The following is a 115,343-nucleotide window of genomic DNA, read 5'->3' as shown; positions in this document are numbered from 1 at the left end:
GAAATAGCTGTATCTCTTACAAGTAAGACAAAAAAGAACTATATAATTGAGGATATTATCTTCACTGTGATAGATGAATTTAAAAAATATTACAGAAGATTTTGTGGTGGAGAATGGAAATACATATTAGATGAGATTAACAGCAGAAATTACCTCAAAGGAAAGAAAATAAATATAGTAAGTACAAATGGAACAGTTACTGGGATGGCAGATGAGATAGCACAAGATGGAAGATTGGAAGTAGAAATATCTGGAACAAAAAAACTCTTTGACATAGGAGAAATACATATAAGCAGGATGAAAAATGAAATTGAATAGTATAAAAGATAAGTTATTCAGAATGCTTACTGAAGATTTGGATCTTGGATATGTAGTGGATATAGTAAAGAAAAACCTCGACTTTAAATCTAAGATGAGGATGATAATAGATATAGCTAAAAAAAGTGAAAACTATGATTTTATAATTTTTCTAATAAAAATGACAGCAGCTATATCTGTTTTTCTTCCTATAATATCTCAGTTATGCAGTATGAAGTCTATAAATATATTTAAACTTAACTTTCAAACTTTCAAACAGATTCCAGTACTTTTTGTGAGTATATTTCCAATAATTGTCATAGGAAGAAAAAATCTTATCTTTAAAGATGGGGCATTAAAAGCAATTATATTGATACTTTACTATATTGTATGTATACCAATTACAATAGTTATTTTTGGACTTAATATAGAAAAAATAGGAAATGAGTATGAAGATGTTTATTTCCTAGTTTTTGCTGTAAATATAATGCTTCTTTTTACCAGCCATATTGTACTTATAAAGTACTGTGTAACAGATATAATTCTTAGAAAGAGAAAAGTGAAAAGCAGTGATGTAATAATTACGCTGATGACATATATAACTTTGGGAATAAGTTTTGGTGCACTTTATTCTGTAATAAATATCTATTATGATGGAAAAGCTTTTCATGGAATGGAAGGGGTAAATACTACTCTGTATTTTTATTTTAAACATATATATTTTAGTTTTGTCACATTGACAACTTTGGGATATGGAGATATCTATCCATTGAAATTTTTAGGGCAGTTCTTTGTTATAATAGAAGCATTGACTGGGATATTCCTTTTAAACTTTTCTTTAGGAATAACTTTGAGTTCAGGAATATTAAATTTTCAGATAGGTCAAAAAGATGATGGAGATAAGACAAAAGAAACTGATAAATCAGGAGAAAAGAATAATGAATAGAAAAAGGGCAGTTATAGGAATGAGTGGTGGAGTAGATTCTTCTGTGGGAGCCTATCTTTTGAGAGAACAAGGATATGAAGTCATAGGTGTAACATTGAATCATAAGAAGGAAAAATCTCTCATGGAAGAAATAAAAGCTGCTCAAAGGATATGTGACTTTCTTGGAATAAAACATAGAACAATAGATATAGAAGAATTATTCCAAAAGGAAGTTATAGATGATTTTTTAGAGGGATATTCTCAAGGAATAACTCCTTCTCCCTGTGTTATCTGTGACGAAAGAGTAAAAATGAGAGTTCTTTTTGAAACTGCAGATGAAGAGGGAGCATATTTTGTAGCTACAGGGCATTATTGTTCTGTGGAATATTCAGAAGAGTTTAAAAGAGAGCTACTGAAAGTTTCCTATGACCCCAAAAAAGATCAAAGCTATATGCTTTACAGACTGGATAATGATAAAATATCAAGGCTTATATTCCCTTTGCATTCTTATGAAAAAAAGGAGATAAGAGGGATAGCCAAGAATATTGGACTAGAAGTACATGATAAAGGAGATAGTCAGGGAATATGCTTTGCTAAGGAAGGATATATAGAATTTCTTAGAAAAAATTTAGGAGATAAAATAAAAAAGGGAAACTTTATAGATAATAATGGAAATATTATGGGAAAACATGAAGGATATCAGTTATATACAATTGGACAGAGAAGAGGATTAGGACTTAAACTTCCAAGAGCATATTTTATAACAAAAATAAATAAAGAGAAAAATGAAATAACTATTGGAGAATATAAAGAATTGTACCAAAAAAGGGTAGAGCTAAAAAAATATAAGCTTTCTATAAAAATAAATGATATTTTAGATAAAAGTATTATTGGAAGGCCTAGATTTTCCAGCTTTGGTACAAGTGGAAAAATTTTATTTGAGAATGAAAAACTCTACTTTGAGTTTGATGAAGAAAATCCCCAGACTGCTCCAGGACAGCATTTGGTGTTGTATTATAAAAATTTAGTACTTGGTGGAGGAATAATATCATAACTTGACAACTTTTAGTAAAATCGTTATATTATAGGTGATGATTAATTAATAAGGGAGGGAGTTATGGAGTCGACCAAGTGGTTATATTGGATAATTGGAATAATCATAGTAGTTGTAGCAGCTATAATTATCAGAAAATATAAACTGATCACTAAAGTAAAAAGAGTAAATTGTGTTGATTTGGATAAACTTGAAGAAAAGAAATTTTCTGGAATGGGAAAACTATATATCAAAGCTTTAGGTGGAGAAAAAAATATAGTAAGTGTAGACCCTTGCATGACAAGAATAAGAGTAATAATGAAAGATGGTTCTCTGTTGGATGAAAAGAGAATAATTATTTTAGGAGCTCATAAAGTTATAAAATTAACTGATAAAAAAATTCATATCATTATTGGATTAAAAGCTGAAAAGTTAGCTGAAGAGATAAATGATATAAGAGAAAAAAATAAGTAAGGCGGTTGTCCGCCTTTTTTTGTTAGAAAAGTTGTAATGAAGATAGGGCAGAAAAAAAGAAAAGCACCTTTTTGGATGTATAAAAATATATATAAAATTTTAAAGGAGGGATAATTTGAGTTACTTTGATCATAGAGTTATAAAAACTGCATTTGGAACATTTTTGGCTATATATTTGGCTCAGATCATGGGAATAAGTTATGGAGTAACTGCTGGAATAGTTACAATAATAAGTATACAGACAACGAAAAAAGAATCAGTGAAAATAGCAATAGAAAGATTTATTGCTTCCCTTGTAGGACTTTTTATAGCAGCAATGTTTTTTTATTTTTGGGGATATACACCATTTGTATTTGGACTTTTTATTTTAATATTTATGCCTATATGCCTGAAGTTTAATTTGTTTCAAGGATTTTTGGTAACAGTAGTATTGGCAACACATATTCTGACAGAAAGAAATATATCCTTAAAAATACTTACAAATGAAATATTAATACTTGTGCTTGGAGCATTAATAGCTATAGTTTTAAATCTATATATGCCTGATGTAACTAAAAAAATAAAGCACACTCAGGAAAATGTAGATGATTGTATGAAAAAAATTCTCAGCTATATGAGTGATGAATTAATAACAGGAGCAATATTTGTTGATGAAGATAAAATATTTAAAGATTTAAGAAAAGAACTGGATATAGGAAGAGATTTAGCATATAAAGATTACAATAATGCTTTATTCTATGGTTCAAGATATGAGATAGAAGTTTTTAATATGAAAAGAGCTCAGTATAAAATTTTGGTAAGAATGAGAAAGCATTTTTATAACTTTTTTATAAGCAGCGAGCATACATTCATTGTTTCAGAATTTACAAGAAAAGTAGGAAGTTCAATAGGAGTAGATAGATTGTACCTTGAAGCTTTAGATGAACTAGAAATATTGAGAGAGAAATTTAAAAATATGCCTCTTCCAAAAAGTAGAGTTGAATTTGAGAGCAGAGCTATGCTGCTGCAGTTCTTTAATGATATAGAGGAATTTCTTGAAATTAAGAAGGATTTTATGAAAAAATATACATTAGATGGGGAGAAAAAAATATAGAGGCTGGTTTTTAATCAGCCTCTATTTTAATATATTAATCTAAACTCTGACTTGCAGCCATAAGGAAAGGAACTATCTGTTTCTTTCTTGAAACTACCCCTTCCAGCCATGCAAGATTATTTTCCAGATGAACATTGAAAGCTCTCTCTATAAGTTGAGGGAAATCCCCTGCTATCATAGCATAAGAACCAGATTTTATTATATCTGTAATAATAAGCACAAACATTGAGAATCCAGAGTTTTTATTTATCTCTTTCATAACTCTTTCCAAATCAGCCTGTTTATTTAAAAGTCCAGCTACATCTACAGTATTTACCTGAGCTATTCCCATATTGATTCCATTCATAGAGAATTCTTTCATATCTGTAGTAAGTATTTCATAGGAAGATCTATTAGCAAGAGAAGTTCCTGCTATAAGCATGTTCATTCCATATTCTTCATAATCAAGCTCTTCACAAATAAGAGCAAGCTCTTTAACTGTATCTATATCTTTCTGAGTACAAGTAGGTGATTTAAACATAAGTGTATCTGAAAGAATAGCACTCATCATAAGTCCAGCAGCTTTTTTAGATGGAGTGATTCTTGCATCTCTGAATAATTCATAAATGATGGTACAAGTACATCCAACTATTTCAGCATTTATTTTTACAGGTTCATCAGTAATAAAATTTCCAAACTTATGATGGTCAATAACCTGTAGTATTTTTGCATCTTGTAATCCCTCTACTGAATGGGCAAACTCATTGTGGTCAACTAGAATAACTTGTTTTCTTGTGAAGTTAATCAAGTTTTTAGTCCTGATTGTTCCATATACAGTTCCATCTTTTTCAGTAACTGGGAAGTTTGTCTGTGTTGCCTCTTTCATTATATCTTTTATATCATGTAAGAAATCATCTTTTTTAAATGAATAGAATTTTGTATTATTCATTATAGAAGATAATGAAAGTGACTGACTTACAAGACTTATTGTCTTGAAAAGATTAGCATGAACCCTCATAATAGCACAGTCGGAAGTCACTCTTGGGCTGATAAAATCATCTTCATCACAAGCAACGATTATAACTTTTGCTCCTGCTTTGATTGATCTGTCAATACCATCTACCATAGATGTAGTTACAACTATATCTCCCTGAGTAACATTTTCCAGTTCAGATACAGCCTTCAGATTTCCAGTAATAATACCGCTTGGATAAGTACCACTTACAATTATTCCATCCAGAACATCTTTCAGATTTTCGTATGTTGTCTTATATTTTCCAAAAAGATCTGAATGTTCAAGATTAAGGTAAGTATTAGCTATATCAGAAATATGTATCATACCTTTAAGCTGTTTTTTATCATCTACAACAGGAAGGCTGGAAAAGTTTTCTACAGTCATTATATCTAAAGCTGATCTTAAAGAATCATCTATAGATAAAGTCTTTTTTTCCACTCTAGTCAGGTCAGATATCTGAGCACTAACTGTTTTTAAAAGTTTAGGAATTTTTACACCAAAATATTTTAAGACATATTCTGTTTCTTTATTTATATCACCAAGTCTGTAAGGAATAGCATTTATTCCCATCTCTTTTTTTAGTTCAGCTAAGGCAATTGAAGAGCAGATAGAATCTGTATCTGGATGTCTATGTCCAAAAATCAAAATAGGCTCCATTTGAAAAAACCTCCTTATTTTTCTTGAATTGCTGTTTCAAATATATTAACATTTTTTTACAATATGAACAAATAATATTTTTGAAAAAAATCTTAAAAAAAAATGATATAATATCATTATGAAAACATAGATGATTAAATTAGAAATTGGAGCAGAAATAATGAAAGAGATGAAATTAAATTTTTTTGAGGAGAATGACATGAAAAAGGATAAGGAAAAAATAGAGAAGCTGAGAGCAGATCTCTTAAAGTACAACCAGTATTACTATACAAATAATGAAAGCCTTATTTCTGATGTGGAATATGATATGCTGATGAATGAACTTAAAGAACTGGAAGAAAAATATCCAGAGTATAAAAGTGAAACATCCCCAACAGTTATAGTAGGAGCTTCAAATCTTAGAGAGAATAAGTTTCAGAAAGTAACTCACAAAAAACCTATGCTAAGCCTTTCTAATACTTACAATGAAGAGGAGATAGGAGATTTTATAGATAGAATTAAAAAACTTCTTCCTGAAAGAGATGATGTAAAATATGCTCTTGAATTGAAATTAGATGGACTTTCTATAAGCATCCAATATGAAAAAGGAAAGCTGGTAAGAGGTGTAACTAGAGGAGATGGAGCTATTGGGGAAGATGTTACAGAAAATATAATGGAGATAGAAACAATTCCTCATACATTAAAAGAGCCTTTAGATATGGAGATAAGAGGGGAGATAGTCCTTCCTATAAGCAGATTTGAAAGTCTGAATGAAAGAAGAATGGAAGCTGGAGAAGAGGTATTTGCCAATCCAAGAAATGCAGCAAGCGGAACACTTAGACAGATAGATGCAAGCATAATAAAAGAAAGAGGTTTAGACTGTTATTTTTATTTTATAGTAGATGCTAAGAATTATGGAATACAGACTCATAGTGAGAGTATAAAATATCTGGAGTCTTTAGGAATAAAGACTACAGGAGTATGCGAGGTGCTGGACACAGCTTCTGCTCTGAAAAAAAGAATAGATTACTGGGAGCAGGAAAAAGAGAAGCTGGACTATGAAACAGATGGAATGGTAATAAAAGTGGATAATCTTGATCTTTGGGATGAACTTGGAAATACTACTAAAAGTCCTAGATGGGCTATAGCATATAAGTTTCCTGCTAAACAGGTAACAACTACTCTGTTGGGAATTACATGGCAGGTAGGAAGAACAGGAAAAGTTACTCCAGTCGCAGAGCTTGAAGAGGTAGTATTATCTGGAAGCAAGGTAAAAAGAGCCAGTCTTCATAATTTCCATGAAATAGAAAGAAAAGATATAAGAATAGGAGATAAGGTATTTATAGAAAAAGCTGCTGAAATAATACCACAGGTAGTAAAATCTATAAAAGAATTTAGAGATGGCAGTGAAAAAATGATAGATGAACCTGACAAATGCCCTGTATGTGGAAGTCCAGTTGCCAGAGAAGAGGGACAGGTAGATATAAAATGTACCAACCCAATATGTCCAGGAAAAGTAAAGGGAAGAATTGAGTATTTTGTGTCAAGAGATGCCATGAACATAGGCGGTTTTGGAAGCAAAATGGTGGAAAAAATGCTGGAACTTGGATTTATAAAAAATGTTGGAGATATATATGATTTGAAATCTCATAAAGAAGATCTTGAAAATATAGAAAAAATGGGAAAAAGAAGTGTAGAAAATCTTTTAGATTCCATAGAGGCAAGTAAAAAGAGAGATTATTCAAAAGTTATTTATGCACTTGGAATACCTTTTATTGGGAAATATTCTGGAAAACTTTTAGCAGAAGCAAGCAGGAACATAGACAATCTTATGAAAATGGAAATAGAAGAATTGATAGAGATAGATGGAATTGGTGATAAGGGAGCAAAGGCTGTGTATGATTTTCTTAGAGATGAGGAAAATATTGAACTTATAAATATTTTAAAAGGTCATGGACTACAGTTTGCTATGGAGGAAAAAGAAGAGGAAGATCAATCAGAAAAGATTTTCTCTGGAAAAACTTTCCTTTTCACAGGAACTCTTAAAAATTTTAAAAGAGAAGAAATAAAAGAAGAAATTGAAAAACTTGGTGGAAAGAATTTGTCAGCAGTAAGTAAAAACCTTGATTATCTTATCATTGGGGAGAAAGCTGGAAGTAAATTAAAGAAAGCTCAGGAGTTAGGAACTGTAAAGATTCTTACAGAGGACGAATTTGTAGAGATATGTAAGAATAACAATAAAAATTAATATAAAAACAAGCACCTTTAATTGACTATCGAGAAGATTTATGGTAGCATATATCTTGATAAAGTGTCAGAATAATAATTTAAAGAGAGGAAAATTGTAGATGATAGGAGATTTGTTAAAAAAGATATTTGGTACAAAAAACGATAGAGAAGTAAAGAGGATAAGAAAAATAGTAGATGTTATTAATCAGCTTGAACCTGATTTTGAAAAGCTTACTGATGAGCAGTTAAGAGCAAAAACTGCATATTTTAAAGAAAGATTAGCAAAAGGTGAAACTTTAGATGATATTCTGCCAGAAGCATTTGCAACTGTAAGAGAAACATCTAAGAGAGTTTTAGGACTAAGACATTATGATGTTCAGCTTATTGGAGGAATAGTTCTTCATGAAGGAAAAATAACGGAAATGAAAACTGGGGAAGGAAAAACTCTTGTGGCTACTTGTCCTGTATATTTAAATGCTCTTACTGGAAAAGGTGTACATATCATAACAGTAAATGATTACCTTGCTGCCAGAGATAGAGATATGATGGGAAGAGTTTATGACTTCCTTGGATTAAATTCTGGAGTTATACTAAATGGTATATCAACAGAACAGAGAAAGCAAGCTTACAACAGTGATATTACATATGGTACAAACTCAGAATTTGGATTTGACTACTTGAGAGATAACATGGTAGGAAGTATAGAAGAGAGAGTACAAAGAGAACTTAACTACTGTATAGTGGATGAGGTTGACTCTATCCTTATAGACGAAGCAAGAACACCACTTATTATATCTGGTGCTGCTACTGAATCTATCAAATGGTATAAAGTGTTCTATCAAATAGTTTCAATGTTAAGCAGAAGTTATGAAACAGAAGGAATCAAAGATGTAAAAGCTAAAAAGGAAATGGATATTCCACCTGAAAAATGGGGAGATTATGAAGTTGATGAAAAAGCTAAAAACATTGTTCTTACTGAAAAAGGTGTAACAAAAGTTGAAAAGTTATTGAAAATAGATAACCTTTATTCTCCTGAAAATGTAGAACTTACTCATTACTTAAATCAGGCTTTAAAAGCTAAAGAACTTTTCAAAAGAGATAGAGATTATTTAGTAAATGGTGAAGGACAAGTAATAATAATAGATGAATTTACTGGAAGAGCTATGGAAGGAAGAAGATATTCAGATGGTCTTCACCAAGCTATTGAAGCAAAAGAAGGAGTGAATATAGCTGGAGAAAACCAAACTCTTGCATCAATCACACTTCAAAACTATTTCAGAATGTATGAAAAATTATCAGGAATGACTGGTACTGCTGAAACAGAGGCAGCAGAGTTTGTTCATACATATGGTTTGGAAGTAGTAGTTATCCCTACAAATAAACCAGTAATGAGAAAAGATCATCCAGATTTGGTCTTCAAGACGCATAAAGAGAAAATAGATGCAATAATAAATAGAATAGAAGAATTACATAAAAAAGGACAGCCAGTACTTGTGGGAACTATTTCAATAAAAAGTTCTGAAGACCTTTCTGAACTTCTTAAAGCAAGAAAGATACCTCATAATGTATTAAATGCTAAATTCCATGCTCAAGAAGCAGAAATAGTAGCACAGGCTGGAAGATTCGGAACTGTAACAATAGCTACTAACATGGCAGGTAGAGGTACTGACATTATGCTTGGAGGAAATCCTGAATTCCTTGCTGTAGAAGAAGTAGGAAGCAGAGATGCTGAAAACTATGCTGAAATATTGGAAAAATACAGAGTGCAATGTGAAGAAGAAAGAGAAAAAGTTATGGAACAAGGAGGATTATTCATCCTTGGAACTGAAAGACATGAGTCTAGAAGAATAGATAACCAGTTAAGAGGGAGATCTGGTAGACAGGGAGACCCTGGAGAATCAGAATTCTATTTATCCCTCGAAGATGACTTGATGAGATTATTTGGTTCAGACAGAGTTAAAACTGTAATGGAAAAATTAGGACTTCCTGAAGGAGAGCCTATAACTCACTCAATGATTAATAAAGCAATAGCTAATGCACAAAATAAAATTGAATCAAGAAACTTTGGAATCAGAAAAAATCTTCTTGAGTTTGATGATGTTATGAATAAACAAAGAACTGCTATTTATGCAAGCAGAAATGAAGCTATGGTAAAAGATGATCTTAAAGACACAGTTTTACATATGCTTAAAGATACTATACGTTTACAAGTAACAACAAGATTTGTTGGAGAGTTTAAAGATGACTGGGATATTACAGGACTTGCAGAATTCTTAAATGAAAAATATGGATATGAAATAGCAGATTTAGCTGAATATAAATCAACAAGTATAGAAAATTATATAGAAAAATTGTATAATGATATTGTAAATGAATATGAAGCAAAAGAAAAGAGAATAGGTTCTGATCTAATGAGAAGACTTGAGAAATATATACTGTTTGAAGTAGTTGATTCAAGATGGAGAGAACATTTAAAATCATTAGATGGACTGAGAGAAGGAATCTATCTGAGAGCATACGGTCAAAGAGATCCAGTAGTAGAATACAAACTTCTTTCAGGAGAACTTTATGAAAAAATGTTGGAAACAATAAAGGAACAAACAACTTCATTCCTATTTAAAGTTATAATTAAAAGTCCAGAAGAGGAAGAATTAAAAGTAAAAGAAGAACCACTGGATAAAGTAAATTATAATACAGAGGATGAAGAAGAGGATAATAATCAGCCAAGAACTTCTGAAAAAGTAGGAAGAAATGATCCTTGTCCTTGTGGAAGCGGAAAAAAACATAAAAACTGCTGTGGAAGAGTGTAATCAAAAATTAGGAGGAACTAAATGAAAAAGTTATTTTTAGGTTTATTGATTTCAATGCTTTTTATTTCTTGTAGCTCTATGGAAAAAGGAAGCTCTTTAGAACAAAAGTATAATATAACAAAAGCTTCAGCTAAAGAATGGGATAAAACTATAATCAATGTTATTGAGGGAGAAGCACTTATTGAAGATTGGTATGGAGATGAAAATCCTATCATGTATTTGAGAAAAACTGGAAAAATGAGTGAAAAAGATTTCCAATTTTTACTATCTCTAGAGAAAAAAGATGCAACTGAAATAACTGATGATGAATATGATCAATTTTTAGGTTTAGTAACAAAATATAATAAAAAAATGCCTAGAAAATTCTTCTTAGACAATGAAAATATTAAAGACCCTAAGGGATTAGTTGATAAAATGGTAAGAGAATCATTTGTTAGAATGGAAAATCCATCTAATCACATTAAAGATGTAGTTGCTACTGAAGATGAATGGAATAAAATAGTTGAATATTCAAAACAAACAGATCTCAGTGAAAAAGATACTAAGCAGTTAAGAAAACTTCTTAATAAATTTCTAAAAAGAGATGAGTTTTTCTCTACAGAAGTATGGTATAATAGAGAAGTTTCTGCAAGAATGATAAAGATAGCTAACATCAATGCAAAAGATAATAAAACAGCTATAGAAAAAAATAATATAAATGCAAAAGCATTGTATATTGCTTATCCTGAATATTTTTCAAAACTAGAGAAATGGGATAACTAATAAATAAAAGAATAGTATAACAAAAAGGTGGGGCGTCTGTGGGAAATAGACGCCTTTCTTTGCTGAAAGATATAGAGGTGAGAGTTATGGAAGTGGATATGCACATACATACTATAGCTTCAGATGGAACTTTCACACCAGAAGAAGTAGTAAAAAGAGCAAAATCATTTGGTATGAAAACAATAGCTATAACAGATCATGATACAGTGGATGGATTGGCAGAGGGTAAAAAAATTGCTGATGAAGTAGGGATAGAATTTATTCAGGGAATAGAGATATCATGTAACATTGATAATTTAGAAGTACATATATTAGGATATTTTCTTAATCTTGAAGATGAAGAATTTCTTACTGAACTAGAAGAATTAAAAAAAGCAAGAGAAAATAGAAATAAAAAAGTAGTGGAAAAATTAGAAAAATGTGGTATAGTGGTTGATATGGAAAAAGTTAAAAATATGGCACCTGGAAATATTATCAGCAGGGTTCATATAGCAAATTATCTTGTGGAGATAGGAGCTGCTTTTTCTAAAAATGATGCTTTTGAGAAATATCTTGGAAAAACAGGTGCTGCATATGTACCAAAAGAAAATTTTCCACCAGAAAGAGCAGTAAAAATGCTTCATGCAAATGGAGCTTTTGTATCTATGGCTCATCCTAAATTAATTACACAAAATGATGGGATTTTGGAAAATATGATATCAGAACTTAAAAAACTGGGACTTGGAGGATTAGAAGCAGTTTATGGTACTTTCACTCCAGCAGAAAAAAGAAAATATAAAAAAATGGCAAAAAGACATTCTCTTTTAGTAACTGGAGGTTCAGATTTTCACGGAGCTAATAGAGAAGGAATAGATATAGGTGATACAGGTTTGGAATACTCGCAATTCAGATTAATAAAAGAGAGAAGCAGCAGATAATTATTATTTGAATATACAGGAGGAAATTATGATTATAGTAACTGGAGCAGCTGGAATGATTGGTAGTGCATTCGTTTGGAAGTTAAATGAAATGGGAATCAACGATATTATAGTAGTTGATAAATTCAGAACAGAGGAGAAATGGCTTAATTTAAGAAAAAGAGATTATGCTGACTGGGTAGATAGAGATGATCTTTTTGAATGGCTTTCAAATCCAGCAAATGCTGAAAAGATAACAGGAGTACTGCATATGGGAGCTTGTTCTGCAACTACAGAAAAAGATGCAGATTATCTTATGTCAAATAATTATGGATACAGTAAAAAATTATGGGAGTTTTGTGCAGCAAGGCAGATAAATTATGTATATGCTTCATCAGCAGCAACATATGGAGCTGGAGAGCTTGGATATAATGATGATGTAACACCTGAAGAATTAAAAAAACTTATGCCTTTAAATAAATATGGATATTCTAAAAAAATATTTGATGACTGGGCATTTAAGCAGAAAATAGCCCCAAAACAATGGGCAGGAACTAAGTTTTTTAATGTGTATGGACCACAAGAATATCACAAAGGAAGAATGGCTTCAATGGTATTTCATACATTTAACCAATACAAAGAAAATGGAGGAGTGAAACTTTTTAAATCACATAAAGAGGGATATAAAGATGGTGAACAGCTGAGAGATTTCGTTTATCTGAAAGATGTGGTTGATGTTTTATATTTTCTACTAACAGAAAAAGTAGAATCTGGAATATATAACATAGGAACAGGAGAAGCTAGAAGTTTCTTAGATTTATCTATGGCTACAATGAGAGCAGCATCCAATAATCCTGAGCTGGCTCAAGAAAAAGTAATTGAATTTGTTCCTATGCCAGAAGATCTTAGAGGAAGATATCAATATTTTACACAGGCAACTATGGAAAAATTAAAAAGAGCAGGATATACAAAAAAATTCCATTCATTAGAAGATGGAGTAAAAGACTATGTACAGAATTATATGGCTAAAGAAGATCCATACTTATAGGAGGAAAAAATTAGATGAACCCATTTTTAATTGTCATAATTCTAGGAATAGTAGAAGGGATGACAGAGTTTCTTCCTGTAAGCAGTACAGGGCATATGATTTTAGTAGAAAAATTTATCAATAGCAGTTTTTTCTCTAAAAGTTTTATGGATAGTTTTTTAATAATAGTTCAGCTTGGGGCAATACTTGCAGTAGTAATATATTTCTGGAAGGACATAAATCCTTTTGTAAGAGAGAAAGAAGTATTTGTGCAAAGATTCAGACTTTGGGCAAAGGTAGTGGTTGGAGTATTTCCAGCTGCTGTAATTGGACTTCTTTTAGATGACTATATTTCTGAATATTTTATGGGAAATGTAGTGGTAGTAGCTATGACACTAATATTCTATGGAATTATCCTTATCGTTGTAGAAAAATGTTATACAGGAACAGCTCATATAGATTCATTTCAAAAATTAGGTTATAAAACAGCGTTTACTGTTGGATTATTCCAATGTCTTGCTATGATTCCAGGAACTTCAAGATCAGGAGCAACTATTATAGGAAGTTTGCTTTTGGGACTTTCAAGAGGGGTAGCAACAGAGTTTTCTTTCTTTTTAGCAATACCAACTATGTTTGGAGCTACATTGTTAAAGCTTATGAAGAATGGACTTAAATTTTCTCCTATTGAATGGCAGCTGTTAGGAGTAGGTTCTGTAGTTTCTTTTGTTGTGGCATACCTTGTTATCAGATGGTTTATGCAGTACATAAAAAAGAGAGATTTTGTTTCTTTTGGAATATACAGAATAGTATTAGGAATATTAGTATTATTCTTTGTTCTTATGTGAGAGTGATTTAATGAAAAAAATGATTTCTGTACTGTCTGTTGTTTTTATAACTGCAGCTTTAATTAACTTTATAGGAGTGTCATATTTTAAACAGGCAAATATCTCTTCATTTAAAAATTATTTAACATTCTATGGGAAGAATATGGAAAAGTTTGATGTTCTTTTAAATGATGATAGAACAGCAGAAGAAACAAAGGATCAAATAAAAGAACTAACAGAAATGTATAGAGCTTTTGAGTCTAATGGAATGAAAAATTCCAAAGAGATGCTAGAATTTCATATAGGGAGTATAAGAAAAGGAACTCCTACTATTGGAACATTTTACCAGCTTTATAAATTTGGAAAACATCTTGATGAACAGGTAAAAGATGGAGAAAATATACTTAAAAATATAAAATAATAAATATTGGGGAAGCTGGAAACATTTTGTTTGTTTTGTAGTTTCCCTTTTTATTTACATATAATATTATTGTATTTGTAATATGTATATAAAGATGATAAAATTTAGATATAACCTAAAAAAATTGGAAGTAATTTTATTGTATTTTGAATTGAAACAGGAGGGAGTTATGTATAAAAAAACTTTGCTGATACTATTTGCTCTTCTTTTAACTAGTGTTGTTTATTCAGCTCCAGAGGAAGATAATAAATTAGCAAGAGAAAGATTACAGTATGGGAAGGAATATATTGTAACAGGGAAGATAAATGATGTATCTGGAATGGGTGAAATAACAGTGAAGCCAGATATAATAATTACAAATTTTGAACTTATGACAGAAGCTGATACTTTGGAAAAAGCTTCAGAAGAAAATGCAAAATCTATGAATGAGCTTAAAAATTATCTACTTTCAATAGGAGTAAAAGAAAGTGATATTGAAACTGCAAGATATACTAAAGGAGAAAAGGTAGAAGAAAAATTAAAAGATGAAAAATCAAATATATATAAAACAACATTTCAAGTAATTATTACTATGGAAAATAATAAATTTTATCCTGTAACAGATATCTTGAGCCAAGAAAATATTATAGAACTAAAAAATATAAACAGTGATTACAGAAATAATTTTTATTTTGTGATAGACACATTTGATAAAAATAGAGAAACATCTAGAAAACTTGCAAAAGAAAAATATGACAGGATAGAATCATCATTAAAAAAATTAGGAGTTCAAGATGTATCTATATTCAATTACAATGTAGAAGAAACAAAGGAAAGGGAGAAGAAAAAAATTTATACAATAACTCATGCTTTTAAAGTAAAAATGAAATCATCAATAGATATGGGAAAATTATTAAAAAAATGTGAAGCTCTTAGAATAAAGAATCCAGGAAGAATGACTTATGATATTTCAGAAGAGTTAAGAGATAAAGCTACATTAGAGGCTTATGAAAAGGCTATGAATAATTTATATGAGAAGGCAAAAATTATAATAAAGAATAGAGGATATGAACTTGGAGATGTAACTATTTGGGATAGAACTCAAAGTGGAAGAGATTATCTCACTATTCCAGCACCAGCTGTTATGATGAATCAAAGCAGAGTTAATGCTAAATATTTTGTAAGTCAAGCAGATTCAGACTCTACAGATATACCATTTTCAACAGCTCAGGAAATGAAGATAACAGCAAGAGTAACTGCTAGTTTTGATATAATAAATAAAGTTAAATAAAATAAGATTTGAGATTGACTAAAAAGCTAAAATTATATTTCAGTAGCTATAAGTCAATCTCTTTCTTTTTTTAGAGCTTGCTAAGTTTCTAAAAATGCTTTAATATATAGATATGAATTATATAATGGAGGGAAAAATATGAGTTTAAATAGAAAAGATATAAAACTTTTAGAAAAAATAAATAATAATATTTTTCCTATAAGTTCTCTGGCAGAAAAATATAATGTCAGTGAACGAAATATAAGATACAGTGTAGAAAATATAAATTTTTATCTTAAAAAAATGAAACTTCCAGAAATAATGATAAAAAAGGGAAATCTTGAATTTTCTATAGCTGATATTGAACTTGAAAAATTTGTAGAAGTTTTAGATATGAGTATGTATGTTTTTTCTCAGGAAGAGAGAGAAGAATATATCCTTATAAATTATCTGTTTAGAGATAATGTGAAAATATCAGAGATGGAAGCAGACCTAAAAGTAAGCAGAACTACTATAAAAAAAGATATCAAAGATTTAGAAAATTATCTTGCTGAATTTGAACTTTATTTCTATAGAGATGAAAATAAAATGGATATAGCAGGAAAAGAAAAGAAGTTAAGGCATTTAAAATTATTAAAAATGTTGAATCATATTGAGATAAAAAATAGAGAGATAGTTTTTATAAGAAAAAAATATATCAGTGAAAAAGAGGAGCAGAAAATAATAGCTGAGTATGTAAAAGGATATGATATTAGAAAAATAGCTGATGTAATAGATGAAATAGAAGATAAATTAGAGGCTCATTTTACTGATGAATTTAAAAATGTGATTGGAATATACTTGATAGCTACATTTGAAAGGATAAAAAATGGACATATAATAACTCAGAAGAATAATAGTGATTTTTTAAGAAAGCTTGAAGAATATAAAAAAATAAAGGAAGTTCTTGAAAAAGTTATAGATAAAAATCATGAATATGAAATGCTCCATCTTACAGAATATTTTTTAAGTGGATATTATAATGATACTTTTTCTGAAAATATTCTTATATTAGAGAGGTTTATTTCTAGAGTATTAGAGAATATGGATATAGAAATAGGAACACATCTCCTTAAAGAGAGAGAACTTATAGATAAACTTATGAAATATCTTCTTCCAGCTATTTACAGAATAAAGAATAATTTCTATTTAAATAAAACCCTTGATTTCAGTGAAATAAATATAGAAATTTTCACTAAGGTGAAAGAAATAATCAAGAAAAATGATCATTATCTTAAAGAACCCTTGAGAGATGAAGAGATATTTTATGTTTCGAAATATATAGAGGAATATTTAGAGGAAAAGAAAAATAAAAAAATATCTTTAAAAGAGCTTTTAAAACTGATTCAGCAAAATGCAAGAGATATAGATAATGATCTCCTGGCTGAGAGTATAAAAGAAAAATTTGGAATGTTTATAGATGATGACAGAGAAGAAAGCACAGATTATGGACTTATTAGACTTTTAGGAAGAAATCGTATATATATTTCTGATGAAAGAATAACTTTTGGAGAAGCTCTGGAAATTGGATTAAATATTTTATTGAAAGAAAGATGTATAAAAGAGAAAAGTATATATAATCTTAAAGATATGGTAGAAAAATTTGGAAGATATCTCTTTATTGATAAAAGAATATTGTTCTGTTATGATAAAGAGAAAGAAAATTGTTTAAAACCTGGAATAACACTTATAATTTCAAAACATGGAATAAAAGTAGATGATGAAGAAGATGCAGATGTTTTGTTTCTGCTGGCTGCAAGAAATAAAATTGAACATTTAAAAGTCATATCTGAATTGATAAAATTGATAGAAAAGAAGAAATTTTTTAATGAAATAATAGAGTTGGATAAACCAGAAGATATAAAAAATAAAATAAAAATTCTTTTAAAAGAATGAAAAATAGAAAGTATTAGTATTTAATATTTTGATTTCGTTTTCCCTCTTTAAAACAAAATTATTTAATGGACTTTTGATGAATTGTTTGTTATAATTATAGAATCTATAAGAGTAAATAATTTTAGAATGATATTAAAGGGGGAGCAAATATCTTGAAAGGCAATAAGCTTTTAAGAACTAATATATTGATTAGTGTTATTTTGATAGTAGGATTTTCACTTACAGCAGTATTTAGCTACCAAGCAAATTATAGGGCATCTTTAGATAATGTAGAGCAGGTATCTTCTCTTACTACAGAAGGAATCTATTATCAATTAACATCTATGTTCACAAAATCAGTAAATGCTTCTTTAACAATGGCGCATGACAGTTTATTGGTAGAACATTTATTGGAAGAAGAAAAATATTTTAGGGATGAAGACTATATTCAAACTACAAGAAATTATTTAGAAACATATCAAGAAAAATATGGTTTTGATTCAGTATTTTTAGCTTCTACTGCTACAAAAAATTATTATACTTTTACTGGGTTAGACCGTATTTTAATTGAAAATGATCCTGAAAATACATGGTTTTTTAATCTTTTAAAAAATGATCAGGAGTATTCTTTAAACATAGACAATGATCAAGTGAAGGGTGCTGATAATGCCATTACAGTTTTTGTAAATTGCAAAGTAAAAGATTCTAAGGGAAATGTTTTGGGTATTATAGGTGTTGGGGTACAGATAGAACATTTGAAAGAATTATTATTAAGCTATGAAAAGAAATTTAAACTAGAAACTTATTTAATCAATAAAAAAGGAACTATAGAGGTATCAACTACTTATACAGGATATGAAGAGAAAAACTGGTTTGAGATTTATGGACAAACTAATATCAAGAAAGAGATGCTAGCTTGGAAAGAGGATTCTGTAAATTTGGAAATGTGGATAAATTCTAGTGAAAATACTATTGATAAAGATTATATAGTAACTCGTTATATTCCAGAACTATCTTGGCATCTCATTGTCAGGCAGAATACAGGTAAATTGATTTCTGAAATAAGAAATAGCATTTTTCAGACATGTCTTATAATTACATTTATTATTTTGATTATACTTGTTATAATTACTTCTATAATCAGAAATTTTAATAAACAAATTATAAAATTAGTAGAAGAAAGAGAAACTATTTTTAGAAGATCAACAGAGCAATTATATGATAAGATAAATGAATTGAACATTACTAAAAATACATATGTAGGGAAACATACAGTGCATTATTTTGAAACTATAGGAGCTAAAGGACTCCCATTTGATCAAGGGTTACGTGTGATTGCAGATAAACAGATAAAAGAGGAATATAGAGAAGGATATATAAATATTTTTTCTCCAGAAAATGTAATTAAAGAATATAAAAAAGGGAATAAATCCTTACGATATGAATTTATGATAACAGAAGATGGAGTGAATTACCATTGGATGAGAGTTGATGCCTATATCTTCTATTCTCCAGAAGATGACTCAATTCATATGTTTGCATATAGAAAAAATATTGATGAAGAAAAGAAAAAGGAACAAAAAGCAGAATTAGATGAGATGACAGGATTTTATAATAAAAAAGTTACAGAAAGAATTATTGATAGGATGCTTTTAGAATCACCAGAACAAAAATATGATTTTTTTATTTTTGATATTGATAATTTTAAACAGGCAAATGATAATTTTGGACACTTGTTTGGAGATTTATGCATCAAAGAATTTACTAGAGTTATTAAAGAGAGTTTTGGTGAAGAAAATGCTATAATGGGACGTGTTGGAGGAGATGAATTTGTAGTATTTACTCCAATTATAAATACAGAGTGGGTTGATAGAAAGGCTAAAGAGGTATCTAAAGCATTAAATATTAAATGTGAAAATAATTCCTCTTATTGGGATATGTCCGCAAGTATTGGGATTGCTATTACGCCAGAAGATGGAAAAGAATTTAAAGATATTTATAAAAATGCTGATATAGCTTTATATCAGACAAAAGAAAAGGGAAAAAATGGATATACTCTTCATAAAGGGAAGAAATGCTGATTAAAAAATATCTATAAGAAGGATAGCTGGATTAAGTTGAAAAATTTAAGACAGCTGTTTTTTTATTTTTATATATTTATGGTAAAACTTTTTTTCAAAAAAATATGAAAGATTATGTATATTAACTTTGAGGATTCTTTACTATATAATACTTTTAAAATAAAATAAAAATATTTGGAGGAAAAGATGAAGAAAAAAGTTAGTTTTTGGGAATTTTTTCAAGGATTAGGAAAAACATTCATGCTGCCAGTATCACTATTAGCAGCCTGTGGTATTATGCTTGGGATAGGAAGTTCATTTGCAAGTTCAGTAACTGCTGAAATACTTCCATTCTTAAATAATCCTATTTTAAAAGTGTTCTTTGAATTTATGGCAACAATAGGTTCATTTGCATTTTCGAACCTTCCAGTTATGTTTGCAATGGCTATACCTTTAGGACTTGCAAGACAGGATAAAGGGGTAGCAGCATTTTCTGGATATGTTGGATTTGCTATGTCAAGTCTATCAGTTAATTTCTTCTTAAAAGCAACTGGAACTTTAGCTACACCTGAAAATATGAAAGCAGCAGGACAGTCTATGGTTCTTGGTATTCAAAGTATTGATATAGGGGTTCTTGGTGGAGTTTTAATTGGTATAATCGTTTACAAAGTTCATGACAGATATTGTGAAATCAAACTTCCAGATGCACTTGCATTCTTTGGTGGAGCAAGATTTGTACCTATTGCTACAGCAGTAATAGTTGGAGTTGTAAGTTTATTAATTCCATTCATCTGGCCTTTCTTTAATAATGTGATTATGGGAATAGGAAAAATGATAGGAAAAGCTGGAGCCTTTGGACCATTCCTTTTTGGAGCTGGAGAAGGACTGTTAAGACCATTTGGACTACATCATATATTAGTTGCTATGATAAGATTTACACCAGCTGGTGGAGAGGCAATTGTAAATGGAGAAACAGTTTCAGGAGCTCTTACAATATTCTATAAACAGTTTGCTGATGGAATACTTGATCCTAATGTAACAAAGTTCCTTTCACAAGGAAAAATGCCATCATATATGTTTGGACTTCCAGCAATAGCTTTGGCAATATATAATACTGCAAGACCTGAAAATAGAAAAAAAATAAAAGGACTTCTTGCTTCTGGACTTGTAGCTTGTGTAATTGGTGGAATAACAGAACCACTAGAATTTATATTCCTTTTCTTATCACCAGTTTTATACATTTTCCATTGTATCATGGTTGGACTTGGATTTATGATGATGGGAATTTTAAAAGTAGCAATTGGAAATACTGATGGAAACCTTATAGACTTTATAGTATTTGGTGTATTACAAGGAACAAGAACAAAATGGTATTTAGTTCTTCTAGTAGGAGCAGTATGGTTTGCAGTTTATTATACAGTATTTAAATATGCAATATTGAAATTTAATTTAAAAACTCCTGGAAGAGAAGCTATAACTGAAGGAGATAATGTAAAATTAGGTGGATATGATGAAGAGAGAATGCTGAAAGCTTTAGGTGGAAAAGATAACATTGTTTCTCTTGATAACTGTATCACAAGACTTAGAATGGTTGTAAAAGATATGTCTGTTGTAGATTCAGATGAAATAAAAGCAACTGGAGCAATAGCAGTAGTAAAATTAGATGATACAAATCTTCAGGTGGTAATAGGACCACAAGTACATGTTGTAAAAAATAAATTAGAAAAATTAATGAAAAAATAATTAGAATGGTGAGATAATGAAATTTGATGAAGTAAAGGATAGAAGAGGTACTTACTGTACTCAATGGGATTATGTGAAAGACAGATTCGGAAAGGATGATCTTCTTCCTTTCACTATATCAGATATGGATCTGGAATCTCCAGAAGAGATAGTAGATGCTCTTATAAAAAGAATAAATCATAGAATATTTGGATACAGCAGATGGAATCATGATGATTTTAAAAATTCCATTGAGGGATGGTATAACAAGAGGTTTGATTTTCAGATAGATAAAGAATGGATAATATATAGTCCAAGTGTTATCTATGCAGTATCAAAATTTATTGAAATGAAATCTAATAAAGGTGATGGAGTGTTGATAAATACTCCAGGATATGATGGTTTCTTTAAAGTAATAGGAGACAATGAGAGAAAACTTCTTACTTCTCCACTGAAAAAAGTTGAAAATGGATATGAAATAGATTTTGATGATTTTGAATCTAAATGCAGAGAAGCAAAAATATTTCTTTTATGTAGTCCTCATAATCCTACTGGAAAAGTCTGGACTGAAAATGAACTTAAAAAAATGATAGAGATATGTAAAAAACATAATGTGTTTATAATTTCAGATGAGATACATATGGATATAATTTACAGAGGAAAACATAAACCTATTTTATCACAAGCTGGAGATTATATAGATAATATAGTTTTATGTACATCAGCTTCAAAAACTTTTAATATACCAGCATTGTGTGGATCGTATCTATTTATAACAAATCAAAGTGATAGAGATGAATTTTTAAGAATATTAAAAAATAAAGATGCTCTTTCATCACCTTCAATACTTGCTGTAATAGCTACAATAACAGCCTATGATAAATGTGGATACTGGGTAGATGAATTAGTAAAATATACTGAGAATAATATAAAATATGTAAAAGAGTATCTAGAAAAAAATATTCCAGTACTAAAATGTGAAATTCCTCAAGGATCATATTTTGCATGGATAGATTTTTCAGGACTAGGGATTTCAAATGAAGAGTTTCAAAGGTATCTGATTGATATTGGGGGAGTAGCAATAATGCCTGGACTTACTTATGGAGAAGAGGGAAGATATTTCCTAAGACTTAATGTTGGGTGCTCTATCAAGAAAGTAGAAGACGGGTTACAGAGAATAGAGAAAACAGTAAAATATATAATAAATATAAAAAAATAGTCTTTTTATATATTGAAGTATAATTATTGTTATATAAAAAAATTGGAAAAAGGGTTTAGACCCTTTTTTCTTTTACATAAATATAAAATAAAAAATGGATGACTCACTCTGGCCACCCATTTTTTAACTATTTATTTCCTGGATAGAATTTTGGATTTGAAAAATAATCCTTAGTCTGCTCAACAACTTTAGGGAATAAAACAACCAATGCTATCATGTTAGGAATAACAACTAATCCCATAGCCAAGTCTTGAATAGTCCAAACAAGACTGATTTTAGTAATTGATCCAACAATACATAGGAAAGGGAATACATATCTGCATTTAGCAGTTACTTCAGGACCAAAAGCATAAGTAAAACTTTTAGCAGCATTGAACCATTGTCCCATTAAAGTAGTAAAACAAAATACTAATAATGAAAGTGTTGCAGCATGCTTTAATGGTGACCATACAGTACCAAATGCTTCAATGGCCATTACTGAACCAGGAGTATTTGTTTTGTAAAGACCAGTAACCCCAACAATAAGAGCTGTGATAGTACAAACTATTATAGTATCTAGGAAAACTTCTGTAACACCAGCAATTCCTTCTCTGCAAGGATGTTCAACAATTGCAGAACCATGGGCAAAAGGTGCAGTTCCTTCTCCAGCCTCATTAGAATACATACCACGAGTAATACCATATTGAAGAGCTCTTGCCATAACATATCCACCAGTACCTCCAGCAGCAGCTTTTAGAGAAAATGCTTCTCTGAAAATAGTAGCAAATATAGTAGGAACTTGCTGAGCATTTAATAAAATAACTAAAAGTCCAGCACAAATATAGAAAATTGACATTATAGGAACAAGAGCAGTTGCAATATTAGCAACTCTTTTAAGTCCTCCAAGTGTAATAGCCATTAAAAGGCAGATAAGAACTACTCCAGTGATATAAGTTGGGATATTATAATTAGAACTTAAAATTCCAGCAATAGTATTAGACTGAACAAGATTTGCTCCCATCATTTTTGTACACATAAGTACAGCAATAACTACTCCAAGCCAAGGCATTTTCAATCCATCTCTGATATAGTACATAGGTCCACTTAAAATATTTTCATTTGAATCTTTTCCACGATACAGCTGAGAAAGAACAATTTCTCCATATTTCAAAGCCATTCCAAAAAATGCAGCAACCCACATCCAGAATACAGCACCCATACCACCAGCAGTGATAGCAGTAGCTATACCAACAACATTTCCTCCTCCAACATTTCCAGCAAGAGTTACCATCATTGCTTTGAAAGATGGGATAGAACCTTCACCTTTTTCATCATTTCTAGATTTAAAAGACTCTATAAGAGTTTTTCTCATAATAAATCCAAAATATCTCACTTGAATAAAACCATTTGTAAAAGTATAAAGTATTCCAAGTCCCAGTAAAATAAAAACAAGCCATTTTCCCCAGATTATTCCATTGATTCTTTCTAACAGAAATTCAAATTGGTCCATATTAACTCCTCCCAATGTTTTATATAAAAATTTATTTATATTCTTTAATTATTTTTCCTGCCAGATCAGGAAAATTTCCTATAATAATATCTATTCCTTTTTCTATGAGATAATGTATATCTTTTTCTTTATTGACAGTATATGTATTTATTTCTATTCCATATTTTTTAATCTCATCTATAACTTCAGGAACTAAATTATAGTGTACAGGGTGATAACATTGAATACCAAGATCATGTGTATATTTACCAGCATTTATAAGCCAAGTTTCAGATAGAAGCCCATATTTTAGATTAGGAGCTATATTTTTCATCCGAAGTACACTGTAGTGATTGAAGCTTGAAATTATAACTTTATCTTCAACTTTGTATTCTTGGATAAGATTCCAAACTTTTTCTTCAATACCAGGATATTCAAGAATGCCAGTTTTCAGTTCAATATTAGTTATAATATTTTTATCTTTAACAAGTTCCAGATATTCTCTTAAAGTAGGAATTTTATTAAATCCCATCTGTCCATGATAGATGAATGAAGCATCAAAACTGCACAATTCTTCATAAGTATAGTCTGCTACCAGCCCTTTTCCATCTGTTGTACGATCTATTGTTTCATCATGAATGATAACTACTTCTCCATCTTTAGTTAACTGGACATCAAGTTCTATTCCATCAGCACCAGCTTCTATAGCTTTTTTAAAAGCAAGCATAGTGTTTTCAGGATATTTTCCACTGAATCCTCTATGTGCGAAATTCTTTGTCATTTTATTTTCCTCCAATTCTTAAAAACCATTTTTTAGATAATAATATATTTTTTAAACTTTTACCAGCTTTTTTACAGTGTTTTTACAAAAAAATAAACTAAAATAAATTCATGGATATCCATAAAATTATTTTAGCTTTCACTTCTCTCCGCTAACATATTAAATTGATACTTAACGATTGAAATTATATCAAAAAGAACCAATTTTGTCAAATATAAAAATGAATTTTATAGAATTCTTTGAAGTAAAAGTAAAATTTTGATTTTAAATAAAAATTTAATGAAAAATAAAAAAATAAGAGGATAATAATAAAAAATTTCAAATAATCAATATAGAATAATTATAATAAAATATTTGATTTTTTTAGAAGTTAATATAGGGGTATATAGTTAAAGAATGTTAAAATATATTGACTTTTAGAAAAAAATGAGTTACTATTATATAGGGGTATACCCTATAATTTAAAATCAGGAGGTATTATTTATGAAAAGAATAATAAAAATAGATGGTATGGGTTGTCAGAAATGTGTGGCACACGTGAAAGAGGCTTTAGAAGGTTTAGATGAAGTAAATTTATTGGATGTAAAAATTGGAGAGGCATCTGTTGATATCCCAGAAGGATATGATTTTAAAAAAATAATTGAAGCATTGGATGATGCAGGATACGAGGTTGAGGAATAATGAAAAAAACTTATAAACTTGGTGGCATAAGCTGCCAAGTTTGTGTAAATAAAATAGAGAAAAAATTATCTAAATTAGAAGGAATAAAAGAAGCGACTGTTAACCTTTCCACAGAAAAACTTTCAGTTGATTATGATGAAACAATTTTAAAAGAAGAAATAATAATAGAAACTGTAAAAAAATTAGGATATGAAATAGAGGAAGAATCAGATTTAAAAGATATAGAATTGGATATTGATGGAATAAGCTGCCAAGTCTGTGTCAATAAAATAGAAAAAAAAGTTTCAAAACTTAATGGAGTAAAATCAGTAGCAGTAAACTTAGCAAACAGCAGAGGAAAAATTGTTTATGATTCAGATGTTATTAAGCTTTCAGAAATTCTTGAAGTAATGCAAAAAATGGGATATACTGGAACAAGGCATGAAGAATCTTCTGAAAACCAAAAAGACAAAGAGAAAGAAGATCATTTAAAAAGAGAGTTTTTAGAATTTAAAATAGCAATTGTTTTTTCTGCTATTGTTTTCTATATAGCTATGGGTACAATGATAGGACTTCCAGTTCCTTCTATTATTTCACCAGATGCTAATCCATTAAATTTTGCAATAGTGCAGTTTATACTTGCTTTACCAGTGGTGTATATAGGAAGAAGATTCTATATAGTTGGATTTAAACAATTATTTATGAAAAGTCCAAGTATGGATTCATTGATAGCAACAGGAACAGGGTCAGCTTTACTTTATAGTATATATGGAACTTTTAAGATAGCAGAAGGAAATCATCACTATGTTCACTCTCTTTATTATGAATCTGCTGTAGTTATTCTGGCACTTATTCTTTTAGGGAAATATCTTGAAGGAGTAAGCAAAGGGAAAACTTCTGAAGCTATAAAAAAATTGATGAGCTTAAAAAGTAAAAAAGCTAATCTTATAAGAAATGGAGAAATAGTACAGGTAGATATAGAAGAAGTGGAAAAAGGTGAAGTTCTTTTAGTAAAACCTGGAGAAAGTATTCCAGTTGATGGAAAAGTAATTGATGGAAACAGTACTGTAGATGAATCTATGCTGACAGGAGAGAGTATTCCAATTGATAAAGCAGCAGGAGATGTTGTGTATGGTGCAAGTATAAATAAAAATGGAAGTCTAAAAATAGAAGCAACAGCAGTTGGAAAAGATACTGTAATATCTAAAATAATAAAACTAGTGGAGAATGCTCAGGGATCTAAAGCTCCTATTGCCAAGATAGCAGATAAAGTATCATCTTATTTTGTTCCAATTGTTATGCTTATAGCAACAGCAGCAGGAATTATATGGTATTACTTAGGAAGCCGTGGTATTGTAGAAATAAATAATACTCCTTCTATATTTGCTCTTACTATTTTTATTTCTGTAATGGTAATTGCTTGTCCATGTTCATTAGGACTTGCTACACCTACTGCTATAATGGTAGGAACTGGAAAAGGAGCGGAACTTGGAATATTAATAAAATCTGGAGAAGCTCTGGAAAAAGCTCATAAAGTAAATACAGTTGTATTTGATAAGACTGGAACATTAACAGAGGGAAAACCAAAAGTAACAGATATTTTAACTTTAGATGGATATAAAGAAAATGATATACTACAAATAGCAGGAGCTTTGGAACTTCACTCAGAACATCCATTGGGAGAGGCTATTGTTGAGGAAGCTAAAAACAGAGAACTTGTATTTCCTCAGGTAAATGATTTTATTTCTATAACTGGACAGGGAGTATATGGTAAAATAGAAGAGAGTGAAGTTTTAATAGGAAACATCAAGCTGATGAAAGCTAAAAATATAGAAATAACTATGAAAAAAGAACTGGATGAATTGGCATCTCAAGGAAAAACTCCAATGTATATGGCTATAGATGGAAAATTCTTAGGTATAATAGCAGTTGCTGATGTAATGAAAGAGGAAGCTGTAGATACTATTAAAGAATTGAAAGAAAGAGGATATAAAATTGGAATGATTACTGGAGATAATAAGATAACAGCTGAAGCAATTGGAAAACAGGTTGGAATAGATATGATATTTGCTGAAGTTACACCTGAGGATAAATATTTGAAAGTAAAAGAATTACAGGAAGAAGGTTATAATGTAGCTATGGTAGGAGATGGAATAAATGATTCGCCAGCTCTTGTACAGGCTGATGTAGGAATAGCCATAGGTGGAGGAACAGATATTGCTATGGAAAGTGCAGACATCGTTTTGATGAAAAGAAATCTAAAAGATGTACTGACAGCAATGGATCTAAGCAATGCTACTATCAAAAATATAAAACAAAACTTATTCTGGGCATTTATATATAACACTTTAGGAATACCAATAGCAGCAGGATTACTTTATCCTTTCACAGGACATCTTTTGAATCCTATGATAGCAGGAGGAGCAATGGCTATGAGTTCTGTTTCAGTAGTAACTAATGCATTGAGACTTAAGAATTTTAAGAAATAGTAACAAGGGGGATTTTAAAGATGGATAAATTAAAGAGAACCTGTATATCCAATGAATGTATGAGCAAGGAATGCCCAGCATTTAAGAAAAAACTGGAAGCAAGGATAAACAGGATAGAGGGGCAGATAAGAGGAATAGGGAAGATGTTGGTAAATAGAGTTGGATGTGATGATGTTCTTAATCAGATATCATCTGTAAAATCTGCTTTGAATGGAGTATCTAAATTAATACTTGAATCTCATATAAGAAATTGTGTAGTCAATGATATCAAAGCAGGTTCAGAAGATGAAATTATCTCTGAACTTGTGCAGACATTAAATAAGATGATAGATAAAACAAGTAAAAAAGTAAAAGAAGATCTGCCAGAAATGATAAAGAAGATAGAAACACAAGTAGGAAAAATAAAAGATTTGGTAGAAGAAGAACATTGTAATGAGGTTCTTAATGAAATATCTTTAGTAAAAGGAGAACTTGATGGAGTATCAAAATTAGTGCTTGAATCACATATAAAGAATTGTATAGTAAGAGATATAAAATCAGGAAATGAAGACAGAGTTATTACAGAACTTTTATACACATTAAATAAAATGATTAAATAAGGAAAAGATTTTATGATTGGGGGGCTTTATGAAAAAGATACTTGTAGTAGATGATGAATGGAAAATAAGAAAACTCATAAAGGATTACCTTGTGAGAGAGGGATATAGTGTAGATGAAGCTGGTGATGGAGAAGAGGGGCTGGATCTCTTCTTCCAGACTACATATGATATTGTTATTCTGGATATAATGATGCCAAAAATAGATGGCTGGAGTGTATGCAGAAAAATAAGAGAAGAATCACAGGTTCCTATTATCATGCTTACAGCTAGAGCTGATGAAAGTGATCAGTTATTTGGATTTGAACTAGAAACAGATGAATATATGATAAAGCCTTTCAATCCTAAATTATTAGTAGCAAAAGTAAAAGCCCTACTGAGAAGAGATGGAAAAATAGTTGATAAAACATATCTTGAATTTGGAGATCTTGTTATAGATACATCTAAGAGAGAGGTAAAATTAGGAGATGTAATACTTGAACTTACTCCTAAAGAATATGATCTTTTATATTTTTTCATCGAGAATAAAGGACTGGCTTTATCAAGAGAGAAGATTTTGAATTCAGTATGGGGATGGGATTACTTTGGTGATTCAAGAACTGTGGATACACATATAAAAAGATTAAGAAAGAAAATAGGAGATAACTTTATCCAGACAGTAAGAGGATTTGGATATAAATTCGAGGGAGACAAATGAAAATAAGATGGAAGATATTTTTCCTGATGTTCAGTGTAGTAGTGATGATAATCTTAGGATTATTAGTAACAAACAGTATCTATTTGGAAAAATTCTATATAAAAAACAAGAAAGAAAAACTTGTAGAACTGGGAAAAATACTTGTCGATCCTAAATATGTCATAGATTTTCAAAATCTTGAAATGCATTCAAATGTTGCCATACTTATAAAAAAAAATCAAGAGCTGTATAAACTAGAAACAGAATCAATACTTTCTAAAAGTGAAATAGATAGTATAGCAGAGAGACTTAAAGAAAATGAATATGTTTTCGAAGAAATAACTCTTCTTGACTATAGAGGAAAAGTTTTAATACTATTTATGCCCTATAGAAGTGATAGGTATATTGAGATAATAACTCCTTTGAGTTTTATTCAAGAGGGACTTGAAATATCCACACGATACCATCTTTTAATAATAGTATTGGCACTGATAATAGGTTCATCTATGTCTTTTATATTTTCTAAAAAGATGACTGATCCTATATTGGAAATAAAGGAAATAACTCAGAAAATTTCAGAACTTGATTTCAATAGAAAGTTTGAAAAAGATAGCAGAGATGAAATTGGAGAACTAGGTTATGCTATTAATCGAATGGGAGAAACTCTGGAAAAAAGTATAGACGAGTTAAATAAAGTCAATAAGAAACTCATGATAGATATTGAAAATGAAAAGAGATTGGATAAATTAAGAAAAGAATTTATAGCAAGTGTAAGTCATGAATTGAAAACTCCTATATCAATAATACAAGGATATGCTCAAGGATTGGTAGAAAATGTTGCAAATGAAGAGGATAAAAATTTCTACTGTGAAGTTATTATGGAAGAAAGTTTAAAAATGGACTCATTGGTTAAAGAACTTTTACTTATATCACAGATGGAATCAGGATATTTTAAAATGGATATTGAAGAGGTAAATTTCTATCCTATAATTAAAGATATAAGAGATAAATATTCCTCTAAATATAAAAAAGTAATTTATAGTGGAAGTAAAGAAATTTTTGTTTTATGTGATGAAAAATATATTGAAAGAGTATTGGATAATCTTGTGGTAAATGCTCTGAAATACTCTTCTGGAGAAAGAGATGTAATAATTAGTGCAGAAGATCTTGGAAATAAAGAAAGAATAATTGTAAGTAATGAAACAGATCGTTTAACAGAAAATGATTTAGACAGTATATGGACGCCATTTTATAGATTGGATAAAGTTAGAGATAGAGATGGACATGGATTAGGATTATCCATTGTAAGAGGAATTCTAGATAATCATAAGAGTAAATTTGGAGTATATTTTTCAGAAGAGAAAGTTGTAAATTTCTGGTTTGAGTTGGCTAAAAAGACAGATGATATAAAAGATGTTTATGATGATGAACTTCTGGAAGCAGAGGAAGTATAAATGAAAAATAAAGACTGTTTATATATTCTTGAGTTTTGATGTCATGAATATGATTAAATATATTGACTTTAAATAATGATGAGTATATACTTAGAATAGGAATTTTCGTTTTTCAAATTTAAGGATTATGAGGGAGGAAAGAAATGAACAATCAACAAACTAAACAAGGAGCATTTAAAAGATTCACATCTTTCTGTGTTTCTTTAATGCAAAAGTATTTGCCAGATCCATATATTTTCTGTGCAATGTTAACATTTATCGTATTTGCAGGAGCAGTTATTTTTACTAAACAATCACCAATGAGAGTTATTGGTCATTGGACAAATGGGTTCTGGTCATTGCTTGCATTCTCAATGCAGATGGCATTAGTGCTTGTAACTGGACATACAATGGCTAGCTCAAGTGTATTTAAAAAAATATTATCAAGTATGGCATCTAAATTAACAAGTCCTAAACAAGCTATTGTTGTAGTAACTTTAGTTTCTACTATAGCATGTATATTGAACTGGGGATTTGGATTGGTTATAGGAGCTATTTTTGCTAAAGAAATAGCTAAAAAAGTAAAAGGTGTAGATTACAGACTTCTTATTGCATCAGCATATACAGGATTCTTAGTATGGCATGGTGGACTATCAGGATCTATTCCTCTACAAGTAGCAAGTGACAGTGTGGCGGCTCTTTCTAAACAAACTGCTGGGGCTGTAACTGAAAATATCCCTACAAGTTTAACTTTATTTTCGCCAATGAATCTATTCATTGTTGGAGCACTTATCATAATGCTTCCAGTGGTAAACAGAGCTATGTATCCAGCTGATAATGAAGTTGTTACTGTTGATCCAAAATTATTGGAAGAACCTGAAGAAAAAGTTTTACTTCATAAAAATATGACTCCAGCTGAAAAAATAGAAAACAGCAAAGTTGTATCTATGATTTTAGGAGTTATGGGTTGGGCTTATATTCTTCAATATTTTGTAACTAAAGGATTCAATCTGAACTTAAATCTAGTTAACTTTATATTCCTATTTACAGGAATCATCCTTCATGGAACACCTAGAAAATTCATAAATGCCTTTGGTGAAGCAACTAAAGGAGCAGCAGGAATACTTTTACAATTTCCATTCTATGCTGGAATTATGGGTATCATGACAGGAACAAATGCTGATGGATCATCATTGGCTATATTAATGTCTAATTTCTTCGTAAATATTTCTACTCCAAAAACATTCCCACTATTTTCATTCTTAAGTGCAGGAATAGTAAACTTCTTTGTACCTTCTGGAGGAGGACAATGGGCAGTTCAAGCTCCAATTGTAATGCCAGCAGGTGTTGAGATAGGTGTATCTACAGCTAAATCAGCTATGGCTATTGCTTGGGGAGATGCTTGGACAAATATGATTCAGCCATTCTGGGCTTTACCAGCATTAGGTATAGCAGGATTGGGGGCTAAAGATATCATGGGATACTGTCTGATAGTACTTTTATGTTCAGGAGTAGTTATTTCAGCAGGATTCTTACTGTTCTAGGTAAAAAAATGAAAAAAAATGAATATTTTTATGAAATAAAAAAAATATACGAAGAAAAAAAAGATGAGATAGAAAGAAGATTAAAAGATTTTAAAGATATATGGGAGAAAGGAAGCAATGAGGATATTCATACAGAGCTTTCTTTCTGTATCCTTACACCTCAATCTAAAGCAGTAAATGCATGGAAAGCTATTACAACTCTTAGAGATAATGGACTTTTATTTAATGGAACTGCTGAAGAAATGGTGGAGTATCTCAATATAGTAAGATTTAAAAATAATAAAGCAAAATATCTTGTTACTCTTAGAGAACAGATGAAAGATAAGAATGGAAAAATAATAACAAGAGATTTTTTCAATAGTATTTCTGATGTGAATGAAAAGAGGGAATGGATAGTAAAAAATATTAAGGGGATGGCTTATAAAGAAGCTAGTCATTTTCTGAGAAACGTCGGATTCGGAAAGAAAATTTCGATTTTAGATAGACATATCCTGAAAAATTTAGTAAAATTAGAAGTAATGGAAGAAGTTCCAAAATCTCTGACTCCTAAATTGTATTTAGAGATCGAAGAAAAGATGAAAGCTTATTGTGATTATGTAGATATATCTATGGATAGTTTAGATTTACTTCTATGGTACAAGGAAGCCGGAGAAATATTTAAATAAAAAAGTGTTAGGAGGGCAAAATGAAAAACAAATTAGTTTCAATGGAAGAAGCTGTATCTCATGTAAAAGATGGAATGACAGTTTTTATTGGTGGATTCTTAGGAGTAGGAACACCTGAAAAAATAATAGATGCTTTAATAGCTAAAGGTGTAAAAGATCTTACTGTTATAGGTAATGATACAGGATTTCCAGACAAAGGAATTGGAAGACTTGTTGTTAATAACCAAGTTAAAAAAGTAATTGCTTCTCATATCGGAACAAACCCAGAGACTGGAAGAAGAATGCAGTCTGGTGAAATGGAAGTTGAACTAGCACCTCAAGGAACATTAGCTGAAAGAGTAAGAGCTGGAGGAAATGGACTTGGAGGAATCTTAACACCAACTGGAATAGGAACTATTGTTGAAGAAGGAAAAGAAGTTCTTACAGTGGATGGAAAAAAATATATTTTAGAAAAACCTCTAAGAGCTGACGTAGCACTTTTAAACGGTTCTGTGGTTGATGAATTAGGAAATGTTATTTATGCTAAAACAACTAAAAACTTTAACCCAATGATGGCAACAGCAGCAGATACAGTTATAGTTTTTGCAGAAAAATTAGTAAAAGTGGGAGAAATCGACCCAGATCATGTAATGACATCTAGAATATTCGTAGACTACATAGTTAAATAGGAGAGGTGAAGCAAGAAATGGAATTAGATAAAAAATTAGTAAGAGAATATATTGCAAAAAGAGTTGCACAAGAATTTAAAGATGGATATGTAGTAAATTTAGGAATAGGACTTCCTACTCTAGTAGCTAACTATGTACCAGAAGGAATAGAAGTTGTATTCCAATCAGAAAATGGAATTATAGGAGTAGGTCCAGCTCCAGAACCTGGAAAAGAAGATAAAGACATAGTAAATGCTGGAGCAGGATTTGTAACTGTTCTTCCAGGAGCACAATTCTTTGATTCTTGTACTTCATTTGGAATCATAAGAGGAGGACATGTAGATGCTACTGTTCTTGGAGCTCTTCAAGTAGATAAAGAAGGAAACTTAGCAAACTGGATGGTTCCTGGAAAAATGGTTCCTGGAATGGGTGGAGCTATGGACCTTGTAGTTGGAGCTAAAGAAGTTATAGTTGCTATGGAACATACAGCTAAAGGAGCAGTAAAAATTCTTGATAAATGTGATCTTCCATTAACAGCTGCTGGTCAAGTAAACTTGATAATCACTGAAAAAGGTGTTATAAAAGTAACTCCTGAAGGATTGCTTCTTACTGAAGTAAGCCCTTATTCTTCAATAGAAGATATAAAAGCATCAACAGGAGCAGAATTAAAAGTTGCTGATGATGTAAAAATATTATCGCTTTAATTAAAATAATTTGATTAATATTATCTCCCTTTTAGATCGTTTAAGAGGGAGATTTTTTTATTTTATTTTCTATATCAAAAATCTTTATTTAAAATTAACCTTAAAATAAATTTCAATATAGGAATATTTTATATTTAACTATTTTTTATGATACAAAAATTATAGATGATCAATTCTAGTTTAAAAGTTTGTTAAATTTTTACTTTTTCTTAATAATATTGAAACTGTCATCTATTAATGAATAAATTATTTCGATTGGAACAGAACCATCTAACTTAATAGTAAACCAATGTTTTTTGTTCATATGGTAGCCAGGAAGATAATTAATATTATCTACAAGAGAAAATATTTTATCTGATGTTGCTTTCAAATCAATAATTTCAATTCTTCCCACTTCATTTATCCCAATTTTACTTTTTTCAACTTCTAATAGAGCTGCATACCATTTTCCAGTTGATTTTTCACGAAAAACAGCATTATTTGGAGTTTTATCCCACAAGTATTCTGGTTCATTTTTATATTTTTCAGCAATATATTTTACAATTTTTTTTGCATAATCACTTTTAAATATCTCTTTTATTGTACATTTTTCAGCAATATCATTAAGTATTAATTCATATTCTTTTCGTATTTTTCCAACAAATCCTCCACTTATATTTTGAATATAAATAGGAGTATACTCATCATTAGTTTCTATATCTATAATTTTTATTGTTACTTCTTTTAATTCTTTTATACATATATTTAAATTAAAAGAGTTTTCCATTAAATTTACTGAATAAGTATATTGTTCATCTTTTTGAATAAATCCATATGATAATAAATGGTTGATTATAAATTTTCTGTTACTAAATATTTTTCCTTGGTAAAGCATATTATTATCACCTCATTTTTTTTATATTATACCATTTGTAATTCACATGGCAATACTGAAGAATACTTATTTCAAAGTTTAGTAAATTTTTGATAAAAACTTTTGACACATTTAGGCCATAAAGGAATGGTAAAATTTTAAAGATTATTCTAATATTCTTTTGCTCAAAAAAATCTGAGTAATTATTGTAAAAAGGTGATACTTTTTTTATTTTATTATTTGTAAAACAGTAAAAAAATTGTTATAATAAAAAATAGACATAAGCAGCAATAGTTTTAGGAGGAATAGAGTGAAAAAAGCATCGATTATAACATATGGATGTCAGATGAATGTAAATGAAAGTGCTAAGATAAAGAAAATCTTTCAAAATATAGGATATGAAATAACTGAAAATATAGAGGAATCAGACGCAATTTTTCTTAACACTTGTACAGTGAGAGAAGGAGCAGCAACACAAATATATGGGAAATTAGGAGAATTAAAACATATAAAAGAGAGAAGAGGAACCATTATAGGTATTACTGGATGTTTTGCTCAGGAGCAGGGAAAGGAACTTTTGAAAAAATTCCCTCAGATAGATATAATAATGGGAAATCAAAATATAGGAAGAATACCACAGGCAATAGATGATATAGAACATAAAACAAACAAACATATTATTTATACTGATTGTGAAGATGAATTACCTCCAAGATTGGATGCTGACTTTGATTCTAGAAAAACAGCATCAATTTCAATAACTTATGGATGTAATAATTTTTGTACATATTGTATTGTACCATATGTAAGAGGAAGAGAAAGATCAGTACCTTTAGATGAGATAATACACGATGTAAAACAATATGCGGAAAAGGGATATAAAGAGATAATACTTTTAGGACAAAATGTAAATTCTTATGGAAAAGATTTTAAAAATGGAGATAACTTTGCAAAACTTTTAGAAGAAATATGTAAAGTAGAAGGAGATTTTTTGGTAAGATTTATTTCTCCACATCCAAGAGATTTTTCAGATGAAGTAATAGATGTTATAGCTAAAAATGACAAAATAGCAAAATCATTACATCTTCCATTGCAGTCAGGGTCTACAAGAATTTTAAAAATGATGAATAGAGGATATACAAAAGAACAGTATATAGCTCTTGCTGAAAAAATAAAAGAAAAAATACCAGGGGTAGCTCTTACTGCTGATATAATAGTTGGGTTTCCAGGGGAAACTGAAGAAGATTTCTTAGATACTTTAGATGTAGTAAAAAGAATACAATTTGAAAATTCATTTATGTTTATGTACTCAATAAGACAGGGAACAAAAGCAGCAGATATGGATGAACAGATAGATTCAGAAGTTAAAAAGGAAAGACTTCAAAGATTGATAGAGGTTCAAAACAGCTGTTCATTAGCCGAAAGTGAAACTTATAGAGGGAAAATAGTAAGAATATTAGTAGAGGGAGAAAGCAGAAAGAATAAAGATGTTCTTACTGGAAGAACTTCAACTAATAAGATAGTTTTATTCAAAGGAGATAAAACTTTAGAAGGAACTTTTGTAAATGTAAAAATAAATGATTGTAAAACATGGACTTTATACGGTGATATTGTAGACTAAAATTAACTGAGGTGAATATGGATAAGTTGGATAGATTTCTTTTAAAAGAACTTCAAGAAATAGCAAAGCAATTGGGGATAGAATATAAAAATGGAATAAAAAAATCTGAATTGAAAGAATTGATAGAAAAAGATATCGAAGAAAAAGAAGGCTTAGATATTGCTTGGGGAAGCTTGGAAGTACTACCTGATGGTTATGGTTTTTTAAGAAACACCAGTGTGGAAAAAGATGTCTATGTATCAGCCTCACAAGTAAGAAGGTTTAAGCTAAGAACAGAAGATATTGTAGTTGGAGAAGTAAGAGAACCTTCTGGAGATGAAAAAAATTATGCTCTTAGAAGAGTTTTGTTAGTAAATAGTGGAACACTGGAAGCTGCTGAATCGAGAGTGCCTTTTGAAGATTTAATTCCAGCTTATCCAACTGAGAGATTTATTCTGGAGACTGACAGAAAAAATGTTTCAGGAAGGATAATAGACCTTGTTGCACCAATAGGAAAAGGGCAGAGAGCATTAATAATAGCTCCTCCAAAAGCTGGGAAAACTATGCTTATAAGCAGTATAGCAAACTCAATGATAGAGCAGAATAAAGAAGCAGAAGTGTGGATACTTCTGATAGATGAAAGACCAGAAGAAGTTACAGATATAAAAGAATCAGTAATCGGAGCACAGGTATTTGCTTCGACATTTGATGAAGACCCAAGAAATCACATAAAAGTCACAGAGATGATACTGGAGAGAGCTAAAAGAAAAGTAGAAAATGGAGAAAATATAGTTATACTTATGGACTCTCTAACAAGGCTTGCAAGAGCATACAATATAGTTGTTCCTTCAAGTGGAAAATTAATATCAGGTGGAATAGATCCAACAGCCTTATATTATCCTAAGAATTTCTTTGGAACTGCCAGAAATATAAGAGGAGGAGGAAGTCTTACTATTATAGCGACAGTTCTTGTAGATACAGGAAGTAAAATGGATGATATCATATATGAAGAGTTTAAATCAACGGGAAACTGTGATATACATTTAGATAGAAATCTAGCTGAATTAAGAATATTTCCAGCTATAGATATTCAGCGTTCAGGAACTAGAAAAGAGGAACTTCTCATACCAAAGAATGAATTAGAAAGCATTTGGAGTATAAGAAGATATTTGGCACAGTATGATAGGGCCACAGCTTCGAGAAAACTTATAGACACCATACTCAATACAGAAAGCAATAAAAAGCTTTTGGAATTCTATGAAAAAGGGGAGAAGAGGACTAAAAATGAAATCTAAAATAAAAGTTTTTATAATATTAGCAGTTGTTTTTTATTTTGGAATAGAGTTTGCCAATCCTTTTAAAGAGGAAGTGGTGGATCTAAAAAAGTTTACAGACTACTATGAAGCTACTGAAGAGCAGAATGGTGGAGTTACCTTGCTTAAAGATAGCTTTTATACATTTGAAAAAGAGTATAATTTTGCTAATGAATATAAGGCAATAGGATTTGATAAAAAAGATAAAGAATCTATTGAAAAAGATAATGAAAGAATTAGAGAAACTGCTATTGAACAAGTTATTGCACCTGAAAAAAAATTACCTGTAAAAAGTGAATATATAGTTAAACAGGGAGATACAATTTCTGAAATAGCAGAAGCAAATGGAATGACTATGACTATGCTTCTTGCTAATAATCCAAATGTATCTGTAAAGAATCTAAAGATAGGACAAAAACTAACTATAGTTTCTGAAAATGGAATATTTTATAAAGTTCAAAAGGGAGATTCATTATCTAAAATAGCATCAAAGTTTAAAATGAAACTTGATGATATAACTGCTTATAATGAAATAGATGCAAAAAACCTTAAGATAGGACAGGATATTTTCTTGAAAAATCCTGATATAAGAGTTCTTGCAGGTTCAGGAAAAAGTGGTGGAGTAAGAGTGGCCAGTGCAGGATTTAGATTCCCTGTTGAATATAAGGGAGTAAATAGTCCATATGGAAGCAGATTTCATCCAGTTTTAAAAAGATATATATTCCATGCAGGAGTAGACTTAAAAGCAAGATATGTACCTTTACGTGCAGCTCAAACTGGAAAAGTAAGTTATGCTGGATATATGAATGGATATGGAAAAATAATAATATTGAAACATTCTAATGGCTATGAAACTAGATATGCTCATTTAGATAAAATTGGTGTAAAAGTTGGGCAGAATGTTAATAAAGGTGAATTAATAGGGAAAACAGGAATGTCTGGAAGAGTGACAGGACCTCACCTTCATTTTGAAGTTAGAAAAAATGGAAAAACAGAGAACCCTATGAGTTACTTAACAAGAAAATAAAAATAAGAAAAGTCCTGTTTTTTAACAGGACTTCTTTGTTTAGGAGATGGAATAATGAAAAAGACAAGAGCAGTAAAAGTTGGAAATATAATAATAGGTGGAAACAATAATATTGTTATCCAGTCTATGACAAACACTATGACAAGTGATGTAGAGGCTACAGTAGCCCAAATAAAAAGACTGGAAGAAGCAGGATGTCAGCTTGTAAGAATGACTATAAATAATATGGAAGCAGCAGAAGCTATAAAAAAAATACGGAAAAAAGTAACAATTCCATTGGCAGCAGATATACATTTTGATTATAAGCTTGCTTTAGCAGCTATGGAAAATGGAATAGATAAACTTAGAATAAATCCTGGAAACATTGGTGCTGATGAAAATGTAACAAAAGTAGTACAAATGGCAAAAGAAAAAAATATACCAATAAGAATAGGGGTAAATTCAGGTTCATTAGAAAAAGAAATATTAAAGAAATATGGGAGCCCAACTGCTGATGCTATGGTAGAAAGTGCAATGTACCATATTGGTTTATTGGAAAAAAATGATTTTCATGATATAATTGTGTCTCTAAAGTCAAGTAATGTAAAAATGATGGTAGAGGCATATAGAAAAATAAGTGAAAAAGTGAATTATCCACTTCATTTAGGAGTAACAGAAGCAGGAACAGCATTTCAAGGAACAGTAAAATCAGCCATTGGGATAGGATCACTTTTAGTAGATGGAATTGGAAATACAATCAGAGTATCTTTGACAGAGGATCCAGTAGAAGAGATAAAAGTAGCAAAAGAAATTCTGAAAGTATTGGGATTGATAGAAGCAGGAGTGGAAATTGTTTCTTGTCCTACTTGTGGAAGAACTGAAATAGATTTGATAGATCTTGCCAAAAAAGTAGAAAAGGAATTTGAAAAAGAAAACCGTAAAATAAAGATAGCTGTTATGGGATGTGTAGTAAACGGACCCGGAGAAGCTAGAGAAGCTGATTATGGTGTAGCTGGAGGAAAAGGAGAAGGTGTACTTTTCAAAAAAGGGCAGATTGTAAAAAAAGTAAAAGAGTCTGAAATATTGATAGAATTAAAAAAATTAATAATGGAGGATGAAGAAAATGAAGGTAAGATATCTAATTAGCCTATTAATCATACTGATAACAGGATGTACATCAATAAAGAGCAGTCATGAAATATCTCTTGATAAAATAGAAGGAAGAAAAATTCTTATTGTAAATTATGATAGAAGCGAAATACAAAGTGTAGAAATACAAAGAATTTTCTTAGATTCAGGAGTACCTTATTATGTAGAGCCAGGAGAATATAGGCTTACATATATTGAAACTCCAATGGTAAGAGGGATTATGGATTTTTCTTTCAGAAGAGGAAAAGGGGATCGTGACAGTGAAGGCGGAAGAAGTCATTTAGAAAGAAATATGGCTATGACTAAGATAATAAATGTCCAAGATGATACAGTAGTGGATTTAACAGGGAATAAATTTGAGATTAGTGTAGGCGGAAGAGTAAATAGCAAAAAATCTTTTTAAAACTAAACTTTTTTCCAACTTATATCGTCTAATAAAATATAACAGTTTGTGAGGGATAAAAATATAATGGACTTTGATGAGATTTTTGAACAGTATTTTGATAGGATATATTACAAAATATTAGGTGTGGTAAAGAATCCTGAAGATGCCGAGGATATATCTCAGGAGGTCTTTATAAGTGTTTATAAGAATCTAAAGAAATTTAGAGCTGACAGCAATATTTATACATGGATATATAAAATAGCTATCAACAAAATATATGATTTTTTCAGAAAGAGGAAAGTAGAGCTTGATATAAATGAAGAGATACTTGCCCTTGAATGTAATTCTGATATAGACACACCTCTGATATTAGAGGAACGGCTAAAAGAACTTTCTCTTCAAGAACGAGAGATTGTAGTTTTAAAAGATATATATGGTTATAAGCTTAAGGAAATAGCTGATATGAAAAATATGAATATATCTACAGTAAAATCAGTATATTATAAGGCTATTAAAGATATGGGAGGAAATTAGTATGACGCCTAAAGAAAGAGTAAGAGCTAATATATATAAAACTCTTTTAGAAGAGGAAAAAAGGAAAAATAAAAGAAGGGGAGTATTTTCGCTGTCTTTATTTGTATTAGGAATTTTTACAAGTTCTACTTATCAAATGCTTTTCAAGGAAGTTCCTATGACTGGTGTAGATAAGTATGTAATTAACAGAAGTTTCAACGATAATAAAGCTATAAAAGAAGATATTACATTAGATCATATTTTTAATAATTCAATTTTTGATGATAAGAAAATAGATTTAAATACAGATGATTTATTTGGATTAGAAGTACAAATTTAGTGGAGGACAGGAATGAGAAAATTTTTAAGCAGCGTATTTGTAGTTATCTTTTCTTCCTTAGTATTTGCAAATAATGATGGATTAGGGATAGTTTCTGATGAAGATTTTAAGAAAGTAGGAGTTTCTCAGGAAAATATAGAAAAAGCAAAAGGAATGGTAGGAAAAGTAAGTACAAATTACAAAATGTTACTATTAGAAAAGAAACAACTTGAATTAGAAGTAAATAAATTTGTATTAGAAGGACCAGAAAGTAATCTCGAACAAATAGATAAGCTTTTTGATAGAATGGGTCAAATAGAAGCTTCTATATTGAAAGATAGAATAAGAAGTCAGATAGAAATGCAGAAATATATAACTCAGGAGCAATATATGAGAGCTAGAGATATAGCTATCAAAAGAATAAATGATGAACAGAGGTTGATAAATAACAAATAAGGCAAAATGAGGTGTATTAGTGAAAAAGATTATGTGTGCGATACTCATTGCAGCTACATTCGTTATGAGCAGCGTTGCTTTTGGAAAGGAAACCTATAAAATCTCGTGGGATAAAACTACAGGAGAATATTTTTCATATTATTTAGATGGAAAAATACATGAAAAAGGAGTTTATAAGAATAATAAAAAATTAGGGGACTGGTTTATATTTTATAAGAATGGAAATATGAAAGAAAAAATTTCATATAAAGAAGATAAGAAAGATGGAGAATATTTCTATTTTTATGAAAATGGTCAGTTGAAATATAGAGTGACATATAAAGATGATAAAGAAGATGGTAACTATATAATTTTTGATAAAAATTCAAAATTACAGGAATTAGGACATTTTACTGAAGGTAAAAAAACTGGAGTTGCTTTTAAATTCTATGAAAATGGAAGAATAAAGGAAAGAATATTTTATAAAAACAATGGAGATATAGTGAGATTCCAGTATGATGATGATGAAGAAACAACAAAGGATATATTCCCTAATAACAATTAAGTAGGAATTAATGGACTGAGAAGAAAAATCAGTCCTTTTTTATATATTAAGAAATTTAAAAATAATAAAAAAGATAAAATCCAGCTCTGTTACCAATGGAGCTTTTTATAATATTTATATTATTTTAAAAGAATGATTAATAAAATTATTAAATGAAAATTTTTGTACTAAAAGTTATCAAAAGTGATAAAAATAAATCGTTTTACATTGTTATAGGGATTTGTTATGATATTATCATATAATAATATTATTATGCATAAAAAAGTAAAAACTATATTTAAATAAAGGAGGCGATAAATGACTTTGTCACAAATGCGTTATGTATTAACAGTTGCTAAAACTGGATCATTTAGAAGTGCTGCCAGTTTACTTTTTGTAACTGAAGCTAACATCAGCAAACAAATAAGAGCACTGGAAAATGAGCTTGGTATTTGTATTTTTGAAAGATTAAGTAATCGTTCCATACTTACAGGAGATGGGCAGAAAATTATTCCTTACTTCAATGAATTACTCGAAAATGCAGCATTTATAGAAGAAAATTTTTCTTCTAAATATAAAGTCGATTTAAAATTTTCGATAAGTTCTCAACATTATACATTTGTGGCAATAGCATTTAGCAAATTAGTAAATAAATTTACCAAAGATAAATATCATTTTAGCCTTTATTATGAACAAACAATAGATATTTTGAGATCAGTACAAAGCAATAGAAGTGAGTTAGGTGTAATTATAGTAAATTGTGAAAAAATACATAATTTTGAACGACTTTTTAAAAGTTATGGATTAAAATTTTATTCATTATTTCAAAAAAAGGTACATGTTTTTTTATCAGAAAAACATCCTTTAGCCAAGAAAAAAACATTAATGATTAAAGATTTAGAACCATATCCTTGTATTGTTTATGCCCAAGATGAAGAAACTCCAAATTCTATGATGGAAGAAATCATGTATTTTAAAAAACTTCCTTCTAAAGTTTTGTTTATTAATGATCTTAATATTAGCTTTGAATTAATTTCAAATTCTCTAGCCTATGATATAGGGACGGGGTTATTAACAGATAATATGTTAGGTGTTGTTAATAGTGTTGTACTAGAAGATGGTCCAGATATTCAAATTGGATATTTGATAAAAGAAGGAAAAGAACTTAGCCCCCTTGGAAAAGAATATATAGAACTTTTAGAAATAACTATTGAACAAATGAGAAAAAATAGTGAATTATAGAAAAAAAGTATGTTTAAATCATAATGTTTGAATATAGTAAAAGCTTTAAATAAAACTATTTATTTCCAAAATAAAATGGAGGGGAACAATATTATGGAAAATAAAAAAATTAATAAAATTAATAAAATAGAAGTTCTTATTATTGGGCTTGCACTTTTTGCTACATATTTTGGAGCAGGAAATTTAATATTTCCATCAATGCTTGGATTAGAAAGCGGAAATCGGTGGAGCACAGGTGTCATTGCAATGATTTTATCTGGGGTGGTTTTACCTGTTCTGACAATTGTTATTATAGGTATTAAAGGTTCTGTGCAGAGAATTACTGATCATGTTAATAAAAAATTTTATACCATATATGTAGGTATAATAATGCTGTTCTGCTGTTGTGTTTCAATACCTAGAACAGCAGCAGTTGGTATTGAAATGGGTCTTCAAGGAATATGGGGTAAAGCACCATATATTTTGATGGTAATTACTTATTTTGCAATTGCTTACTTTTTTTCTAAAGATGAAGGTTCTGTAATTGATAAAATAGGAAAAATTTTAACTCCTGTAATGACTATTATTTTGATTATTCTTACTATTAAAGGATTGATTGCACCTTTGGGAATTCCTACTGAACAATCTATCAGTAATCCTTTTTTACATAGTTTTATTGGCGCATATGGTACAGGAGATGTACTTGTTTCATTTCTTATGGCAAATACATTTTTAAGTACAATTATTAATAAAGGGTATGTAGGAAGTCAAGTGAAAAAAATAACTTTATCAGCAGGTATTATTGCAGCAATTCTTCTTGGAATTGTTTATGGTGGACTTTTTTATATGGGTTCTTGTGTAAGTAGTAAGTATCTTCCAAGTGAAATAAGCAATGCAGACCTTCTTTTAACTATTATTAGATCTAGTGGAGGACAAATAGCAATTTATGGTTTGTGTATTTCTGTTATTCTTGCTTGTCTTACTACAGCGATTGGGCAGATTACTGCTGTTGCTAATTTTTTTGAAACAGAAACTCATGGAAAAGTTTCATATAAAATACTTGTTCCTATAGTTTGTATTTTTGTAGCTTTTGTAGCAAGCTTTGGACTTGATACTATTGTATTACTTACAACACCTTTATTTTCATTAATATATCCAATAGCTCTTGTATTAATGTTGTTAGGTATTTTTTCTAAATTTATTCCAAATGATGGTGGGTATAAAGGGGGAATATATTTTACAATTATTTATGTATTTTTAAATTTTCCATCACAGTATGGTATACATATTAATTTAATTGAAAGTATAATCAAAAATATTCCACTTCATAATATTGGTTTTGGTTGGTTAGTACCTGCTTTAGTTGGAGCAATAATTGGTATTATTGTTTATAATAAGAAACAGTAATCTTAAAATATAAATTTACTTTATGTTATTCTTATATAAGGAGGATTTAACATGTCTATTCAAAAAAGTGATGCAACAAAATATATTCATACTGGTAATGGTGAATTTTGTTATAAAATGAATAAGAGTCTTACAGTTCCTGAAACATTTCCTATTTATTTGTCATCTGCTTATATTTTTAATGCTATTGAGCCAATAGATAAAATTTGTGAAGATGTTTCCGAAGATGGTATCCCTACTTATGGATATTTCAGGTTAGGAAATCCAAATGCTGATGCAGTTTCAGAAATTTTAGCAGCTGGAGATGGAGCAGAAAAAGGGCTTGTGTTTGCGTCTGGAATGGCTGCAATTACTACTTCTATTTTGGCTGTAGTAAAACCTGGAGATCATATTATAGCTTCTCCTATAATATATGGAGAAACATATGCTTTTTTTAAGCATGAATTAAGACGTTGGGGAGTTGAAACAACATTTGTGGATTTTAGCACTCAAGATGTTGCAGACTATATTCGCCCAAATACAACATTGATTTATGGAGAAACAATAGCTAATCCAATGATGTCTGTACCAAATATGGAGTACCTTACAAATATTGCTCATGCTAATAATGCTCTGCTTTTTATTGATAATACTTTTGCTACATCAATTATTGCAAAACCTATAAAATATGGAGTTGACTTAGTTCTCTATAGTGCAACAAAATATCTTGGAGGACATGACGATCTTGTTGGTGGAGCAGTTGTTGGTTCAAAAGAACTTATAAAAAAAATTAGTTATTATCTTGGTCTTTACGGATCAAATTTGGGAGCCACAGAGTCATGGCTTTTAGCACGTAGTCTTCGTACTCTTCCTTTAAGAGTTAAAAAAATGTCTGATAATGCTCTTATACTTGCTAAATTTTTTGAAACTCATCCAAAAGTTGAAAAAGTATATTATCCTGGTCTTGAGTCATCTCTAAATAAGGCAGCTGCAGATAACCAATTTGAAGGAAATGGTTATGGTGGAATGCTTAGTGTAAATTTTAATGGAGGAATGGCTGAAATAAATAAATTAATTAAAAATTTAAAAATTGTTCGTTTTGTTCCTACACTAGCTGGAGTTGGAACAACATTGACATATCCACCTAGAGCTTCACATCGTGATCTTAATAAAGAAGAGCTTACTGCTATTGGAATAACAATGGGACAAATAAGAATTTCAGTTGGTTTGGAAGAAATAGAAGATATTTTAAAAGATTTTGAACAAGCTTTAGCTAAATTTTAATTATAAATTTTTTTATTTGACTATATTATTGTAAAAAATTTTTAATAACCTTGATATTCATTTTTGAATATTGAGGTTATTTTTTATGTTATAAGCTAAGGAAAATTGATTTTTTTATATGTTTATGATATAATTATAAAGTTATAGTGTGAAAAAGGAGATGAGAAATAGTGTTCGGAAAATTAGAAGAAGTAGTAAAGAGATTCGATGAATTGAATGAATTGCTTGGTTCCCCAGAGGTATTAGCAGACCCTAAAAAAATGATGGAATGTAACAAATCATTGAGTGAGATAACTCCAATAGTTGAAAAATATAAAGAGTATAAAAGGGTTGCAGAAGATTTTGATTTTATCAAAGAAAATCTTAAAACTGAAAAAGATCAAGATATGAGAGAAATGATGCATGAAGAGTTAAAAGAACTTGAAGAATCTATACCAGAACTTGAAAAAGAATTAAAAGTACTTTTACTTCCAAAAGATGAAAATGATGATAAAAACGTTATCATAGAAATAAGAGGTGGAGCTGGAGGAGATGAAGCAGCTCTTTTTGCTGGAAACTTATTTAGAATGTACTCAAGATATGCTGAAAGAAAAAAATGGAAAATGGAAATAATTGAAAAGCAGGAAATGGGTATTGGTGGAATAAAAGAAGCAGTCTTTAGCATAAGTGGATTTGGAGCTTATTCTAGATTAAAATTTGAATCAGGAGTACATAGAGTGCAAAGAGTTCCTGAAACTGAATCAGCAGGTAGAGTACATACTTCTACTGCTACAGTAGCAGTACTTCCAGAAGTAGAAGATGTAAAAGAAGTAAAAATTGATCCAAGAGATCTTAAGATAGATACATATAGATCAGGAGGAGCTGGTGGACAGCATGTAAATATGACTGACTCAGCAGTTAGAATTACTCACCTTCCTACTGGAATTATAGTTCAATGTCAAGATGAAAGATCACAGCTTAAAAACAGAGAAAAAGCAATGAAACATTTGGCTTCAAAGCTTTTTGAAATGGAATGTGAAAAACAAAGAAGTGAAGTAGAAAGTGAAAGAAGACTTCAAGTAGGAACTGGAGACAGATCTGAAAAAATCAGAACATATAACTATCCACAAGGAAGAATCACAGACCACAGAATAAAATTTACAGTATATCAGCTTGAAGCATACTTAGATGGAGACCTTGATGAAATGATTGATGCATTAATCACATTCAGCCAAGCAGAAATGCTTTCAAGTGTTTCAGAAGAGTAATTATGAATTTACTTGAGATATTGAATTTTTCAAAAGAGTATTTGCAAAAATACTCTTTTTCAAAACCGCGTCTGGAAAGTGAAAAGGTTATATCTAATGTTTTAAAGCTGGATAGGATAACACTGTATGCTTATTTTGATATGGAGCTTTCTTCTGAGCAGAAAGAAAAAGTAAAAACATATCTTAAAGAAATGGCTAGAAAAAGAATAGGATTTGATGAACTTTTAAAAAGTAAAGATATCAAAGTTGAAACTGTAAGTTACAGAGATGAAAATTTAGAGCTTCTTAATAAATCAGCAGAATATCTAAAAAAATATGGGGTAGCTAGCCCAAAGCTGGATGCAGAATATATATTTGCTCATATATTAGGGGTAAACAGGCTGACATTAACTTTAAATTTTAACAAAAAAATAGAAGAAGAAAACAAAGAGAAAATAAGAGAGTATTTAAAACTTAGAGGTAAAAACAGAAAACCTCTTCAATATCTTTTGGGAGAATGGGAGTTTTATGGATATCCATTTAAAGTAGATGAAAGAGTTTTGATACCTAGAAGTGATACAGAAATATTAGTGGAACAATGTAAGTTTATTTTAAATGAGCTAGAAGCCCCTAAGGTTCTTGACATAGGTACTGGAAGTGGAGCAATAGCAATATCCCTTGGAAAAGAATGTGTCCATAGTGATATAACTGGAGCTGATATAAGTGAGGGGGCTTTAGAAGTAGCTAAAGCAAATGGAGAATTGAATAAAGCTGAGAATGTGAAATTTGTAAAATCAGATGTATTTTCATCTTTTAAAGATATGAAATTTGATCTTATAGTTTCAAATCCTCCTTATATACCTTTGGAAGAATATAATGAATTAATGCCAGAAGTGCTGAATTATGAACCTTCATCAGCTCTCACAGATAATGGAAATGGATATTATTTTTATTCTAAAATCTCAAAAGAGGCTTCTGACTATTTGAATAAGGGTGGATTTTTAGCTTTTGAAGTTGGATACAATCAAGCTGAAGTTGTTAAGGAATTAATGGAAGAAAATGGATTTGATATTCTTTCTATAGTGAAAGACTATGGAGGAATAGATAGAGTAGTGATTGGAAAGAAGAGTGGTGACAAATAGTGTCTACATTATTAAGTGATTATGATTATCATCTGCCAGAGAAATTGATTGGTCAGCAGCCTAGAGAACCTAGAGATCATGCAAGACTTATGCTGGTAAATAGAAAAAATGAGAGTATAGAACATAAAAGATTTTATGATATAATAGATTATCTGAATGAAGGGGATATATTAGTAAGAAATTCTACAAAAGTTATCCCAGCAAGACTTTTTGGAAATAAAGAAACAGGAGGGGTATTGGAGATACTTCTTATTAAAAGAATAGATCTTGATACTTGGGAATGTCTTTTAAAGCCAGCTAAAAAGTTAAAAGTAGGACAGAAGCTTTTTATTGGTCATGGAAATGAGCTGATAGGAGAGCTTTTAGAAATAAAAGATGATGGAAACAGAATTATAAAATTTACATATGAGGGAGCTTTTGAAGAAGTTTTGGATAGATTGGGAAAAATGCCTCTTCCTCCATATATTGTGGAAGCTTTGAAAGAGAAAGACAGATATCAGACTGTTTATGCTATCAAAGGAGAATCTGTTGCAGCACCTACTGCTGGACTTCATTTTACAAAAGAGCTTTTAGAAAAAATAGAAAAAAAAGGGATAAAGATAGTAGATATATTTTTAGAGGTAGGGTTAGGAACATTCAGACCTGTACAAACTGAAAATGTATTGGAACATAAGATGCATGAAGAAGTATATGAAATACCTCAGGAAGCAGCTGACATAATCAATGAAGGAAAGAAAAATGGGAAAAGAATAATCTCAGTAGGAACTACCAGTACAAGAGCTTTGGAATCTGCTGTAGATGAAAATGGATTAGTAAAGGCACTGAAAGGAAGTACAGAAATATTCATTTATCCTGGTTTTGAATTTAAAGTGATAGATGCACTTATTACTAATTTCCATCTTCCTAAGTCGACGCTTCTTATGCTTGTTTCAGCACTTTCATCAAGAGAATTTATGCTGAAAGTATATGATATAGCTGTAAAAGAGGAATATCATTTCTTTAGTTTTGGAGATGCTATGTTTATCTATTAGGAGTTGATATAGATGAAAATAATTGCAGGAGATGCAAAAAACAAGAGAATAAAGAGCAGGAAAGGAACAGATACAAGACCTACTTTAGGAAGCATGAAAGAATCTCTTTTTTCTATCATAGCGCCATATGTACCTGACAGTGTATTTTTAGATCTTTTCAGTGGAAGTGGGAGCATATCTCTTGAGGCTTTGAGCAGAGGGGCAAAAAGAGCAGTAATGATAGAGAAGGACACCGAAGCTTTAAAATATATAATAGAAAATGTTAATACTTTGGGATATGAAGATAGATGCAGAGCATATAAAAATGATGCTTTGAGAGCTATTGAAATCTTAGGGAGAAAAGGGGAAAAATTTGATATAATATTCATGGATCCTCCTTACAAAGAAGAAATATGTACTAGAGTAATAAAAGCAATAGAAAAAAATAGGATACTTGCAGATGGTGGACTTATTATCAGTGAACATCATGTTTTTGAAGAACTGGAAGATGAAATTGGAGAGTTCAAAAAAGCAGATGAAAGAAAATATGGTAAAAAATGTATAACTTTTTATACAAGATAGTTTTAATTATAAAATTTCTGGGGTGATAAGATGGTAAAGAGAAGTGGAAGTTTTGAAGATAATCTTTTGGAAGTAGATGAAATAATAGAAAAGCTGGAAAATGGAGAACTTACACTGACTGAGTCTATAAAAGAATATGAAAATGCTATGAAGCTTTTAAAAAAATCCTCAGATTTATTAAATAAAGCAGAAGGAAAGATTTTAAAAGTAACAGAAGATAGTGGTAATATTCTAACTGAGGAGGTCTAAGATGTTTTTTAAGAATTATTTAGACAGTAATAAAAAATTAATAGAATCAAGTATGGACACATATCTAGGAGAGCTTAACTATCCAGAAGTTATAGCTGAAGGAATGAAATATGCAGTTTTAAATGGTGGAAAAAGATTAAGACCTATCTTACTTTTTATGATACTGGATATACTTGAATGTGAAAAAGGAATGGGAACAGCTTCAGCTGCTGCTATTGAAATGATACATTCATATTCATTGGTACATGATGACCTTCCAGCTCTTGATAATGATGACTACAGAAGAGGAAAACTTACTACTCATAAGAAATTTGGAGAGGCAGAGGGAATATTAATAGGAGATGCTCTTTTAACACATGCCTTTTATATACTTACAGAAAAAAATAAACATCTTCCAGCTGAAAAAATAGTTGAAATAGTTAGATTGACATCAAGCTATGCAGGTATAAATGGTATGATTGGTGGACAGATAGTAGATATAGCAAGTGAAGGTAAAAAAATAGATTTAGAGACTCTTAAGTATATGCACTCTAATAAAACAGGGAAATTAATTAAACTTCCTGTAGAATTAGCTTGCATAATAGGAGATGCAGATGAGGAAGAAAGAGAAGTTCTTATAAAATTTGCTGATCTTATAGGGCTTGCATTTCAAATAAAAGATGATATTCTTGATATTGAAGGAGATTTCTCTACTCTTGGAAAGCCAGTAGGCAGCGATATTGAGCTTGGAAAATCAACATATCCTGCATTGATAGGAATGGCAGAAAGCAAAGCTCTTTTAAAAGAAACAATAGCTGAGGCTAAGATAATTGTTGCAGAAAAGTTTGGTGTAGAAAAAAGCAATATTCTTTTAGAGTTAGCTGATTATATTGGAAATAGAAATAAATAATTAAAATAAAAAGAAGTTGATTAAAAGTAAATAAGTTTTTGAAATTTGGAAATTAGAAGAATTTATGTAATTGATGAAGCAAGTAAAACTTAAAAAATGGTGCTGTCTGAGTGAAACGAGTTCACCATTTTTAGTTTTATGAGCAAAATTAATAATAAATATTTCTACTGGAAAATTTCAAAGACTGTATTTCAATTTAATAAATCAACTTCTTTTTTGTTATCATATAAAATTATGTGATTGGTGCTGGATTGAAAATACAGAAGTCATTATGAAGTTTGTATTTCTCAGCCCAAGGTTGTTTTCTACCACTTGCAACATCAATTATCATATTAAAAATATCTGTACCTATATCTTTAATAGTGACATCTCCAGCAGCAATAGGTCCTGCACTTACATCTATCAGATCACTCCACATATCTTTCATATCATTTCTTGAACACACTTTGATAACAGGTGCAAGAGCCAGTCCATATGGAGTACCTCTTCCTGTCATAAATACCTGAAGTCCAATTCCAGAAGCCAGCTGACAAGGTCCGCATACAATATCACTTGCAGGAGTGGCAGCATATATCAATCCTTTTTTAGTAGGAGTTTCAGCAGGAGATAATACTTCAACTATTGGAGAGCTACCAGACTTTGCAATAGAACCCATAGCTTTTTCAACTATATTTGAAAGCCCTCCCTTCTTATTTCCAGGAGTAGGGTTGGCACTTCTGTCCACTTGTCCATTTTCAAGATAACTATCATACCATTTCATTTCAGAAGCTAATTTTTTCATTACATCTTCATTGATACAACGTTCTGCAATCATATGTACTCCATCACGGACTTCTGTTACCTCTGAAAACATAACAGTAGCTCCACCTTCAACTAACATGTCGGCAGCATATCCAGCACTTGGGTTAGCAGTTACTCCAGAAAAGGCGTCACTTCCACCACACTGCATTCCAACAAGGAGCTCAGACAAAGGAAGAGTTTCTCTTTTTCTTGCATTTAAATGAGCCAACTTTTTATCTGCCATATTCATAATAGCATCTATCATTGCATTAAAACCTTTAATTTCTTGAAGTGTGATTACATTTTCAGGAGAAATATCAGCTTCATCAATCAGCATTTCAACTGTTAATTTTTCACATCCTAGAGCTATAACCATAAGTTCACCACCAAAGTTTGGATGTTTAGCAAGGTTACGCAGTGCACGGATAGGGATAACAGCCTCAGGAGCATTAATAGCAACTCCACAGCCATAAGCATGGTTGATAGGGATTACATCATCTACATTAGGATATTTTGGTAAAAGTTCATCTTTAATTTTTTTTACAGCAACATTTAATACTCCAGTGACACATTGAACAGTTGTACTTATTCCTAAAATATTTCTAGTACCAGCATATCCTCCATTAGGATTACGATATCCTTCAAAAGTTCTTATAGGAGCTTTAGGAAGAGAAGTTACAATATTTGTTCCAAACTTCATTTCATTTAAAGCTGGAGGGATAGGAAGTTTCAGCATATGTTCATTAATCCAAGCTCCTTTTTTTATATTGATGATGGCATATCCCAATTCTACACCATAACGGATAACAGGAGAATCTTTTGGAATATCACATAGGGCTATTTTATGTCCTTGTGGAATTTCTTCTGCTGTAAATATTCCATTCATGATTTCCGTACCAGCTGATATTTTATCAACTGCAATTGCTACATTATCTTTTTCATTGACTTTAATGTATAAATTTTTACCCATGAAAACAACTCCTTTTTTAATTATTACTTGTATTCTTATTGATTTTAGTGTATAAAATAATTACAAATAAGTCAAATTCATTATAATTAGATTTCTCTTAATTTTTTTAAGAGTAGTGGAGGAAAGATGGAACTAAAACAATTGGAATATATAGTAAAAATAGCTGAGGAACGAAATATAACAAAGGCAGCGGAGAAAATGTATATTACTCAATCAGCATTAAATCAGCAGCTTTTAAAGTTAGAAAAAGAGATTGGGAGTCAGTTGTTTTATCGCTCTCGAACTAATTGGAAACTTACTGAAATAGGAGAAATATATATTCAAAATGCTGAAAAGATATTAAATATAAAAAAAGAAACTTACAATCAAATAAATGATTTATTGGAAAAACATAAAGGAAATTTGAGAATAGGACTTACTCCTGAAAGAGGAATATCAATGTTTGCTTCTGTATATCCTAGATTTTACGAGATGTTCCCAAATATATCTGTAGAACCTGTAGAGATGAATGTAAAAATGCAGGAGAAAATGATAGAGAATGGGCAGTTGGATATTGGATTTATGACTTTGTCAGAAGAACAAAGGACAGGAAATAATACATACATTCCTATCCTTGAAGAAAATATAATAATGGCTGTTCCATCTATTCATCCATTGGCTAAATCGATTAGAGGAAAAAATATTCAGAGAATAGATCTAAAATTATTTAAAAACGATACTTTTGTTTTGCTGTCTAAAAATACAACAATGAGAGAAATAATAGACCCACTTTTTGAAAAGGCTGGATTTGTTCCAAATATATTATTTGAAACAAAGAGCAGCAGGACTCTGTATCAAATGGCTTCAAGTCATTTAGCATGTACATTTATTTCTGAAACATATGCAGAAATAAATGACAGGATAGTTTATTTCTCTCTTCCAGAATCTCCTTCATGGGAGCTATGTACTGTTTACAGAAAGGGAGCATATCTAAGTAAGGCAGCAAAAAACTTTATAAAACTAGCAGAAGACTATTGGAAAAATAAAATTAAATAGTTCTTTGAAGTTTAAAGGCCAAACTTAAAACAATAAAATCTCTAAGCTGTCTTGGATCATATCCACTTAACTGCTTTATTTTATTCAATTTATATTGAAGAGTATTTTTATGCATAAAAAGATCTTCAGAAGTGTGAAGTATGCTTCCATTATTTTCTTCATAAGAATTCATTAGAATAGAAAATTCATCTATCTCTTTTGGAGTGAAATTTTTTAGAATCTTACTTGTAAAATTATCAATATCTGACTTTTTTAAATTTAAAAATATGAATTCAAGGTCCATTTTTTCATATTCAGATACTGGTTTTTTTAAAGAAAATTTTATCATAAAATTTAAAATTTCTTTTGCAGCTTTATATGAATCTTTTAAAGCATTGTATTCAAGAGCTTTTGTTCCTATTCCAAATCTAAAATCCAGCTTTGTTTTTTCCAAAAGTTTTTCTTGAAGCTGGAATATTGTTTTAGATATATCTTCATCTTTATGAAAATGATATAAAATGATAATTTCATTTCTTGATATAGTATAAACATTGTTTTTGTTGTATGAAAGAGAATTTTTTAAAATATCATATATTTTATCATTCATTAAGAAACTATTATTTTTATTAAGTTTTCCAACTATTACAACATATGGAAATGTAAAATCTGCTGTAGGAAAAAAATCATAGTCATACCCTAAAACAATACGCTCAATAAAAGTTCTATTAATTTCCTTTGTTCTTATATCTGAATCTTTTATCCAAGCTTCTTTTATAAGAATTTCTGTCATCATTCTTATAATTTCACCATATTTTTCAACCTCATTTTTATCTCCAGTTATCCCAATAACTCCTATGATAGCATTGTTAAAATAAATAGGCATATTTATTCCTTTTCTGCTTCCTTGAAATTCATCATCACTGCTGATAATAATAGGAGCTTTTTCTTTTATACATTTTAGAGCAGCAGCATGAAAAGTACCAGTTCTGTTTGGGTCTGTACTAGCAATAATAATACCGCTCTTGTCTATATAATTCAAATCCTGATGTATTATTTCTTTCATTTTATTTAAAATATTAGTTGCCAGACTTACTGATATATTCATTTCTCTTCTCCTTTCATAAATCATATTTTATATTCAATTATATCATTAAAAGAGAATAATTAGAAATTATTTTTATTACAAAGAACAAAAAATAATGAAAAAAATATTAAAATAATGTTTTCTGTAACATAGAATATTAAAAAAAGAAATGGTATCATTATATCAATCAAAAATAAAACAAACTGTAAGGAGGAAGGTTGATGGAAGCAGTAAGCAGTACACAAATGCTTGTTGGACTAGCAATAGGAATAGGTATATTGATAGCACTATCACTAAAAACAAAAGTACATACATTTATAGCACTAATAATAGCAACTATTGTAACAGGATTAATTGGAGGAATGGAAGTTACAGTAGTTATGAAAAGTATAACTACAGGTTTTGGAAATACATTGGGAAGTACAGGAATAATTATTGGACTTGGGGTTATGATGGGAATTATCCTTGAAAAATCAGGAGCAGCAGAGCAGATGGCATTTACTGTAATCAAGATGATTGGAAAAAATAAAGAGGAGTGGGCATTAGGTCTTACAGGTTATATAGTATCTATACCAGTATTCTCAGATTCAGCTTTAGTTATTTTAACTCCAATAGCAAAAGCATTATCAAAACTTAGTGGAAAATCAGTGGTTGGATTAGGATTGGCACTTGCAACTGGATTACAACTGACACATGTATTTGTTCCACCTACACCAGGACCTCTAACAGTAGCAGGTATTTTAGGAATAGATGTTGGAGTCATGATAATGGCAGGAATACTTTGTACAATTCCAGTATATGTAGTTTCTATGCTTTACTGTAAATGGTTGGGAACTAAGATATATCAAGTACCATCAGATGATCCAGCTTGTGGGGAAAATGAATTTACAAGAATGGATTTTAAGAAAGAATATTTAAAATCGATAGAAAATATTGAAGAACTTCATAAAGCTAAAAATCTACCATCAGTAGGATTATCTTTTGCACCAGTTGTAGTTCCATTAATACTGATTTTTATAAATACAATAACTAAATTTGCAGGATTAAAAGGAAGTTATATGACAGCAGTTGAATTATTTGGAAGTCCAATAACTGCTTTAATAATAGGAACATTAATTTCTATTTATGGTCTTGGAGCTAAAATGTCTAAAAAAGAAGTCCATGATGCTATGGCAGAAGCTATTCAATCTACAGGAATGATAATGCTTATAACTGGAGCTGGAGGATCTTTAGGATTTGTAGTAAGAGAATCAGGAATAGGAAATGCATTAGGAAATGCAGTAATATACATAGGTATACCTGGGCTACTGATTCCATTTATAATTGCAGCTTTGATGAGAATAGCGTTAGGGTCAGCAACAGTAGCACTAACTACAGCAGCCACTTTAACAGCTCCATTGTTAGCACAATTGGGAATCAGTCCTGTACTTGCAGCAATGTCTACATGTGCTGGAGGAGTAGCATTTAGTTATTTTAATGACAGTGGATTCTGGGTATTCAATGGGTTGTATGGTTTGGAAGATATTAAAGATCAATTCTGGGCTAAAACGATGATTTCATTTGTTGGATCAGGAGCAGCATTGGCAGTAGTTCTTATAGCAAGTATATTTATAAAATAATAAGCAGACAGATGTTTTGTATAACAATTAATAAGCTGGAAATTTAGCATACATAACATTGTTTAACAGTGGAAATAATTCTAAAATATATTATAGAGAATATAAAAAAGAATAACATTAAAAATATAAAAATGGAGGTAAAAAATGAAAGTAGGATTTATTGGATTAGGTATCATGGGAAGACCAATGTGTAAAAATGTATTAAAAGCAGGTTATGAAGTAGTAGCATTTGATATGAATAAAGCAGCTCTGGATGATGTGGCAGCAGCAGGAGCAAAAGCAGCTGGGTCAGCTAAAGAGGTTGGAGCAAACTGCGATGTATTGATAACAATGCTTCCAAATTCTCCTCATGTAAAAGCAGTTCTTTTTGATGAAAATGGAGCAGCTGAAGGGTTAAAAGCAGGAACTACTGTTATAGATATGAGTTCTATCAATCCAGTAGAAAGCCAAAGTATAGCAGCAAAATTAGCTGAAACAGGAGTGGAACTTTTAGATGCACCAGTTTCAGGTGGAGAACCAAAAGCAATAGATGGAACTATATCTGTTATGGTTGGAGGAAAGGAAGAAATATTCAACAAATACTATGATCTTATGAAAACTATGTCTGGATCAGTAGTAAGAGTAGGAGATGTAGGAGCAGGAAATACTACAAAATTAGCAAATCAGATGATAGTTGCTCTTAATATTGCAGCATTAAGTGAAGCTTTTGTTCTTTGTGAAAAGGCAGGAGTAGACCCTCAATTAGTATTTGATGCAATAAAAGGAGGACTTGCAGGAAGTACTGTAATGAATGCAAAAGCTCCTATGATGATATCAAGAAACTTTGAACCAGGATTCAGAATTGAATTACATATAAAAGATCTTCAAAATGCACTGGATACTTCTCATTCAATAAATGCTTCTTTACCTTTGACAGCTCAAGTAATGGAAATGATGCAGGCTTTAAAAATAGATGGAAGAGAGAAAAAAGATCACTCAGCTATTTTAAATTACTATGAAAAAATAAACAATGTAACAGTTGGAGAAAAAAAATAATAAAAGGGAGAGAATACATATGATACCTAAAATTGTAGAAATGAATGTAATTCCAGTAGCTGGATATGACAGCATGCTGCTTAATCTAAGTGGAGCTCATGGACCTTATTTCACAAGAAATATAGTTATTTTAAAAGCAGATAATGGAGCTATCGGAGTGGGAGAAGTTCCAGGTGGGGAAAAAATAAGAAAAACTTTGGAAGATGCTAAAGAATTAGTGGTAGGAAAAAGTATTGGAGAATATAAAAATATAGTTAAAAATATTTATGATACATTTAAAGATAGAGATGCTTCTGGAAGAGGAAATCAAACATTTGATCTTAGGACTACAGTTCATGTAATGACAGCAGTTGAAGCTCCTCTATTGGATCTTTTAGGAAAATTTTTAAATGTACCAGTAGCAGCATTATTGGGAGAAGGGCAACAAAGAGAAAAAATAAAAGTACTAGGGTATCTATTCTACATAGGAGATAAAGATAAAACTGATCTTCCTTATTTAGATAATGATGATAATTCAGATGATTGGGGAAAAGTTAGAAGAAAAGAAGCAATGACACCTGAAGCTGTTGTTGAGTTAGCAAAAGCAGCTCATAAGAGATATGGATTTGAAGACTTTAAATTAAAAGGAGGAGTGCTGAAGGGAGCAGAGGAAATTAAAGCTATAAAAGCTCTTCATGAAGCATTCCCAGAAGCAAGAATAACACTTGATCCAAATGGAGCTTGGTCTCTAAAGGAAGCAATATCTTTATGTAAAGATATGCATGGAATACTTGCTTATGCTGAAGATCCATGTGGTGCAGAAAATGGATTCTCTGGAAGGGAAGTTATGGCTGAATTCAGAAAGGCAACAGGTCTTCCTACAGCAACAAATATGATAGCTACTGACTGGAGACAAATGCAGCATTCAATAGCTCTGAATAGTGTTTCCATTCCTCTTGCAGATCCTCATTTCTGGACTATGGAAGGATCAGTAAGAGTTGCACAAATGTGTAATGAATTTGGATTGACTTGGGGTTCTCACTCAAACAATCACTTTGACATCTCTCTAGCAATGTTCAGCCATGTTGCAGCAGCAGCTCCAGGAAATATTACAGCTATAGATACTCACTGGATATGGCAGGATGGACAGGACTTAACTAAAAATGCCCATAAAATAGTTGGTGGAGAAATAACAGTCCCTAAAGATGTTCCAGGTCTTGGAATTGAAATAGATATGGATAAAATAATGGCGGCCCATAAATTATATGTAGAGAAAAATTTAGGAGCAAGAGATGATTCTGTGGCTATGCAGTATTTAATAAAAGACTGGAAATTTGATAATAAAAGACCTTGTTTAGATAGGGATTAGGGGGAAATACAATATGGATTTAAATTTATTAAAAGGGATATATGTTCCAATTCTTACTCCAATGGATGAGAATGAGAATGTAGATATAGAAAAATTAAGGAAGCAGGTAAATTTTGTAATAGATGGAGGAGTCAGCGGAATATTGGCTCATGGAAGTAATAGTGAGTTCTATATGTTTGATGATGAAGACTATGAACTCATAGTAAAAACTATAATTGAAGAAGTAAAAGGAAGAGTTCCTGTAATAATGGGAATAGGAGCTATAAGAACATCTAAATGTGTAAAATTGGCTCAACTGGGAAAAAGAATAGGTGTAGATGGAGTTGCTCTTTTACAGCCTATGTTTTTAAAACCTACAGAAGAAGAACTTTATCTTCATTATAAAACAGTTGCAGAATCTATTGAAGAACTTCCACTTTTGATATATAATAATCCTAGAATAGGATATACATTATCTGCTGATTTAGTAGAAAAACTGGCAAGAAATGTAAAAAATATTGTTGGAATTAAAGATTCTAGCGGAGACATTAATCAATTACTTGAGTTTATAAGAAGAACAAGAGATATAGAATTTAAAATATTTGGAGGAAAAGATACTTTATTATTTTCTTCACTTACAGTAGGAGCAGTTGGAGGAGTATGTACTGCAGCTAATATATTCCCAGAGCTTGTTACATCTATATATAATAAATATAAAGAAGGAGATCTTAAAGAATCATTGGAACTTCAGTTTAAACTTAATCCTGTCAGACTATCTATGGATAAAGCAAGTTTCCCTGTAGCTACAAAAGATATGGCAAATATCAATAAAATGAATGTAGGGGAACCTATAAAACCAAGTCTTCCATCTAATAAAACTGTTGTGGATTTTATGGCAGAAAAGATGGCAGAAGCTGGTCAAATAAAGAGGTAACTTATGAAAGAGATAAAAGTCATTATAGCAGTTGATTCTTTTAAGGGAAGTGCATCTTCAAGAGAAGTTGCAGAAAGTATTGAAAAGGGTATAAAGAAATTAGGCAGAAATAATATTATTATAAAAAAAGTTTCAATTGCTGATGGTGGAGAAGGAACAGTAGAAGCCATCATTGAAGCTGTCAATGGAGAATACAAATTTTTAGAAGTACCTGGACCTTTGGGAGATAAAGTTAAAGCAAGGTTTGGAGTGATACGAGGAAATACTGCTGTTCTTGAAATGGCTGAATCTTCTGGATTGAATCTGGTAAAACATGAAAATCTAAATCCATATAAAGCAAATACATATGGAGTAGGAGAGATGCTTAAGGCTATATTAGATATGGGAATAAGAGATATCTATATAGGATTAGGAGGAAGTGCAACTAATGATGGTGGAGCAGGAATGCTTGCTTCATTAGGAGTAAAATTCTATAATATAAAAGGGGAAAGAATAGGCTATACACCAGAAGAATTAAAGAACATAGCTAAAGTAGATATTTCATCCTTAGACCCAAGAATATCAGAGGCAAATATAACAGTTCTGTCAGATGTCTGCAATAGTCTTTGTGGAATAAATGGAGCATCATATATATATGGACCTCAAAAAGGAGCAACATCTGAAGATGTAAAAATTCTTGATAAAATTCTTGAAAATTATGGAAATATTATTGATAATGCTGTTGGAAAAAATTTTTCTGAAGAGCCAGGAAGTGGTGCTGCTGGTGGACTTGGATATGCACTATTAAGTATATGTGGAGCAGAGTTCAAAGAAGGTATTGTTAAAATAATGGAACTTATAGAACTTGAAAATTTAATAAAAGATGCAGATCTTGTAATAACTGGTGAAGGAAGAATCGATAACCAATCTGTCAATGGAAAAGCACCAGTAGGGATTGCTAAGACTGCTAAAAAATATAATATTCCTGTTATAGCAGTAGTTGGAAGTTCTGCTAGAAATCTAGATGATATTTATGCTAATGGAATAGATTTAGTAATGGATATAATCAATGAACCTATGAATCTTGAAAGAGCTATTCGTGATGTAAAAGAGTTATTGGAATTTGCAGGAGAAAAGGCTATGAGAGCATTTTTCTTGAGAGGAGATCATTAAATAAAATAAGAGTGACTAAAGAGTATTTTACTTATAAGTCACTCTCTTTTTATTATTTTAAAATAATTTAGGAGGAACTATATGAGAAAAAAGATATTGCTGCCAGATGGAACAGTAATAGGAAATATGGGAATAGGAACTTGGTATATGGGAGATTTACTATCTACTCGAAATGAAGAAATAGAATGTATAAGATATGCACTTGATAATGGGATAAATCTGATAGATACAGCAGAAATGTATGGAAATGGAAATAGTGAATCTTTAATAGGAGAAGCCATAAGAGGATATGAAAGAGAATCTTTGTTTATAGTATCAAAAGTTCTTCCAAGCAATGCAGGGAGAAACAGAATATTTAAGTCATGTGAGAATACTCTTAAAAGACTGGGAACTAACTATTTAGATATGTATCTTCTTCATTGGAGAGGAATTGTACCTTTAGATGAAACTATTGAGTGTATGGAAGAATTGAAAGCTTCTGGAAAGATTAAGCGTTGGGGAGTATCAAATATGGATATAGATGATATGTTTGAAATAACTCATGCAGCAAAAGGAGATCAATGCCAGGTGAATCAGGTATTGTACCACTTAGGTTCTCGAGGAATAGAATATTCTTTAAAGCCTTTTACCGATTCAAGGAATATTCCAACAATGGCATATTGTCCTCTGGCGCAGGGAGGAAGACTAAAAGATAAACTTTTAAGATCAAAATCTGTTGCAAAAATAAGTGAGAAATATGGAATATCTCCTATTCAGGTGCTTCTTTGCTTCACGTTAAGTCAGGAAAATATGATATCAATACCTAAAACGTCAAAGTTAAAACATATGAAAGAAAATATTCAATGTCTGGATATAATGTTAGATGAAGAGGATATAAAACTTTTAAACGCTGAATTTCCTGCTCCTAACAGAAAAACTCCATTGGATATAGAATAAATAAAAAACCCCTCAGTTAGGGCTGAGGGATTTTTTATATGATAGCAAAAATTAGAATAGGCGTATCAGTAATTATATTATAACCTATTTTGTCAAATTTTGCGCTTTAAAATCTTCAAATCTTTCAGGAAAATATTTTTCTACAAGATCAGAATACTCCTTAGTAGTCTTTAATTCAACTATAGCATCACTAAATTTTTCTGCAAGTTCTTTATCAGATTTTCTAAAAGCGATAGAAGCACCTGGCTTAGGATCAATAATAGAATCTATTTTTTTAATTCTATCCATAGTGTTAAGATATTCTTTTCCAGAATTGTCTGCAATAATTACACAGTCAACCTTTCCATTTTGAAGATCCATTAAAGCATTAGTGAAAGTATTATATAGTTTAGGAACACTTCCATTATTTATAGCAAATTGCTCCTGCATACTTCCCATTTGAACTCCAGCAGTCTTTCCTTGTAAATCTTCTTTTGTTTTAAAAGTACTGTTTTCATTAACTATAACATAGTGTTCAGAAGTAAAGAAAATATATGGTATAGAGAAAGACACAGCTTTTTGTCTTTCAGGAGTCTGAGACATCCCAGCAATAACAGCATCTATTTTTTTCATTTGAAGAGCAGGAAGCAGTCCATCAAAAGACATATTTACCCATTCTATTTCATAACCTAATTTTTTTCCAAGTTCATCCATTACCCCAATATCAAATCCAACCATTTTACCATCTTCAAGATATTCATAAGGTTTGAACTCAGCGTTAGTTCCAACATAAAGTTTTTTAGCTGCAAAAGAAAGTGTTGATAAAAGTAGTGTAAATATAAGTACAAGTTTTTTCATTTATTATCCCCCTATTTTTTAAATGCTTCTTTAAATTCTTCAGCTCTTTCAGGAAAGTATTTTTCCAATAATTGAAGATAAGTCCCATCATCTCTTAACTTTAAAATAGCTTCATTTACAGCTTTTACAAGGTCAGTTTCTCCTTTTCTAAATGCTATAGAAGCACCAGGCTGACTGTCTACAACAATGTCAACTTTTTTTAGACCTTTCATATTTTCAAGATAAGCATTTCCAGATACATCTGCAATGATAACAGCAGAGATTTTATCTTGTTGAAGATCCATCAAAGCTCCAGTCCATGCATTATATATTTGAGGTATTCCACCTAATGCAATAGTAAATTCTTCCTGAATAGTTCCAATCTGAACTCCGACTTTTTTATCTTTTAGCTCCTCTTTTTTTACAATAGTACTGTTTTCATTAACTATAACATAATGCTCAGATTTTGTGAACATATATGGCATTGAGAAATCAACAGCTTTTTGTCTTTCAGGAGTTTGAGACATCCCAGCGATAACAGCATCTACTTTTTTCATTTGAAGGGCAGGAAGCAGTCCGTCAAAGCCCATGTTTACCCAATGAACTTCATATCCAATCTCTTTTCCAATGGCATCCATAAAATCAATATCAAATCCAGTTATTTTATCTCCTTCAAGATATTCATAAGGCTTAAATTCAGCATTAGTTCCAACATAAAGTTTTTTACCTGCAAAAGAAAGTGTTGATATAATCATCATAAATAATATAATAAGTTTTTTCATAAATTTTCCTCCCAAGGTTTTATAGTTTAAATGTTATTCTCTACATTTTTTTAACATTTTTGTTAAATTCATCTTTTATTTCTTTTAATAATTCAGCATTAGTGAAAATGTCCATAGCTGTAAGAGCCATTGATACAGCAGATTCTTTCATTCCCTTATAAGCTTCAGGAGCTATAGATGCACTTGCAAATTCTACACTGTGACCTGTTAGATGTGCTGTTGTAAGTGGGAAATATGGATGTATAGCTGGACAGCAGTGGCTTACATCTCCCATATCTGTAGAACCTCCTGATTCTTTGCTTCTGATATCAGTAACACCTAAAGATTTTAGATTTTTTTCATAAGCTGCTGAAAGTTTTTCATTAGTAACAAGATCAGCAAAGCTAGTTTCATAGTTTGTTATTTCTAAAGTAGTTCCACTGGCAAGAGCAGCTCCCTTAGCACAATTTTTAACTCTTTCTACAAGCCCTTTTAAATAATCTAATGTTTTAGCTCTTACATAGAAGTTGGCTACTGCTAAGTCAGGTATTATATTAGCTGCTTTTCCTCCATTAGAGATGATTCCATGTATTCTGGCAGTTTCTAAAGTCTGCTGTCTAAGAGCATTGATAGAATTGAAAAGTATTAATACACCATCAAGAGCATTTATACCTTCATGAGGAGCTCCCGCAGCATGAGCAGTTTTACCTTTGAATGTAAACTGGATAGCTTCCATAGCTTGAGAAGTACCGCTTCTGTGATGAGCTTCACCAGTAGGATGAGCAGCCATAGCCACATCAATATCATCAAAAACTCCTAAAGAAGCCATATGAACTTTAGCTCCATTTGTTTCCTCAGCAGGAGTACCAATTACCATTATTTCCCCAGCAACATCTCCCATGATTTCTTTAGTAAGAATACCAGCTGCTACGCTTGTAACACCAAATATATTATGTCCACATCCATGTCCTATTCCAGGAAGAGCATCATATTCAGCAAGAATAGCTACTTTAGGACCAGGTTTTCCAGTACTGTACTTTCCAATAAAAGAAGTAGGAAGTCCTGCAAAGTTTGTTTCAACTGTAAAACCATGTTTTTTTAACATTTCAGTATGAGCTGCACAAGCTTTGAATTCCTGTAATCCTAACTCAGGATTGTTGTATAGATACTCATTTAATTCTTTAAATTCCTCTGCATATTTTGAAAAAAGTTCTGAAAGTTTTACTGTCATGTTTTCCATTTTTCCCTCCATTGATATTTTATATTTATATAATTTTTTGTAAAATAAAAAGTCAGTATAACATTCGAGTGCTACACTGACATTGATTTAAAAATATGATCATGGGTTATATAAAAAATATAAGCCCAAATCTTCAAAAATAATTAAGATATGATCTAAAATTTATTCATCAAAAAGCCATAATGTCGTTTAGCAGACAAAAGAGATAAGGTATTCAATATTTTTATTGTTTTTCCTGTTCCTTATCCTTAGTTTGTTAAATAACATTCTGAACTTCCCCCTTTTTTAATTTCTTATTGTTTTAGGTATATCATATGTAAATATAATTGTCAATAATTTTTTATTTTTTTATTTTCTTTTCTTCTAGAAGTTCCAGCTTTCTGAGGTTTTCTCCTTTTAAAATATATACTAGGTCAACAGCCAGATGCATAACATGATCTGAGAATCTTTCATATTTTTTGTTTAAAAGAACTAAATAAGTTCCTCCTTCAACATTGTCAGGAGATGTTTTCATCAAATCAATAAGAGTTTTCATATTTTTTTCAGCCATTTCATCTATCTCTTCATCTTGTGTAAGAAGTAGATAGAGAGCTTTTTCATCACTGTTTATAAAAGCAGAAATATAAGTTTCATAGATAGCTTTTATTTTTAATACCATAGGGTAAAGAGTTTCTTTCAGGTATTTTGATATCTGAGGAGAAGTTTTTTCAATATCTTTTATTATCTTAAAATTAGCTTTAAGAAGATCTCCCATTCTCTCTAAAAGACGTGCACTGTTAATAAGCATAATAAGCAGTCTTAAATTTCCTGCTGCTGGCTGGAATCTGGCTATTGATATAATAGAGTCCTCTTTCAGTTTTACTTCAAAAGCATTTATAACATCTTCTACAACTACACATTCACCATATAGAGCAGAATCTAATTTTTGGTTATACAGCATCTCAATATTCACATCTAATACTCTATTGAGATTTTTTAAAAGTTCTAAATAATGCTGGTTAAGTCCTTCAAGACTTTCTTGCAGATTTTTCATTTTATTCCTCCTGTTTGGATTTGTGATAAAGAAAATGTAAATTTGAAATCAGAAAATATCTTATCCAAATTTTCCTGTAATATAATCTTCTGTTTTTTTATTATTTGGAGCTGTAAATATTATTTCTGTATTATCAAATTCTTCTAATACTCCCTGATAAAAGAATCCTGTATACTCAGATATTCTGGAAGCCTGCTGCATATTGTGTGTAACAATAATTATGCTGTATTGCTTTTCAAGCTGTCTAATAAGCTCTTCTATTTTAGCTGTTGAAATTGGGTCGAGAGCTGATGTAGGCTCATCCATCAAAAGTATTTCAGGACTTACTGATATAGCCCTGGCTATACATAACCTCTGCTGCTGTCCTCCAGAAAGTCCAAGAGATGACTGATGAAGTTTATCCTTTACCTCGTTCCATAAGGCAACAGACTTTAAAGAACTTTCAACTATTTCTTCAAGTTTATCTTTATCCTTTTCTCCATGAAGTTTAGGAGCATATACAAGATTTTCATATATTGTTTTAGGGAAAGGATTTGGTTTTTGAAAAACCATTCCAATTTTTTTTCTAAGTTCAACTATATCATAGTCTTTATCAAAAATATTTTTTCCATCAAATAGTATTTCACCTTCATATTTTGTTCCAGTGATAAGGTCGTTCATTCTGTTTATTGATCTTAAAAAAGTTGACTTACCACATCCTGATGGTCCTATAAGAGCAGTTACTTTATTTCTTTTGATTTCCATATTTATATTTTTCAGAGCCTGAAAACTGCCATAATAGAAATTGAAATCTTTTACCAGTATTCTGATATCTTCATTACTCATATTATATTTTTCCTCCTAGTTTTATGAATTACATAAAGTTATTTATTATTAAATCTTTGTCTGATTACAGCTCCAATTAAATTAAAGCTGATAGTTATTGCCACAAGAACAAAAAGAGTACCGTTCATATAACTTGCTGGCATATTAGGAACTTGTGTAGATATTACATATAAGTGATAAGGCAGAGCCATTACCTGATCCCAAGGAGTTTCTGGAAGGAATGGAAGATAAAATGCTACTGCAGTAAACATTATAGGAGCTGTTTCACCAGCAGCTCTTGATATACTTAAGATAACTCCAGTAAGAATTCCTGGAAGTGCAGCAGGAAGAACTACTTTAGTGATAGTTTCCCATTTTGTAGCACCAAGGGCTAGAGAGGCTTCTCTCAAATGATTAGGTATAGCCAGTAATGATTCTCTAGTAGAAGTAATAATTACTGGAAGACACATGATTCCCAAGGTAAGAGAACCAGATATAATTGAAACATCAAGTCCTAGAAATATTACGAAAAGAGCCATTCCGAAAAGTCCATATATTATACTAGGTATTCCAGCAAGATTAATAATAGTAAGATTTATTATTCTTGTGAGAAGATTATCTTTTGCGTACTCTACCAGATATATTCCAGTAAATATTCCAAAGGGAACAGATACAACGATAGTACCAATAGTTAAATAGATTGTACCTATAATAGCAGGAAATATTCCACCTTCTCTCATTCCATTTTTAGGCATTTCAGTAAGAAATTCCCATGAAATAGCAGGAAGACCTTTATACACAATGTATCCAATGATTAAGAATACAGGGAGTATAGAAATTATTCCAATAGCTTTTATTACATTTTCAAATATTTTTTCTCCTCTTTTTTTTATTATGAGCATGATTTTCTCCTCTGTTATTAATTCATTTTTCTAGATTTTTGTATAAAATTATCTGCAACACTGTTAGTAATGAAACTTATAAGAAATAAGATGATACCTATTGCAAATAAGGCATAGTAATGTGTACTTCCTTGAACTACTTCTCCCATTTCTGCTGCAATAGTAGCTGTAAGAGTTCTTACTGGAGAAAGTGGAGAAAGTGCAAGTATTGGAGAATTTCCAGTAATCATTAAAACTGTGAGAGTTTCCCCAATTATTCTTCCAAATCCTAACATTATTCCAGCAAATATACCAGGAAAAGCAGCTGGAAGAAGAATATTAAATATAGTTTCAATTTTATTTGCTCCAAGAGCAAGAGATGCTTCTTTATATGATTTATCAAGTGCATTTAATGAATCATCTGCAATACTTACTATAGTGGGAATTGCCATAAATGCCAGCATTATTCCTCCTGTTAGAGCTGTCAGTCCACTGTTTAGATTAAAAAGATTCTTTATAGGTCCAGAAAGAACATATAAGCCTATAAAACCAAGAACAACTGATGGGATTGCTGACATTGTTTCAATGGTAACTTTCAATATACTTCTTGCTTTAGGAGAGGCATATTCTGATATATAAACTGCTGTAGAGATACCTACTGGAATAGAAATCAGTAATGCTACAAGTGTTACCCAGAAAGATCCTGCCAGTAATGGAAGCAATCCATAAAATTCTGAAAGTGATATCCATCTTGTACCAAAGAGAAACTCTGATAAAGGATAATGTTTAAAAAACTTTATTCCGTTTAAAAATATGAAAAGAAAAATAAGGAATATGATTACAATATTTGAAACTCCAATACCAAATAAAGCATGTTTCATACTTGAATCTTTGACCTTTCTTATGGAAAACATAATACCTCCTATATAAATAAAGAATTTACATACATTTATGTATTTAACATTGTTCATTTAAAATAATCTTAAAGCCACTATGTAAAATGGATATTAATCCAATGTAAAAATGGTGTAAAAAAAAATTTACGCTAATTTTACAGTAATTTAATAATTGATTAACAGTAGAGAGATATAGTGATGTTGTAAAGATGAAGAAAATTTAATTTAAGATATATTAAGGAGGTAAAGATTATGAAAAAAAGTTTTTTAAAAAAAGGATTAATAGCAGCTTTAATAGTTATGGGAGGTATAGGATTAGGACAAAAGGTTGAAGCAAGATCAAGCGTTGTACAAGTAAAAGGGTCTGATACTATATTAAATGCTTCTCAGGCTATAGCAGAAAAATTTATGAGTGAAAACAAAGGGGCAAGAATAGCAGTAACTGGTGGAGGATCAGGAGTGGGAATATCAGCCTTGATAAACAAAACTACTGATATAGCAATGGCATCAAGAAATATTAAAGCTAAAGAAATTGAACAAGCTAAAGCTAAAGGAATAAATGTAGATGAAATTGTAGTTGGATTTGATGGAATTACAATAATAGCTAATAAATCTAATCCAATAAAAGATATTGATGATAAAACTCTAGGTAAAGTATTCAGAGGAGAAATTACTAACTGGAAGGAATTAGGTGGAGATGATGCAGAAATAGTTGTTTTATCAAGAGATTCTTCATCAGGAACACATGAATTCTTTAAAGAACACATAATCAGAGAAGGAAATTCTAAAGGAACTCAAGAATATGGTGCTAAAACTCTATATATGCCATCTAATGAGGCTATAAAACAGGAAATAAAAGCAAATAAATATGCCATTGGATATATTGGTATGGGATATATGGATTCATCAGTAGAAGCTGTAACAGTAGATGGTATAGCAGCTACTCCTGAGAATGTATTAAATAAATCATATCCAATAGCTAGAGAAGTTTTCTGGTATGCTGATAATGCCAGAGAAGGTGTTGTTAAAGATTTAGTTGATTATGCAGTATCTCCAAAAGGACAAGAAATAATCAAAAATGAAGGATTTGTACCTGTAAAATAGCATTGACTGAAAAATGAGATTATTATCAAAGCTCACTTAAAGGAGATTTTTAAGTGGGCTTTTTTATGATATAATTAAATAGAGAAATAAAAAATAAAACAGGGGGACTCAGATGAGAATTCTGGTTGTAGAAGACGACAAAGAGATACAGGAATTGATAACATATTTTTTAACAAAAGAAGGATATGAAGTAGATAGAGCCTCTGATGGATTAGAGGGATTAAAACTTTTAAAAGAAAATAAAAATGATTTAGTTATTCTGGATTTGATGCTGCCAAATTTAGATGGAAAGAACTTTACAAAGATAGTAAGAGATATATCTTCTGAATATGGAGAGCCAGTAATAATAATGCTCACTGCTAAAACAGAGATAGAAGATGTATTAGATGGACTGGAAATAGGAGCAGATGACTATATGAAAAAACCTTTTGATCCTAGAGAACTTGTTTTAAGAATAAAAAAATTTCTTAAAATAACAGACAGAGAGATTAAAAATGAGAAATATAGATTTAAGGATATAGAAGTTGATGAAAGCAGACATATGGTAACAGCCAATGGAGAAGAGGTAGAGCTTTCAAAAAAAGAGTATGATTTATTGCTTCTGCTTATTAAAAACAGGGATTTGGTTATTACAAGAGAGAGAATATTAGACAAGGTTTGGAATAGTAACTATTACACAGGAGACAGAACTGTAGATGTGTACATATCAAAGCTGAGGGATAAGATTCCTGAATTATCTGGATGTATAAAGACTGTGAAAGGAGTGGGATACAAATTAGAAGAAAAGAAATAATCACTTTGATAATGATATTGATTATAGAAGGGATATTTATCAGCCTTAATTCAACTATTCTTTCAAATCTTTATCAACAAAGGGTAAAACAGAATTTGAAACAGGATAATATTTTAATCAAGAGGCTGGCAGAAGATTATAGACATGATAAATACAAAGATGTATTTTCAGAAAGCGATCTTAGATTTACATTGATAGATTATAATGGCAACGTTGTATTTGATTCTAAAAATGTAGATAGAGAAGAACATATGGATAATCATTTAAAGAGAGAAGAAGTACAGGAAGCTATCAATGGAGAAGAAGGATTTGCTATCAGAAAAAGCAAAACTTTTGGATATCAGCTTGCTTATTATACAACAAGTTTTACAAATGATTTTGGAGAAAAATATATAATAAGAACTTCTAGTGATTACTCAAAGGAAATCAGGCAGATAAGAGAATTTTTATTAGTTCAGATAATGTTTTTTCTTGCCCTGAATTTTGCTATTCATTTTTTCTATAAAAACTATATCAAAAGAGATTTCTATAATAAAATTAAAAAAATGAAAAGATTTCTTGAAGTTGGAGAAAAGGAGAAAATAAATTATCTTAAAGAGGAAAAATGGTTTTTTGAATTTTGGGATATTTTAAAAGAATGGCAGGGAAGAAATCTGAAAAATATTGAAAGGCTCGAGAGAGAAAGAAAAACACTTTCTTTAGTAGTATCATCAGTTGATATTTTTATCGGATTACTAAACAATGAAGGAAAGTTTGTTGTAAAAAATAATGTACTTAGTTATCTTGTAGATTCAACTAGAGAAAAGTATTTGGAATGTATTAAATACATAGAAATAATTGATATAATAAAAAAAGGTGTCAATGAAAAAACAAATGTAAAGGAAGAAATCTATGTACAGGGATTAAAAAGATATTTTATTGTTACATTGAAACAGCTGGAATTCAGCAATCAGGTGCTTATTACTATAAAAGATATCACAAGCACAAGAAAAGCGGTTGAAGTACAGAAGAATTTTATCAGTAATGTAAGTCATGAGTTGAAAACACCTCTCACTAATATAAAAGGGTATTTGATAGCTCTTGAAGATGCTCCTGATCCTATGAGAGAAAAGTTTTTAAATGTAATAAAAAATAATGTGGAAAAACTGGAAAATATAGTTCTGGATTTTTTGAATATATCAAAAATAGAAAATTCTAATATACTAAATGTAACACAAGTAAGTATTGAAAAAATAAAAAGTAATATTCAATCAACTATGGAAATGCTCCTTAAAAATAAAAATGCTTCAATTAAGTATCAAATAGAAGTATCAGATGAAAATAATTATATCAGGGTTGATTTTGATAAAATAACAATGATATTGAAAAATCTTATTGAAAATGGAATTATATATAATAAATCAGAAAGGCCTGAGATAAAAGTAAAAATAACAGAGGAACAGGAAAGATATAATTTTTCAGTTTCAGATAATGGAATAGGTATACCAGCTGATGAACAGTACAAAGTTTTTGAAAGATTTTATAGAGTGGATAGAGCAAGAACAAGTAATCTTGGTGGAACAGGATTAGGACTTGCAATTGTAAAAAGCCTTATAGAGAAATATGGTGGAAAGATAGCTGTTATTTCAGAGGAAGGAAAAGGAACAACATTTGAATTTTACATTTCCAAATAATGAAAGAGGGGCAATAATAATCCTTGACCAAATATTTTAAACCTAATATAATATTAGAAGAGTATATTAAAATATCAGGAGGGAATATGGGAAAGATAAGAAGTATTTTATTAGTTACATTTATGATGTTTCTTTCTGCCTTTTCATTTTCTTATGAGCCAGGAAGCTATAAAGGTGAAGCTGTTGGTTATGGAGGAAAAATAGAGGTAGAAGTAACTGTATCAAAAGAAAGGATAGAAAATATAAAAGTTCTTCCTAATAAAGAAACACCATTTATATCAAGTTTAGCAATTGAAAGAATACCAGCAATGGTACTTGAAAAACAAAGTCTTGGTATAGATACAGTAGCAGGAGCAACAGTGAGCAGCAGAGGGGTTCTCACTGCAATAACTAATGCAGTTAAAGAAGCAGGAGGAGATGTAAGAGAGCTTAGAAAAAGAGTTCCAGCTCCAGAGATAAAAAAAGGAAATAAAGAATATATTGCAGATGTTGTAGTTATTGGAGGTGGAGGCGCAGGTCTTGCAGCTGCTACTTCAGCCAAACAAAATGGAGCAAGTGTTATTCTTATAGAAAAAATGCCTAGATTAGGAGGAAATACTGTATTAGCAGGGGGAGCATATAATGCTGTTGACCCTAAAAGACAGGTACCTCAAGGAATAGAAGATTCAATAGAACTTCATTATCAACATACATATGAAGGTGGAGATAAGAAAGGAAATCCAAAACTGATAAGAATACTTGTTGAAAATGCTTATCCAGCATTAGAGTGGTTAGAAAGTTTAGGAATGACTTTCAAAGATGAAGTATTTACAGTATTGGGTGCTCTTTATCCAAGAAGTCATAAGCCAACTACACCAGTAGGAACTGGAATGATTCTTGCACACAAAGATTTTGCTGAAAAAAATGGAATAATGATTTTCTATGAAACAGAAGCAAAAGATTTTATTGTGAAAGATGGAAAAGTAGCTGGAGTAAAAGCTGAAGATGCAAAAAATAAAATTGTATTCAATGCTAAAAAAGCTGTAATTCTTGCTACTGGTGGATTTGCAGGAGATGTTGAGTATAGACAGAAATTCAATTCTAATTTAACAGAAAATATTCTTACTACTAATCATCCAGGTGGAGATGGAGCAGGGATAAAAATGGCTGAAAAAATAGGAGCTAAATTGATAGGAATGGAAGATATTCAGCTTCTGCCTATGGGAGATCCTGTAACTGGAAGTTTAAGTGGAAATATTGAAACTACTGTTGAAGATAGAATATTTGTAAATAAAGATGGAAGACGTTTTGTGGCAGAAGATGAGAGAAGAGATGTTATGACAAATGCTCTTTTCAAGCAAAAAGATGCATATATGTGGGTAATAGTAGATTCAAAAGTTTATCCTACATTAGAAACTAAAAATAACTTTAATGAACCTATTGGAGATTTAATAAAAGCTGGAAGAGCTGTAAAAGCAGATACACTAGATGAACTTGCTGAAAAAATAGGAGTTCCTGCTGATACTCTTAAAAAGACTATTGCAGACTATAATAAAAGTGTAGATGCTAAAAAAGATCCATTTGGAAGAAAACTTTTTGGTATAAAATTTGATAAAGCACCTTACTATGCAGGACCACGTATTCCTACTGTACACCATACTATGGGTGGAGTAGAAATCAATGAGAAAGCTCAGGTAATAAATACTAAAGGGAATCCAATTCCTGGATTGTATGCAGCTGGAGAAGTTACTGGTGGAATTCATGGTACTAATAGACTTGGAGGAAATGCTTTAACAGATATAACTGTATTTGGTAGAATAGCTGGAGAAAATGCAGCTAAAGAAAAATAAAAAATAAAATTGAATGAGAGTAATCAAAAAGCAGGACTAAATTTTAATGATATAGTTTAGCTTAATGGTTATTCTCATTTTTTATTTCAGTAATATTTTAAAATATGGTTGTAACTATTTACAAAATAAATAAAAATATGGTATATTAAAGCTAAGTGTAAAATAAAAAACAAAAAAAGGGGTAAGAGTAATGGCGAAATTGAAAAGTATTGTAACAGCATACAAAGCACAGGTAAATCCACAAGTATCAGGAATGGTTGATATATTTGGTGCTTTTGATAACTTAATTCAACCTATATTTCCATTTCCAATGGCAAATTTGTCAGTGGTTTTGACTTTTTCTGATTTAGAAAGACCAACAATGTTTGAAGTAAGATTAAATGCACCTGATGATACACTAATTACAAAAGGAGAATTTGGGGTATATTTAGATCCATTTGGAGTAGGGAAAAAGATACTTGATTTAGAAAAATTCTTGATAACTGAAAGAGGAAAATATACAATAGATATATTTGAAAAAATAGCAGAGGATAAAGTGAAATTTATTCAGACAGCAGACTTATTTATAGCTGATTATCCACCTCAAAGAAGATTTTCTGATGAAGAGATAGCTCATATATTAGCAGCTGAAGGAGTAATAAAAACTGTTAAGACAGAATTTAAGCCAGTTGAAGATGCAGAGCCTGTAAAAATTCAAATAAGTCTTGATAAAAATATTCCATTAGAAGAAGGGCATATTGCTATACCAGAAAATGATAGAATAACTGTTGGAGATAGAATATTTGATCTTACAGGAATAAGAAGACAAATTGAATGGATGTTTGGAAATCCTATTCCTAAACAGCCTGAAACTGATCCAGAAAAAAAAGAAGAAGAAAATGTTGAAAAAACTGAGGAAAAATAAAGAAAAAGCTTGACATAATAAGGGAAAATGAATATAATAGTTAGGTATATTAAACCTTTCCCACAAAAGGACCGTTGCGTTATATTATGAAGATATAACATTTGAGGAGGAAAAATTAAAGTGAAAAAGTATACTTTTATGCAAAGAAAAGAAGATGTTGTTAGAGAATGGCATCATTACGACGCAGAAGGACAAATATTAGGTAGATTAGCAGTTGAAGTTGCTAAAAAATTAATGGGTAAAGAAAAATTAACTTTCACTCCACATATTGATGGAGGAGATTTTGTAGTGGTTACTAATGTAGCTAAAATAATGGTTACTGGAAATAAGTTAACTGATAAGACATATTACAATCACTCTGGATTCCCAGGTGGATTAAGAGAAAGAAAACTAGGAGAAATCTTAGATAAAAAACCAGAAGAACTATTAATGCTAGCTGTTAAAAGAATGCTTCCAAAAAATAAATTAGGAAGAGAACAACTAACAAGATTAAGAGTGTTTGCAGGTGCAGAACATGCACATACAGCACAAAAACCAGTAAAGGTAGAATTTTAATAGGGGGTAAATGACAGTGGCTGAAATGATTCAATATAGAGGAACTGGTAGAAGAAAAACTTCTGTAGCAAGAGTAAGACTAATTCCTGGAGGAAAAGGAATTGAAATAAATGGAAAATCAATGGCTGAATATTTTGGAGGAAGACAAATTCTTTCTAGAATAGTAGAGCAACCATTGGTATTAACTGAAACTTTAGATAAATTTGAAGTAAGAGTTAATGTAGTTGGAGGAGGAAACTCTGGACAAGCTGGAGCTATTAGACATGGTGTAGCAAGAGCTTTACTACTTTCTGATGAAACTTTAAAAGCAGCTTTAAGAGAAGCTGGATTCCTAACTAGAGACTCAAGAATGGTAGAAAGAAAGAAATACGGAAAGAAAAAAGCAAGAAGAAGTCCTCAATTCTCAAAAAGATAATTGGTTGGATTTACCAAAACTTGGTTATCAATACCACAGAGAAATCTGTGGTATTTTTTTATTGTTAATATATTGACTTTTTAAATATACTGAAAGTTGTTACAGTTACAAATAAATTAAAGTTTCTAGAAATTAAAAAAACAGTAAAATTCTAGAAATGTTTTTATTGATAAAAAATATTTATTACAAGTTCTTTTTATAAAAAAAATAAATATTGACAAATTAATAACAGAAAAAAAACAAATAAATTACAAGATTCTTGTATAATAATAAAAAAAAGACAGAGGGGAAATGAATATGGAAAAATTATTCCTGAAAAATGCAGTAATTTATACAATGGATGATGAAAAACCACAAGCTGAAAATATCTATATAGAAAATGGAAAAATAAAAAAAATAGATATAAATGTTAATGAAGTACCAGAAGGAACAAAAATTATTGATATGGAGGGAAAATGTCTATTGCCTGGGTTTCATGATAGTCATATGCATATGTTGAATACAGGAATAAATCTTATAGAGGCGGTAGATCTTAAAAATGCAGGATCAATTGATGATATAATAAAGTTCACAAAAGAACATATTGAAAAAAATAATATCCCTGCTGGAAGTTGGGTATTAGGATTTAATTGGAATCATGAGAAGTTGAAAGAGAAAAGAATGCCAGATCGAAATGATTTGGATAAAATATCTACAGAACATTATATTTTTTTGAAAAGGATCTGTATTCATATAGCTAGTGTTAATAGTAAAGTCTTGGAGCTTTGTCTAAATGATGAAAAAATACAGTTGGAAAATAAAAATATAGGGAAAGATAAAGATAGTAAACCTAATGGGCTAATATATGAAGAGAAAATTAATGAATTTTGGGGAAAGAGATTTTCCTATACTATTGAAGAACTTGAAAATATAATAGATAAAACTTTGAAGTTGATAATAGTAAAAGGGCTTACAACAATACAGACAGATGATATGAATTTTTTTTCAAGAGATATAGACAGATTAAATATATTACAGGCTTTTCAAAATCTTTATAACAAAGGAAAGCTTTCAATAAGAATATTTGAACAGTTACAAATAAGTGAGTTTTCAACTTTGCAACTTCTTATGAAAAAAAGAGAAGAACTTAAAGAAAATGAATATTTCACTATAAAAACTGTAAAGGTTTTATTAGATGGTTCACTTGGAGGATGGACAGCAGCTTTGAATCATACTTATGCTGATGCTCCTGATAAAATTGGGATATTAAACTTCAGTGATGAAGAACTTTATAAAATATGTGATTACTGTTATTCACAGAAAATACAAATAGCTTGCCATGCTATTGGCGACAGAGCAATAGATCAAATTTTAAATATTATAGAAAAGATAAAAGAAAAATATAATAATATAAATTTAAGACCAAGAATTGTACACTGCCAACTTCCCAGTTATGGACAAATAAAAAAAATAAAGGAATTAGAAATTATTGTAGATATTCAGCCAATGTTTACAGTATCAGATTACGAACTAGCAGAAAAAAGAATTGATAAAAAATATAGAGATAATATTTATGCATGGAAAGTATTATTAAAAAATGGGATCTCTTTATCTGGAAGCTCTGATAGTCCAGTGGAAGATTTTGCACCACTTCATGGAATAAGAGCAGCTGTTGAACGAACTACAGCAGATGGTAAACCTTTTGGAGGATGGAGACCCTTTGAAAAGCTTACTTTGAAAGAAGCATTGGAATTATATACCACAGGTTCTGCTTATTCAATAGGAATGGAAAATATAATGGGAAAAATAAAAGAAGAATATTATGCTGATATAGTTGTACTTAATGAGGATATATATAGAGCAAAAAATATAGATAGAATAAATATTGAAAAAGTATTAGTAAATGGAAAATAATAAAAAAAGGGGGAGGAATGTTATATGGATATGATAATTTTTAATGGCAAAGGCTATACTATGGACAACAATAATTCTAGATTTGCTGCTGTAAGTATAAAAGATGGATTGATTTATTCTATTGGAAGTAATGAAGATATTTTAAGAGAAAAAACTTCAAAAACAAAATTGGTAGATGCTCAAGGAAAAATGATACTTCCAGGTTTTAATGACAGTCATATGCATCTTTTAAGCTATGGATATAGTTTGGAGATGGTGGACCTTAATAGTTGTAAAAGTATAAGCGAAATGAAATCAAGGATAAGAAAATATATAGCTGAAAATAAAATTGAGAAAGGTCAATGGATAGAGGGAAGAGGATGGGATAATAATTTATTCCTAGATAAAAAAATGCCTTTAGCAGTGGATTTTGATGAAGAATTTAAAGAATTTTATATTGTACTAACTCGAACTTGTGCTCAAATTTCTGTAGTAAATACAAAAGTATTAAAATTGGCTGGTATATACAAACATCCTGTTCAGATAGAAGGTGGGACTATTGAAACAGATTATAATGGAAATGCTACAGGAATTCTTACTGGACTAGCTACAGAAATAGTATATAAAATAATTCCTAAATTAACAGCTGAACAAATAGAAAGAGCTATTTTAAAAGCTTCAAACAGATATGTAAGTTCAGGAATTACCTCTGTTCAGACAGATGATTTTGAACTTTTGAGAGCAGGAACATTTAGAGATATATTAAAAGTTTATTTTAAATTAGACAGAGAAAATAAACTTCCAATTCGTGTAAATCTTATGTTACATCTGGCTACGTTAGAAGAGATAAAAGATTTTATTACACTAGGATTAAAAAGTGGAGATGGAAGCCCATATTTTAAAATAGGACCTTTTAAAACTATAATAGATGGTTCATTGGGGGGAAGAACAGCAGCATTGAGAGAACCTTATTCAGATAACCCTGAAGATAGAAAAAATAATGTAGGAGAGATGTACCTTACAAGTAATGAATTGAGAGAGCTTCATAATTATGCTTTTGAAAATGATTTTCAATTAGTATCAGATGCAATTGGTGACAGAGCAATGAGAACTATTTTAGATATATATATAGAAATATTAGAAAAAAATAAAGGAAAAGATCTTCGTTTTGGAATAGATCATTGTCAGATAACAACTGAAGGTATAATAGAAGACTTTGCAAAATATAATATTATAGGAGGACTGGAATTTATATTTTTATCTTCAGATATTGATATGCTGGAAGACAGAGTAGGAGAAAAAAGAGGAAATAAATCATATAACTTTAAAAAGTTTTATGATTTAGGTTGCGTAGTAGCTGCTGGTTCAGATAGTCCTGTGGAAGAATATAATCCTCTTCATGGAATATATGCCGCAGTGACAAGAAAAACATATAGCCATCTTCCAGAAGGGGGCTATAATCCAGAACAGAAAATAAGTATAGAACAGGGGATTAGAGCTTTTACAACAGGACCAGCTTATGCAACATTTGAAGAAAATAAAAAAGGAAGTATAGAGGTTGGAAAATATGCAGATATAGTTATTTTAGATGAAGATTTATATGAAACAGAACCTGATCATATTAAAGATGTAAAAATACTAAAAACTATCATAGGAGGAAAAATTGTTTTTGAGGCAGAATAAAGATGGTATGTTGCCAGATACTATAATTTATAATGGAAGATTTGTATCAATGAATGAAAGAGGGGATATTTATTCATTAATAGGAATTAAAGATGGAAAGATTATAGAGGTTTCAAAGAGTAATTTACTAGATGATAAACTAGGCTTTGGGGTAAATATTATAAATTTAGAAGGGAAAACAGTTCTTCCAGGATTTTATGACTGTAATGTTCATGCTGTACAAAATGGAATTGGGCATTACTGTATAAAAATTGAAACAAAAAAAAGAGAGGAATTTTTAAAAAGGCTACAAAAAACTGTGAAGGAATATAAAAGGAATCAGCTCATATGGTGTATAGGATTTAATTGGGAAGAGAAAGAAAGATTAAATCGTTGGGATTTAGATAAGATTTCTTCTCTACATCCTATTGTTGTAAGTAAGGATGAGATACACTCTACTATTGTTAATACTTATGCCTATAATTTACTGGCGATTCCATCTACTCTTAATGGAGTAGAGAAAGATGAGAAAGGAATGCCAACAGGATATCTTTTTGGTGAGGCCAGTGGTTTTGCCAGAAAAAAAATCCAGAAACTTTTTATAAATTATAAAATGAAAGAGCAAGCTATGAAAATGACAGTGGAAGAGGCATTGAGAAATGGAGTTACCACTATGAATGCTATGGAGGGGGGAGCTTTTTTTGATGATGAAGATATAGACATAGTACAAAGATATGAGAAAAAAAACAAGATAGATTTATCTATATATGCTCAAAATACAGATATAGAGAAAGCTGTAGAATTTGGCTTGGAAAAAATAGGAGGAAATTTTTATTTGGATGGAACTATTTCTTCTAAGACAGCAGCTCTCTATGAACCTTATGAAAATGAGTTGGGAAATTATGGTATTCTCTATTTTACTCAAGAAGAATTAAATAGATTTGTATTAGATGCACATAAAAAAAATATGCAAATAGCTCTTTCCTGTATAGGAGAAAGAGCAATAGATCAAGCTTTAGAGGCTTATGAAAATGCGATTAAAATTTATGGAAGAAAAAATCATAGACATAGGTTGGAACATTTTGTTCTTCCAAATGATGAACAGATAAAAAGGGCAGTACAGTTAGGGTTAATTTTTTCTATGCAGCCAGGTTATGATAACAAGTGGGGAGGAAAAAATGGAAAATATATCAAAAATATAGGTGAAAGATATAAAAGGGCTAATCCAATTGGAAAAATTATCAAATTTGGGGGAGTTGTAGTAGGGGGATCAGAAAGTAATATAACACCTCTTTCACCTATTTATGGAATTTATAGTGCTATAAATCATACTGAAGAGGAAAATAGAATAAATATAGATGAGGCTATTAAGATATACACTGTAAATGCTGCTTATGCCAATTTTGAAGAGAAGAGGAAAGGAAAAATAGAAAGGGGATTTGATGCAGATTTAGTCGTTTTAGACAGAGATATTTTTACTATAAAAAAAGAGCAGATAAAAGATGTAAAGATATTAAAAACTATAAAATATGGTGAACTAGTATATGGATAAAACAAAAATAACTATATATCTTTTAAGTACTCCAAGAATAGAGATAAATGGTAGGGAAATATTTCAGGAGATAAGCAGTAAAGGAGCAGGTCTTATTTTTTATTTGTGTATGAACAGTAAAAAAAAATTTTTTAAAAATATTCTAGCAGAAATTTTCTGGCCTGAATCTTCAGCAGAAAAATCAAGTTCAAATCTTAGACAGGTACTTTTTAATATAAAAAAAGTATTAGAAAAAAATGGAGTATTAAGTCCTATGATTATTTCAGAAAAAGGAAAGTGTTTCATAAATGAAGAATTTGAACTTTGGGTTGATGTAAAAGAGTTTTATAAAAATATAGATAATGGAATAAAAAATTCAGATGCAGCTCTTCTGAAAGAAGCTTCTGATTTATATGAACAGGGATTTTTTGAAGGATTTTTTATAAAAGGAAGTGCTGTTCTTGATGAATGGATAATGTTTGAAAGAGAACATATATCAAGGCTTCTTCAAGATGGGATATATATGGCTGCAGAGATATATGAAAAACAGGGAGAGATAGAAAAAGGAGAAAATTTATTAAAAAAACTTTTAAAAATAAATAATCTCACAGAGGAAACTCATTTGAAACTGATGGAACTTTATTTGAAAAATAATGAAAGGCATAAAGCTGTTCAACAGTATAATATCTGTGCAGAAATTTTGAGAAAGGAATTAAATATAAGCCCTTCACAGAAATTGAAAGAAATTTATGAAAAAATTGTCAATATAAAAAATAGAGAACAAATTTTTCAAGAAATTCTGCCAAAAAAATCTTTAGCCAAAGAAATAAAATTTTTTAATAACTATATTTTTGAAGAGGAAATAGAGACTATTAAAACATTTTTGAAAAAACAAAAAGATGAATATATATTCTTGCATACTGGAAATCATATTTTTCAGATGTTAGAAGGGGAAGGAATATATAATCTTCTAGAGAAAATTGTTTTTATAAAGGAGTATCACTATAAAAATTCAAAGGAAGAACTGGCAATGTTATTTCCAGAATTGAGCAATTCCCAAAAGATGAAAGAAGAAAGCAGTGAAATAAAACTTTTTTATGTAATAAGAAAATTTTTGGAGAAAGCAGCAGAGAAAAAGAATATAATAGCTGTTTTTAGAAATTTTATTGAATTAGATGAAAAGAGCAGAAAGCTTTTTTATTATCTTTTTCAAAATGTGAAAAATGAAAAGTTAGTAATAACAGGAACTTATAAAAAAAGTAGGGAAGTAGAAAAAATTATAAGTACAATAGAAAGCAGAATAGGGGAGGAATTGTTATGGAAGAAAAAGGATTAAAAAAAGAACTAGGGTTGTTTCATGCGGTTTCAATAGTTGGGGGAATAATGATAGGGTCAGGAATATTTTATGTAAGTACATTCGTTCTACAAAGATCAGGAATGTCACCAGGATTTGCTATTTTAGCGTGGTTAATAGCAGGATTAATGTCTTTAATGGCCGCTTTATGTTATGCTGAACTTGGAACGTCTATTCCTAAATCAGGAGGAACATACACATATATATCAGAAGCATTCAGTCCAGCAGCTGGTTTTGCAATGGGACTTACAGATTTCTTTATATCACAATCAGGATCAATTAGTGCTTTGGCAGTGGGATTTGCTACATATTTCAGTACTATAGTTGGACTTACAGATATCCAAATAAAAATAATGGCAATTGTTATGATACTTGTGCTTTCAGGAATTAATATGTTGGGAATAAAAAAGGGTGGAAATGTGCAGGGAATTTTTATGGTGGCTAAGCTTGTACCTATTGTATTAATAATAATTCTCGGACTTGCAATGGGAGATGTTAATAATCCTATGACAATGGTACCAGGCGAGGGAAAAAGTATAGTCACAGCTTTTGCTCTTTCAATAGTTGCTGCTCTTTGGGCATTTGATGGATGGAGTTCTGTATATATAGTATCAGAAGAATTGAAAAATCCTAAGAAAGATCTTCCAAAAGCAGTAACAATAGGAGTTATAGGAGTAACTTTAATATACATACTATTTAATCTTGCTCTTTTGAAGACACTTCCTGTTGTAGATATTGCATCTAATGATGCACCAGCAGCACTGGCAGCTACAAATTTAATTGGAAAATCAGGAGGACTTCTTGTAACAATAGGAGCTCTTTTAGCAATATTTGGTTCATGTAATGGATGTATACTGGCTTATCCCAGAGAATATTATGCAATGGCTAGAGATAAGAGATTCTTTTCAGTATTTGCTAAAATTAACCCTAAAACAGGAACACCTATCAATGCTCAGATTGCAACAGCAATAATTTCAAGTTTATTAATTTTATTTGGTACTTTTGAGCAGCTAACAGCTCTTGTTGCATTTTGTGCTTGGATATTCTATACAATGGGAGTTTCATCAGTATTTGTTTTGAGAAAAAAATATCCTAATCTTCCAAGACCATATAAAGTAATAGGATATCCATTCTTACCAATAATAACAATAGTTTTATCACTTGTTGTATTGATAGCTACTCTATATGAAGATCCTAAAAATTCTGTAATTGGTGTAGTAATATACTATCTATTCTTTAAAAAGAATGAAACAGGAAAATCAGTATTTGATGAAATTGATGAATAATAATTTGTTAAACCATTGAAAGAAGTGACTGCTGCATTTATAAGTAAGAATTATTTGCAACAGTCACTTTATTTTTTAGGTTTTTTATTTTATATTTTTATTAAATATTTTATTCATCTAAAACCATATTTTTAGATTGATATGCAGCGTCCCTAACTGCTTTAATTTTCTTTCTGATAATTTCTTCTTCTTCAGCTATAACAGGATCATCTTCATAAAAAATATAAAAATTTGGATCTACTTTACCAATACCCATGTAACGGGCTTTATAATCTTTAAGAAGTGCAAAGAATTTTTCTCTAAGCATAAATAGTCCTAAAAGATTAGTAAATACTGGAGCAACAAGACTGATATTAACTATTGTCCAGAATAAATCAGGACCATTACCTGTTAAAACAATAGAAGATACAATTATAATATTTGGTAAAGGAAATATAAATTTAAATAGTAACTCTAATCTATCTCCTAATAGAGGATTGTATCTCAAACCATGTCTCATAACAGCAATATAATATGTATACCAACCAGCTGTTGTAGTAAGACCAAATAGAGCACACATAATTCCGATATATATAGAACCAAAATGTCCAAATACACTTTCGTAAGCCTTAATCGTAAGAGTGGCACCAGTATAACCATCATTCCATACACCTGAACAAAGAACAGCAAGAGCAGTTATAGAGCAAACAACAAGAGTATCTATAAATACTTCAAATGATCCCCATATACCTTGACGGAAAGGGTGAATAGTATTTGCAGAACCATGAATCAAAGGAGAAGATCCTTGTCCAGCCTCATTTGAATTAATAGAACGAGCAACTCCAGTTGAAATTACTTGAGAAACAGTTGAACCAATAAAACCTCCAACAGCTGCTGTACCAGTAAAAGCATCATGAAAAATCATAGCAAAAGCATGAGGAACATTTTGATAGTTTGCTATAACAAGAACAAGACCACCTAAGATAAATATACTACACATAAATGGAACTGCTTTTGCAGCAAATGCAGCAACTCTTGGAGTTCCTTTCCAAATAACATAGAAAAGAATAAGAGAATAAACAATAGTCACTATTATCATATCAAATCCAAATGATTGATTTAAAACTTCTGCTATAGTATAAGCTTGAGAGCCTCCTAAAAATTGAGCAAGAAATCCAATTCCAAATGCAACAGCCAAACCTATACCAAATTTAGTAAATCCCATTTGTCTAGAAATCCCTTTTTCCATAAAATAAGTAGAACCACCAAAGAATCTTCCAGTCTCATCTTTTGAACGATAATGACAACCTAGAGTAGTTTCAACACATTTTACAGTCATTCCAAAGAATGCCCATACCCACATCCAGAAAACAGCACCAGGTCCTCCAACAGCAACAGCACTGGCAACTCCGCCAATATTACCACATCCTACACAGCCACCAATTGCAACACAAACAGCTTCAAAAGGAGTAACAGAACCTTTTTTCTTCTGGTTGGCTTCTTCACTAAACATACTTCCAAAAGTATTTTTCAATATATGTTTAAAATGAAAGATTGAAAAAAATCCAGATCTAATAGTAAAATAAAGACCTATAAATAGTACAAAATAAGTAAATGGTTTTCCCCATAAAAAATCATTTATTTCATTTAAAATACTTGCAAACATACCTACTTTCCTCCTCATAAACTTTAACCAAAAATGATAAAGTATTTTTATATTTCAAAGTTTGAGTGGATATCCAGTTAAATTTATATAGCCTGCAGAGCTAGTAAAATAATAATATACGCGTATAAAACTTTTAATTATTTATTTCCATAAGCTGTTTCAAGAGCATTTGTAAAATCATTAATTAAATCTTGTGTATTTTCTATTCCTACTGATATTCTTAGCAGACCATCAGTAATTCCAATAGCAAGTCTTTCCTCTCTAGTCATATCACTATGAGAACTCATAACAGGATAAGCAAGCGATGATCTATATCCTCCAAGTGTCATAGCATAATGAGCAAGTTTTAAAGTTCTCATAAATTTATTCATTTTTTCTAAATCTTCAGGAAGTTCAATACTCAACATACCTCCATAGTAATCTCCAAATTGTTCATGAGCTAAAAGATGTTGAGGATTACTCTCAAGACTTGGATGATTTACTTTAAGAATATAAGGTGATTTTTCAAGAGCGGCTGCAAGAGCAGAAGCATTTTCACATTGTTTTTTTATTCTTAATTCAAGAGTTCTCATTCCACGCATTATAAGCCAGCTTGAGAAAGGATCTGCTTGAGTTCCAAGGAGAACTTGCAATTCATATATTTTTTTTATAAGTTCAGATTTACCAGTAACAGCTCCACATACAGCATCGCTATGTCCATTTGCAAATTTAGTAAGAGAATTTACAACAAGATCTGCTCCAAATTTTAAAGGTTTTATTAAAGCTCCTGTCATAAATGTATTGTCTACAACTAATAGAGCATTATTTGAATGGGCAATATCAGCTAATATTTTTAGATTTGGAACTCCAATTAATGGATTTGAAACAGTTTCAGTGTAGAGTATAACAGTTGTTGGCTTTATATTAGCTTTTACTTCTTCTAAATCTGTAAAATCTACAAATGTAGTTTCAACACCATATTTTTTTAATATTTTTGTAAATATTTCTAAAGTTTCACCATAAAGAGTTTTATCAGATAAGATATGATCTCCTGCTTTAGTGTGAGCTATTACAGTAGAAGAAATAGCAGCCATTCCTGAAGAACAGCCAAGAGAATCTTCTCCTCCTTCAACATAGTTCATTAGTTCAATAAGAGCTGTTCTATTTGGATTTCTATTTCTGTTGTAGCAAAATCCTTTTTCATCATATCTTTTTTGCAGATCAGCTAGATCTTCAACATTATGTGCAGTAGAGAGATGTATTGGAAGGGCTTCAGGGTTTGAAGTAGACAGTCTAAAATATGCACCAGCTTCCAGAATATTAGTTTCAAAAGATAAAGATTCATCAAATTCCTTAAACATATGTAATCCTCCTAAAAAATTATATTTTTGTTTTAAAAAAAAATAAAAATGTCTTCAATAAAAACAAAATTTTCTTAAAATATCTATAATCAAAGTATAAAACCTATATTTACAATAGAGTCAATAAATAATTTAAAAAAATTTATTTTATTTTGTCTGTTGACTCTATTGTTACAACATATAATACACTGACAATATAAGAGAAATTAAATAAAATTTGAAATAACTTTTAAGGAGGATTATAATTATGAAGAGAAAATGTTCAGAAGCTACAGAATTACTTTACAGAGGAAGAAAAGTAAAAGGGATGGATTTTAATAAACCAGAGGCATTTCCATTATTTACAACAACAGCATTTACAATGAACAGTTTGACAGAAGTAAAAGAGGCATATGAAAAAAGATATACATATATAAGAACATGTAATCCTAATAGAGATGCTCTTGCTGATATGGTAACATTTCTTGAAGCTGGAGAAAAATCATTAATATTTTCATCAGGAATGGGAGCAATCACTACTACTTTAATGACAATATTAAAACCAGGTGATCATGTAATATGTAATAGAAATATATATGGAGAAACATTTGATGTCTTTACAAAATTAATGCCTAAATTTGGAATTAATGCAGATTTAGTCGATTTTGATGATGTAGAAAACTGTATAAAGGCTGTAAAACCTGAAACAAAATTAATATATTCAGAAGTTTTTGCTAATCCTACATTAAATATAGCAGATATTCCAGTTTTAGCAGAAATAGCACATAAAAATGGAGCATTATTGATGATTGACAATACATTTTCATCTCCAATAGCAATAAAACCTATTAAATTTGGTGCAGATATAGTTATCAATAGTATGACAAAGTTTATGAATGGACATAGTGATGCTATTGCTGGTTCAATCACTTCAACAGAAGAAATTATAGATGCAATTCATCCAGTGAGAATGCTTTGTGGAACACCTGGTGATCCTCATGCAGCACATGCAATGATGAAAAGTTTTGCAACAATGGACCTTCGTATAAAAAAACAAATGGCAAGTGCATCTAAATTAGCAAAAGCATTAGAAGAGAATAAATATATATCTAAAGTAAATCACCCAAGCCTTGAAAGTTTTAAACATCACAAACTAGCTCTAGATTTATTTGGTTCAGACGAAACAATGAGTGGAATGATAAGCTTTATTGTTCCAGAAAACCCAGAAAAAATAGATGAATTTATGTTAAAACTAAATTTTGCCCATTATGCAATGACTTTAGGAGGAATACGTACTACTCTTGTTCATCCAGTAACAAGTTCTCATAGTCATATGCCAGATGAAGCAAGAAGAGCTATGGGAATTACTCCAGGTTTATTCAGACTTTCTGTAGGAATAGAAGATGTAGATGATTTGATTGCAGACTTTAATCAAGCCCTTGAAGTATTTGGAGAATAGTTTGATATAGAAATCACTGAGAAGCAAAGGGGTGTCTAGAGGCACCCTTTTCTTATAATAATTATGGAGGGAATATGAAGATAAAAATTGATAGTATGCTTAAAAAAGAAGTGGAGAGTATAAGACTTGGATGCCTTATTTATGATGTTAAGGTTAAAGAGAAGAACGAAGAATTATGGGAAAAGCTTGATAAAGAAATATTTCCAGCATTAATTTCTCTTATGGAAGTAAAAGGAATAAATGATATAGAAAATATCTTTTTATCAAAAAAAGCATATAAATCTTTAGGAAAAGATCCTAATCGTTATAGAGTGTCTTCAGAAGCCCTTTATAGAAGAATTAAGCAGGGAAAAGGACTATATCAAATAAATACAGTTGTAGATACCAATAATTTAATATCTTTAGAAACAGGATTTTCTGTAGGTTCTTATGATTTAAAAAATATAAAAGGAGATATTCTGCTTAGAAAAGGAAGAAATGGAGAAATATATAAAGGAATAGGGAAAGATGATATAAATATAGAGAACCTTCCTGTTCTTGCTGATAGTGAAGGAGCTTTTGGAAGTCCTACAAGTGATTCAATAAAAGCTATGGTTACATTAGAATCAGTAAAAATATTGACATTAATATATTGCTTTTCAAAAAATGAAAACTTGGAAGAAATTTTAGAAAAATCTTTTAAATATTTAGAAAAATATGCAGGAGCAGAAAATATAGAGAAATTTATAGTTGAATAAAATATATTCTAGTGAGGGAAAAAATGAAAAAAATATCATATTTATTAGTTATTTTTGCTGCATTTCTATGGGGAGGAATAGGACTTTTTTCAAAAACAGCAGGAAATATGGGATTTACATCTATTGATATATGCTTTATACGTTCTGTATTTTCAGTAATTATTCTTGGCATTTTCTTTTTTATAAAAGATAGAAGTATTTTTAAACTCAAAAGTATAAAAGACTTAAAATATTTCATAGGGACAGGAATAATAAGTTTTTCCTTGTATAATTGGAGTTATATTGCAGCAATAAAGGAAACATCAATGGGGGTTGCTGCTATTCTTTTATATACAGCTCCATCCATTATAATGATACTTTCAGCAATACTTTTTAATGAAAAAATTACAAAAGTTAAACTTGTAGCTCTTATAATAACATTTTTAGGGTGCATGATGGTTACAGGAATATTTGAGGGAGGAAATATAATCTCTGTCAGAGGATTTATTTATGGAATACTTTCAGGTATAGGATATGGGCTTTACAGTATTTTTGGAAAATATGCTCTTAGAAAGTACTCTCCAGTTACAGTAGTGTTTTATACATTTTTAATGTCTGGTCTTTTATTTAGTATTTTAGGATCTCCATTTGTGATAATTGAAAAAATAAATAGTACAAGCTCTTGGATTTTTGTTACAGTATTTGCTGCTTTTTCAGCAGCAGTTCCATATATATTATATACCAAAGGTCTTTCAGGAATAGAAGCAAGTAAGGCTTCTATACTTGCCAATATAGAACCTGTTGTAGCAGCATTAATAGGAATAGTTATTTTTTCAGAAGGAGCAGGGATATTAAAGTTATTTGGAATATTCTTAGTAATCGCGGCTGTATGTATGATAAATTTAAGTGAGAGTTTTGAGAAAAAATAAAATTGATTTTACTTTCTTAATTTAGTAAGTAATAAAATTGCAGAAAAATTAAGGAGCAGAGAAAAAAATAAAAAATTAATTAAAAAAGCAGAGTAATTTTTATTTGTAAATTATACTTCTGCTTTTTTATATAAAATTTAATTTGTATATTTTTCAAAATTTTAAGCTTTTATATTACATAAATTATTATTTAAAACAGATAAACTTATTATTCTTGTGGGATTAAAATTTGAACTTCATAAACAGATCTAGAATATTCATAAAGGCTATTCTCATATTCATTTGCAAGAACTATTGATGGCTTCTTTTTTCCTTGAAAAAATAGTTTTGTAAAATATGGATTCCATCCATCACTCAAAATTCTTGCCTTAAAACATAAATAGTTTCCTTCTGGAATTTCAATAATATTTTCTGATTTAATATTTGGAGCTTCTTTGATAAACATTCCAAGATAATGTGGTTTTAATTCACCATTTATTAAGGCATCATAATCAAGAATATATGAAAATTGTCTCATGTATTTAAGATGTTTACATTCATTACTATTTCTTATTTCATTAAGCCTGATGTGAAAATCTTCTTTTGGCTCATTTTTTATAACTTTTGCAGCAACCATATATCTTTTCTCAAGATGAAGACTATAAGAATGGTCATCTATACTTCCTTCACCTATATAAGTAAAATAGTCTTTATACCATTGAATATCATCAATGGTGTCTTTTAATTTACTGATTTCTTCCTCAAGAGATTTTTTACATTTGTCTAAATATTGAACAAGAGTATTGATATTGTTTTCAGCTAGAATTTCTCTTATTTCTTCAAGACTTAAATTGAATTTTTGAAGATATTTTATTCTATCAATAAGATGAAACTGATCAACAGAGTAATAACGATATCCTGTAGAAGGATTAATGTACTTTGGAGCAAGTAAATTAATATTATTATAATGCCTTAATGTTTGTACAGAGACTCCCATTATTTCAGCTACTTCACCTATTGAATACAGTTCTTTCATCTCTTTCTCCCCTTTTAGATATCTTTGTTAAAAAATAAAAGTATTATATTTTATAGTGTAAAAATAATTTTAATTTATTATACACTTTTATTTTAAAATAGACAAATGATGATAAAGAAAATTAATGTTATAGAGATGAAATGGTATTTTTTACACTTGACTTATCAAATCATTTATTAATAGAATTTTTATAGAAATTTGATATATAAAAAATAGAGTTAAAATATTAACAAGTAATTTTTTTATAAGTTAATTTTATAGTTTAAAGGGAAAATTTATTATTAAAACTGGAATTTGAATCCTACATAGTAATTTCTTTCATATGCAGGGTCATATAAAAATTCATTAGTAGAAGAACTGTATGAAACGTAGTCATAGTATTTTTTATCAAAGACATTGTTTACTCCGGCATATAAATTAAGACTTTCAGTAGCTTTAAAGTTAGCTCTGATATTAGCTACAGCATGTGCATTTTTCTTTCCGCCTTCATTATTGTTTGTAAGGTAAGTTGCACTTTTATAAACAACATCTCCACCAATATTAAATCTTTCATTAAATGAATATAATACACCTAAAGATAATTTATGATTAGGAACATAAGCTATTCTTTTTCCATCTAATTTTTCTCCATTATCATTAGCTTTTTTTACTTTAGCATGTACATAATTATAACTCTCACTAAAAGTAAATTTACCTATATCTTGTTTAGCTGCAAGTTCAAGTCCGTATCTTTCTGTTTTATCCAGATTTATATTTTCTATTGAATGCTGTGTATTAGAGGCATGACCTGAACTTCTAATTTCATCATTTGTCAAAGTATAAAAGACAGCTCCATTTAATTCTGAAATTCCAAATGTATCCCTAAATCCTAACTCAAAAGTGTTATAAGTTTCAGAATCAAGATCATTGAAATAATATAGACCAGCTTTACTTGGGTCTGGATGTGAAGCAGAATATCTGTTAGTGATTAAAGCAGGAGCAGGAAATGTGAATCCTCTTTCATACTTTAAATAAACATTCCCAGTGTCAGAATAAAGATAATTTACTGCTAATTCAACAGCAAAATTATCTGCATCTTTTGTATTTCCACCAAGATCTAATTTATTTCCAAAACTTTTTCTTTTCATATCATAGTCAGCTTTTTCATATCTAAATCCTTGAATAAATTCAAAATTTTCATATTTATATGTATTTAATACAAAACCGCTGATAGATTCTTTAGTAGCTTTTAAATCAATGTTAGTCATTGGTATTGTAGCACCCATTCTTTCCATATACATATTTTGTTTTCTGTGCAGTTCATTATCTAAATATTCTATACCAAAAATAATATTGCTGTCATTTCCATATTTATATTTTAATTTTGCTGTTGCACCTTTTTTCTCATCATCAAAAGCAGCTTTCATATTCATACCACTTGCAGCAGTAACCATTTTATAGTGCATATCAGTATTTTGGAAATAACCTATTAAATTTAATTCCATATTTTCACTTATTTTTCCTGCATATTCCAATGAGAATTCATTTTTATCTCTATCCCATTTATCAATATCGCTGGGATTTTTTCCACTTTGTTTTCTATCATTGTCAACCTGTGCTTTAGTTAATGAATTAGGAATTTCAGACTCACTGTCATATTTTGAATATCTAAAAGTAATGCTATGGTCATCAGATATATCATATCTCAATTTAGTGCTGAAATGATTTGCATCTTCTTCATTATATTTTCTGTATCCATTTACTTCATTTCTTGTATAGGCTAAATCTATATCAAGTTTTCCAACTGTATGTCCAGCAGATACTTCATAGGTATTTCCTCTATAGTTTCCATAACTGTATCCAGCAGTAGCTCTAGGGCCAGTTTGTTTTTTAGTGATAACATTTACTACTCCCCCAGAAGTTCCACTTCCATAGAGAACTGCTCCCCCACCAGGAATTATTTCTATTCTTTCTATCTGGCTGATAGACACTGTATTTACAGGAGTGCCTACATGAGAAGTATCTGAAGCATTAGCACGAATACCATCAACAAGAAGTTGAACATTAGTCATAGCCTTTGCCATTCCTTGTCCTCTCATATCAATGACAGGCATTCCCATTTGGTACTGTACATTAACAGCTGGAACATCTTTCAAGGCGTCTTCAATTGAAGGATAATGTTTTTCTTCAATTGTTTCACTGACAACAATAGTAGGATTGCTTGCTCCATCCCTTACAGTAGTTTCAAAACCTGTGCTGGAATAAATAACAGTGTTTCCTAGATTTATTCCTTCTGTATTTTCAGAACTTGAATTAGCAAAAATTGTAGTTGAAATTAATAATGAATGTAAAGCTAATTTTTTAAAATTCATTTGTTTCTCCTTATCTTTCCATAGAAATTTATAATTGTTGTACACTCTTACTTTAAATAAAAGTAAGGCTGAATTCCCCTCAGTTATCATTTTAACTATAGTTTAGTAAATCAAACTAAATCAATATAAAATGAAATCATCTTTTTTATAATAATATTTTTATTTTATTTTGTCAACAAATATTTTGCTTTAAATAATATTTGTAAAACAAAATAAAAAATAAATTAACTATGAAATATATTCAAAGATGTATTTGATTTTAAAAATATTATATAAAAAATTAAATATTTGAAAAATTAAAAAAGAAGTACTTTAGATGTCTAGAGAAGAGTTTTGAAGTTATTATTAAAAAGAGATTTTAACAGTTTAAGAAAATATTTTTATAAAAAAATAGGGTAATCTACTCAGTAGAAATTTTTTTAAATTTAACTACTTTTCAATTACTCTATTTCAAATTAATAAAATATATACTTTTATTTTTAAGAATAATGTCAATACAAAATATTTAATTTTACTTTTATATTTCTATTTCCTAAAGCAGCTGTGAGTTCGTCTATATTTTCAATATATCCAATCTTTGTATAGCTGTAGGAGGTATGAAAGTTTTTATAAAACAGTACTAAACAATCAGAACCAAATAACATCAAATCTCCTGCTTTAATTTCGCTAATATTTTGAGAATCAGCAGGTAATTTTTTAGGGAGATAGGAATACTTTTCATTTCCATTTAATTCTTTCATATCTAATGTCAAAGGAAGCTGGGTAATTAAATTTTGAGCAGCATTATTATCAAATAATTTTATCGTAAAATTTTTATTACCTATTTGCATATTTATAGTTTTTATAACTTCTTTTTTTAAATTATCATCATTTAAATTACTATAACTTTCATAATTTTTAAAAAATAAAATTATAAAGAATGTATAAAAATAAATAGAGAATTTTTTCATCTAGTCCTCCTTTAAAAAAATTAAATATTGTGTACTATAATTAAATTTAGAATTTTTATTTTATAAAGCTGTAAAATTTAGTAAGATTATTATACATATTCATTTTAAATCCTTTATTTATATTATAGAGTATAGATATTTTAATATCAAATACCTATATTAAATATAAAACTATGCTTGATAAGCATATTAAAAAAAGGTATAATTTTAAAAATAAAATTATTTGGAGGGATTGAATATGGAACTAAGGGTTTTACGTTATTTTGTTGCTGTAGCTAGGGAAGAAAGCATTACAGGTGCAGCAGAATCTTTACATGTAACACAACCTACTCTTTCTAGACAACTTATGGAATTAGAAGAAGAATTAGGAAAAAAATTATTTATTAGAGGAAGCAGAAAACTTACTTTAACAGATGAAGGAGTCCTTCTAAGAAAAAGAGCAGAGGAAATAATTGAACTAGTAGAAAAAACAGAAACAGAAATTATAACCTCTGATGAGATTATAAATGGAGATATTTATATAGGTGGAGGAGAAACAGATGCTATGAGAATAATTGCTCAAACAGCAAAAAAATTACAAAAGGAATATCCTAATATAAGATATCATATATTTAGTGGAAATGCAGATGATGTTACAGAACGGTTGGATAAGGGATTATTGGATTTTGGAATATTAATCGAACCAGCTGATATAGGAAAATATGAATATATAAAACTTCCCGCAACGGATATATGGGGATTATTAATGAGAAAAGATAGTCCATTAGCATTGTGTGATACAATAAAGCCAGAAGACTTATGGAATATTCCACTTTTATGTTCCAGACAATCAATGGTTGGAAAAGAAATTTCAGAGTGGATAGGTTTAGATTATGATAAACTGAATATTGTAACTACATATAATTTAGTTTACAATGCTTCTCTTATGGTAGAAGAAGGTATTGGATATGCATTGAGTCTTGATAAATTAGTAAATACTACAGGAAATAGTGCTTTATGTTTTAAACCATTAGAACCAAAATTAGAAGTTGGTCTAAATATTGTATGGAAAAAATCTCAAATATTTTCTAAGGCAGCTAAAAAATTTTTAGAAAGATTAGAGATGGAAATATAAAAAAATTAAATATTTAAAAAGCAAATAGTATCAAAATTTTATATGTATATTATCAAAAATAAAATAAGAACCCATAGATTTAAAAAATGATTATTTAAAAATCTATGGGTTCTTTGATAATATATTTTAATATAATAGAATTATTTTTCAACTTTCTTTACTATGTTTAATTGGTATAATTCTGTATTCATATATAGCTCATTATAGTCAAAAAGTTCTCCATTTGATAAGTATGTAACATTTGATAATTTTAAAATAGGTGTCTTAGAAGAAATTTTTAATTTTTCAGCTATATTTTCAGGAGGAAACACAGGAGTTATATTTTGATAAGAAATAGAAATTTCCATTCCTTGCTTTTTAGCATATTCATACTTAGAACCTTCCAATATTTTTACAGATATCTCAGGATGTTTAGATATTTCCATATATGTTTTTTCAAAAAGAATAGGATCATTGTCAGCAAATCTAATTCTTTCAATATAATAAATCTTTTCATTAGGTTTTAGTCCCATTATCCTTCCAATATGTTCTCCAACTTTTGTTATATAAAAAGTTTCTACTATTGACCATGGTTTTTTTCCCATATCAAGAATATCTTCAGTAAAACTTTTAAGGAGAGGAGAACGCTTTAAAGTATTTTCTTTTGATACAAAAGATCCCTTTCCCTGTATTCTGTATATGATACCTTTATATGCCAGATTACTTAGTGCTTGACGAACAGTAACTCTGGAGCAGTTAAATTTTTCAGATAGTTCTGCTTCTGTTGGAAGAATATCATTAACTTTATAATGATTACTTTGTATTCCTTCAACTATGTAACTTTCTATCAATTGATATTTTGAAACTTTTTTATCTTCCATAATATACTCTCCTTATTTATATTTACAACTTTAAAAAAAATAATACAAGTTTTATATAATGTATAATACAACATATAATTTGTATTGACAAGTTATTTTTTATGAATTATAATCAATTTAATTAAAGTATCTTAATAAAATAAAGTACATAAATAAAATGTGGAGGTTGATTATGGAAGGGAAAGTTAGTTTAAAAGACAATCTTTTTAGCTTAGGACAACAGTTAGGTAAAGCTATTATGATGCCTATTTCTATTTTGCCAGTAGCAGGGCTTTTACTTGGTATTTCTGCTGCATTATCATCAGGAGCAGTAATAAAAGCTTATTCTATCTTAGATAATGCTGTTTTACAAGGATTGCTTAAATTAATGAATGCTGTAGGAAATGGGGTTTTTGCTGCACTGCCATTAATTTTTGCTGTTGGTATAGCTGCTGGATTAGCAAAAAATGAAAAAGGATCTGCTGGTCTTTCAGCAGTTGTTGGGTATTTTGTTCTTTTAACAGGAACAGGGGCATTTATAAGTATTTTTGGAAAAGAAGCTCCTGCAGGTGCAGATATTCGTCTTTATGGACAGGCTGTGCAGTTTGGGATAAAAACTCTTAATATGAATGTCTTTGGAGGAGTTTTAGCTGGTATTGTAACTGGTGTTGTTCATAATAAATACTATAAAACTAAACTTCCAGATGTATTAGCTTTCTTTGGGGGAGCAAGATTTGTTCCAATAGTTAATACTGTTGTATTTATGTTTGTATCTTTAATCATGGTTTTTGTTTGGCCAGCAATAGCAGCTATGATTGCTTATTTTGGAGTTTTAACTCAAGGGTTAGGAATATTTGGAGCATTTATGTATGGGCTTGTTCTTAGAGGATTCTATGTTTTAGGTCTTCACCATGTATTCTATCTTCCATTCTGGACTACAGCTGCTGGAGGAACTTTAGAAGTTGGGGGAAAAGTTATTGAAGGATGGCAAAATATATTCCTTGCACAATTAGCTGATCACAATACAGTACATTATTTTTCAAATATAGCTCTTTACAACAGTGGAAGATATTTCCATATGATATTTACAATGCCTGCTATATGTTTAGCTATGTATACAGCTATTCCAAAAGGGCCGAAAAGAAAAGCAACATTTGGATTTTTACTTTCAATAGGACTTACAAGCTTCTTAACTGGAGTTACTGAGCCAATATCATTTGCTTTACTATTTGCTTCACCTTTACTTTTTGTGGCAGAAGCAGTTTCTTTTGCAATATCTTTTGTTATTGCAGCAATAGCTAAAATTACAATAGGATCTACTTTCTCAGCTGGATTAGTCGAATTTCTACTATTTGGAGTATTCCAAGGAAATTCTAAAACTAATTATATCTGGATACTTATTCTTGGAATTCCAATCTTTATAGTAAATTATCTGTTATTTAAATTCTTAATAGAAAAATTGAATGCTAAAACACCTGGAAGAGAAGATGATGAGGAACAAGAAAAAGGGCTGAAAGGAAAATATACTTCTGGAGAAGCTAAAACAATAATAGAAGCTTTGGGAGGAATGGGAAATATTTCTGACATTGATAACTGTGCAACAAGATTAAGAGTTACAGTAAAAAAATTAGATGTTGTAAATATTGATTTATTAAAACAAACAGGAGCACATAATGTTGTTACTAGAGGAAAAAATCTTCAAATAATTTATGGGCCAACAGTAAATCTTATCAAAACAGAAATTGATGAATATGTTGCTACACTATAGAATATAATAAATATAAGGATAGTGATTTTATGAATGATAAGAACAAGAAAATAATAGAAGATATAAAAAATGGTTTGATACTATCATGCCAAGTAAAAAAAACAGATCCTCTTTATCTTCCTGAGATAATAGAAAAACTAGTGGCATGTGGTGAATGGGGAGATGCCTGTGGATATAGAATAGATACCCCTGAAAACATAGCTAGAATAAGAAAAGTTACTAATAAACCTATAATAGGTTTATGGAAGATAAATATTGATACAGAAGATGTTTTTATCACTCCAAGCATGAAAGAGGTAGATGAAATAGTAAAAGCTGGAGCTGATATTGTAGCAGTTGATGCTACAAACAGAATAAATAGTTATGGCAGAAAAGCTTATGAACTTATTTCAGAAATAAAAGAAAAATATCCAGATTTATTAATACTTGCTGATATTAGAAATGCTCAAGAGGCAAAAGAAGCTTTAAAAATGGGAGCACATATGGTTGCTCCCACACTATATAGATTTAATGATAATCCAAAATTTACAGATTCTCCTGATTTTGAAGAGTTAGCAAGAATTGTAGAAGCTTGTGAAGGATTGGGACTTGTAATTATGGAAGGAAAAATAGCTTCTCCTGAAGAGGCTGTTCAGAGTCTTTATCTTGGAGCTCATGCTGTTGTAATTGGAAGTGCAATCACAAGACCTCATCTGACAACATTGAGATTTACAAGTGTTATGAATAAGTATAAAAGAAAAATTCCATTAAAATATTAGATAGGCTGGTGAAAAGTTATGAACAAATATAAAATATTATGGAGTGATATGCATAGTAATCTACATCATGAAAGCATAGATGAACTGCCTTCATGGTTTGAACAGGTAAAAGATATTTTTGATTTTTGGCCGTTTGCATATTATCCATATTATATGAGAAAAGATGAGTGTGGACTGGGAGTAGAGGATATCTACCCTATAGATAAAGTACAGGCTGACTGGGAATATGTAAGAGAATTTACTGAGAAAGTTAATAAAGAAGGATTTCCTATGTTCATGGGGTATGAATGGCAGGGAGCAGGAAAAGATGGAGATCATAATGTTTTCTTTTTAAAAAATGATCAAAATCCATATTTTCCTCTTAGATATTCAGAGCTTGAAAAAAACTTTAGAGAGGCTGATTGTATAGCTATTCCTCATCATTTGGCTTATGAACTTGGTCATAGAGGAAAAAACTGGGAAACACATAATGATAAATTTTCACCATTTGCAGAAATTTATTCATCACATGGTTCTAGTGAAAATGACGAAAGTCAATTTACAATGGACAGACATATTCATATGGGACCTAGAACAGGAGTGACAGCTGTAGAAAAGGGATGGGAGAAAGGACATCAATTTGGAGTTATAGCTTCAGGAGATAATCATTCTGTTCCTGGAGTTTATGGATTTGGGTATATTGCTGTATTGGCTGAGGATAATACAAAAGAAAGTATCTGGGATGCCTTTATAAATAAAAGAGTCTATGGAGTAAGCAAAGATAGAATAAAAGTAGATTTTTTAATAGATGATACTGTTATGGGGGGGAGTGTATCTCCGAAAAAAGATTCTAAACTTGTACTGAATGTAGAAGCTTCAAATGCAATAGATAGAATAGAAATTATAGAAGACAACATAACGACTGAAATGATTCCCCATACTTCAACATGGGAAAAGGAATCTCTTGGAAAAAATGTTCAATTTAAATTTAAAGCAGAATTTGGATGGGGACCAGACAGAAGAATATTTCCTGATATAAAATCAAGAAACTGGAGTGGATCACTTTCAACAGAAGGAAAAATTTTATCTATTGAGAAATGCTGGAGCAATTTTGGGCAACGTCTATATGATGTTACAGACAGCAGCTGTAAGTTTGATTTAACTTCATATAAAACAACAGCTACAGGAAAATGGATGGGGCCTAGTGCTGTAACTACAGAAGGATTTATATTTGAAATATCAGCTCCTATTGATAGTTTTATTGTTCTTACAGTTGATGGAAAAGAATATAAGTTTGAGGTAAAAGAATTGTTTGAATCTTCCAGATTGATACCATTATTGGAAGAAGCAGAAGAACTTTTAAAAGAAAACTTTAACTTTACTGAGTACTATAGAACTGATCCTTGGTGGCACAATGCATATAAGATAAAAATTTCTAAAGCTGTTCCTGTTTCAGGATATACAAGAAGAATAGAAAGAACTATAGATACTACTAATGTTTCAAATGTTAGAGTAAGAATATGGCAGAAAGATGGTGGAGCTGCATGGAGTTCACCTATATTTGTAAAATAAAGGAGGCTATCAGTCAAAGATGAATGTTATATATATAAATACACATGACAGTGGAAGAATGTTGAGCCCTTATGGATATGATATTCCAACTGAAAATCTAAAAAAACTGGCAGAAGACTCTGTGGTCTTTACAAATGCTTTTTGTGCAGGGCCGACTTGTTCTCCAAGCAGAGCTGCTCTTTTAACAGGAACTTTTCCACATCAGAATGGGATGCTTGGGTTAGCTCAAAGAGGATTTTCTCTTTACAATCCTGAAAAACATTTAGCTAATTTTTTAAAGAATAATGGATATAATACTTGTTTATGTGGAATACAGCATGAATATGGATGGTATCTAGATTTAGAAAAAAATGGGCTGCATAATTTGGGATATAATGAAATTCTTACAACGGATTCTAAATCATTTAAAAAAGAAGAGCTTCATTTATGGGATAGAAATAATGCTGTAGAAGTAGTTAAATGGCTTGATAACTATAATGAAGAAAAACCATTTTTATTATCTTTTGGGATGCACAGCACACACAGACCTTACCCAGTAGAAGTAGCTGAGTTTATAGATGAAAGATATGTAGTTCCTCCTTATCCAATTACTAATAATGAAGAAAACAGACATGATCATGCTCAGTATATGACAACAGCTCATTATGCAGATGAAAATATAAAAATGATAGTAGATGCTTTAAAGAGAAATAATCTTTATGAAAATTCTATTATAATTTTTACTACAGATCATGGATTGGCACTTCCATTTAATAAATGCAATCTTACAGATACTGGAATAGGAGTTTCATTGATAATAAAAGTTCCTAATGCAGATTCTAATGGAAAAGTTGTGGATAGTCTGGTTTCACAAATAGATGTATTTCCTACATTGTGTGAACTTCTTAATTTAAATAAACCTGATTATCTGGAAGGAAAGTCTTTTGCAGAAGCTTTTGTTGATAATAAAGCTGTTCTTGATGAATACATATTTGCTGAAGTCAATTTTCATACATCATATGAACCTGTAAGATGTGTAAGAACAAAACATTACAAATATATAAAATACTATGATGAAACTTGGAATAAAGTTAATCTTTCAAATATGGATGAGTCTGTACCAAAAGATTTTCTTATGAATAATGGACTAAAAGAAAAAGTTAAATATAGAGAAGGGCTTTTTGACCTCTATTATGATCCAACAGAAAGAAATAATCTTGTAGAAGACTCTAAATATAAAGAAGTTTTAGAAAAGTTAAGAAAAGTATTGCTTGAAAAACAGGTGAAAACTGATGACCCTATTTTAAAAGGAGCACTTGAAATAAAAAAAGGATATAAAGTAAATAAAGTAGAGTGTGAAACAGCTTCAAGTAAAAATAAAGATGACTATATTTCATATAATTAAAAAATAAAAAAATTTGAAAGGCTATAGATAATTTGATTTGTCTGTAGCTTTTTTTATTTATCAGAAAAAAACTTTATCAACCACTTATAAACAAATATTTTATCATAAAAAATTATTATTTAGAAAATATTAGAAAAAATCTATAGTGGTATATAAAAATGTGCTAATTTATGAAATCAGTAGAAGGAAGAACTATTAATCTCCTTTAAAAAATGATACAATTAAAAATAAGGAAAAAAATTAATATCAAAAATATTTAAATATAAGTTCTAAAATATGGAGGGGAAAAGAATGTATACAAATTTTCAATTTTTAAAAAAAGATTGGGATATTTTAGCTAAAATTGGAGAAATGGCAGAGTACACTCTTCATAAAGACCCTAATACTGCAATTATAAAAATAAGACAATTGGGAGAATATATAGCAAAGTCTATGCTGAAAGTTGAAAGATTAGCTGAACCAGAAAGTGGGAGTCAATTAGATAGAATAAAAATTTTAAAAACTTATGATCTAATTCCAGAGGATATAGAAAATATATTACAGCTTATTAGGAAAAAAGGGAATACAGCTGTGCATGATATGTCTGGAAATGAAAGTGAAGCAGAGACTCTTTTGTCATTAGTAGTAAAACTTTGTAGTTGGTTTAATGAAATTTATGGAAGTGATTACTCTTTCAATTCAGAATTAGTTCAATACAAAAAGCCAGAGAGAGTTGATTATAAAGAAGCTTATGAAAAGCTTTTATCAAAAGTACAAGAAGAAGAGGAAAAGAATAAATTTGAAAAATTAGTACCTGAAAAACTTTCTTTTAGAACACCTGAAGAAAGAATTCAATTGATAAAAAATAAAAAAAGTGTTGAATTAACTGAAGCTGAAACAAGAGCTCTAATTGACCAGCAATTAAGAGATGCTGGATGGGAAGCAGATACAATAAAGTTTAATTATAAATCAAATAAAACTATGCCTGAAAAAGGTAGATTTATGGCAATTGCAGAATGGCCATGTATAAAAGAAGATGGGAAAAATGGATATGTAGATTATGCTCTTTTTTATGGAAATACTCTATATGGAACTTTAGAAGCTAAAAGAAAAAAAGTTGATATAGGCAATGCTTTAAGAAGAGAAAGTAGAATGTATTCCAAAGGAGTGATGATATTAGATGGAATTAAACTTTGCGAAGGAGCTCCTTTTTTAGATGAATATAAAGCTCCATTTATGTTTTCAAGTAATGGACGAGCTTATAATAAGGAATTAATTGATAAATCAGGAATATGGTTTTTAGATGGAAGAAGACAGAAAAATTCTCCTAAAGCTTTAAAAGGATTTTATTCTCCAAGAGATCTTAAAGAATTATTAGCTAAAGATGAGATGTTAGCAAATAAAATTTTGCAGGAAGAACCTATGGAATATCTAAAATCTAAAAGTGGATTAGGTCTTAGAAATTATCAGATTGAAGCAGTAAAAGCTGTGGAAGAAGCTTTGATAAGAGGACAGAATAAAGTTCTTTTGACTATGGCTACTGGAACTGGAAAAACAAGAACTGCTCTGGCTATCTTGTATAGGTTACTGAAAAGTAAAAAATACAATAGAATATTATTTGTAGTAGATAGAGCAAGTTTAGGTGAACAAGCAAAAGATACTTTTGATAATGTCAAAGTAGATCAACAATTAAAAATTTCTGAAATTTATGATATTAAAGGATTAAAAGATAAAAAGCCAGAAGATACTACAAAAATACATGTAGCTACTGTTCAAGGACTTATGAAAAGAGTACTATACTCAAATGATGATACAGTTACAGTAGGACAATATGATTGTATTGTAATAGATGAAGCTCATAGAGGATATATTTTAGATAGAATTCCGACTGAAGAAGAAGCGGTTTTTAATGATGAAAAAGAATATCAGAGTAAATATCGTAGTGTGGTAGATTATTTTGAGGCTGATAAAATAGCTCTAACAGCTACTCCAGCAGTTCATACTTATGAAATATTTGGTGAACCTGTATATCAATATTCATATAGACAGGCTGTTTTAGATGGACATCTTGTTGATTTTGAACCACCTTACAGAATTATAACAAAGTTATCTAGTGATGGAATACATTTTGAAAAAGGAGCTGAAGTAAAAGTTTTTGACTCAGAAACACAAGAGATAAAAGTTATAAAAGATTTAGAAGATGAATTGGATTTTGATGTAGACAAATTTAATACTAAAGTTATAACAGAAGGATTTAATAGAGCTGTTTGTTCTGCATTGGCAAATTATATAAATCCAGAAGGCCCTGAAAAAACTCTTATTTTCGCAGCTACTGATGAACATGCAGATATGTTAGTTAGAATATTGAGGGAAGAATTCGATAAACTTGAGATGTATTCTATGAATAATGATATGATAGAAAAAATTACAGGGTCAGTAAAAGATGTAGATAAGCTTATAAAAAAATTTAAAAATGAAAATTATCCAACAATAGCAATTACAGTAGATCTTTTAACTACAGGAATAGATGTTCCTAAAATTTGTAATCTTGTATTTTTAAGAAAGGTAAAAAGTAGAATTCTTTATGAACAAATGATAGGAAGAGCTACAAGATTATGCGAAGAGATAAATAAAGAATATTTTAAAATTTATGACGCAGTTGATATCTATCCAGATTTAAAAGACTATACAGATATGAAACCAGTTGTAGCAAATCCTAAAATAAATTTGAAAAAACTCCTTGGAGATTTGGATAAAATTGATGGAAATGATAAAAATATGGAGTATCTTTTAGATGAAGTAGTTGGAAGAATTCAAAGAAAGAAGAATAGAATAAAAAAAGCTGGTTCAGATCATTTAAAAGTTTTTTCTAACTATATAAGAGGAGAAGAAGTTTCTGATATTGATGAATATGTAGATTATCTGAAAAATACTCCAAAAGAAAAAATCTATGAAACATTGATGAAAGAACAAAAATTTCTTTTACATTTAGATGAACTAAAAATAGCAGAAAAAGAAAAAGTAATTTCTGAACATGCAGATGAAATAAAATATATTAGACAAGATTTTGGAAAAGCTGAGAGACCAGAAGACTATTTGGAAGGTTTTAGAGAATATGTTTTAAATTCTTCTGACAAAATAGAAGCAATTAAGATATTGAAAAAATCACCTCAAGATTTTAAAAAAACAGATTTAGAAGAAATTATAAAAGTTCTGGATATAGAAGGATATAATAAAGCAAGTTTAAATGCTGCATATAAACAAGTTAGAAATGAGGATATTTTAGCAGATATGCTGACTTTTATTAAAAATGCAATATATGGATCTCCTATAGTAGATAGAGAAAAAAAAATAAATGATGTTATGATTAAAATAAAAAGACTAAAAAATTGGTCTCCAAAACAAAAAATTATTCTTGAAAGAATAGAAAGTCTGTTAAGAAGTGATGGATATTTAACTAAGGAAGACTTTGAAGCTGGAATATTAAAAGAAACATATGGAGGATATTCAAAAGTTGATAAGAATTTAGAAGGCATGTTAGATGAAATTTTAAATGTAATTAGCAAGGAAATAATATTAAACTAGCAGGGAGATAAAAATGACAAGTAACGAAGTAGTACAAAAATTATGGAACTTATGTAATGTTTTAAGGGATGATGGAATTACATATCATGAATATGTAACTGAATTAACATATATATTGTTTTTGAAGATGTCTTCAGAACTAGAAAATGAAGAAAAAATAGGGATTCCATTAAAGTATAGATGGAAAGAATTGGCAAAGTTAGAGGGAATAGAATTAAAAAATAATTATCAAAAATGTTTATTAGATTTGGGACAAATTGATGGGAAGCTTGGAATTATCTACAGAAATGCTCAAACGAAAATTGAGGAACCAGCAAATTTAAAAAAGATTTTTAATGAAATTAATAAAATTGATTGGTATTCTGTAGATAAAGAAGATTTAGGAGATCTATATGAAGGACTTTTAGAGAAAAATGCTTCTGAAAAAAAATCAGGAGCAGGGCAATATTTTACTCCTAGAGTTCTTATTGATTCAATTGTTAGAATTATAAAACCAGAATTAGGGGAAAGAATATGCGACCCAGCAGCAGGAACATTTGGGTTTATAATAGAAGCAGATAAATATTTGAGAGGAAAATATGATGACTATTTTGGTACTAAAGAAAGACCAGTAACAGATGAAGAGAGAGAATTTCAAGCAAGGGAAGCTTTTTCTGCCTGTGAACTTGTGCCAGATACACATAGATTAGGAATAATGAATGCATTGCTTCATGGAATAAATGGAAACTTTATCCAAGGAGATTCTTTGTCTGAAACAGGTAAACAGCTTAGAAACTTTGATCTTATCCTTTCAAATCCACCATTTGGAACTAAAAAAGGTGGAGAAAGAGTAACAAGAGATGACTTGGTTCATGAAACTTCAAATAAACAGTTAAACTTTTTACAGATTATTTATAGATCTCTGAAAACAACAGGAAAAGCTAGAGCAGCTGTAATTATTCCTGATAATGTATTGTTTGAAGGTGGAGTTGGAAAAGATATAAGAATAGATTTATTAAATAAGTGTAATCTTCATACTGTATTAAGATTACCAACTGGAATATTTTATGCTCAGGGAGTAAAAACAAATGTATTATTTTTTGAAAGAGGAAGAACTGATGTAAATAATACAAAAGAAATCTGGTACTATGATTTAAGAACTAATATGCCAAATTTTGGAAAGAATACTCCTCTTACAAGAAGTCATTTTGAAGAGTTTGAAAAAACATTTGATTCAGTAGAAGAGAAAGAAAAATTAGAGAGATGGAATTTAATAACTCTTGAAGATATTGTAAAAAAAGATTATTCATTGGATTTAGGTCTAATAAGAGATGACTCAATGATTGATTCTGATGATCTGCCTGATCCTATTGAAAGTGCTCAAGAATCTATAGATAAATTAGAAGAAGCAATAGATTTGCTTAAGAGTGTGATAAAGGAGTTAAATCTTTGTGAGGTGGAAAACAATGGCTAAAAACAAAGAATTAACTCTTGAAGAAAAGCTCAGAGAAGCTCTCATTCCCAAAGAGGAACTGCCATATGAGATACCTGAGAGCTGGGAGTGGGTAAAGTTAGGAAATGTTAGTGAAATAAATCCTAAGAAAAAAGTATTAAATATTGATGAAAATGAAAAAATATCATTTTTACCAATGAAATCAATTTCAGATGTAACGGGAAGAATATTAAATATTGAGTATGAAAGTTATTCTAAATTAAAAAAAGGATATACACAATTTTTAGAGAATGATATTCTTTTTGCTAAAATAACCCCTTGCATGGAAAATGGAAAATGTGCTATAGCTAAGAATTTAAAAAATGGAATAGGATATGGAACTACAGAATTTCATGTTTTAAGAACAACTTATGCTTTAAATAATAAATTTCTATATAATTTTTTGAGACAAGAAAGGTTTCGGCAAGAGGCAAAATATAATATGACTGGAAGTGTTGGATTTAGGAGAGTTCCAGTAGAATTTTTAAAAAGATATATATTTCCCTTACCTCCTTTAGAAGAACAAAAAAGAATAGTAGAAAAATTAGATTCTATGTTTGAAAAAATAAATAAAGCAAAAGAGCTGATACAAGAGGTAAAAGAAAATATTGAAAATAGGAAAGAATCTATTTTAAATAAGGCATTTAGGGGAGAATTAACTGCTGAATGGAGAAAAAATAATCAAACTGAAGATGCAATAGAACTTTTAAAAAGTATTAATGAAGAGAAAATAAAAAATTGGGAACAAGCATGTATTGAAGCTGAAAAAAGTGGAAAGAAAAAGCCAAGCAAACCTAAAATTGAAGAGATAGAAAATATTATAATTTCTAAAGAAGAAGAACCATATGAGATACCTAAGAATTGGAAATGGGTGAGATTAGAAAATGTAACTTCCAAAATAACAGATGGGACTCATAAAACGCCTACTTATATAGATGATGGAGTTCCCTTTATTTCAGTGAAAAATATAAAAAATAATAAAATATATTTTGATGATATAAAATATATTTCACAAGAAGAGCATAAAGAATTATATAAAAGATGTAATCCAGAGAAGGGAGATATTTTAATAACTAAATCTGGTACAATTGGTAGAACTGCAGAAGTAAAAGAAGAATTTGAATTTAGCCTTTTTGTTAGTGTTGCATTAATAAAAAATTACAAGAATATTATTTTAAGCAAGTATTTATTATATAATACAAATGATTATATGAATAAAATAAATATTGCTAGTGATATAAAAGGAGGAGTAATAAAAAATTATCATATTAGTGATATAAAAAAACAGCCTATTCCTCTTCCTCCATTAAAAGAACAAGAAGAAATTGTAAGAATATTAGATGAAATACTAGAGAAAGAAAGTAAAATAAAAGAGCTTATAGAATTAGAAGAAGCAATTGAATTACTTGAAAAATCTATTTTAGATAAAGCTTTTAGAGGTGAATTAGGAACTCAAAATAAAGAGGATGAACCTGCAATAGAACTTTTGAAAAAAATATTATAATTTAAAATAAAAAATATAAAGATAATAGGGGAAAAATATATGAATAAAATTTTAGCTAAAGAATATAGTATTAATGATATTTTAAATAAGAAGAAATATTTTGTAGATGATTATCAAAGAGAGTATAGATGGGGAAAAAGGAATATAGATGATTTATTAAATGATTTATGGAGTAAATTTAATGACAGTTTTATGGTTGGAGACAGAGTTGAAATAGTAAAAACTTATAATTCATATTTTTTAGGTTCTATTTTAATCAGCGAAAAAGATAATAATTCTTATTTAGTTGATGGACAGCAAAGGCTCACATCTTTATCATTGATTATAATATATCTATATATTCACTTAAAAGAATGGGGATTGCTGGAAGAAATAGATGATTTTGGACAATTGATTTATTCTTTGAGTTATGGTAAAAAAACTTTTAATATTCAAGTTCCTGATAGAGAAAAATGTATGGAAGCATTATTTAATAATCAATATAAAGAATTTACAAATGCTTCTGAAAATACTTCTAGCTTTAATCTTTTGGAAAGATATGGAGATATAGAAGAATTTTTTCAGGATATTGGATTGTCACCAGAGAATATATTACATTTTTCTTATTGGTTAAAGGATAATGTATTTTTAGTCAGTATAACTACTTCATCTGATGATGAGGCTTATACTATATTTGAAACTATGAATGATAGAGGACTTAGCCTTGATAGTACAGAAATGCTAAAAGGATATCTTATTGCTAATGTTTCTGAAAATAATAGAAGTAGGCTAAATGAGATTTGGAAAGATATCATTATAAAACTAAAAAGTATAGGAAAAGAAGAAGACAGTATATTTTTTAAAAACTGGATAAGAGCAAAATATGCAAATAGTTCTAGAACAAAAAAAGCAAATGGAGGGTATACTTCTGAAGATTTTGAAAGAGTTGGAAATGCCTACCATAAATGGATTAAAGAAAATAGAAATAAAGTGGGACTAAGGGACAAAGAAGATTTTGAAAACTTTATAGAGATGAACTTAAAAAAATATAGTGATGTATATTTAAGAATAAAAGAATTAGAAACAAAATTGGATTTAGACTTTAAAGAAGTTTATTGTAATGCAAATCAGGATTTTACACTTCAATCTATGCTTATTTTATCAGCAATTGAATTGTCAGATTCTAATGAGATTGTTGATAAAAAAATAAAGATGGTTTCTACTTTCATAGATATCTTTATTGTAAGAAGTATTGTGAACTACAAGCTTTTAGGGTATTCAGGAGTAGTATATAGAATTTTTAATTATGTCAAAAAAATTCGTGAAAATTCAAAAGATTTAAATACTTTAAGAGAATGTTTGAAAGATCTTTTAGACAATTTATCAGATAAATTTGAAGGACTAATGGAATATCATTTAAATAAGCAAAATAGAAGAAGAATACATTATTTTCTAGCGAGAATAACATCTTATGTGGAAGAAGCAAGCGGGCATTCTTCAAGAATTGATTCATATTTGAATAAAGCAAAAGGGAAAGATTATGAACTTGAACATATAATAGCTAGTAATTTTAAAGATTATTCAAGTTCTTTTGATTCAGAGGAAGATTTTCAAGTAACAAGAAGTTCAATAGGAAATTTAGTATTACTACAAAATGGAACAAATCAAAGTTTAGGGGATAAACATTTTAGAGAGAAAAAAATAAGATACAAAGGTGAAAATTTGTTACTTCAATCTTTGTGTGAAGAAACATATATTTCAAATCCTAATTTTACAAATTTTGTAAAAGATAATAATTTTAATTTTCATTCAGTAGAAGATTTTAATAAAAGAGAAGTGAAAGAAAGAACTGAATTATATTGTAAGTTAGCTGAAAAAATATGGGATACAAATAATTTATAACTATAAAATAAAGTTAAAAACTGAGAAACTAAGACAAGGTTTCTCAGTTTTATATTAAGGAATTTAAAAATTTATATATTTAAAATTATACAAATTTTTAAATAAAATAACTATTTATAGAATAAAAAGAAAAAAGGGGAATAGATTTATGAAAAATAAAGTTTTAGATGGAATCATGGGCTTATGTGTTGGAGATGCATTGGGAGTTCCAGTAGAATTTATGAAAAGAGAAGAGTTAAAAAGAAATCCTGTGATAGATATGAGAAGTGATGGAACTTACAATCTTCCAGCAGGAAGTTGGTCAGATGATTCAAGTATGGCATTAGCGTTATTGGATAGTTTAAAAAATGGTTTAAATTATAGAGACATTATGGAAAAATTTGCAGAGTGGTTTGAAAAAGGAAAATATGCACCATATGGAGAATGCTTTGATATAGGGATTGGAACAAGAAAAGCTATTTACAGATATTGGGATGGAATAGATCCTCTAGAATGTGGTGGAGATAGTGAATTTGATAATGGAAATGGATCATTAATGAGAATATTGCCAATATTATTTTATTTATGTGACAAATATAAAGAGATAACTTTTAGTGAGGAAGCTATGGATATTATACATAATATTTCTTCACTTACTCATAAACACAAGAGAAGTATGATAGCATGTGGAATTTATATTTCTATTGCTCATGAAATATTTTTAGGAGAAAGATTATTAATAGATGCTGTTAATAAGGGGATTAGTAAAGCTAAAAAATTTTATGAAGAAAAAATGGAATATGTAGAAGAATTAAAATATTATTCTAGAATATTTGATAATAATTTTAAAAATCTTACTGAAAATGAAATAAAAAGTTCAGGCTATGTAGTTGATACTCTTGAAGCATCTATATGGTGTATTTTAAATACCTCATCATATAAAGAAGCAGTATTGAAAGGAGTTAATCTTGGTGAGGATACAGATACTACTGGAGCAGTAGTTGGAGGGTTAGCAGGGTTATTTTATGGATATGAAAATATACCAGAGGAATGGAAAAAAGTTATTGCAAGAAGAGAATGGATAGAGGAATTATGTAAGATATATTAAAAGATATAAAGAGTTTTTTAAGTTTATTTGAATGATATAAGTAAAGTATTTATATATACATTTTATCTGAATCGTATAATAGATATATTTAAAATATATATAATGGAATAGAGATAAAAGTTTGATTTTTAAAATTTAGTATGTTAGAATAAATTACAAAATGGTTTTTTTATTAAAAAATATAGTTATTGGAGTACATTAAAATGGATAAAAAATATATTGTAGGAAATGCGAAAACTAATTTAGATAATCCTATAACTAAAAATTATAATAAATTTTTTCTGGCATTTATAGTATCAGATAAAGACGATATTATATTAGAAACAGAAGTATCATCTATCCTGAAAATAACTAATTCTTTTGTGAGAGAGATATTTATAGGAAAAAATTTTATAAAAGATCAGGATAAAATAATAGCAGAAGTTGAAAGAACTTATTTAGGAAGTTCACAAAAATCGATAATAGTTGCATATAAAGATGCGATAAAAAAATATATAAAGTCTAAGAATTAAAACACTTGTTTACAGTTAAACATTTAAGTAAGTAAGGTCTAAAATTCTACCATTTCTTTTTGAATGCGTGAATTTTAGACCTTTTTTATTTATAAAACACAGAGGAGGGATTTTATGATATTTGGATTACCAGCATTAATAGGTTTTTTACCACTAGTTATTTATTTGTACCTTGCATTTAAGGGGAAAAATCTGCTTTCAACAGTTATCATCTGCGTTTTAGTAGGAGCAGTTTTGACAGGGCAGACACCAGTGAGTTTATCAAATGAAATAGCAAATGGACTGAAATCATTTTTGGGACTTATTGGATTCATTATTATGATGGGAGCAGGATTGGGAGAAGTGCTGACTGAAACAAAAGTTGCCAGAAATCTAGTAGAAATACTAATAAAAAAAGTAGGAATAAAAAGTCAGAATCAAGCTATAATAGTAACAATGGGAACTTCAACTCTGCTGGTTTCTCTATTGGGAACTCTAGCAGGAGCAAATGCTATGATAGCACCAATATTGATACCAATAGTTGCAAGTTTTGGATTGACACCTAATGCATTAGCAGTTATCCTTCATGGAGCAGGAGCATGTGGATTGTTCCTAGGGCCATTTGTTCCTCCAGTAATTACATTGATGGGACTTACAGGTCTTACATATGGAGCATATCTGGCTAATGTAGGTATACCAGTAGCTGTTCTTGTACTTATAACTACTTATTACACAGGAAGAAAAGTACAGAAGCAGTATGAAGGAATTGAAATGTATTCAACAGAGGATATGGATAAAGATGAAGAATTTGTATCTACACCTGAGATAAATAAAGCAACAATGGTATTTGCCATAGTAATGATAGGAATGCTTGCATATGGTATATATGCAAAAGCAGGAGCAGCCTATGCAATCGTAGTTATGCTTGCAGTAGCTTTTACAACAGGACTGGCAGCAGGAAGAAGTATGATGGATATTATAGGAAGCCTTACAAAAGGTGCAACAAGAATGTTCTGGCTGTTCTTCATGTTTGTATTATATGATCCATTCTTGAAATTTGTTACAATGACAGGAGCATTTACTACATTGGGAGATATGCTGAAGCCATTGATAGATATAAGTGGAGATATAGGATTTATAATAATAAGTACTCTGGTAGGAATATTTGGAGTATCAGGGGCAGCGGTAGCACAATCAGTTGTATTGAATGACTTATTCAAAAATATAGTTGTAGATATAAATTTACCTATGACAATATGGGGAACTGTACTTCTGATTGGTTCACAAATAACGTCTTTTGCTTATCCAACTGGGGATATGATAGGACAGATGGGATTGGCACGTTCAAAAGATTTAAAAAGTATGATAAGAAATGGAATGTCAATAACCATAGTAATGATAATATATGTAATAGTAAGAGCAGTTATTTATTCAATTTAAAATAAAATATGGAGGGGTTGAATAATGGAAAAAAGAATAAGAGAAATAATAAGTGAAAACAGTGGAGTAACTGGAGTATTGCTAAGAGATTCAGTTGGGAAAATAATAACAATAAATGAAGAAGTAGTTTTTCCATCAGCAAGTCTAATAAAACTTTTTATTCTTATGGCATTAAATAAAGAGGATTACAATAAAAAGATAGAATTAAAAAAAGAAGATAAAGTTGGAGGATGTGGGATACTAAAAGTAATGGGAGATGGACTTCTTCTTACAGTGAGGGATATAGCTTATCTTATGATATGTCTTAGTGATAATACAGCAACAAATATCCTTATAGACTATATTGGAATGGATAAAATAAATAGTTGTATCAAAGAAAAAGGATTTATAGGAACTGTTTTAGGAAGAAAAATGATGGATGCAGAAGCTAGAAAAGCTGGAAAAGATAATTTTACTACTCCAAAAGATGTATTGGGAGTGCTGGAAATATTATGTAAAAATCCAGATGATTTAGATATGTTAAGAAATCAGGCTTCTAATAACAAAATACCTCTTTATTTTGCAAGAGAAGTGGATTTTGCACATAAGACAGGAGAGCTTATGTATATAGAACATGATGCAGGAAGATTATTCTATGATGGAGGATGGGTAGATATTATAATTCTTACAAAGGACTTAGAGAAAAATGAGGATGGAATCAAGATAAATAGTTTAATTGGGAAAATAATTTTTGATAACTATTGTAAATAATGAGTGGGAGGAGCAATGGTATTTGATTTAGTTATAGAAAATGGAAAAGTTGTTTTTGGAGGGGAAAAAGCAGCTGAAAATATTAATATAGGAATAACTGGAGATAGAATAACTGAAATATCGTCAGAAAAATTAGAAGGAAAAAAAGTAATAGATGCTTCTGGAAAAATTGTTTCTCCAGGTTTTATAGATCCCCATTGTCATTCTGATTTAGCAGCATTTTTTTCTGAAGAAATGACAAGTAAAATACTTCAGGGAGTGACAACAGAAGTAAGTGGCAATTGTGGAATAGGAATATCTCCAGCAGGTGAAGAATACAATAATGAGTTTAAGCAATATGTAAAAGATCATTTTGTATTGCCAGATGATAACACTGAATTGGAAGATATAAAAAGTATGAAAGATTTAAAAGAGGCAATAAATAGAAAGGGGTTTATTACAAATCAGGCTTACCTTGTAGGAACTGGCTGTATAAGAGTAGATAGTATAGGATTCAGTACTAAAAAATTAAATAAAGATGAGCTGAAAAATATGCTTGGAGTCTTAGAAAAAGAACTTCAGGAGGGGGCATATGGAGTATCTTTTGGACTTGTATATCAGCCAGGAAATTTTATGGATAAAGATGAAATAACAGAAATATTAAAAATTACAGCTAAATATAATAAAACAGCTTCTTTTCATATAAGAAATGAAGGAGAAAATGTTATAGAATCTATAAAAGAGGTGCTGGAATGTGCTGAAAAAAGTAAGTGCAGAGTAAATATATCACATTTGAAAATAATGGATAGAAGACTTTGGGGGAAATCAGATGATATTTTAAAATTAATAATAGAAGCAAGAGAAAAAGGATTGGATATAACATATGATCAATATCCTTATACTGCAACTTCTACCACTCTCATGGTTCTTATTCCAGAAAAAATATTTGATGGTGATGTAAAGAAATTTATTGAGAGAATAAATATTCTTACTGAGGATGAAAAAAAAGATATTATGGATATTGTATATAAAAGGGGAGGAATATCTAATATATTGATATCTAATAGTTTTCTCCCAGAGAATAAATTTTCTGGAAAAACAATTTTGGAAATAAAAGAAGAAACTAAAATGGAGGATATAGAAACAATTCTTTATCTCATAAGAGAAAGTGCGGGAAGAGCAAAAGCAATTTATTTTTCTATTGGAGAAGAGGATATGTACAACTTTATGAATACTGGAATAGGGGTAATAGGAAGTGATGGAAGTTCAGTACCAGTTGAAAAAATTCAAAAATTTGGCATTCCACATCCAAGAAACTTTGCAACTTTTCCTAAATTTATAAGAATAAATAGAGAAAGAAAAATGTTCAGCATTGAGGAAATGGTAAATAAAATAACTTCTAAGACTGCTGATATTTTTTCTATAAAAGAAAGAGGAAGAATAGAAAAAGGATATTTTGCAGATATAACAATATTTGATTATGAAAAAGTTCAGGATAAAGCTGGATTTGAAAATCCTTTTATAAAGTCTGAAGGAATAGAATATGTTATAGTTAATGGAAAAATAGCAGTGAATAATGGAAGATTTACTGGAGAAAAAGCAGGAAAATGTATTTAAAAAAATTTTTTAATCAAAATGGGCTTAAAAACTATTCAGTTTTTAGGCTCATTTATTTTTATGTAAGAAAACAAGATTTTTTATTGACTTTTTAGATAAAAGAGTTTATATTTTAAATATAATATATTCTATAGAATGTATAATGTT

Annotated in this window: 99 protein-coding genes (1 of these 99 running past the window's edge); 80 read left to right on the top strand and 19 right to left on the bottom strand. The window is 29.9% G+C overall.

What is annotated here, in order from left to right; genetic code table 11:
* The 5 genes from E0E45_RS11800 to E0E45_RS11780 form a co-directional block, all read left to right on the top strand.
* Positions 1-318, top strand: the 3' portion of a protein-coding gene (locus E0E45_RS11800) for a biotin--[acetyl-CoA-carboxylase] ligase (protein WP_130891356.1). The gene continues 405 nt to the left of window position 1, outside the view; 318 of the gene's 723 nt are visible here — the last part of the coding sequence; the start codon falls outside the window, past its left edge; its stop codon occupies positions 316-318.
* The gene (locus tag E0E45_RS11795; protein WP_130891355.1) at positions 305-1,243 is read left to right on the top strand and encodes a potassium channel family protein; all 939 of its coding nucleotides are present in this window, start codon (positions 305-307) and stop codon (positions 1,241-1,243) included. Before E0E45_RS11800 ends, E0E45_RS11795 begins: the two co-directional genes overlap by 14 nt.
* Positions 1,236-2,276 carry a tRNA 2-thiouridine(34) synthase MnmA gene (gene mnmA, locus E0E45_RS11790; RefSeq protein ID WP_232044112.1) on the top strand — a complete coding sequence of 347 codons (1,041 nt, stop codon included), beginning with the start codon at positions 1,236-1,238 and terminating at the stop codon, positions 2,274-2,276. Before E0E45_RS11795 ends, mnmA begins: the two co-directional genes overlap by 8 nt.
* 63 nt (positions 2,277-2,339) lie before the next feature.
* A complete protein-coding gene (locus tag E0E45_RS11785; protein WP_130891354.1) occupies positions 2,340-2,729 on the top strand; it encodes a PTS transporter subunit EIIB in 390 nt (129 codons plus the stop codon).
* Between the two features lie 115 nt (positions 2,730-2,844).
* Positions 2,845-3,822 carry an aromatic acid exporter family protein gene (locus E0E45_RS11780; RefSeq protein WP_130891353.1) on the top strand — a complete coding sequence of 326 codons (978 nt, stop codon included), beginning with the start codon at positions 2,845-2,847 and terminating at the stop codon, positions 3,820-3,822.
* 34 nt (positions 3,823-3,856) lie between these two features.
* On the opposite strand, the gene E0E45_RS11775 is transcribed toward E0E45_RS11780, so the two are convergent.
* Positions 3,857-5,473: a putative manganese-dependent inorganic diphosphatase gene (locus tag E0E45_RS11775; RefSeq protein ID WP_130891352.1), complete on the bottom strand. Its 1,617-nt coding sequence runs from the start codon at positions 5,471-5,473 to the stop codon at positions 3,857-3,859.
* A gap of 160 nt (positions 5,474-5,633) precedes the next feature.
* Between E0E45_RS11775 and ligA the strand changes: the two genes are divergently transcribed.
* The 12 genes from ligA (at position 5,634) to E0E45_RS11715 (ending at position 22,585) form a co-directional block, all read left to right on the top strand.
* Positions 5,634-7,700, top strand: coding sequence for an NAD-dependent DNA ligase LigA (gene ligA / locus E0E45_RS11770; RefSeq protein WP_130892349.1), 2,067 nt, complete (start codon positions 5,634-5,636; stop codon positions 7,698-7,700).
* A gap of 100 nt (positions 7,701-7,800) precedes the next feature.
* A complete protein-coding gene (secA, locus tag E0E45_RS11765) occupies positions 7,801-10,491 on the top strand; it encodes a preprotein translocase subunit SecA (protein WP_130891351.1) in 2,691 nt (896 codons plus the stop codon).
* A gap of 21 nt (positions 10,492-10,512) precedes the next feature.
* Positions 10,513-11,253, top strand: coding sequence for a hypothetical protein (locus E0E45_RS11760; RefSeq protein WP_130891350.1), 741 nt, complete (start codon positions 10,513-10,515; stop codon positions 11,251-11,253).
* A gap of 38 nt (positions 11,254-11,291) precedes the next feature.
* On the top strand, positions 11,292-12,170 hold the full coding sequence (locus tag E0E45_RS11755) for a PHP domain-containing protein (RefSeq protein WP_232044111.1): 879 nt from the start codon (positions 11,292-11,294) through the stop codon (positions 12,168-12,170).
* 28 nt (positions 12,171-12,198) lie between these two features.
* On the top strand, positions 12,199-13,197 hold the full coding sequence (gene rfaD / locus E0E45_RS11750; protein WP_130891349.1) for an ADP-glyceromanno-heptose 6-epimerase: 999 nt from the start codon (positions 12,199-12,201) through the stop codon (positions 13,195-13,197).
* A gap of 14 nt (positions 13,198-13,211) precedes the next feature.
* Entirely contained in the window at positions 13,212-14,021 is an 810-nt protein-coding gene (locus tag E0E45_RS11745; RefSeq protein WP_130891348.1) for an undecaprenyl-diphosphate phosphatase, read from the top strand.
* Positions 14,022-14,031: 10 nt separating this feature from the next.
* On the top strand, positions 14,032-14,421 hold the full coding sequence (locus tag E0E45_RS11740) for a hypothetical protein (RefSeq protein ID WP_130891347.1): 390 nt from the start codon (positions 14,032-14,034) through the stop codon (positions 14,419-14,421).
* 169 nt (positions 14,422-14,590) lie between these two features.
* Entirely contained in the window at positions 14,591-15,691 is a 1,101-nt protein-coding gene (locus E0E45_RS11735; protein WP_130891346.1) for an SIMPL domain-containing protein, read from the top strand.
* A 138-nt stretch (positions 15,692-15,829) separates the two neighbouring features.
* On the top strand, positions 15,830-17,605 hold the full coding sequence (locus E0E45_RS11730; protein ID WP_130891345.1) for a BglG family transcription antiterminator: 1,776 nt from the start codon (positions 15,830-15,832) through the stop codon (positions 17,603-17,605).
* Positions 17,606-17,757: 152 nt separating this feature from the next.
* Positions 17,758-19,665 carry a sensor domain-containing diguanylate cyclase gene (locus E0E45_RS11725; protein WP_130891344.1) on the top strand — a complete coding sequence of 636 codons (1,908 nt, stop codon included), beginning with the start codon at positions 17,758-17,760 and terminating at the stop codon, positions 19,663-19,665.
* 186 nt (positions 19,666-19,851) lie between these two features.
* The gene (gene malX / locus E0E45_RS11720; protein WP_130891343.1) at positions 19,852-21,387 is read left to right on the top strand and encodes a maltose/glucose-specific PTS transporter subunit IIBC; all 1,536 of its coding nucleotides are present in this window, start codon (positions 19,852-19,854) and stop codon (positions 21,385-21,387) included.
* 16 nt (positions 21,388-21,403) lie between these two features.
* Positions 21,404-22,585, top strand: coding sequence for a MalY/PatB family protein (locus tag E0E45_RS11715; RefSeq protein ID WP_130891342.1), 1,182 nt, complete (start codon positions 21,404-21,406; stop codon positions 22,583-22,585).
* Between the two features lie 127 nt (positions 22,586-22,712).
* Here the strand turns inward: E0E45_RS11715 and E0E45_RS11710 are convergent, their stop codons facing one another.
* Both E0E45_RS11710 and E0E45_RS11705 read right to left on the bottom strand, forming a co-directional pair.
* A complete protein-coding gene (locus tag E0E45_RS11710) occupies positions 22,713-24,074 on the bottom strand; it encodes an alanine/glycine:cation symporter family protein (protein WP_130891341.1) in 1,362 nt (453 codons plus the stop codon).
* Between the two features lie 31 nt (positions 24,075-24,105).
* Positions 24,106-24,834 (bottom strand): glycerophosphodiester phosphodiesterase, encoded by a 729-nt coding sequence (locus E0E45_RS11705; protein WP_130891340.1) that lies wholly within the window; start codon positions 24,832-24,834, stop codon positions 24,106-24,108.
* Between the two features lie 483 nt (positions 24,835-25,317).
* On the opposite strand from E0E45_RS11705, the gene E0E45_RS11700 reads away from it, so the two are divergent.
* The 9 genes from E0E45_RS11700 (at position 25,318) to E0E45_RS11660 (ending at position 34,248) form a co-directional block, all read left to right on the top strand.
* Positions 25,318-25,515 (top strand): heavy-metal-associated domain-containing protein, encoded by a 198-nt coding sequence (locus E0E45_RS11700; protein WP_130891339.1) that lies wholly within the window; start codon positions 25,318-25,320, stop codon positions 25,513-25,515.
* On the top strand, positions 25,515-27,983 hold the full coding sequence (locus tag E0E45_RS11695) for a heavy metal translocating P-type ATPase (protein ID WP_130891338.1): 2,469 nt from the start codon (positions 25,515-25,517) through the stop codon (positions 27,981-27,983). The genes E0E45_RS11700 and E0E45_RS11695 overlap by 1 nt, the downstream gene beginning before the upstream one ends.
* Before the next feature lie 20 nt (positions 27,984-28,003).
* Positions 28,004-28,582 carry a metal-sensing transcriptional repressor gene (locus E0E45_RS11690; RefSeq protein ID WP_130891337.1) on the top strand — a complete coding sequence of 193 codons (579 nt, stop codon included), beginning with the start codon at positions 28,004-28,006 and terminating at the stop codon, positions 28,580-28,582.
* A 28-nt stretch (positions 28,583-28,610) separates the two neighbouring features.
* A complete protein-coding gene (locus E0E45_RS11685; RefSeq protein ID WP_130891336.1) occupies positions 28,611-29,276 on the top strand; it encodes a response regulator transcription factor in 666 nt (221 codons plus the stop codon).
* Positions 29,273-30,709 carry a sensor histidine kinase gene (locus tag E0E45_RS11680; RefSeq protein ID WP_130891335.1) on the top strand — a complete coding sequence of 479 codons (1,437 nt, stop codon included), beginning with the start codon at positions 29,273-29,275 and terminating at the stop codon, positions 30,707-30,709. The genes E0E45_RS11685 and E0E45_RS11680 overlap by 4 nt, the downstream gene beginning before the upstream one ends.
* Before the next feature lie 143 nt (positions 30,710-30,852).
* The gene (locus tag E0E45_RS11675) at positions 30,853-32,232 is read left to right on the top strand and encodes a short-chain fatty acid transporter (RefSeq protein WP_130891334.1); all 1,380 of its coding nucleotides are present in this window, start codon (positions 30,853-30,855) and stop codon (positions 32,230-32,232) included.
* An 8-nt stretch (positions 32,233-32,240) separates the two neighbouring features.
* Positions 32,241-32,897: an N-glycosylase/DNA lyase gene (locus E0E45_RS11670; RefSeq protein ID WP_130891333.1), complete on the top strand. Its 657-nt coding sequence runs from the start codon at positions 32,241-32,243 to the stop codon at positions 32,895-32,897.
* A gap of 20 nt (positions 32,898-32,917) precedes the next feature.
* Positions 32,918-33,565: an acetate CoA-transferase subunit alpha gene (gene atoD / locus E0E45_RS11665; protein WP_130891332.1), complete on the top strand. Its 648-nt coding sequence runs from the start codon at positions 32,918-32,920 to the stop codon at positions 33,563-33,565.
* Between the two features lie 17 nt (positions 33,566-33,582).
* Complete coding sequence (locus tag E0E45_RS11660; RefSeq protein ID WP_130891331.1) at positions 33,583-34,248, top strand: 3-oxoacid CoA-transferase subunit B; 666 nt, start codon at positions 33,583-33,585, stop codon at positions 34,246-34,248.
* Positions 34,249-34,447: 199 nt separating this feature from the next.
* Here E0E45_RS11660 and E0E45_RS11655 read toward each other — a convergent pair whose 3' ends face one another.
* Entirely contained in the window at positions 34,448-35,122 is a 675-nt protein-coding gene (locus E0E45_RS11655; protein WP_130891330.1) for an MmcQ/YjbR family DNA-binding protein, read from the bottom strand.
* 289 nt (positions 35,123-35,411) lie between these two features.
* On the opposite strand from E0E45_RS11655, the gene miaB reads away from it, so the two are divergent.
* The 18 genes from miaB to E0E45_RS11565 all read left to right on the top strand — a co-directional run bounded on the left by miaB (position 35,412) and on the right by E0E45_RS11565 (position 51,354).
* Entirely contained in the window at positions 35,412-36,722 is a 1,311-nt protein-coding gene (miaB, locus tag E0E45_RS11650) for a tRNA (N6-isopentenyl adenosine(37)-C2)-methylthiotransferase MiaB (protein WP_130891329.1), read from the top strand.
* 17 nt (positions 36,723-36,739) lie between these two features.
* Positions 36,740-37,996, top strand: a complete 1,257-nt coding sequence (gene rho, locus E0E45_RS11645) for a transcription termination factor Rho (RefSeq protein WP_130891328.1) — start codon at positions 36,740-36,742, stop codon at positions 37,994-37,996.
* A complete protein-coding gene (locus E0E45_RS11640; RefSeq protein WP_130891327.1) occupies positions 37,986-39,041 on the top strand; it encodes a peptidoglycan DD-metalloendopeptidase family protein in 1,056 nt (351 codons plus the stop codon). The genes rho and E0E45_RS11640 overlap by 11 nt, the downstream gene beginning before the upstream one ends.
* Positions 39,042-39,095: 54 nt before the next feature.
* Entirely contained in the window at positions 39,096-40,166 is a 1,071-nt protein-coding gene (gene ispG, locus E0E45_RS11635; RefSeq protein WP_147391522.1) for a flavodoxin-dependent (E)-4-hydroxy-3-methylbut-2-enyl-diphosphate synthase, read from the top strand.
* Entirely contained in the window at positions 40,144-40,572 is a 429-nt protein-coding gene (locus E0E45_RS11630; protein WP_130892347.1) for a hypothetical protein, read from the top strand. The genes ispG and E0E45_RS11630 overlap by 23 nt, the downstream gene beginning before the upstream one ends.
* Positions 40,573-40,638: 66 nt before the next feature.
* Positions 40,639-41,088: an RNA polymerase sigma factor gene (locus E0E45_RS11625; RefSeq protein ID WP_130891325.1), complete on the top strand. Its 450-nt coding sequence runs from the start codon at positions 40,639-40,641 to the stop codon at positions 41,086-41,088.
* Between the two features lies 1 nt (position 41,089).
* On the top strand, positions 41,090-41,407 hold the full coding sequence (locus E0E45_RS11620; RefSeq protein WP_130891324.1) for a hypothetical protein: 318 nt from the start codon (positions 41,090-41,092) through the stop codon (positions 41,405-41,407).
* 12 nt (positions 41,408-41,419) lie between these two features.
* On the top strand, positions 41,420-41,842 hold the full coding sequence (locus E0E45_RS11615; RefSeq protein ID WP_130891323.1) for a hypothetical protein: 423 nt from the start codon (positions 41,420-41,422) through the stop codon (positions 41,840-41,842).
* A 19-nt stretch (positions 41,843-41,861) separates the two neighbouring features.
* Positions 41,862-42,386 (top strand): toxin-antitoxin system YwqK family antitoxin, encoded by a 525-nt coding sequence (locus E0E45_RS11610; protein WP_130891322.1) that lies wholly within the window; start codon positions 41,862-41,864, stop codon positions 42,384-42,386.
* Positions 42,387-42,683: 297 nt separating this feature from the next.
* Entirely contained in the window at positions 42,684-43,607 is a 924-nt protein-coding gene (locus E0E45_RS11605; protein ID WP_130891321.1) for a LysR family transcriptional regulator, read from the top strand.
* 93 nt (positions 43,608-43,700) lie between these two features.
* Positions 43,701-44,993 carry a branched-chain amino acid transport system II carrier protein gene (gene brnQ / locus E0E45_RS11600; protein WP_172604188.1) on the top strand — a complete coding sequence of 431 codons (1,293 nt, stop codon included), beginning with the start codon at positions 43,701-43,703 and terminating at the stop codon, positions 44,991-44,993.
* Positions 44,994-45,044: 51 nt separating this feature from the next.
* Entirely contained in the window at positions 45,045-46,256 is a 1,212-nt protein-coding gene (locus tag E0E45_RS11595; RefSeq protein WP_197730057.1) for a trans-sulfuration enzyme family protein, read from the top strand.
* A gap of 170 nt (positions 46,257-46,426) precedes the next feature.
* Positions 46,427-47,503, top strand: coding sequence for a peptide chain release factor 1 (gene prfA, locus E0E45_RS11590; RefSeq protein ID WP_130891319.1), 1,077 nt, complete (start codon positions 46,427-46,429; stop codon positions 47,501-47,503).
* Positions 47,504-47,505: 2 nt separating this feature from the next.
* Positions 47,506-48,624, top strand: a complete 1,119-nt coding sequence (prmC, locus tag E0E45_RS11585; protein ID WP_130891318.1) for a peptide chain release factor N(5)-glutamine methyltransferase — start codon at positions 47,506-47,508, stop codon at positions 48,622-48,624.
* Entirely contained in the window at positions 48,624-49,655 is a 1,032-nt protein-coding gene (gene queA, locus E0E45_RS11580) for a tRNA preQ1(34) S-adenosylmethionine ribosyltransferase-isomerase QueA (protein ID WP_130891317.1), read from the top strand. The genes prmC and queA overlap by 1 nt, the downstream gene beginning before the upstream one ends.
* A 12-nt stretch (positions 49,656-49,667) precedes the next feature.
* Entirely contained in the window at positions 49,668-50,216 is a 549-nt protein-coding gene (rsmD, locus tag E0E45_RS11575) for a 16S rRNA (guanine(966)-N(2))-methyltransferase RsmD (protein WP_130891316.1), read from the top strand.
* Positions 50,217-50,246: 30 nt separating this feature from the next.
* On the top strand, positions 50,247-50,465 hold the full coding sequence (gene xseB / locus E0E45_RS11570) for an exodeoxyribonuclease VII small subunit (RefSeq protein ID WP_005980805.1): 219 nt from the start codon (positions 50,247-50,249) through the stop codon (positions 50,463-50,465).
* 1 nt (position 50,466) lies between these two features.
* Positions 50,467-51,354: a polyprenyl synthetase family protein gene (locus tag E0E45_RS11565; protein ID WP_130891315.1), complete on the top strand. Its 888-nt coding sequence runs from the start codon at positions 50,467-50,469 to the stop codon at positions 51,352-51,354.
* A gap of 232 nt (positions 51,355-51,586) precedes the next feature.
* Here the strand turns inward: E0E45_RS11565 and garD are convergent, their stop codons facing one another.
* Positions 51,587-53,104, bottom strand: coding sequence for a galactarate dehydratase (garD, locus tag E0E45_RS11560; RefSeq protein ID WP_130891314.1), 1,518 nt, complete (start codon positions 53,102-53,104; stop codon positions 51,587-51,589).
* Between the two features lie 126 nt (positions 53,105-53,230).
* Between garD and E0E45_RS11555 the strand changes: the two genes are divergently transcribed.
* Positions 53,231-54,139: a LysR family transcriptional regulator gene (locus tag E0E45_RS11555; protein ID WP_130891313.1), complete on the top strand. Its 909-nt coding sequence runs from the start codon at positions 53,231-53,233 to the stop codon at positions 54,137-54,139.
* Here E0E45_RS11555 and E0E45_RS11550 read toward each other — a convergent pair.
* Entirely contained in the window at positions 54,132-55,223 is a 1,092-nt protein-coding gene (locus E0E45_RS11550) for a CdaR family transcriptional regulator (RefSeq protein WP_130891312.1), read from the bottom strand. The genes E0E45_RS11555 and E0E45_RS11550 overlap by 8 nt on opposite strands.
* Before the next feature lie 200 nt (positions 55,224-55,423).
* On the opposite strand from E0E45_RS11550, the gene E0E45_RS11545 reads away from it, so the two are divergent.
* From E0E45_RS11545 to E0E45_RS11520, 6 genes are all read left to right on the top strand, one after another.
* Entirely contained in the window at positions 55,424-56,821 is a 1,398-nt protein-coding gene (locus E0E45_RS11545) for a GntP family permease (RefSeq protein WP_096401773.1), read from the top strand.
* Between the two features lie 144 nt (positions 56,822-56,965).
* Entirely contained in the window at positions 56,966-57,856 is an 891-nt protein-coding gene (gene garR / locus E0E45_RS11540; RefSeq protein ID WP_130891311.1) for a 2-hydroxy-3-oxopropionate reductase, read from the top strand.
* A 19-nt stretch (positions 57,857-57,875) separates the two neighbouring features.
* Complete coding sequence (locus E0E45_RS11535) at positions 57,876-59,204, top strand: enolase C-terminal domain-like protein (RefSeq protein ID WP_130891310.1); 1,329 nt, start codon at positions 57,876-57,878, stop codon at positions 59,202-59,204.
* A gap of 13 nt (positions 59,205-59,217) precedes the next feature.
* Positions 59,218-60,117 carry a dihydrodipicolinate synthase family protein gene (locus E0E45_RS11530; protein WP_130891309.1) on the top strand — a complete coding sequence of 300 codons (900 nt, stop codon included), beginning with the start codon at positions 59,218-59,220 and terminating at the stop codon, positions 60,115-60,117.
* A gap of 3 nt (positions 60,118-60,120) precedes the next feature.
* A complete protein-coding gene (locus E0E45_RS11525; RefSeq protein WP_130891308.1) occupies positions 60,121-61,269 on the top strand; it encodes a glycerate kinase in 1,149 nt (382 codons plus the stop codon).
* 81 nt (positions 61,270-61,350) lie between these two features.
* Complete coding sequence (locus E0E45_RS11520; RefSeq protein WP_130891307.1) at positions 61,351-62,205, top strand: aldo/keto reductase; 855 nt, start codon at positions 61,351-61,353, stop codon at positions 62,203-62,205.
* Positions 62,206-62,289: 84 nt separating this feature from the next.
* Here E0E45_RS11520 and E0E45_RS11515 read toward each other — a convergent pair whose 3' ends face one another.
* The 7 genes from E0E45_RS11515 to pstC form a co-directional block, all read right to left on the bottom strand.
* On the bottom strand, positions 62,290-63,042 hold the full coding sequence (locus tag E0E45_RS11515) for a basic amino acid ABC transporter substrate-binding protein (RefSeq protein ID WP_130891306.1): 753 nt from the start codon (positions 63,040-63,042) through the stop codon (positions 62,290-62,292).
* Positions 63,043-63,053: 11 nt separating this feature from the next.
* On the bottom strand, positions 63,054-63,803 hold the full coding sequence (locus E0E45_RS11510) for a transporter substrate-binding domain-containing protein (RefSeq protein WP_130891305.1): 750 nt from the start codon (positions 63,801-63,803) through the stop codon (positions 63,054-63,056).
* A 40-nt stretch (positions 63,804-63,843) separates the two neighbouring features.
* Entirely contained in the window at positions 63,844-65,022 is a 1,179-nt protein-coding gene (locus tag E0E45_RS11505; RefSeq protein WP_130891304.1) for a M20 family metallopeptidase, read from the bottom strand.
* Between the two features lie 340 nt (positions 65,023-65,362).
* On the bottom strand, positions 65,363-66,055 hold the full coding sequence (locus E0E45_RS11500; RefSeq protein WP_130891303.1) for a phosphate signaling complex PhoU family protein: 693 nt from the start codon (positions 66,053-66,055) through the stop codon (positions 65,363-65,365).
* A 60-nt stretch (positions 66,056-66,115) separates the two neighbouring features.
* A complete protein-coding gene (gene pstB / locus E0E45_RS11495; protein ID WP_130891302.1) occupies positions 66,116-66,880 on the bottom strand; it encodes a phosphate ABC transporter ATP-binding protein PstB in 765 nt (254 codons plus the stop codon).
* A 38-nt stretch (positions 66,881-66,918) separates the two neighbouring features.
* Positions 66,919-67,761 carry a phosphate ABC transporter permease PstA gene (gene pstA / locus E0E45_RS11490; RefSeq protein ID WP_130891301.1) on the bottom strand — a complete coding sequence of 281 codons (843 nt, stop codon included), beginning with the start codon at positions 67,759-67,761 and terminating at the stop codon, positions 66,919-66,921.
* A gap of 17 nt (positions 67,762-67,778) precedes the next feature.
* Positions 67,779-68,654 (bottom strand): phosphate ABC transporter permease subunit PstC, encoded by an 876-nt coding sequence (pstC, locus tag E0E45_RS11485; RefSeq protein ID WP_130891300.1) that lies wholly within the window; start codon positions 68,652-68,654, stop codon positions 67,779-67,781.
* A 234-nt stretch (positions 68,655-68,888) separates the two neighbouring features.
* Here pstC and E0E45_RS11480 point away from each other — a divergent pair, with 234 nt between their 5' ends.
* From E0E45_RS11480 to E0E45_RS11425, 12 genes are all read left to right on the top strand, one after another.
* Positions 68,889-69,740, top strand: coding sequence for a PstS family phosphate ABC transporter substrate-binding protein (locus E0E45_RS11480; protein WP_130891299.1), 852 nt, complete (start codon positions 68,889-68,891; stop codon positions 69,738-69,740).
* Between the two features lie 112 nt (positions 69,741-69,852).
* Positions 69,853-70,533, top strand: coding sequence for a response regulator transcription factor (locus E0E45_RS11475; RefSeq protein ID WP_130891298.1), 681 nt, complete (start codon positions 69,853-69,855; stop codon positions 70,531-70,533).
* A gap of 11 nt (positions 70,534-70,544) precedes the next feature.
* A complete protein-coding gene (locus tag E0E45_RS11470; RefSeq protein ID WP_232044110.1) occupies positions 70,545-72,206 on the top strand; it encodes a sensor histidine kinase in 1,662 nt (553 codons plus the stop codon).
* An 86-nt stretch (positions 72,207-72,292) separates the two neighbouring features.
* Positions 72,293-74,035 (top strand): flavocytochrome c, encoded by a 1,743-nt coding sequence (locus tag E0E45_RS11465; protein ID WP_130891296.1) that lies wholly within the window; start codon positions 72,293-72,295, stop codon positions 74,033-74,035.
* A 190-nt stretch (positions 74,036-74,225) separates the two neighbouring features.
* Positions 74,226-74,939 carry a hypothetical protein gene (locus E0E45_RS11460; protein ID WP_130891295.1) on the top strand — a complete coding sequence of 238 codons (714 nt, stop codon included), beginning with the start codon at positions 74,226-74,228 and terminating at the stop codon, positions 74,937-74,939.
* A 120-nt stretch (positions 74,940-75,059) separates the two neighbouring features.
* Entirely contained in the window at positions 75,060-75,494 is a 435-nt protein-coding gene (gene rplM / locus E0E45_RS11455) for a 50S ribosomal protein L13 (protein WP_130891294.1), read from the top strand.
* 25 nt (positions 75,495-75,519) lie between these two features.
* The gene (gene rpsI, locus E0E45_RS11450; RefSeq protein ID WP_218926284.1) at positions 75,520-75,909 is read left to right on the top strand and encodes a 30S ribosomal protein S9; all 390 of its coding nucleotides are present in this window, start codon (positions 75,520-75,522) and stop codon (positions 75,907-75,909) included.
* A gap of 297 nt (positions 75,910-76,206) precedes the next feature.
* Positions 76,207-77,802, top strand: coding sequence for an amidohydrolase (locus E0E45_RS11445; RefSeq protein ID WP_172604187.1), 1,596 nt, complete (start codon positions 76,207-76,209; stop codon positions 77,800-77,802).
* 24 nt (positions 77,803-77,826) lie between these two features.
* A complete protein-coding gene (locus E0E45_RS11440) occupies positions 77,827-79,464 on the top strand; it encodes an amidohydrolase (protein WP_130891292.1) in 1,638 nt (545 codons plus the stop codon).
* On the top strand, positions 79,445-80,995 hold the full coding sequence (locus tag E0E45_RS11435; protein ID WP_130891291.1) for an amidohydrolase: 1,551 nt from the start codon (positions 79,445-79,447) through the stop codon (positions 80,993-80,995). The genes E0E45_RS11440 and E0E45_RS11435 overlap by 20 nt, the downstream gene beginning before the upstream one ends.
* Positions 80,988-82,310, top strand: coding sequence for a bacterial transcriptional activator domain-containing protein (locus E0E45_RS11430; RefSeq protein WP_130891290.1), 1,323 nt, complete (start codon positions 80,988-80,990; stop codon positions 82,308-82,310). Before E0E45_RS11435 ends, E0E45_RS11430 begins: the two co-directional genes overlap by 8 nt.
* A complete protein-coding gene (locus E0E45_RS11425) occupies positions 82,292-83,614 on the top strand; it encodes an APC family permease (RefSeq protein WP_130891289.1) in 1,323 nt (440 codons plus the stop codon). The genes E0E45_RS11430 and E0E45_RS11425 overlap by 19 nt, the downstream gene beginning before the upstream one ends.
* A gap of 109 nt (positions 83,615-83,723) precedes the next feature.
* Here E0E45_RS11425 and E0E45_RS11420 read toward each other — a convergent pair whose 3' ends face one another.
* Positions 83,724-85,259, bottom strand: coding sequence for an alanine/glycine:cation symporter family protein (locus E0E45_RS11420; protein WP_147391521.1), 1,536 nt, complete (start codon positions 85,257-85,259; stop codon positions 83,724-83,726).
* A gap of 137 nt (positions 85,260-85,396) precedes the next feature.
* On the bottom strand, positions 85,397-86,599 hold the full coding sequence (locus E0E45_RS11415; RefSeq protein WP_130891287.1) for a trans-sulfuration enzyme family protein: 1,203 nt from the start codon (positions 86,597-86,599) through the stop codon (positions 85,397-85,399).
* Positions 86,600-86,846: 247 nt separating this feature from the next.
* Between E0E45_RS11415 and E0E45_RS11410 the strand changes: the two genes are divergently transcribed.
* From E0E45_RS11410 to E0E45_RS11400, 3 genes are all read left to right on the top strand, one after another.
* Positions 86,847-88,037: an aminotransferase class I/II-fold pyridoxal phosphate-dependent enzyme gene (locus tag E0E45_RS11410; protein ID WP_130891286.1), complete on the top strand. Its 1,191-nt coding sequence runs from the start codon at positions 86,847-86,849 to the stop codon at positions 88,035-88,037.
* A gap of 74 nt (positions 88,038-88,111) precedes the next feature.
* A complete protein-coding gene (locus E0E45_RS11405; RefSeq protein ID WP_130891285.1) occupies positions 88,112-88,774 on the top strand; it encodes a B3/4 domain-containing protein in 663 nt (220 codons plus the stop codon).
* Between the two features lie 23 nt (positions 88,775-88,797).
* Positions 88,798-89,682, top strand: coding sequence for a DMT family transporter (locus E0E45_RS11400; protein ID WP_130891284.1), 885 nt, complete (start codon positions 88,798-88,800; stop codon positions 89,680-89,682).
* A gap of 208 nt (positions 89,683-89,890) precedes the next feature.
* Here E0E45_RS11400 and E0E45_RS11395 read toward each other — a convergent pair whose 3' ends face one another.
* The 3 genes from E0E45_RS11395 to E0E45_RS11385 form a co-directional block, all read right to left on the bottom strand.
* Positions 89,891-90,697 carry a MerR family transcriptional regulator gene (locus tag E0E45_RS11395; RefSeq protein WP_130891283.1) on the bottom strand — a complete coding sequence of 269 codons (807 nt, stop codon included), beginning with the start codon at positions 90,695-90,697 and terminating at the stop codon, positions 89,891-89,893.
* A gap of 281 nt (positions 90,698-90,978) precedes the next feature.
* Positions 90,979-93,048, bottom strand: coding sequence for a TonB-dependent receptor (locus E0E45_RS11390; protein WP_130891282.1), 2,070 nt, complete (start codon positions 93,046-93,048; stop codon positions 90,979-90,981).
* Positions 93,049-93,539: 491 nt separating this feature from the next.
* A complete protein-coding gene (locus E0E45_RS11385; RefSeq protein WP_197730056.1) occupies positions 93,540-93,998 on the bottom strand; it encodes a cyclophilin-like fold protein in 459 nt (152 codons plus the stop codon).
* A gap of 238 nt (positions 93,999-94,236) precedes the next feature.
* Between E0E45_RS11385 and E0E45_RS11380 the strand changes: the two genes are divergently transcribed.
* A complete protein-coding gene (locus E0E45_RS11380; protein WP_130891281.1) occupies positions 94,237-95,112 on the top strand; it encodes a LysR family transcriptional regulator in 876 nt (291 codons plus the stop codon).
* Positions 95,113-95,252: 140 nt separating this feature from the next.
* On the opposite strand, the gene E0E45_RS11375 is transcribed toward E0E45_RS11380, so the two are convergent.
* Positions 95,253-95,972 carry a GntR family transcriptional regulator gene (locus E0E45_RS11375; RefSeq protein ID WP_130891280.1) on the bottom strand — a complete coding sequence of 240 codons (720 nt, stop codon included), beginning with the start codon at positions 95,970-95,972 and terminating at the stop codon, positions 95,253-95,255.
* 172 nt (positions 95,973-96,144) lie between these two features.
* Here E0E45_RS11375 and E0E45_RS11370 point away from each other — a divergent pair, with 172 nt between their 5' ends.
* From E0E45_RS11370 to E0E45_RS11310, 13 genes are all read left to right on the top strand, one after another.
* Positions 96,145-97,719 (top strand): PTS transporter subunit EIIC, encoded by a 1,575-nt coding sequence (locus E0E45_RS11370; protein ID WP_130891279.1) that lies wholly within the window; start codon positions 96,145-96,147, stop codon positions 97,717-97,719.
* 29 nt (positions 97,720-97,748) lie between these two features.
* On the top strand, positions 97,749-98,477 hold the full coding sequence (locus E0E45_RS11365; RefSeq protein ID WP_130891278.1) for an N-acetylmannosamine-6-phosphate 2-epimerase: 729 nt from the start codon (positions 97,749-97,751) through the stop codon (positions 98,475-98,477).
* 18 nt (positions 98,478-98,495) lie between these two features.
* Complete coding sequence (locus tag E0E45_RS11360; protein WP_232044109.1) at positions 98,496-100,028, top strand: DUF3604 domain-containing protein; 1,533 nt, start codon at positions 98,496-98,498, stop codon at positions 100,026-100,028.
* Positions 100,029-100,047: 19 nt separating this feature from the next.
* Complete coding sequence (locus E0E45_RS11355; RefSeq protein WP_130891277.1) at positions 100,048-101,412, top strand: sulfatase; 1,365 nt, start codon at positions 100,048-100,050, stop codon at positions 101,410-101,412.
* 291 nt (positions 101,413-101,703) lie between these two features.
* Positions 101,704-104,976: a type I restriction-modification system endonuclease gene (gene hsdR, locus E0E45_RS11350; protein ID WP_130891276.1), complete on the top strand. Its 3,273-nt coding sequence runs from the start codon at positions 101,704-101,706 to the stop codon at positions 104,974-104,976.
* 13 nt (positions 104,977-104,989) lie between these two features.
* A complete protein-coding gene (locus tag E0E45_RS11345) occupies positions 104,990-106,429 on the top strand; it encodes an N-6 DNA methylase (RefSeq protein WP_130891275.1) in 1,440 nt (479 codons plus the stop codon).
* Complete coding sequence (locus E0E45_RS11340) at positions 106,422-107,951, top strand: restriction endonuclease subunit S (protein WP_130891274.1); 1,530 nt, start codon at positions 106,422-106,424, stop codon at positions 107,949-107,951. The genes E0E45_RS11345 and E0E45_RS11340 overlap by 8 nt, the downstream gene beginning before the upstream one ends.
* Positions 107,952-107,990: 39 nt before the next feature.
* Complete coding sequence (locus E0E45_RS11335) at positions 107,991-109,832, top strand: DUF262 domain-containing protein (RefSeq protein ID WP_130891273.1); 1,842 nt, start codon at positions 107,991-107,993, stop codon at positions 109,830-109,832.
* 148 nt (positions 109,833-109,980) lie between these two features.
* Complete coding sequence (locus E0E45_RS11330) at positions 109,981-110,919, top strand: ADP-ribosylglycohydrolase family protein (protein ID WP_130891272.1); 939 nt, start codon at positions 109,981-109,983, stop codon at positions 110,917-110,919.
* A gap of 203 nt (positions 110,920-111,122) precedes the next feature.
* A complete protein-coding gene (locus E0E45_RS11325; protein WP_130891271.1) occupies positions 111,123-111,431 on the top strand; it encodes a DUF3870 domain-containing protein in 309 nt (102 codons plus the stop codon).
* Positions 111,432-111,545: 114 nt separating this feature from the next.
* Complete coding sequence (locus tag E0E45_RS11320; protein ID WP_130891270.1) at positions 111,546-112,850, top strand: Na+/H+ antiporter NhaC family protein; 1,305 nt, start codon at positions 111,546-111,548, stop codon at positions 112,848-112,850.
* A 24-nt stretch (positions 112,851-112,874) separates the two neighbouring features.
* Positions 112,875-113,600, top strand: coding sequence for a serine hydrolase (locus tag E0E45_RS11315; protein ID WP_130891269.1), 726 nt, complete (start codon positions 112,875-112,877; stop codon positions 113,598-113,600).
* Positions 113,601-113,615: 15 nt separating this feature from the next.
* A complete protein-coding gene (locus E0E45_RS11310) occupies positions 113,616-115,196 on the top strand; it encodes an N-acyl-D-amino-acid deacylase family protein (RefSeq protein WP_130891268.1) in 1,581 nt (526 codons plus the stop codon).
* Positions 115,197-115,343 lie beyond the last annotated feature (147 nt).

This window comes from Fusobacterium ulcerans ATCC 49185, assembly GCF_900683735.1.
GTDB lineage: Bacteria > Fusobacteriota > Fusobacteriia > Fusobacteriales > Fusobacteriaceae > Fusobacterium_A > Fusobacterium_A ulcerans_A.
This window is presented reverse-complemented; position numbering and strand designations above follow the sequence as displayed.

Coding starts and splice junctions, on each gene's coding strand:
- E0E45_RS11795 (WP_130891355.1), top strand. CDS start 305: ATGAAATTGAATAGTATAAAAGATAAGTTATTCAGAATGCTTACTGAA.
- mnmA (WP_232044112.1), top strand. CDS start 1,236: ATGAATAGAAAAAGGGCAGTTATAGGAATGAGTGGTGGAGTAGATTCT.
- E0E45_RS11785 (WP_130891354.1), top strand. CDS start 2,340: ATGGAGTCGACCAAGTGGTTATATTGGATAATTGGAATAATCATAGTA.
- E0E45_RS11775 (WP_130891352.1), bottom strand. CDS start 5,473: ATGGAGCCTATTTTGATTTTTGGACATAGACATCCAGATACAGATTCT.
- ligA (WP_130892349.1), top strand. CDS start 5,634: ATGAAAGAGATGAAATTAAATTTTTTTGAGGAGAATGACATGAAAAAG.
- secA (WP_130891351.1), top strand. CDS start 7,801: ATGATAGGAGATTTGTTAAAAAAGATATTTGGTACAAAAAACGATAGA.
- E0E45_RS11760 (WP_130891350.1), top strand. CDS start 10,513: ATGAAAAAGTTATTTTTAGGTTTATTGATTTCAATGCTTTTTATTTCT.
- rfaD (WP_130891349.1), top strand. CDS start 12,199: ATGATTATAGTAACTGGAGCAGCTGGAATGATTGGTAGTGCATTCGTT.
- E0E45_RS11745 (WP_130891348.1), top strand. CDS start 13,212: ATGAACCCATTTTTAATTGTCATAATTCTAGGAATAGTAGAAGGGATG.
- E0E45_RS11740 (WP_130891347.1), top strand. CDS start 14,032: ATGAAAAAAATGATTTCTGTACTGTCTGTTGTTTTTATAACTGCAGCT.
- E0E45_RS11735 (WP_130891346.1), top strand. CDS start 14,591: ATGTATAAAAAAACTTTGCTGATACTATTTGCTCTTCTTTTAACTAGT.
- E0E45_RS11730 (WP_130891345.1), top strand. CDS start 15,830: ATGAGTTTAAATAGAAAAGATATAAAACTTTTAGAAAAAATAAATAAT.
- malX (WP_130891343.1), top strand. CDS start 19,852: ATGAAGAAAAAAGTTAGTTTTTGGGAATTTTTTCAAGGATTAGGAAAA.
- E0E45_RS11715 (WP_130891342.1), top strand. CDS start 21,404: ATGAAATTTGATGAAGTAAAGGATAGAAGAGGTACTTACTGTACTCAA.
- E0E45_RS11710 (WP_130891341.1), bottom strand. CDS start 24,074: ATGGACCAATTTGAATTTCTGTTAGAAAGAATCAATGGAATAATCTGG.
- E0E45_RS11705 (WP_130891340.1), bottom strand. CDS start 24,834: ATGACAAAGAATTTCGCACATAGAGGATTCAGTGGAAAATATCCTGAA.
- E0E45_RS11700 (WP_130891339.1), top strand. CDS start 25,318: ATGAAAAGAATAATAAAAATAGATGGTATGGGTTGTCAGAAATGTGTG.
- E0E45_RS11695 (WP_130891338.1), top strand. CDS start 25,515: ATGAAAAAAACTTATAAACTTGGTGGCATAAGCTGCCAAGTTTGTGTA.
- E0E45_RS11690 (WP_130891337.1), top strand. CDS start 28,004: ATGGATAAATTAAAGAGAACCTGTATATCCAATGAATGTATGAGCAAG.
- E0E45_RS11685 (WP_130891336.1), top strand. CDS start 28,611: ATGAAAAAGATACTTGTAGTAGATGATGAATGGAAAATAAGAAAACTC.
- E0E45_RS11680 (WP_130891335.1), top strand. CDS start 29,273: ATGAAAATAAGATGGAAGATATTTTTCCTGATGTTCAGTGTAGTAGTG.
- E0E45_RS11675 (WP_130891334.1), top strand. CDS start 30,853: ATGAACAATCAACAAACTAAACAAGGAGCATTTAAAAGATTCACATCT.
- E0E45_RS11670 (WP_130891333.1), top strand. CDS start 32,241: ATGAAAAAAAATGAATATTTTTATGAAATAAAAAAAATATACGAAGAA.
- atoD (WP_130891332.1), top strand. CDS start 32,918: ATGAAAAACAAATTAGTTTCAATGGAAGAAGCTGTATCTCATGTAAAA.
- E0E45_RS11660 (WP_130891331.1), top strand. CDS start 33,583: ATGGAATTAGATAAAAAATTAGTAAGAGAATATATTGCAAAAAGAGTT.
- E0E45_RS11655 (WP_130891330.1), bottom strand. CDS start 35,122: ATGCTTTACCAAGGAAAAATATTTAGTAACAGAAAATTTATAATCAAC.
- rho (WP_130891328.1), top strand. CDS start 36,740: ATGGATAAGTTGGATAGATTTCTTTTAAAAGAACTTCAAGAAATAGCA.
- E0E45_RS11640 (WP_130891327.1), top strand. CDS start 37,986: ATGAAATCTAAAATAAAAGTTTTTATAATATTAGCAGTTGTTTTTTAT.
- ispG (WP_147391522.1), top strand. CDS start 39,096: ATGAAAAAGACAAGAGCAGTAAAAGTTGGAAATATAATAATAGGTGGA.
- E0E45_RS11630 (WP_130892347.1), top strand. CDS start 40,144: ATGAAGGTAAGATATCTAATTAGCCTATTAATCATACTGATAACAGGA.
- E0E45_RS11625 (WP_130891325.1), top strand. CDS start 40,639: ATGGACTTTGATGAGATTTTTGAACAGTATTTTGATAGGATATATTAC.
- E0E45_RS11620 (WP_130891324.1), top strand. CDS start 41,090: ATGACGCCTAAAGAAAGAGTAAGAGCTAATATATATAAAACTCTTTTA.
- E0E45_RS11615 (WP_130891323.1), top strand. CDS start 41,420: ATGAGAAAATTTTTAAGCAGCGTATTTGTAGTTATCTTTTCTTCCTTA.
- E0E45_RS11605 (WP_130891321.1), top strand. CDS start 42,684: ATGACTTTGTCACAAATGCGTTATGTATTAACAGTTGCTAAAACTGGA.
- brnQ (WP_172604188.1), top strand. CDS start 43,701: ATGGAAAATAAAAAAATTAATAAAATTAATAAAATAGAAGTTCTTATT.
- E0E45_RS11595 (WP_197730057.1), top strand. CDS start 45,045: ATGTCTATTCAAAAAAGTGATGCAACAAAATATATTCATACTGGTAAT.
- prmC (WP_130891318.1), top strand. CDS start 47,506: ATGAATTTACTTGAGATATTGAATTTTTCAAAAGAGTATTTGCAAAAA.
- rsmD (WP_130891316.1), top strand. CDS start 49,668: ATGAAAATAATTGCAGGAGATGCAAAAAACAAGAGAATAAAGAGCAGG.
- xseB (WP_005980805.1), top strand. CDS start 50,247: ATGGTAAAGAGAAGTGGAAGTTTTGAAGATAATCTTTTGGAAGTAGAT.
- E0E45_RS11565 (WP_130891315.1), top strand. CDS start 50,467: ATGTTTTTTAAGAATTATTTAGACAGTAATAAAAAATTAATAGAATCA.
- garD (WP_130891314.1), bottom strand. CDS start 53,104: ATGGGTAAAAATTTATACATTAAAGTCAATGAAAAAGATAATGTAGCA.
- E0E45_RS11555 (WP_130891313.1), top strand. CDS start 53,231: ATGGAACTAAAACAATTGGAATATATAGTAAAAATAGCTGAGGAACGA.
- E0E45_RS11550 (WP_130891312.1), bottom strand. CDS start 55,223: ATGAATATATCAGTAAGTCTGGCAACTAATATTTTAAATAAAATGAAA.
- E0E45_RS11545 (WP_096401773.1), top strand. CDS start 55,424: ATGGAAGCAGTAAGCAGTACACAAATGCTTGTTGGACTAGCAATAGGA.
- garR (WP_130891311.1), top strand. CDS start 56,966: ATGAAAGTAGGATTTATTGGATTAGGTATCATGGGAAGACCAATGTGT.
- E0E45_RS11535 (WP_130891310.1), top strand. CDS start 57,876: ATGATACCTAAAATTGTAGAAATGAATGTAATTCCAGTAGCTGGATAT.
- E0E45_RS11530 (WP_130891309.1), top strand. CDS start 59,218: ATGGATTTAAATTTATTAAAAGGGATATATGTTCCAATTCTTACTCCA.
- E0E45_RS11525 (WP_130891308.1), top strand. CDS start 60,121: ATGAAAGAGATAAAAGTCATTATAGCAGTTGATTCTTTTAAGGGAAGT.
- E0E45_RS11520 (WP_130891307.1), top strand. CDS start 61,351: ATGAGAAAAAAGATATTGCTGCCAGATGGAACAGTAATAGGAAATATG.
- E0E45_RS11515 (WP_130891306.1), bottom strand. CDS start 63,042: ATGAAAAAACTTGTACTTATATTTACACTACTTTTATCAACACTTTCT.
- E0E45_RS11510 (WP_130891305.1), bottom strand. CDS start 63,803: ATGAAAAAACTTATTATATTATTTATGATGATTATATCAACACTTTCT.
- E0E45_RS11505 (WP_130891304.1), bottom strand. CDS start 65,022: ATGGAAAACATGACAGTAAAACTTTCAGAACTTTTTTCAAAATATGCA.
- E0E45_RS11500 (WP_130891303.1), bottom strand. CDS start 66,055: ATGAAAAATCTGCAAGAAAGTCTTGAAGGACTTAACCAGCATTATTTA.
- pstB (WP_130891302.1), bottom strand. CDS start 66,880: ATGAGTAATGAAGATATCAGAATACTGGTAAAAGATTTCAATTTCTAT.
- pstA (WP_130891301.1), bottom strand. CDS start 67,761: ATGCTCATAATAAAAAAAAGAGGAGAAAAAATATTTGAAAATGTAATA.
- pstC (WP_130891300.1), bottom strand. CDS start 68,654: ATGTTTTCCATAAGAAAGGTCAAAGATTCAAGTATGAAACATGCTTTA.
- E0E45_RS11480 (WP_130891299.1), top strand. CDS start 68,889: ATGAAAAAAAGTTTTTTAAAAAAAGGATTAATAGCAGCTTTAATAGTT.
- E0E45_RS11475 (WP_130891298.1), top strand. CDS start 69,853: ATGAGAATTCTGGTTGTAGAAGACGACAAAGAGATACAGGAATTGATA.
- E0E45_RS11470 (WP_232044110.1), top strand. CDS start 70,545: ATGATATTGATTATAGAAGGGATATTTATCAGCCTTAATTCAACTATT.
- E0E45_RS11465 (WP_130891296.1), top strand. CDS start 72,293: ATGGGAAAGATAAGAAGTATTTTATTAGTTACATTTATGATGTTTCTT.
- E0E45_RS11460 (WP_130891295.1), top strand. CDS start 74,226: ATGGCGAAATTGAAAAGTATTGTAACAGCATACAAAGCACAGGTAAAT.
- rpsI (WP_218926284.1), top strand. CDS start 75,520: ATGATTCAATATAGAGGAACTGGTAGAAGAAAAACTTCTGTAGCAAGA.
- E0E45_RS11445 (WP_172604187.1), top strand. CDS start 76,207: ATGGAAAAATTATTCCTGAAAAATGCAGTAATTTATACAATGGATGAT.
- E0E45_RS11440 (WP_130891292.1), top strand. CDS start 77,827: ATGGATATGATAATTTTTAATGGCAAAGGCTATACTATGGACAACAAT.
- E0E45_RS11430 (WP_130891290.1), top strand. CDS start 80,988: ATGGATAAAACAAAAATAACTATATATCTTTTAAGTACTCCAAGAATA.
- E0E45_RS11425 (WP_130891289.1), top strand. CDS start 82,292: ATGGAAGAAAAAGGATTAAAAAAAGAACTAGGGTTGTTTCATGCGGTT.
- E0E45_RS11420 (WP_147391521.1), bottom strand. CDS start 85,259: ATGTTTGCAAGTATTTTAAATGAAATAAATGATTTTTTATGGGGAAAA.
- E0E45_RS11415 (WP_130891287.1), bottom strand. CDS start 86,599: ATGTTTAAGGAATTTGATGAATCTTTATCTTTTGAAACTAATATTCTG.
- E0E45_RS11410 (WP_130891286.1), top strand. CDS start 86,847: ATGAAGAGAAAATGTTCAGAAGCTACAGAATTACTTTACAGAGGAAGA.
- E0E45_RS11405 (WP_130891285.1), top strand. CDS start 88,112: ATGAAGATAAAAATTGATAGTATGCTTAAAAAAGAAGTGGAGAGTATA.
- E0E45_RS11400 (WP_130891284.1), top strand. CDS start 88,798: ATGAAAAAAATATCATATTTATTAGTTATTTTTGCTGCATTTCTATGG.
- E0E45_RS11395 (WP_130891283.1), bottom strand. CDS start 90,697: ATGAAAGAACTGTATTCAATAGGTGAAGTAGCTGAAATAATGGGAGTC.
- E0E45_RS11390 (WP_130891282.1), bottom strand. CDS start 93,048: ATGAATTTTAAAAAATTAGCTTTACATTCATTATTAATTTCAACTACA.
- E0E45_RS11385 (WP_197730056.1), bottom strand. CDS start 93,998: ATGAAAAAATTCTCTATTTATTTTTATACATTCTTTATAATTTTATTT.
- E0E45_RS11380 (WP_130891281.1), top strand. CDS start 94,237: ATGGAACTAAGGGTTTTACGTTATTTTGTTGCTGTAGCTAGGGAAGAA.
- E0E45_RS11375 (WP_130891280.1), bottom strand. CDS start 95,972: ATGGAAGATAAAAAAGTTTCAAAATATCAATTGATAGAAAGTTACATA.
- E0E45_RS11370 (WP_130891279.1), top strand. CDS start 96,145: ATGGAAGGGAAAGTTAGTTTAAAAGACAATCTTTTTAGCTTAGGACAA.
- E0E45_RS11365 (WP_130891278.1), top strand. CDS start 97,749: ATGAATGATAAGAACAAGAAAATAATAGAAGATATAAAAAATGGTTTG.
- E0E45_RS11360 (WP_232044109.1), top strand. CDS start 98,496: ATGAACAAATATAAAATATTATGGAGTGATATGCATAGTAATCTACAT.
- E0E45_RS11355 (WP_130891277.1), top strand. CDS start 100,048: ATGAATGTTATATATATAAATACACATGACAGTGGAAGAATGTTGAGC.
- hsdR (WP_130891276.1), top strand. CDS start 101,704: ATGTATACAAATTTTCAATTTTTAAAAAAAGATTGGGATATTTTAGCT.
- E0E45_RS11345 (WP_130891275.1), top strand. CDS start 104,990: ATGACAAGTAACGAAGTAGTACAAAAATTATGGAACTTATGTAATGTT.
- E0E45_RS11340 (WP_130891274.1), top strand. CDS start 106,422: ATGGCTAAAAACAAAGAATTAACTCTTGAAGAAAAGCTCAGAGAAGCT.
- E0E45_RS11335 (WP_130891273.1), top strand. CDS start 107,991: ATGAATAAAATTTTAGCTAAAGAATATAGTATTAATGATATTTTAAAT.
- E0E45_RS11330 (WP_130891272.1), top strand. CDS start 109,981: ATGAAAAATAAAGTTTTAGATGGAATCATGGGCTTATGTGTTGGAGAT.
- E0E45_RS11325 (WP_130891271.1), top strand. CDS start 111,123: ATGGATAAAAAATATATTGTAGGAAATGCGAAAACTAATTTAGATAAT.
- E0E45_RS11320 (WP_130891270.1), top strand. CDS start 111,546: ATGATATTTGGATTACCAGCATTAATAGGTTTTTTACCACTAGTTATT.
- E0E45_RS11315 (WP_130891269.1), top strand. CDS start 112,875: ATGGAAAAAAGAATAAGAGAAATAATAAGTGAAAACAGTGGAGTAACT.
- E0E45_RS11310 (WP_130891268.1), top strand. CDS start 113,616: ATGGTATTTGATTTAGTTATAGAAAATGGAAAAGTTGTTTTTGGAGGG.